Source organism: Klebsiella sp. FDAARGOS_511 (assembly GCF_003812845.1).
GTDB lineage: Bacteria > Pseudomonadota > Gammaproteobacteria > Enterobacterales > Enterobacteriaceae > Klebsiella > Klebsiella grimontii.
In genome coordinates, this window is the sequence record NZ_CP033824.1 from 3209762 (window position 1) to 3325104 (window position 115343).

Annotated in this window: 100 protein-coding genes and 1 riboswitch (1 of these 101 cut by a window edge); of the genes, 54 read left to right on the forward strand and 46 right to left on the reverse strand. The window is 57.0% G+C overall.

What is annotated here, in order from left to right; translation table 11 throughout:
* The 7 genes from bcsA to EGY08_RS16410 form a co-directional block, all read left to right on the forward strand.
* Positions 1–377, forward strand: the 3' end of a protein-coding gene (gene bcsA, locus EGY08_RS16380) for a UDP-forming cellulose synthase catalytic subunit (protein ID WP_123828682.1). Its footprint begins 2242 nt before the window's first position; only the last 377 of its 2619 coding nucleotides appear in the window; its start codon lies off the left edge, out of view; it ends in the stop codon at positions 375–377.
* A gap of 10 nt (positions 378–387) precedes the next feature.
* Positions 388–2721 (forward strand): cellulose biosynthesis cyclic di-GMP-binding regulatory protein BcsB, encoded by a 2334-nt coding sequence (gene bcsB, locus EGY08_RS16385; RefSeq protein ID WP_123828683.1) that lies wholly within the window; start codon positions 388–390, stop codon positions 2719–2721.
* 3 nt (positions 2722–2724) lie between these two features.
* The gene (gene bcsZ, locus EGY08_RS16390; RefSeq protein ID WP_004126327.1) at positions 2725–3834 is read left to right on the forward strand and encodes a cellulose synthase complex periplasmic endoglucanase BcsZ; all 1110 of its coding nucleotides are present in this window, start codon (positions 2725–2727) and stop codon (positions 3832–3834) included.
* Positions 3816–7301 (forward strand): cellulose synthase complex outer membrane protein BcsC, encoded by a 3486-nt coding sequence (gene bcsC, locus EGY08_RS16395; protein WP_004126325.1) that lies wholly within the window; start codon positions 3816–3818, stop codon positions 7299–7301. Before bcsZ ends, bcsC begins: the two co-directional genes overlap by 19 nt.
* Before the next feature lie 485 nt (positions 7302–7786).
* The gene (hmsP, locus tag EGY08_RS16400) at positions 7787–9793 is read left to right on the forward strand and encodes a biofilm formation regulator HmsP (RefSeq protein ID WP_004126323.1); all 2007 of its coding nucleotides are present in this window, start codon (positions 7787–7789) and stop codon (positions 9791–9793) included.
* Between the two features lie 154 nt (positions 9794–9947).
* Complete coding sequence (locus tag EGY08_RS16405) at positions 9948–11234, forward strand: dicarboxylate/amino acid:cation symporter (RefSeq protein ID WP_004126321.1); 1287 nt, start codon at positions 9948–9950, stop codon at positions 11232–11234.
* A gap of 221 nt (positions 11235–11455) precedes the next feature.
* Entirely contained in the window at positions 11456–12961 is a 1506-nt protein-coding gene (locus tag EGY08_RS16410) for a M16 family metallopeptidase (protein WP_004126319.1), read from the forward strand.
* Between the two features lie 194 nt (positions 12962–13155).
* On the opposite strand, the gene EGY08_RS16415 is transcribed toward EGY08_RS16410, so the two are convergent.
* On the reverse strand, positions 13156–14091 hold the full coding sequence (locus EGY08_RS16415) for a sugar kinase (RefSeq protein WP_123828684.1): 936 nt from the start codon (positions 14089–14091) through the stop codon (positions 13156–13158).
* 195 nt (positions 14092–14286) lie between these two features.
* On the opposite strand from EGY08_RS16415, the gene EGY08_RS16425 reads away from it, so the two are divergent.
* The gene (locus tag EGY08_RS16425; protein ID WP_123828685.1) at positions 14287–16338 is read left to right on the forward strand and encodes an AsmA family protein; all 2052 of its coding nucleotides are present in this window, start codon (positions 14287–14289) and stop codon (positions 16336–16338) included.
* Positions 16339–16387: 49 nt separating this feature from the next.
* On the opposite strand, the gene EGY08_RS16430 is transcribed toward EGY08_RS16425, so the two are convergent.
* The 3 genes from EGY08_RS16430 to EGY08_RS16440 form a co-directional block, all read right to left on the reverse strand.
* Positions 16388–17710: an MFS transporter gene (locus tag EGY08_RS16430; RefSeq protein ID WP_004126314.1), complete on the reverse strand. Its 1323-nt coding sequence runs from the start codon at positions 17708–17710 to the stop codon at positions 16388–16390.
* Positions 17711–17980: 270 nt separating this feature from the next.
* Complete coding sequence (gene yhjD, locus EGY08_RS16435; protein ID WP_004126313.1) at positions 17981–19012, reverse strand: inner membrane protein YhjD; 1032 nt, start codon at positions 19010–19012, stop codon at positions 17981–17983.
* Positions 19013–19263: 251 nt separating this feature from the next.
* Positions 19264–20163, reverse strand: a complete 900-nt coding sequence (locus EGY08_RS16440) for a LysR family transcriptional regulator (protein WP_049114761.1) — start codon at positions 20161–20163, stop codon at positions 19264–19266.
* 119 nt (positions 20164–20282) lie between these two features.
* Here EGY08_RS16440 and EGY08_RS16445 point away from each other — a divergent pair, with 119 nt between their 5' ends.
* Together EGY08_RS16445 and EGY08_RS16450 are read left to right on the forward strand one after the other, a co-directional pair.
* The gene (locus EGY08_RS16445; protein WP_004126309.1) at positions 20283–21041 is read left to right on the forward strand and encodes an SDR family NAD(P)-dependent oxidoreductase; all 759 of its coding nucleotides are present in this window, start codon (positions 20283–20285) and stop codon (positions 21039–21041) included.
* A gap of 361 nt (positions 21042–21402) precedes the next feature.
* On the forward strand, positions 21403–22011 hold the full coding sequence (locus EGY08_RS16450) for a response regulator transcription factor (RefSeq protein ID WP_004126308.1): 609 nt from the start codon (positions 21403–21405) through the stop codon (positions 22009–22011).
* Here the strand turns inward: EGY08_RS16450 and EGY08_RS16455 are convergent.
* From EGY08_RS16455 to EGY08_RS16470, 4 genes are all read right to left on the reverse strand, one after another.
* Positions 22008–22436 carry a lysozyme gene (locus EGY08_RS16455; protein ID WP_004126306.1) on the reverse strand — a complete coding sequence of 143 codons (429 nt, stop codon included), beginning with the start codon at positions 22434–22436 and terminating at the stop codon, positions 22008–22010. The two genes, EGY08_RS16450 and EGY08_RS16455, sit on opposite strands and share 4 nt — an antisense overlap.
* 75 nt (positions 22437–22511) lie before the next feature.
* Positions 22512–23039 carry a GNAT family N-acetyltransferase gene (locus tag EGY08_RS16460; protein WP_049114759.1) on the reverse strand — a complete coding sequence of 176 codons (528 nt, stop codon included), beginning with the start codon at positions 23037–23039 and terminating at the stop codon, positions 22512–22514.
* A gap of 68 nt (positions 23040–23107) precedes the next feature.
* A complete protein-coding gene (locus EGY08_RS16465) occupies positions 23108–24760 on the reverse strand; it encodes an alpha,alpha-trehalase (protein ID WP_123828686.1) in 1653 nt (550 codons plus the stop codon).
* Positions 24761–25026: 266 nt separating this feature from the next.
* On the reverse strand, positions 25027–26175 hold the full coding sequence (locus EGY08_RS16470; protein ID WP_123828687.1) for an iron-containing alcohol dehydrogenase: 1149 nt from the start codon (positions 26173–26175) through the stop codon (positions 25027–25029).
* A gap of 121 nt (positions 26176–26296) precedes the next feature.
* Here EGY08_RS16470 and EGY08_RS16475 point away from each other — a divergent pair, with 121 nt between their 5' ends.
* Positions 26297–26920 carry a glutathione S-transferase family protein gene (locus EGY08_RS16475; RefSeq protein WP_123828688.1) on the forward strand — a complete coding sequence of 208 codons (624 nt, stop codon included), beginning with the start codon at positions 26297–26299 and terminating at the stop codon, positions 26918–26920.
* Positions 26921–26971: 51 nt separating this feature from the next.
* Here EGY08_RS16475 and gorA read toward each other — a convergent pair whose 3' ends face one another.
* Both gorA and EGY08_RS16485 read right to left on the reverse strand, forming a co-directional pair.
* Entirely contained in the window at positions 26972–28324 is a 1353-nt protein-coding gene (gene gorA, locus EGY08_RS16480) for a glutathione-disulfide reductase (protein ID WP_087828574.1), read from the reverse strand.
* A 71-nt stretch (positions 28325–28395) separates the two neighbouring features.
* Positions 28396–29238, reverse strand: a complete 843-nt coding sequence (locus tag EGY08_RS16485; protein WP_009651758.1) for a 23S rRNA (adenine(2030)-N(6))-methyltransferase RlmJ — start codon at positions 29236–29238, stop codon at positions 28396–28398.
* Between the two features lie 185 nt (positions 29239–29423).
* Here EGY08_RS16485 and EGY08_RS16490 point away from each other — a divergent pair, with 185 nt between their 5' ends.
* On the forward strand, positions 29424–30695 hold the full coding sequence (locus tag EGY08_RS16490) for an acid phosphatase (protein WP_123828689.1): 1272 nt from the start codon (positions 29424–29426) through the stop codon (positions 30693–30695).
* A gap of 167 nt (positions 30696–30862) precedes the next feature.
* On the opposite strand, the gene envZ is transcribed toward EGY08_RS16490, so the two are convergent.
* Together envZ and ompR are read right to left on the reverse strand one after the other, a co-directional pair.
* The gene (gene envZ, locus EGY08_RS16495) at positions 30863–32224 is read right to left on the reverse strand and encodes a two-component system sensor histidine kinase EnvZ (protein WP_004126293.1); all 1362 of its coding nucleotides are present in this window, start codon (positions 32222–32224) and stop codon (positions 30863–30865) included.
* Complete coding sequence (gene ompR, locus EGY08_RS16500) at positions 32221–32940, reverse strand: two-component system response regulator OmpR (RefSeq protein ID WP_001157751.1); 720 nt, start codon at positions 32938–32940, stop codon at positions 32221–32223. The genes envZ and ompR overlap by 4 nt, the downstream gene beginning before the upstream one ends.
* Positions 32941–33177: 237 nt before the next feature.
* On the opposite strand from ompR, the gene greB reads away from it, so the two are divergent.
* The 5 genes from greB (at position 33178) to feoC (ending at position 39320) form a co-directional block, all read left to right on the forward strand.
* Positions 33178–33657, forward strand: coding sequence for a transcription elongation factor GreB (gene greB / locus EGY08_RS16505; RefSeq protein WP_004106676.1), 480 nt, complete (start codon positions 33178–33180; stop codon positions 33655–33657).
* Positions 33658–33758: 101 nt separating this feature from the next.
* Entirely contained in the window at positions 33759–36089 is a 2331-nt protein-coding gene (locus tag EGY08_RS16510) for a Tex family protein (RefSeq protein WP_112165982.1), read from the forward strand.
* A 411-nt stretch (positions 36090–36500) separates the two neighbouring features.
* On the forward strand, positions 36501–36728 hold the full coding sequence (feoA, locus tag EGY08_RS16515) for a ferrous iron transporter A (protein ID WP_004126281.1): 228 nt from the start codon (positions 36501–36503) through the stop codon (positions 36726–36728).
* A gap of 27 nt (positions 36729–36755) precedes the next feature.
* Complete coding sequence (feoB, locus tag EGY08_RS16520) at positions 36756–39074, forward strand: Fe(2+) transporter permease subunit FeoB (RefSeq protein ID WP_004126277.1); 2319 nt, start codon at positions 36756–36758, stop codon at positions 39072–39074.
* 9 nt (positions 39075–39083) lie between these two features.
* On the forward strand, positions 39084–39320 hold the full coding sequence (feoC, locus tag EGY08_RS16525; protein ID WP_004126276.1) for a [Fe-S]-dependent transcriptional repressor FeoC: 237 nt from the start codon (positions 39084–39086) through the stop codon (positions 39318–39320).
* Positions 39321–39539: 219 nt separating this feature from the next.
* Here the strand turns inward: feoC and EGY08_RS16530 are convergent, their stop codons facing one another.
* A complete protein-coding gene (locus EGY08_RS16530; RefSeq protein ID WP_004106665.1) occupies positions 39540–39809 on the reverse strand; it encodes a YdgH/BhsA/McbA-like domain containing protein in 270 nt (89 codons plus the stop codon).
* A 111-nt stretch (positions 39810–39920) separates the two neighbouring features.
* On the reverse strand, positions 39921–40703 hold the full coding sequence (bioH, locus tag EGY08_RS16535; protein ID WP_004126275.1) for a pimeloyl-ACP methyl ester esterase BioH: 783 nt from the start codon (positions 40701–40703) through the stop codon (positions 39921–39923).
* Between the two features lie 38 nt (positions 40704–40741).
* Here bioH and gntX point away from each other — a divergent pair, with 38 nt between their 5' ends.
* From gntX to rsmJ, 5 genes are all read left to right on the forward strand, one after another.
* A complete protein-coding gene (gntX, locus tag EGY08_RS16540) occupies positions 40742–41416 on the forward strand; it encodes a DNA utilization protein GntX (RefSeq protein ID WP_004126274.1) in 675 nt (224 codons plus the stop codon).
* A gap of 58 nt (positions 41417–41474) precedes the next feature.
* Positions 41475–42050, forward strand: a complete 576-nt coding sequence (nfuA, locus tag EGY08_RS16545; protein ID WP_004126273.1) for a Fe-S biogenesis protein NfuA — start codon at positions 41475–41477, stop codon at positions 42048–42050.
* A gap of 330 nt (positions 42051–42380) precedes the next feature.
* Complete coding sequence (gntT, locus tag EGY08_RS16550; RefSeq protein ID WP_004126272.1) at positions 42381–43697, forward strand: gluconate transporter; 1317 nt, start codon at positions 42381–42383, stop codon at positions 43695–43697.
* A gap of 209 nt (positions 43698–43906) precedes the next feature.
* Positions 43907–45949 carry an oligopeptidase A gene (prlC, locus tag EGY08_RS16555; RefSeq protein ID WP_004126271.1) on the forward strand — a complete coding sequence of 681 codons (2043 nt, stop codon included), beginning with the start codon at positions 43907–43909 and terminating at the stop codon, positions 45947–45949.
* Between the two features lie 7 nt (positions 45950–45956).
* Positions 45957–46736: a 16S rRNA (guanine(1516)-N(2))-methyltransferase RsmJ gene (rsmJ, locus tag EGY08_RS16560; protein WP_004126270.1), complete on the forward strand. Its 780-nt coding sequence runs from the start codon at positions 45957–45959 to the stop codon at positions 46734–46736.
* A gap of 133 nt (positions 46737–46869) precedes the next feature.
* Here the strand turns inward: rsmJ and dtpB are convergent, their stop codons facing one another.
* Entirely contained in the window at positions 46870–48312 is a 1443-nt protein-coding gene (gene dtpB / locus EGY08_RS16565; protein ID WP_235891275.1) for a dipeptide/tripeptide permease DtpB, read from the reverse strand.
* 286 nt (positions 48313–48598) lie between these two features.
* Positions 48599–49036 carry a universal stress protein UspA gene (gene uspA, locus EGY08_RS16570; RefSeq protein WP_004126268.1) on the reverse strand — a complete coding sequence of 146 codons (438 nt, stop codon included), beginning with the start codon at positions 49034–49036 and terminating at the stop codon, positions 48599–48601.
* Between the two features lie 380 nt (positions 49037–49416).
* Here uspA and uspB point away from each other — a divergent pair, with 380 nt between their 5' ends.
* Positions 49417–49752, forward strand: a complete 336-nt coding sequence (uspB, locus tag EGY08_RS16575; RefSeq protein ID WP_004126267.1) for a universal stress protein UspB — start codon at positions 49417–49419, stop codon at positions 49750–49752.
* 68 nt (positions 49753–49820) lie between these two features.
* Here uspB and pitA read toward each other — a convergent pair whose 3' ends face one another.
* On the reverse strand, positions 49821–51317 hold the full coding sequence (pitA, locus tag EGY08_RS16580) for an inorganic phosphate transporter PitA (protein ID WP_004126266.1): 1497 nt from the start codon (positions 51315–51317) through the stop codon (positions 49821–49823).
* Positions 51318–51546: 229 nt separating this feature from the next.
* Between pitA and EGY08_RS16585 the strand changes: the two genes are divergently transcribed.
* A complete protein-coding gene (locus tag EGY08_RS16585; RefSeq protein ID WP_032741979.1) occupies positions 51547–52743 on the forward strand; it encodes an NAD(P)/FAD-dependent oxidoreductase in 1197 nt (398 codons plus the stop codon).
* Positions 52744–52777: 34 nt separating this feature from the next.
* On the opposite strand, the gene EGY08_RS16590 is transcribed toward EGY08_RS16585, so the two are convergent.
* From EGY08_RS16590 to EGY08_RS16610, 5 genes are all read right to left on the reverse strand, one after another.
* On the reverse strand, positions 52778–54661 hold the full coding sequence (locus EGY08_RS16590) for a sigma-54-dependent Fis family transcriptional regulator (protein WP_004126264.1): 1884 nt from the start codon (positions 54659–54661) through the stop codon (positions 52778–52780).
* Positions 54662–54801: 140 nt separating this feature from the next.
* Complete coding sequence (locus EGY08_RS16595; RefSeq protein ID WP_004126263.1) at positions 54802–55965, reverse strand: metallo-dependent hydrolase; 1164 nt, start codon at positions 55963–55965, stop codon at positions 54802–54804.
* Between the two features lie 12 nt (positions 55966–55977).
* Complete coding sequence (locus tag EGY08_RS16600; protein ID WP_004126262.1) at positions 55978–57372, reverse strand: DASS family sodium-coupled anion symporter; 1395 nt, start codon at positions 57370–57372, stop codon at positions 55978–55980.
* Between the two features lie 66 nt (positions 57373–57438).
* On the reverse strand, positions 57439–58137 hold the full coding sequence (locus EGY08_RS16605) for an RraA family protein (RefSeq protein WP_004126241.1): 699 nt from the start codon (positions 58135–58137) through the stop codon (positions 57439–57441).
* An 11-nt stretch (positions 58138–58148) separates the two neighbouring features.
* The gene (locus tag EGY08_RS16610; RefSeq protein ID WP_004106636.1) at positions 58149–59102 is read right to left on the reverse strand and encodes a hydroxyacid dehydrogenase; all 954 of its coding nucleotides are present in this window, start codon (positions 59100–59102) and stop codon (positions 58149–58151) included.
* A 360-nt stretch (positions 59103–59462) separates the two neighbouring features.
* On the opposite strand from EGY08_RS16610, the gene EGY08_RS16615 reads away from it, so the two are divergent.
* A complete protein-coding gene (locus EGY08_RS16615; protein ID WP_004126236.1) occupies positions 59463–59768 on the forward strand; it encodes a LysR family transcriptional regulator in 306 nt (101 codons plus the stop codon).
* Here the strand turns inward: EGY08_RS16615 and EGY08_RS16620 are convergent.
* The 8 genes from EGY08_RS16620 to EGY08_RS16655 form a co-directional block, all read right to left on the reverse strand.
* The gene (locus EGY08_RS16620; protein WP_004126233.1) at positions 59734–60747 is read right to left on the reverse strand and encodes a magnesium transporter; all 1014 of its coding nucleotides are present in this window, start codon (positions 60745–60747) and stop codon (positions 59734–59736) included. The two genes, EGY08_RS16615 and EGY08_RS16620, sit on opposite strands and share 35 nt — an antisense overlap.
* A 56-nt stretch (positions 60748–60803) precedes the next feature.
* Positions 60804–60987, reverse strand: a riboswitch (M-box (ykoK) riboswitch).
* Between the two features lie 165 nt (positions 60988–61152).
* Positions 61153–61569, reverse strand: a complete 417-nt coding sequence (nikR, locus tag EGY08_RS16625) for a nickel-responsive transcriptional regulator NikR (RefSeq protein WP_004126232.1) — start codon at positions 61567–61569, stop codon at positions 61153–61155.
* A gap of 5 nt (positions 61570–61574) precedes the next feature.
* Positions 61575–62345: a nickel import ATP-binding protein NikE gene (gene nikE, locus EGY08_RS16630; RefSeq protein ID WP_004126231.1), complete on the reverse strand. Its 771-nt coding sequence runs from the start codon at positions 62343–62345 to the stop codon at positions 61575–61577.
* A complete protein-coding gene (gene nikD, locus EGY08_RS16635; RefSeq protein ID WP_123828690.1) occupies positions 62345–63106 on the reverse strand; it encodes a nickel import ATP-binding protein NikD in 762 nt (253 codons plus the stop codon). Before nikD ends, nikE begins: the two co-directional genes overlap by 1 nt.
* A complete protein-coding gene (gene nikC / locus EGY08_RS16640) occupies positions 63106–63939 on the reverse strand; it encodes a nickel ABC transporter permease subunit NikC (protein WP_123828691.1) in 834 nt (277 codons plus the stop codon). Before nikC ends, nikD begins: the two co-directional genes overlap by 1 nt.
* Positions 63936–64880, reverse strand: a complete 945-nt coding sequence (gene nikB, locus EGY08_RS16645) for a nickel ABC transporter permease subunit NikB (RefSeq protein ID WP_123828692.1) — start codon at positions 64878–64880, stop codon at positions 63936–63938. The genes nikC and nikB overlap by 4 nt, the downstream gene beginning before the upstream one ends.
* Positions 64880–66448 carry a nickel ABC transporter substrate-binding protein gene (gene nikA / locus EGY08_RS16650; protein ID WP_004126218.1) on the reverse strand — a complete coding sequence of 523 codons (1569 nt, stop codon included), beginning with the start codon at positions 66446–66448 and terminating at the stop codon, positions 64880–64882. Before nikA ends, nikB begins: the two co-directional genes overlap by 1 nt.
* Positions 66449–66748: 300 nt before the next feature.
* Positions 66749–67609: a LysR family transcriptional regulator gene (locus tag EGY08_RS16655; protein ID WP_004126211.1), complete on the reverse strand. Its 861-nt coding sequence runs from the start codon at positions 67607–67609 to the stop codon at positions 66749–66751.
* Positions 67610–67706: 97 nt separating this feature from the next.
* Between EGY08_RS16655 and EGY08_RS16660 the strand changes: the two genes are divergently transcribed.
* The 8 genes from EGY08_RS16660 to arnF all read left to right on the forward strand — a co-directional run bounded on the left by EGY08_RS16660 (position 67707) and on the right by arnF (position 75991).
* Positions 67707–68213 carry a phenolic acid decarboxylase gene (locus EGY08_RS16660; protein WP_025106840.1) on the forward strand — a complete coding sequence of 169 codons (507 nt, stop codon included), beginning with the start codon at positions 67707–67709 and terminating at the stop codon, positions 68211–68213.
* 399 nt (positions 68214–68612) lie between these two features.
* Positions 68613–69752 (forward strand): UDP-4-amino-4-deoxy-L-arabinose aminotransferase, encoded by a 1140-nt coding sequence (gene arnB, locus EGY08_RS16665; protein WP_123829435.1) that lies wholly within the window; start codon positions 68613–68615, stop codon positions 69750–69752.
* Position 69753: 1 nt separating this feature from the next.
* A complete protein-coding gene (arnC, locus tag EGY08_RS16670; protein ID WP_004126208.1) occupies positions 69754–70737 on the forward strand; it encodes an undecaprenyl-phosphate 4-deoxy-4-formamido-L-arabinose transferase in 984 nt (327 codons plus the stop codon).
* Entirely contained in the window at positions 70734–72719 is a 1986-nt protein-coding gene (arnA, locus tag EGY08_RS16675; protein ID WP_004126207.1) for a bifunctional UDP-4-amino-4-deoxy-L-arabinose formyltransferase/UDP-glucuronic acid oxidase ArnA, read from the forward strand. Before arnC ends, arnA begins: the two co-directional genes overlap by 4 nt.
* Positions 72716–73618: a 4-deoxy-4-formamido-L-arabinose-phosphoundecaprenol deformylase gene (gene arnD / locus EGY08_RS16680; RefSeq protein WP_004126206.1), complete on the forward strand. Its 903-nt coding sequence runs from the start codon at positions 72716–72718 to the stop codon at positions 73616–73618. The genes arnA and arnD overlap by 4 nt, the downstream gene beginning before the upstream one ends.
* On the forward strand, positions 73618–75273 hold the full coding sequence (gene arnT, locus EGY08_RS16685) for a lipid IV(A) 4-amino-4-deoxy-L-arabinosyltransferase (protein ID WP_123828693.1): 1656 nt from the start codon (positions 73618–73620) through the stop codon (positions 75271–75273). Before arnD ends, arnT begins: the two co-directional genes overlap by 1 nt.
* Entirely contained in the window at positions 75270–75608 is a 339-nt protein-coding gene (gene arnE / locus EGY08_RS16690; protein WP_004126204.1) for a 4-amino-4-deoxy-L-arabinose-phosphoundecaprenol flippase subunit ArnE, read from the forward strand. The genes arnT and arnE overlap by 4 nt, the downstream gene beginning before the upstream one ends.
* Positions 75608–75991 carry a 4-amino-4-deoxy-L-arabinose-phosphoundecaprenol flippase subunit ArnF gene (gene arnF / locus EGY08_RS16695; protein ID WP_004126203.1) on the forward strand — a complete coding sequence of 128 codons (384 nt, stop codon included), beginning with the start codon at positions 75608–75610 and terminating at the stop codon, positions 75989–75991. The genes arnE and arnF overlap by 1 nt, the downstream gene beginning before the upstream one ends.
* Here the strand turns inward: arnF and EGY08_RS16700 are convergent.
* Positions 75988–77037: an AI-2E family transporter gene (locus tag EGY08_RS16700; RefSeq protein WP_004126202.1), complete on the reverse strand. Its 1050-nt coding sequence runs from the start codon at positions 77035–77037 to the stop codon at positions 75988–75990. The genes arnF and EGY08_RS16700 overlap by 4 nt on opposite strands.
* A gap of 341 nt (positions 77038–77378) precedes the next feature.
* Between EGY08_RS16700 and EGY08_RS16705 the strand changes: the two genes are divergently transcribed.
* Positions 77379–78599: an MFS transporter gene (locus tag EGY08_RS16705; protein ID WP_049112333.1), complete on the forward strand. Its 1221-nt coding sequence runs from the start codon at positions 77379–77381 to the stop codon at positions 78597–78599.
* Here EGY08_RS16705 and EGY08_RS16710 read toward each other — a convergent pair whose 3' ends face one another.
* Together EGY08_RS16710 and EGY08_RS16715 are read right to left on the reverse strand one after the other, a co-directional pair.
* Positions 78600–79157 (reverse strand): DcrB family lipoprotein, encoded by a 558-nt coding sequence (locus EGY08_RS16710; protein WP_004126200.1) that lies wholly within the window; start codon positions 79155–79157, stop codon positions 78600–78602.
* 73 nt (positions 79158–79230) lie between these two features.
* Positions 79231–79896 (reverse strand): 7-cyano-7-deazaguanine/7-aminomethyl-7-deazaguanine transporter, encoded by a 666-nt coding sequence (locus EGY08_RS16715; RefSeq protein ID WP_004126198.1) that lies wholly within the window; start codon positions 79894–79896, stop codon positions 79231–79233.
* Positions 79897–80187: 291 nt separating this feature from the next.
* Between EGY08_RS16715 and tusA the strand changes: the two genes are divergently transcribed.
* Positions 80188–80433, forward strand: coding sequence for a sulfurtransferase TusA (tusA, locus tag EGY08_RS16720; RefSeq protein ID WP_004106582.1), 246 nt, complete (start codon positions 80188–80190; stop codon positions 80431–80433).
* 115 nt (positions 80434–80548) lie between these two features.
* Here the strand turns inward: tusA and zntA are convergent, their stop codons facing one another.
* Both zntA and EGY08_RS16730 read right to left on the reverse strand, forming a co-directional pair.
* Positions 80549–82753, reverse strand: coding sequence for a Zn(II)/Cd(II)/Pb(II) translocating P-type ATPase ZntA (zntA, locus tag EGY08_RS16725; RefSeq protein ID WP_049122719.1), 2205 nt, complete (start codon positions 82751–82753; stop codon positions 80549–80551).
* A 78-nt stretch (positions 82754–82831) separates the two neighbouring features.
* Complete coding sequence (locus tag EGY08_RS16730; protein WP_004126194.1) at positions 82832–83458, reverse strand: lysoplasmalogenase; 627 nt, start codon at positions 83456–83458, stop codon at positions 82832–82834.
* A gap of 142 nt (positions 83459–83600) precedes the next feature.
* On the opposite strand from EGY08_RS16730, the gene EGY08_RS16735 reads away from it, so the two are divergent.
* Positions 83601–83960: a DUF2500 domain-containing protein gene (locus EGY08_RS16735; protein ID WP_004126192.1), complete on the forward strand. Its 360-nt coding sequence runs from the start codon at positions 83601–83603 to the stop codon at positions 83958–83960.
* Between the two features lie 14 nt (positions 83961–83974).
* Here EGY08_RS16735 and EGY08_RS16740 read toward each other — a convergent pair whose 3' ends face one another.
* Both EGY08_RS16740 and rsmD read right to left on the reverse strand, forming a co-directional pair.
* Positions 83975–84253: a DUF1145 family protein gene (locus tag EGY08_RS16740; RefSeq protein WP_004126191.1), complete on the reverse strand. Its 279-nt coding sequence runs from the start codon at positions 84251–84253 to the stop codon at positions 83975–83977.
* On the reverse strand, positions 84243–84839 hold the full coding sequence (rsmD, locus tag EGY08_RS16745; protein ID WP_004126189.1) for a 16S rRNA (guanine(966)-N(2))-methyltransferase: 597 nt from the start codon (positions 84837–84839) through the stop codon (positions 84243–84245). The genes EGY08_RS16740 and rsmD overlap by 11 nt, the downstream gene beginning before the upstream one ends.
* Before the next feature lie 192 nt (positions 84840–85031).
* On the opposite strand from rsmD, the gene ftsY reads away from it, so the two are divergent.
* The 4 genes from ftsY (at position 85032) to rpoH (ending at position 89382) form a co-directional block, all read left to right on the forward strand.
* Complete coding sequence (gene ftsY / locus EGY08_RS16750) at positions 85032–86549, forward strand: signal recognition particle-docking protein FtsY (protein WP_123828694.1); 1518 nt, start codon at positions 85032–85034, stop codon at positions 86547–86549.
* Between the two features lie 2 nt (positions 86550–86551).
* A complete protein-coding gene (gene ftsE / locus EGY08_RS16755) occupies positions 86552–87220 on the forward strand; it encodes a cell division ATP-binding protein FtsE (protein ID WP_004106557.1) in 669 nt (222 codons plus the stop codon).
* Complete coding sequence (gene ftsX, locus EGY08_RS16760; protein ID WP_032742212.1) at positions 87213–88271, forward strand: permease-like cell division protein FtsX; 1059 nt, start codon at positions 87213–87215, stop codon at positions 88269–88271. Before ftsE ends, ftsX begins: the two co-directional genes overlap by 8 nt.
* Positions 88272–88527: 256 nt before the next feature.
* The gene (gene rpoH / locus EGY08_RS16765; RefSeq protein WP_004106554.1) at positions 88528–89382 is read left to right on the forward strand and encodes an RNA polymerase sigma factor RpoH; all 855 of its coding nucleotides are present in this window, start codon (positions 88528–88530) and stop codon (positions 89380–89382) included.
* Positions 89383–89414: 32 nt separating this feature from the next.
* Here the strand turns inward: rpoH and EGY08_RS16770 are convergent, their stop codons facing one another.
* Positions 89415–90929, reverse strand: a complete 1515-nt coding sequence (locus EGY08_RS16770) for a PLP-dependent aminotransferase family protein (protein ID WP_049112323.1) — start codon at positions 90927–90929, stop codon at positions 89415–89417.
* Between the two features lie 117 nt (positions 90930–91046).
* Between EGY08_RS16770 and EGY08_RS16775 the strand changes: the two genes are divergently transcribed.
* The 3 genes from EGY08_RS16775 (at position 91047) to EGY08_RS16785 (ending at position 95066) form a co-directional block, all read left to right on the forward strand.
* Positions 91047–92312 carry a 4-aminobutyrate--2-oxoglutarate transaminase gene (locus EGY08_RS16775; RefSeq protein WP_123828695.1) on the forward strand — a complete coding sequence of 422 codons (1266 nt, stop codon included), beginning with the start codon at positions 91047–91049 and terminating at the stop codon, positions 92310–92312.
* A 149-nt stretch (positions 92313–92461) separates the two neighbouring features.
* A complete protein-coding gene (locus tag EGY08_RS16780; protein WP_004126177.1) occupies positions 92462–93706 on the forward strand; it encodes an aromatic amino acid transport family protein in 1245 nt (414 codons plus the stop codon).
* A 256-nt stretch (positions 93707–93962) separates the two neighbouring features.
* Positions 93963–95066, forward strand: a complete 1104-nt coding sequence (locus EGY08_RS16785) for a branched-chain amino acid ABC transporter substrate-binding protein (RefSeq protein ID WP_123828696.1) — start codon at positions 93963–93965, stop codon at positions 95064–95066.
* Positions 95067–95697: 631 nt separating this feature from the next.
* Here EGY08_RS16785 and panM read toward each other — a convergent pair.
* A complete protein-coding gene (panM, locus tag EGY08_RS16790; protein ID WP_004126174.1) occupies positions 95698–96084 on the reverse strand; it encodes an aspartate 1-decarboxylase autocleavage activator PanM in 387 nt (128 codons plus the stop codon).
* 420 nt (positions 96085–96504) lie between these two features.
* Here panM and livK point away from each other — a divergent pair, with 420 nt between their 5' ends.
* Genes livK through livF form a run of 5 tightly spaced genes read left to right on the forward strand, consistent with a single transcriptional unit; the run spans position 96505 to position 101357 of the window.
* The gene (gene livK / locus EGY08_RS16800; RefSeq protein WP_004126171.1) at positions 96505–97614 is read left to right on the forward strand and encodes a high-affinity branched-chain amino acid ABC transporter substrate-binding protein LivK; all 1110 of its coding nucleotides are present in this window, start codon (positions 96505–96507) and stop codon (positions 97612–97614) included.
* A 60-nt stretch (positions 97615–97674) separates the two neighbouring features.
* On the forward strand, positions 97675–98601 hold the full coding sequence (gene livH / locus EGY08_RS16805) for a high-affinity branched-chain amino acid ABC transporter permease LivH (RefSeq protein ID WP_004106541.1): 927 nt from the start codon (positions 97675–97677) through the stop codon (positions 98599–98601).
* Positions 98598–99878, forward strand: a complete 1281-nt coding sequence (gene livM, locus EGY08_RS16810) for a branched chain amino acid ABC transporter permease LivM (protein WP_004126168.1) — start codon at positions 98598–98600, stop codon at positions 99876–99878. Before livH ends, livM begins: the two co-directional genes overlap by 4 nt.
* The gene (gene livG / locus EGY08_RS16815; protein ID WP_004126165.1) at positions 99875–100642 is read left to right on the forward strand and encodes a high-affinity branched-chain amino acid ABC transporter ATP-binding protein LivG; all 768 of its coding nucleotides are present in this window, start codon (positions 99875–99877) and stop codon (positions 100640–100642) included. Before livM ends, livG begins: the two co-directional genes overlap by 4 nt.
* A gap of 1 nt (position 100643) precedes the next feature.
* A complete protein-coding gene (livF, locus tag EGY08_RS16820) occupies positions 100644–101357 on the forward strand; it encodes a high-affinity branched-chain amino acid ABC transporter ATP-binding protein LivF (RefSeq protein ID WP_004126158.1) in 714 nt (237 codons plus the stop codon).
* Between the two features lie 44 nt (positions 101358–101401).
* Here livF and EGY08_RS16825 read toward each other — a convergent pair whose 3' ends face one another.
* From EGY08_RS16825 to EGY08_RS16840, 4 genes are all read right to left on the reverse strand, one after another.
* Positions 101402–102997 (reverse strand): UxaA family hydrolase, encoded by a 1596-nt coding sequence (locus EGY08_RS16825; RefSeq protein WP_123828697.1) that lies wholly within the window; start codon positions 102995–102997, stop codon positions 101402–101404.
* A 33-nt stretch (positions 102998–103030) separates the two neighbouring features.
* On the reverse strand, positions 103031–104341 hold the full coding sequence (locus EGY08_RS16830; protein ID WP_004126145.1) for an MFS transporter: 1311 nt from the start codon (positions 104339–104341) through the stop codon (positions 103031–103033).
* Between the two features lie 18 nt (positions 104342–104359).
* Positions 104360–105259, reverse strand: coding sequence for a dihydrodipicolinate synthase family protein (locus tag EGY08_RS16835; protein WP_004126143.1), 900 nt, complete (start codon positions 105257–105259; stop codon positions 104360–104362).
* 229 nt (positions 105260–105488) lie between these two features.
* Positions 105489–106256: an IclR family transcriptional regulator gene (locus tag EGY08_RS16840; RefSeq protein WP_087828637.1), complete on the reverse strand. Its 768-nt coding sequence runs from the start codon at positions 106254–106256 to the stop codon at positions 105489–105491.
* 271 nt (positions 106257–106527) lie between these two features.
* Between EGY08_RS16840 and ugpB the strand changes: the two genes are divergently transcribed.
* The 5 genes from ugpB (at position 106528) to ugpQ (ending at position 111510) form a co-directional block, all read left to right on the forward strand.
* On the forward strand, positions 106528–107844 hold the full coding sequence (ugpB, locus tag EGY08_RS16845; RefSeq protein WP_049115482.1) for a sn-glycerol-3-phosphate ABC transporter substrate-binding protein UgpB: 1317 nt from the start codon (positions 106528–106530) through the stop codon (positions 107842–107844).
* Positions 107845–107971: 127 nt separating this feature from the next.
* On the forward strand, positions 107972–108859 hold the full coding sequence (gene ugpA / locus EGY08_RS16850) for a sn-glycerol-3-phosphate ABC transporter permease UgpA (protein WP_004126134.1): 888 nt from the start codon (positions 107972–107974) through the stop codon (positions 108857–108859).
* On the forward strand, positions 108856–109701 hold the full coding sequence (gene ugpE, locus EGY08_RS16855) for a sn-glycerol-3-phosphate ABC transporter permease UgpE (RefSeq protein WP_004116045.1): 846 nt from the start codon (positions 108856–108858) through the stop codon (positions 109699–109701). Before ugpA ends, ugpE begins: the two co-directional genes overlap by 4 nt.
* Position 109702: 1 nt before the next feature.
* Positions 109703–110773 carry a sn-glycerol-3-phosphate import ATP-binding protein UgpC gene (locus EGY08_RS16860; RefSeq protein WP_004126131.1) on the forward strand — a complete coding sequence of 357 codons (1071 nt, stop codon included), beginning with the start codon at positions 109703–109705 and terminating at the stop codon, positions 110771–110773.
* Positions 110770–111510: a glycerophosphodiester phosphodiesterase gene (gene ugpQ / locus EGY08_RS16865; protein ID WP_123828698.1), complete on the forward strand. Its 741-nt coding sequence runs from the start codon at positions 110770–110772 to the stop codon at positions 111508–111510. The genes EGY08_RS16860 and ugpQ overlap by 4 nt, the downstream gene beginning before the upstream one ends.
* A gap of 23 nt (positions 111511–111533) precedes the next feature.
* Here ugpQ and EGY08_RS16870 read toward each other — a convergent pair whose 3' ends face one another.
* The gene (locus EGY08_RS16870; protein WP_123828699.1) at positions 111534–111854 is read right to left on the reverse strand and encodes a DUF2756 family protein; all 321 of its coding nucleotides are present in this window, start codon (positions 111852–111854) and stop codon (positions 111534–111536) included.
* A 121-nt stretch (positions 111855–111975) separates the two neighbouring features.
* On the opposite strand from EGY08_RS16870, the gene ggt reads away from it, so the two are divergent.
* Positions 111976–113718 (forward strand): gamma-glutamyltransferase, encoded by a 1743-nt coding sequence (ggt, locus tag EGY08_RS16875; RefSeq protein WP_087828639.1) that lies wholly within the window; start codon positions 111976–111978, stop codon positions 113716–113718.
* Positions 113719–113768: 50 nt separating this feature from the next.
* On the opposite strand, the gene yhhY is transcribed toward ggt, so the two are convergent.
* Positions 113769–114260, reverse strand: coding sequence for an N-acetyltransferase (yhhY, locus tag EGY08_RS16880; RefSeq protein ID WP_004126120.1), 492 nt, complete (start codon positions 114258–114260; stop codon positions 113769–113771).
* A 248-nt stretch (positions 114261–114508) separates the two neighbouring features.
* Positions 114509–115147 carry a bactofilin family protein gene (locus EGY08_RS16885; RefSeq protein ID WP_004126117.1) on the reverse strand — a complete coding sequence of 213 codons (639 nt, stop codon included), beginning with the start codon at positions 115145–115147 and terminating at the stop codon, positions 114509–114511.
* Positions 115148–115343: the final 196 nt, after the last annotated feature.

The window sequence follows — 115343 nt, forward strand, 5'->3', positions numbered from 1 at the left end:
TGCTGAAGCGCGGGCAGCAGGAGTACGCCTTCCCGGTGCGGGTTGCGCGGGTCAACGGCAGCGAGGTTGGGCTACAGCTGCTGCCGTTAAGCAATCAACAACATATCGATTTTGTACAGTGTACGTTTGCCCGCGCAGATACGTGGGCGCTTTGGCAGGATAGCTTCCCGGAAGATAAGCCGATGGAAAGCCTGCTGGATATCCTGAAGCTGGGGTTCCGTGGATATCGTCACCTGGCGGAGTTCTCGCCGCCGTCGGTGAAGGTTATTTTCCGCTCGCTCACCATGCTGGTGGCCTGGTTTGTCTCGTTTATTCCGCGCCGTCCGGAACGCGCAGCGGCGACACTCTCGGCAGAACCGGCGATGGCTCAACAATGATGATAATGCGATGAACAGAAAACTCTCTTTGATTTGTGCAGTAGCGGTGGGCATTGGCGGCTGGTCTCCCTTCGCTTCGTATGCGGAACCGGCGCCGCAGGCCACGCAGACGACGACGGTACCCGGTATCGCCGGTACGGTGGCGGACAGCCAGCCCACGGCGACGCTTGCCGACCCGGCGGCGCCGGTGGTGGTGCTGGATAACGCCCCGACCCGCGACGTGAAGCTGACCTTCGCTAAAATCGCCCCGCCTCCGGGCAGCATGGTGCTGCGCGGCGCGCGCCCTGAGGGTTCGGTAGAGTTCGGCATGCGCAGCGATGAAGTGGTAGCGAAAGCGCTGCTGAATCTCGACTACACGCCCTCTCCGTCACTGCTGCCGGTGCAGTCGCAGCTGAAGGTGTATCTTAACGATGAGCTGATGGGCGTGCTGCCGGTCACCAAAGAGCAGTTGGGCAAAAAAGTCAGCGCGCAGATCCCTGTCGATCCGCTCTATATCACCGACTTTAACCGCGTGCGTCTTGAGTTCGTTGGCCACTATCGCGATGTGTGTGAAAACCCAGCCAGCAGCACCTTATGGCTGGACGTCGGTCGCGAAAGCTATCTGGATTTAACCTACCAGTCGCTGAACGTGCGCAACGATCTTTCGCATTTCCCGGTGCCGTTCTACGATTCGCGCGATAACCGCCAGCTGACGCTGCCGATGGTCTTCGCCTCCGCACCGGATGTCCTGCAGCAGCAGGCGGCGGCCATTATCGCCTCCTGGTTTGGTAGCAAGGCGGGCTGGCGCGGCCAGCAGTTCCCGGTCCAGTTCAACCAACTGCCTGACCGTAACGCCATTGTTTTTGCGACCAACGATAAGCGCCCTGACTTCCTGCGCGAGCATCCGCCGGTTAAGGCGCCGACGATTGAAATGATCGACCACCCGGATAACCCGTACATCAAGCTGCTGGTGGTCTTCGGACGGGATGACAAAGACCTGCTGCAGGCGGCGAAGGGGATAGCCCAGGGCAATATTCTGTTCCGCGGCAGCAGCGTGACGGTTGACGATGTCAAACAGCTGCAGGCGCGTAAACCGTACGATGCGCCAAACTGGGTGCGTACCGATCGGGCGGTGACCTTTGCCGAGCTGAAAACCTACGAACAGCAGCTGCAATCCAGCGGTCTGGTGCCGGATTCCATCAACGTGGCGCTGAACCTGCCGCCGGATCTCTACCTGCTGCGCGCCAACGGCATCGATATGAACCTGAACTATCGCTATACCATGCCGCCGATCAAGGACAGCTCGCGCATGGATATCAGCCTTAACGATCAGTTCTTACAGTCCTTCAGCCTCAACAGCTCGCAGGATGTGAATAAGCTGATACTGCGCCTGCCGGTGCTGCAGGGGCTGCTGGACGGCAAAACGGAAGTGACGATCCCGGCATTGCGCCTCGGCGCCATGAATCAGCTGCGCTTCGACTTCCAGTATATGAACCCGATGCCGGGTGGTTCTATCGATAACTGTATTACCTTCCAGCCGGTGCAGAACCACGTGGTGATAGGCGATGACTCGACCATCGACTTCTCGAAGTACTATCACTTTATGGCGATGCCGGATCTGCGCGTCTTTGCTAACGCGGGCTTCCCGTACAGCCGGATGGCCGATCTCGCCGATACCCTGGTCGTGGTGCCCAGGTCGCCGACCGAGGGCCAGGTTGCCACGCTGCTGGAAACCGCCGGCGGCATCGGCGCGCAAACCGGCATGGCGGCCATTAACCTGCGCATGACTGACGACGGTAGCCAGATTAAAGATAAAGACGCCGACCTGCTGCTGATTGGCTCCATTCCGCAGGCGCTGAAGGACGACACGAAAATCAACCTGCTGGTTGAAGCGACCAAAAGCTGGGTGAAAATGCCGATGCGCCACTACGATCTGGCCAGCATCTATCCCGATACCGAGGCCAGAACGCCGAATACCCGCACCGACGTCACGTCGACCGGGCCGATGGCGGCGATTATTGGCTTCCAGTCGCCGTACAACGATCAACGCAGCGTCGTGGCGCTGCTGGCCGACAGCCCGCGCGGCAACGAACTGCTGACCCAGGCGCTTAACGACAGCGGTAAACGCGCGGCGATGTTTGGTTCCGTTGCGGTCATTCGTGAGTCGGGTGTTAACAGCCTGAGGGTGGGCGATATTTACTATATCGGCCACCTGCCGTGGTTCGAACGCATCTGGTTTGCGCTCTCCAGCCATCCGGTGCTGCTGGCGATTCTGGCGGCGGTCAGCATCGTTCTGCTGGCATGGGTACTGTGGCGCATGCTGCGTATCATCAGCCGTCGCCGCCTCGATCTTGATGATGAGTAATTGATGATGAACGCGGTACGTAGTGTGGTGTTATCAGTATTGATGCTGGCGGCGGCGCAGGTGAGCGCCGCCTGCCAGTGGCCGGCCTGGGAGCAGTTTAAAAAAGAGTACGTCAGCGCCGAAGGTCGGGTTATCGATCCCAGCGATGCGCGAAAAATCACCACCTCAGAAGGACAAAGCTACGGGCTGTTCTTTGCTCTGGCGGCTAACGATCGCGACGGCTTCCGCAAGCTGTTTGAGTGGACGCAAAACAATCTTGCTGAGGGCGATCTGCGCGCGCACCTGCCGGGCTGGCTGTGGGGGAAAAAGAGCGATGACCAGTGGACGGTGCTGGACAGCAACTCCGCCTCGGACTCCGACCTGTGGATAGCCTGGGCGCTGCTGGAAGCCGGACGTCTGTGGCAAACGCCTCACTATACGGAAGTCGGCAAAGCGCTGCTGGCGCGTATTGCCGAAGAAGAGGTCGCCACGGTGCCGGGACTGGGGCCGTTGGTACTGCCGGGAAAAGTCGGCTTTGTTGATGACGGCGGCTGGCGTTTCAATCCCAGCTACCTACCGCCGCAGCTGGCAACCTATTTTGCCGCTTTTGGCGCACCCTGGCCGAAAATACGCGACAACAATCTGCGCCTGCTGCTGGAGACCGCGCCAAAAGGCTTCTCGCCTGACTGGGTGCGCTACCAGAAAGGGAAAGGCTGGCAGCTAAAAGCGGATAAACCGATTATCGGCAGCTATGACGCCATCCGCGTCTATCTGTGGACCGGTATGCTCGATGACGGCGATAAGCAAAAAGCCCCCCTGCTGGCGCGCTTTAAACCGATGGCGGCCCAGACGGTTGCACAGGGCGTGCCGCCAGAAAAAACCAACATCGCGACCGGTAAAACCACCGGTAATGGCCCGGTCGGCTTCTCTGCGGCGTTACTGCCGTTCTTGCAGAAGGAAGATGCCCGCGCCATTCAGCGCCAGCGCGTCGCCGATGACTATCCCGGGGCGGATGCATACTACAGCGCGGTCCTGACCCTTTTCGGCCAGGGATGGGATCAACACCGTTTTCGTTTCACCGCTGGCGGTGAATTACGGCCTGACTGGAACCAGGAATGCACAAGTTCTCACTAAGCTTATTCACTCTCTCCCTGGGCGTCGCGCTGATGCCGCTGGCGCATGCCGCGACTACCCCTGTTCAGGAGCATCTACTGGAGCAGGTCCGCCTCGGTGAGGCCAGCAAACGTGAGGATTTGGTGCGCCAGTCGCTCTATCGCCTGGAATTGATCGACCCGAATAATCCGGACGTTGTTGCCGCGCGGATGCGCTATCTTCTCCGCCAGGGCGATACCGCCGGCGCGAAGCAGCAGCTGGAACGTCTGGCGAAGCTGGCGCCGGAATCGCCTGAGCTGAAAGCCTCGCGCGATGAGATGAAAAGCAGCACCGGCGATGGTCGCCAGGAGCTGCAGCAGGCTCGTCTGCTGGGCGTGGCAGGGAAGGTTGATGAAGCCATCGCCGCTTACGAGAAGCTGTTTAACGGCGTTCCTGATGATGATGACGCGGCGATTGAGTACTGGACGCTGGTGGCGCGGCTTCCCGCCCGTCATAACGAAGGCATCAATCAGCTGAAAAAACTTAACGCCCGCTTGCCGGGCAACGTCTCGCTGCAAACGGCGCTGGCGAAACAGATGTTTGGCGATAATAAGCCCGAAGAGGGATTTGCTTATCTGGAGCAGATGTCCCGCTCGGCGGCGGGCCGCGGTATCGCGGCGGACATCTGGTTTAACGAAGTGAAAAGCATGCCGGTCAGCCGGGCCAGCGTGCAGGCGCTGCAGCGCTTTCTCATGCAGTTTCCCACCGGTTCCACCTCGGCCAATGCCCGCGTCCTGCTCGATCAGCAGCAGACGCAGCTAAAAGACCCGACGTTCCGCGACCGCGCGGAGGGGCTGGCGGCGGTGAAGGCCGGGAAAGGTTCGGTGGCCGTGGCCGATTTGCAGCAGGCCGTACGGGCGGATGCCAAAGACAGCGACGCGGTTGGCGCATTGGGGCAGGCGTACTCCCAGCGCGGCGATCGGGCGCGGGCGGTGGCCCAACTGAGTAAAGCCATCAAAATGGACCCGGATAGCCCGAGCCGCGATAAGTGGGACAGCCTGCTCAAGACTAACCGCTACTGGCTGCTGATTAAGCAGGGCGATAGCGCCCTCAAAAGCGGCCAGCTGGCGCAGGCGCAAAATAATTACGCCCAGGCGCAGCGTATAGACAATACCGACAGCTATGCGGTGCTGGGGCTGGGCGACGTGGCGGCGGCGCGTAAAGAAAACGCGGCGGCGGAGCGCTACTACCAGCGCGCGCTGCGAATGGATCGCGGCAACAGCCTGGCGGTGCGCGGTCTGGCGAATCTGTATCGCGCCGAATCGCCGGAAAAAGCCAGCGCGTATATCGCCAGCCTGTCGCCGGGCCAGCGGCGCAGCATTGATGATATTGAACGCAGCCTGACGAACGATCGGCTGGAGAAACAGGCCGAAGCGCTGGAGAGCCAGGGCAACTGGGCGCAGGCGGCGGAAGTGCAGCGCAGACGGCTGGCGCTGGATCCGGATAGCGTGTGGATCGCCTACCGTCTGTCGCGGGATCTGGTCAGCGCGGGCAGCCGCAGCGAAGCCGATGCGATCATGCGCGCGATGGTCAACCGCCAGCCTGGCGATGCCGACCGGGTTTACGCCTACGGCCTCTATTTATCCGGAAATAACCAGGATGAGATGGCGCTGGCGCAGATTAACGCCCTGCCTCGAGGGCAGTGGACGGATAATATCCGCGAGCTGGAGGCGCGTCTGCAAAGCGACAGGATCTTGCGGCAGGCAAACCAGTTGCGCGATAGCGGCCAGGAAGACCGGGCGATCGCGCTGATTCAACAGCAGCCGACGTCGGTGCGCTACGCGCTGACGCTAGCGGACTGGGCGCAGCAGCGCGGCGACAGCCTGACGGCGATTGCTGAATATCAGCGGGTGCTGGGGCAGCAGCCGGACAACGGCGATGCGCGTCTGGGCCTGGCGGAAGTGTATCTTGCCGATGGCGATAAAAATGCCGCCCGCGCCCAGGTGGCGCAGCTCAAGGGCGAAGACATCGATTCTATCAATATGCAGCGGCGTATCGCCCTGGCGCAGGCCGGGTTGGGCGATCGCGCTCAGGCGCAGCAAACCTTCGCCCGCATCGTGCCACAGGCGAAAGCGCAGCCGCCGTCAATGGAAAGCGCGCTGGTGCTGCGCGACGCCGCGCGTTTCCAGGCGCAGAACGGCGAGCCGCAGCAGGCGCTGGAAGGCTATAAAGATGCAATGGTGGCCTCCGGCGTCGCCCGCGAGCGCCCACAGGATAACGACACCTTTACGCGGCTGACGCGTAACGACAGCAGCGATGACTGGCTGAAGCGCGGGATCCGCAGCGACGCCGCCGATCTTTATCGTCAGCAGGATCTTAACGTCACCCTCGAACATGATTACTGGGGCTCCAGCGGTACCGGCGGCTATTCCGACCTGAAAGCGCATACCACAATGCTGCACGTGGACGCGCCGCTGGCCGACGGGCGCATGTTCTTCCGTACCGATCTGGTGAATATGGACGCTGGGAGTTTTTCGACGAAGAGCGACGGCAGCTATTCGCCGAGCTGGGGTACCTGCGGTGAAATCGCCTGTACCGGCGGCAGCAAACACCAGAGCGACAGCGGCGCCAGCGTCGCGGTGGGCTGGAAGAATGATACCTGGAGCGGCGATATCGGCACTACGCCGATGGGCTTTAACGTCGTTGATGTGGTGGGCGGCCTGAGCTACAGCAGCGACGTTGGCCCGCTGGGCTACACCGTTAACCTCCACCGACGCCCCATCTCCAGCTCGCTGCTGGCCTTTGGCGGGCAGAAAGATAACCCTAACGACGGCCATACCGGCAAGACCTGGGGCGGAGTGCGCGCCGACGGCGGCGGTGTGAGTCTGAGCTACGATAAAGGCGAGGCCAACGGCGTCTGGTCTTCGCTGGGCATCGACCAGTTGACCGGGAAAAACGTCGCCGACAACTGGCGCGTGCGCTGGATGACCGGCTACTACTATAAAGTGATTAACGAAGATAACCGCCGGGTCACCGTCGGCCTGAACAATATGCTCTGGCACTACGATAAGGATCTCAGCGGCTATACGCTGGGTCAGGGCGGTTACTACAGTCCGCAGGAATATGTCTCCTTCTCGGTGCCGGTCACCTGGCGTCAGCGGACGGAGAACTGGTCATGGGAGCTGGGAGGCTCGGTGTCATGGTCCCATTCGCGCACCAAAACCGAGGCGCGCTATCCGCTGCTCAATTTGATTCCCTCGCAGTATCGCCATGATGCCAGCCAGCTTACGGAAGAGGGCAGCAGCAGTTCCGGCGTCGGTTATACCGCGCGGGCGCTGATTGAGCGACGGGTGACCAGCAACTGGTTTGTCGGGGCGGCGGTGGATATTCAGCAGGCGAAAGATTACACCCCGAGCCACGCGCTGCTGTACGTCCGCTATTCAGCTTCCGGCTGGCAAGGCGATATGGATATGCCGCCGCAGCCGTTGGTCCCTTACGCTGACTGGTAGCAGATTAGACTGAATTATGCGACAGGGCGCCACTCCACGGCGCTCTTCGCGTATACTCGTTGCCTTCAGCCAGGCACGCAGATTCCCTTTCCGGTGGCGCTGAAGCTGCACTGCGCGCTGCATCCCGGAGGCGGCGCCAGGGGCGCCTGTCCGGGCCACCGGCCCGATGGCGGTGGTGAACTTATCACCCGGACGGTTAAGGCGTCAGCCGCCACCCGGGAATGTCCCCCGGTCGCGCTGTGCTTACCGGGGCTACAGCTCCGGCGGGTTTTGTAGCCCGGGTAAGGCGTCAGCCGCCGCCCGGGAATTGTCCTCGGGTCGCGCTATGCTTTACCGGCCCGTGTAGCCTGCGGGAAAGCCTCCTGATGGCATTGCTTCGCGCCTGGCGGGCGTGAGCGAACAATTTAAGTATATAATCAGCCTGATAACGATCGGTGAGAGGGATCTATACCCGATATACGTTCAGTTTCAGTGGAGAACCCCCGTTGCGCGTCAGCCGTTCACTTACAATTAAACAGATGGCGATGGTCGCGAGCGTGTCCATGGCGTTTGTACTGGTCTTCTGTTCTATTCTGCTGTTTCACTTCGTCCAGCAGAGTCGCTTTACCACGGCCACGCAGTTAGAAAGCATCGCGCGTTCCGTTCGCGAACCGCTGTCAGCGGCTATCCTGAAAGCCGATATCCCTGAGGCGGAAGCCATTCTGAGCCGTATTCAGCCCGCAGGCATCGTCAGCCGGGCGGATGTCGTGCTGCCCAACCAGTTCCAGGCGCTACGGATGCGCTTTATTCCCGAACGCCCGGTGCCGGTAACGATCACCCGCATGTTCGAACTGCCGGTACAGATTTCTCTGCCAATTTACTCCCTGGAGCGCCCGGCCAACCCGCAACCGCTGGCCTATCTGGTGCTGCAGGCCGATTCCTACCGCATGTATAAATTCGTCATGAGCGCGCTCGCAACGTTAGTGACTGCTTACTTACTCCTGGTGCTGATTCTGACGGTGGCGATTACCTGGTGTATCAACCGCCTGATCGTCCGCCCGCTGCGTAAAATCGCCCGTGAGCTGAACGATGTCCCGCAGCATGAGCGTTTGGGCCATCAGCTCACGCTGCCGCGTTTACATCATGATGATGAAATCGGCATGCTGGTGCGTAGCTACAACCGCAACCAGCAGACGCTGCTGCGCATGCACGACGAGCTCTCTTTGCAGTCGACCCGTTTCCCGGTATCCGAGCTGCCGAACAAAGCCTTTCTGATGGCCATGCTGGAGCAAACCGTCGCCCGCCCGCAGGCCTCGGCGCTGCTGATTGTCGCCTGCGAAACGCTACAGGATACCGCTGGCGTACTGAAAGAGACGCAGCGTGAAATGCTGCTGCTAACCCTTGTTGAAAAGCTGCGGGCGATTATCCCGGCGCAGATGGTGCTGACCCAGGTGAGCGGCTACGACTTCGCGATTCTGGCCCACGGTATCAGCGAACCCTGGCAGGCGGTGACGTTAAGTAAGCAAGTACTTACTGTCTTAAATGAACGTTTGCCGCTGCACGGGATCCAGCTGCGCCCCTGCGCCAGTATCGGTATTGCGATGTTTAACGGCGACATTAACGGCGAACAACTCTACCGTCGGGCGTTTTCCGCCGCCGTGACCGCGCGTCGTAAAGGGAAAAACCAGATTGAATTCTTCGATCCGCACCAGATGGAAAAAGCGCAGCGCCGCCTGATGGAAGAGCATGATATTCTGACGGCGCTTGATAACCAGCAATTTGCTATCTGGCTACAGCCGCAGGTGGACGCCAGCAGCGGTAATGTGTGCGGAGCGGAAGTGCTGCTGCGTCAACGGCAGGCGGACGGGAGCTGGTCGCTGCCGGGCGATCTGATTGAGCGTATTGAAGCCTGCGGACTGATGATCCCGGTTGGCTACTGGGTGATGGAGGAGGCTTGCCGTCAGCTTGCCGCCTGGCAAAACCAGGGCATCATGCTGCCGCTGTCGGTCAACGTGTCGTTGCTACAGCTGCTGCATCACGATCGCGGCGAGGAGATGCTGGCCCTGCTCGCACGCTATCGCATCGCGCCGGGTACGTTGGTTCTGGAGGTCACCGAAAGCCGGCGGATAGACGACCCGCAGGCGATTATTTCCCTGCTGCGTCCGCTGCGTGAAGCGGGAGTGCGGATTGCGCTGGATGACTTTGGTATGGGCTACGCGGGACTGCGCCAGCTGCAGCATATTAAATCGCTGCCGGTGGATATCCTGAAAATCGATAAAGTCTTTATCGATATGCTGCCGAATGACATCAGTATGGTGCCTGCGATTATCCAGCTGGCGCGCGGACTGAATCTGCGCATTGTCGCGGAAGGCGTCGAAACCGATACCCAGTACCGCTGGCTGCAGGTGGCGGGGGTCGAGACGGTGCAAGGGTATCTTTTTGGCTGCGCCATGCCGCCTGAAGCTTTTATCGCCCGCTTTTTACCCGCCGCCGTAGAGGATGCAAGTTTGTAAACGCATTGTTAGCTTACGCGAGTCAGCTCAAATAAATTAACAATTACATTTCAATTTCATCACTCGTTATTTCTGAAATGTTTCATGGGTGTTATTTTTAAGCCACGGACGCAATACCCCCTCACGGTCTGTGGTTATATCCAAAGGACACCCTATGAAAATCTCTTTCTTTAAAAGCCTTTATGTCCAGGTTCTCTCGGCCATAGCGATCGGTATTCTGCTGGGCCATTTTTACCCGGAATTGGGTGCGCAGATGAAACCCCTCGGCGATGCCTTCGTTAAGCTGATTAAAATGATTATTGCCCCGGTTATCTTCTGTACCGTCGTGACGGGGATTGCCGGGATGGAGAGCATGAAGGCCGTCGGCCGCACCGGCGCGGTGGCGCTGCTCTATTTTGAAATCGTGAGTACCATTGCGCTGATCATCGGCCTGATTATCGTTAACGTGGTGCAACCCGGCGCGGGAATGAACGTTGACCCGGCGACCCTCGACGCGAAGGCCGTGGCGGTTTACGCCGAACAGGCGAAGGACCAGGGGATCGTGGCATTTTTGCTCGATATTATCCCCGGCAGCGTGATTGGCGCTTTCGCCAGCGGCAACATTTTGCAAGTACTGATGTTTGCGGTGCTGTTTGGTTTCGCGCTGCACCGCCTCGGCAGCAAAGGCCAGCTGATTTTTAATGTTATCGAAAGCTTCTCGCAGGTGATCTTCGGCATCATCAATATGATTATGCGCCTGGCGCCGATTGGCGCTTTCGGGGCCATGGCCTTTACCATCGGCAAATACGGCGTCGGTACGCTGGTGCAGCTTGGCCAGCTGATCGTCTGCTTCTACATCACCTGTATCCTGTTTGTGGTGGTGGTGCTGGGGTCAATCGCCAAAGCCACCGGCTTCAGCATCTTTAAATTTATCCGCTATATCCGCGAAGAGCTGCTGATCGTGCTGGGCACCTCTTCATCCGAGTCGGCGCTGCCGCGTATGCTCGATAAGATGGAAAAGCTGGGCTGCCGTAAGTCGGTGGTGGGGCTGGTGATCCCGACGGGGTACTCCTTTAACCTCGATGGAACCTCAATCTACCTGACGATGGCGGCGGTGTTTATCGCCCAGGCGACGAACAGCCATATGGATATTTTCCATCAGATAACCCTGCTGGTGGTGCTGCTGCTCTCCTCGAAGGGCGCGGCGGGGGTGACGGGCAGCGGCTTTATCGTCCTGGCGGCGACGATTTCCGCCGTCGGCCACTTGCCGGTCGCCGGTCTGGCGCTGATCCTTGGTATCGACCGTTTTATGTCTGAGGCGCGCGCGCTGACCAACCTGGTGGGTAACGGCGTCGCGACTATTGTGGTCGCGAAATGGGTTAAAGAGCTGGACTCACAGCAGCTCGATGATGTGCTGAATAACCGTACGCCGGTAAACAAATCGCACGAATTATCCTCATAAATCCATCTGTTAGGCCCGTAGTCCCTTGCTGGAGTACGGGCTCCTGCGCATAATTAGGGGTCACTGTCGCTGACGCGGCGGTGGCCCTTATGATTATTTCACGTCAACATGCGACATTTTCATCTCCGTGTGGTCTAACCGACGTACTTAACTCACCATATTTTTTCGGCGGCCCTCCCGTGGGCCGCTGTTGTAACCAGGATTGTTCATCAGGGGTTCACATGCAGGGCACAAAAATTCGACTCTTAACCGGTGGTTTGCTGATGATGGCGACGGTCGGTTATGTGCAGGCAGAAGCGCTCCAGCCGGACCCGGCCTGGCAACAGGGGACACTGGCGAACGGGTTTCAGTGGCAGGTTCTGGCCACCCCGCAGCGTCCCAGCGATCGTATCGAAGTTCGCCTGTCCGTGAATATTGGCTCGCTGAGCGAAAGCACTCAGCAGAGCGGCTTTAGCCACTTTATCCCGCGTCTCGCGCTGACGCAAAACGGCGGCCTCCCGACCATGCAGGCCCGTTCGCTATGGCAGCAGAGTATTGATCCGAAGCGTCCTCAGCCGCCCGCCATCGTCTCTTATGACTACAGTTTGTTTAACCTGAGCTTACCGAATAACCGTAACGATCTGCTGAAAGAGGCCCTGAGCTGGCTGGCCAGCGCCGGCGGTAAAATGTCGATCACCCCGGAAGCGGTCAACCACGCGCTGCAGGGCGAAGATATGGTGGCGACCTGGCCTGCTGATACCAAAGAAGGCTGGTGGCGCTATCGGCTGAAAGGGTCCACCATGCTGGGGCACGATCCGGCGGCACCCCTGAAGCAACCGGTTGATATTGCTCAGCTAAAAGAATATTACCAGAAGTGGTACACGCCGGATGCCATGACCCTGATTGTGGTCGGCAACGTTGACAGCCGCAGCGTTGCGGAGCAAATCAACAAAACGTTCGGCGGCCTGAAGGGCAAGCGCGAAACGCCGGTGGCGGTTCCTACACTATCGCCGCTGCCGACGACACCGGTCAGCATCATGACCGATGCGGTGCGCCAGGATAAGCTGTCGCTGATGTGGGATGCGCCGTGGCAGCCGATCCGCGACTCGGTCGCTCTACAGCGCTACTGGCGTGACGATCTGGCCCGGGAAGCGCTGTTCTGGCACGTACAGCAGAATCTGAGCAAAAGTAATATTAAGGATATCGGCCTTGGCTTTGACTGCCGCGTCCTCTACCAGCGCGCCCAGTGCGCGATCAATATCGAATCGCCGGGCGAGCGCCTGAACGCCAACTTAACCACCGTAGCGCGCGAGCTGGCGAAAGTACGCGATAACGGCCTGCCGCAGGAGGAGTTTGATGCTCTGATCGCGCAGAAAAACCTCGAGCTACAGAAGCTATTCGCCACCTATGCGCGCACCGATACCTGGATCCTGATTAGCCAGCGGATGCGTTCGTTGCAAAATCAGGTAGTGGATATCGCGCCCGAGCAGTATCAGAAGCTGCGCCAGGAGTTTCTCAATTCGCTGACGGTCGACATGCTGAATCAGTACCTGCGTCAGCAACTGTCGCAGGATATGGCGCTGGTGTTGCAGCAGCCGCAGGGCGAGCCGGAATACAACATGAAGGATCTGCAGGCGACGTGGGAAAAGCTGATGGCGCCAGCGCCGGCGGCCGCAGCGGCGCCCAGCAGTAACGGAGACGTTGTGCAAGGGCGTAACGAAGCGACGGATATCCCGCCAGGGCAGTAAAGCAAAACCGGATAGCGTGGCTATCCGGTGAGGTTTATGGCTAATCTGTTTTAAGTATTGCTGGGTTGGCCCGGTGATTTTCCCGGAGACGGCGCTGGCGCACCTTGTCCGGGCCACCGGCCCGCAGACGGCGGTAAACTCGTAGCCCGGCTAAGCGCAGCGCAAGCCGGGAAGCAGCAGCGCCGATGCTTCTGCTATAGCTCCTGCGGCATCGCCTCGCGCGGGATAATCGCGCCGCGATACTGGATCACCGTGCTGGCGGTCAGATGCCCGCGTTTGGCCGCCGATTCAGCATCGCCCCCGGTCAGGCGCACGGCCAGGTAGCCAGCGCTGAACGAATCGCCCGCCGCGGTGGTATCAACCACTTTCTCTTTCGGCAGCTTAACGGCCGGGACTTCCCGCTGCGGCTGTCCGGCAATCGCCACCAGGCAGGAGTCTGCGCCGCGCTTAACCACCACTTCTTCCACGCCGGCGGCGTGGGTGCGGGCAATCACTTCCGCAACCGGCTTCTCGCCCCACAGCGCGTCTTCGTCATCGAGGGTCAGGAAGGCGATATCGGTGCAGCTCAGCATCTGCTGATAAACCTGCTGCGTCTCCTCTTTGCTGCTCCACAGGCGCGGGCGATAGTTGTTATCAAAGATAACTTTGCCACCGTTCGCCCGGCACTCGCGCAGCAGGGTCAGCAGCTTCTCGCGGCTGGTTGGGCTAAGGATCGCCAGGCTAATGCCGCTGAGATACAGATAATCAAAGGTCGCCAGCTCTTCACAGATGGCCGCGGACTGTTCGCTCTCCAGCCAGAACTTCGCCGCGGCTTCATTACGCCAGTAATAAAAGGTGCGCTCGCCGGTATCGTCGGTTTCGATGTAGTAGAGGCCCGGTAGCCGGTCGGCCATGCGCTGAATCAGGTCAGTCTGGACATTCTCGCTCTGCCAGGAGTCAAGCATTTGCTGGCTAAAGGTATCCGTTCCCAGGGCGGTAACGTAGTGCACGCCCAGCGCACTGGCGTCAGTCTGACGCGCAATGTAGACGGAAGTGTTTAAGGTATCGCCGCCAAAGCCGCGATTTACCGCCGCGCCTTTCTCTGACAGCTCAATCATGCATTCGCCGATGACGGCAATTTTCTTAGACATAGTGATGACCTGAAATTAAATCAATATTAACCCTAGTGTGCGCTGGGCCGCTTTTATGGTCAATGATATTAAAACAACGTTCCATTATTTTTTTGACCTGGCGCGGATTATGTGACGAAAACCTCATTCGACGGAGCAACTGGCGTTTCTCAACTATATTCAGGACTGGCGATACGCAAAAGGAGTGCAGAAGGGATGAGCAGAACCCGAAAAACCGTTGCTATTATTTCTGGAACGATAGTCATACTGATCGTTTTGTTTTTTATCGTGCTGGCGACCTTTGACTGGAACCGCCTGAAGCCGACGATTAATCAGAAAGTATCGGCCGAGCTGAACCGCCCGTTTGCTATTCGCGGCGATCTGGGCGTCGTCTGGGAACGCCAGCCCGGTGAAAGCGGCTGGCGAAGCTGGATCCCCTGGCCGCACGTTCACGCCGAAGATATCGTCCTCGGCAATCCGCCTGATATCCCACAGGTCACGATGGTCCATCTGCCGCGCGTTGAGGCGACGCTCGCCCCGCTGGCGCTGCTTAGCAAAACGGTCTATCTGCCGTGGATAAAGCTTGAACAGCCCGACGCGCGACTGATTCGACTGTCGGAGAAGACCAACAACTGGACCTTTGACCTGGCCTCGGCGGGGGCGTCGGAGAAAGATGCGCCGCCTTCCAGCTGGTCTTTCCGTCTCGACAATATTCTGTTTGACCGCGGCAAGATTGCTATCGACGACAAGGTGTCGCGTGCAGACGTGACGATTGTGGTTGACCCGCTCGGTAAGCCGCTGGCGTTTAGCGAGGTGACTGGTGAAAAGGGGAAAGGGCAGTCGCAGAAAGTGGGCGATTACGTCTTCGGCCTGCAGGCGAAAGGCAGCTACAACGGGCAGCCGTTTGCCGGTAACGGCAAAATCGGCGGCATGCTGGCGCTGCGCAGCGAAGGCACGCCGTTCCCGCTGCAGGGGGATTTTCGCTCCGGCAATACCCGGGTCGCTTTTACCGGCACGGTCAGCGACCCGCTTAACCTCGGTGGAGTCGATCTACGGTTGAAGTTTTCCGGTGATTCGCTGGGCGATCTCTACGACCTGACCGGCGTACTGCTGCCGGATACGCCGGCCTTTTCGACCGACGGGCATCTACGGGCCACCTTCAAGGATAAGGCCGGTTCACGCTTCGCCTATCAGGACTTTAATGGCCGTATCGGCGAGAGCGATATCCACGGCTCCCTGACCTACACCACCGGTAAACCCCGACCTAAGCTGGAGGGTGACCTGGAGTCCAGGCAGCTAAGGCTGGCGGATCTGGGACCGCTGATTGGCGTCGACTCCGGCGGCAAAGGAAGCAAAACCGAACAGCGTAAAGGCGAGTCCTCTCCGCAGCCGGCCGGAAAAGTGTTGCCGTATGACCGCTTTGAAACCGATAAGTGGCAGGTGATGGATGCCGATGTGCGCTTTAAAGGACGGCGCATTGAGCACGGCGGCACGCTCCCTATCAGCGACCTCTCCACCCACGTGATCCTCGAACGGGGTGACCTGCGCCTGCAGCCGCTGCGTCTGGGGTTGGCCAACGGCACCATTGCCGGCAGCATTCATCTGGCGGGGGATAAAAAACCGTTGCAGGGGACGGCGAACCTGCAGGCGCGCCGCCTGAAGCTGAAAGCGCTGATGCCAAACGTGGAGATGATGCAGAAAACCCTCGGCGAAATGAACGGCGATGTGCAGCTTCGCGGTACCGGCAACTCCGTCGCCGCGCTGCTGGGCAACAGTAACGGTAACCTGAAGCTGCTGATGAACGACGGGCTAATCAGCCGCAACCTGATGGAAATCCTCGGTCTGAACGTCGGCAACTATATCATCGGGCAGATCTTTGGCGACGATGAGGTGCGGGTAAACTGCGCGGCGGCCAATATCGACGTGGTCAACGGTGTCGCCCGGCCGCAGGTATTTGCTTTTGATACCGAAAACGCGCTGATCAACGTCACCGGTACCGCCAGCTTTGCGTCGGAGCAGCTCGACCTGACCATCGATCCGGAAAGCAAGGGATTCCGCATTATCACTCTGCGCTCACCGCTTTACGTGCGCGGTAGCTTTAAGTCGCCGAACGCGGGCGTGAAGGCGGGTCCGCTGATTGCGCGCGGCGCTGTGGCGGCGGCGCTGGCGACGCTGGTGACGCCAGCCGCCGCGCTGCTGGCGCTGATCTCACCCGCCGAAGGCGAGGCGAATCAGTGCCGGACCATACTGTCGCAGATGAAAAAATAGTCGGCAAGGTGACTCCCCTGGCCGGATGGTCAGGGGAGCGAGTGGAGAATTACAGCGACTGGTGACGCGTTTCGTGAGTCAGCAGCAGCGCGATCATCGTCAGCGCCGCCATGGCGGCCAGATAGAGTCCGACCGCAGGCAGACCGTAGTTACCCTGCAGCCAGGCGGCGATATACGGCGCGACGGACGCCCCGAGGATCGACGAGACGTTGTAGGAGAACGATGCGCCGGTATAGCGAACTTCCGTCGGGAACAGCTCCGGCAGCAGCGCGCCCATTGGGCCAAACGTCAGCCCCATCAGGCTCAGGCCAATCAGCAGGAAGGCAAAGACCAGCAGCGGGTTACCGGAACCAAGCAGCGGTTTAAAGGCAAACAGCGCGAAGAGAATGATCAGGGTCGTGATCACAACCATGCTCTTACGACGACCAAATGCATCCGCCAGCAGGCCCGCAACCGGCACCATCACGCCAAAACCGATAACCGCCATCATCAGCATCCACAGCACTTCGTTACGCGGCAAACCGAGGCCAATCGGCGCGGCGGCGGTACTGAAGGTCATGGAGTAAACGGTCATGATGTAAAACAGCGTGTAGGTCGCCAGCATGATAAACGTGCCGAGCACCGTCACGCGGACGTGTTTGGTCAGCAGCGTGCCCAGCGGGATTTTGACCTGTTTCTTCGCGGCGGCAACCTTAGCGAATACCGGCGACTCGTGCAGCGAAACGCGGACGTACAGGCCGATAATCACCAGCACGGCGGAGAAGATAAACGGCATACGCCAGCCCCACTCCATAAACTGCTGGTCGGTCAGCAGCCAGGAGAGCAGCAGGAAGGTGCCGTTAGCGAAGAAGAAGCCAATCGGCGCGCCCAGCTGTGGGAAAGAGCCGTACAGCGCGCGTTTGCGCGGCGGAGCGTTTTCCGTCGCCAGCAGCGCCGCGCCGCCCCATTCGCCGCCAAGGCCGAGCCCCTGGCCAAAGCGCGCCAGCGCCAGCAGCACCGGCGCCATAATGCCAATGGTTTCATAGCCGGGCAGCAGGCCGATAACCACGGTGGAGATCCCCATCGTCAGCAGCGAGGCGACGAGGGTCGCTTTACGGCCTACGCGGTCGCCGAAGTGGCCAAAGACCGCTGAACCGATAGGGCGGGCGATAAAGGCGATAGCGAAGGTGGCCAGCGATTGTAGCGTCGCGGCGGCGGGATCGCCCTGCGGGAAGAAAATGTGCGGGAATACGATAACCGCCGCGGTGGCATAGATGTAGAAGTCGAAGAACTCGATGGCGGTACCAATGAGTGAGGCGACGACGACTTTATTGCGTGAGTTAACCGGTACGGTGTCCTGCGCGTTGTCGAGTGTTGTGGCTGTGGCTTGCATAGATCTTTCTTATTTTTTGCGAACGAAAGGCCATATAGCCACAGCCTTTGGGACATTTCAATCTGTAACAAGGGGCGAGAGAGGCGAAAAAAGAAGCAAAAAGTGAATAATTTCTGTGCCAGAAAAATAACTTCTATGAAATGCTTCACAAAATTCAAATAATGGTCGATAAAACCAGGTTTTGGTTAAATAAAAGTTACATGTTGGATTTATATGCTGAAATGCCAGGTTGGGCTGAATTTTGCGTCTTTTATTCAGCCCAGTGATGGTTTAGTCGTGGGCTTTGCCCGGCATCCGGCGGTCGTCTTTATATTCGGCGGTCGCAATCCATGCGGCGCAGAACAGCGTCAGGCGGGCGAAAAAATAGAAGAAGGCCATTATCCCCAACACCGACCCGAATGCCGCCCCAGAGGGAGATTTCACCAGCGCAGGTAGCGTCCAGGTCATGATGATTTTGATTATCTCAAAGCCGACGGCCGCAATCAGGGTGCCGCGAATCAGCGCCTTACGGCGAGGACGGTGGCGCGGGAGCCGCCAGAAAATCCAGAAAAACAGCAGATAGTTGGCGAAGATGGAAATCGCCAGGCCAATAAGCCGCCACGCCGGTTTCAGCCACTCAATGTAATCAAGATAAAGCGCCGAGATAATCATCTGCTGCGCCGAGCCGGCGATAGAGGTGATCGACAAGGTAATAACCAGCGCCACCAGCAGGCCGATCAGCGAGATAAAGTCGCGGAAATACTTTACCCAGATTTTCTCCTGATCCTGCGGCGTGCGCTCCCAGACATCGCGCGACTGGGCGCGAATGGCCTCACGCAGGTTGCCCATCCAGTTAATGCCGGAGTAGAGCGCCACCAGAAGACCCACGATCCCGACGGCGGTGCGCTGCTGTACGGCGGTGTTGATGGTATTTTTCAGCGTTGCGGCGAGTGTCGGATCGCTAACGTTCAGCAGGATTTTATCGAAAATGTCCTGTAGCAACGTGGGATGCGAGGCCAGCACAAAACCGGCGGCCGCAAAAGAGACCATCAGAATCGGGATCATCGATAAAAACGAGAAGTAGGTGATCGCCGCGCCAAACTGATTACCCAGCCTGTCGTTGAAGCGCTCTGCGGCGCGGATAATATGGGCGACCATATGGTTACGCTGAACTTTTTCCGCCGTTCCGGTGACGCTTTTCAGCGCCTGGTTGGCTTTTTTCGCCACGGTAGAGTCGTTTATCGCAGCCATCGCGCTTTTGTTTTTTTCCGGCTGCTGGCCCGGATCCTCGGTTGGGCGTTGAGCGTCGTTTTCCGGCGTCATAAATTATTTCTTCCTTTTTTACAGCGATATTCTTCAAAAATTATATACGTAAAATCGCGGATAAGGCGTACTGGAGCCACCCGTTGTATGAATCAGAGGGCGGTTGAAGCGCGCTCTTCTGCCATTGTGCGGAGCTACAGGAAGTTGATAACGTGATGTTATAGCTGGTTTTTCATTCTGAGTCAGGCCTCATTCGGCATCCGGCAGAAAATATCGGCACGCTCTCAAATACGGATTTTTCATCATGCGGACTAATCAACGTAGTTTTTCATCAGCCCGCCGAGCCACTCCATAAACAGATGTACCCGCCGCGAGAGATTACGCCGGTGCGGGTAAATGAGCGACACCGGCAGCGGTTCGGCGCGGTAGTGGGGAAGAATTTCGATCAGTTCTCCGCTGCGCAGCATTTCGCGAACACCTACCCGTGGAACCTGAATAATCCCCAGTCCTGCCAGACATGACGCCTGATAGGTCTCGGTACTATTGACCGTAAGCACGCCGCCCGCTTTAACCCAGCGAACCGCGCCATCGCTGACCACTTCAAATCCGAGAGGACGAACGCCCAGATTGCTGGCGTAGTGGATCAGCGCATGATCCGCGAGATCGTCCAGCGACTGCGGATAGCCAAAGCGCGTCAGATACTGCGGGCTGGCGCAGTTAATTTGCGTGAGCTTACCCAGCGGCCGCGCGATCAGCCCGGAATCTTTCAGCGTACCGACGCGTACCACGCAGTCAAAGCCCTCGCGGACCACATCGACTAACCGATCGCTGCTGCTGAGCTCCAGTTCGATGCCCGGATACTGCTGCAAAAACGCCGGCAGCTGCGGAATGACCAGCTTTTTCGCGACTGCGACAGGCATGTCGATCCGCAGACGTCCGCTGATGCTGGAGGGGTCGAGCTGAAACATACCGTCGAGCTCCTCAAGATTGCTCAGCAGGTCTCTGGCGCGTTCATAGTAAACCATGCCGTCCTGGGTTAGCTGCACCCGGCGGGTCGTGCGGTGCAGCAGGCGAGCGCCAAGGTGGCTCTCCAGCGCCTGAATCTGGCGCGATACGCTTCCTTTCGGCAGGCCAAGAGTGTCGGCGGCGCGGGAAAAACTTTCCAGCTCCGCTACCCTAATAAACAGCTGCATTGCGTGAATTTTATCCATCCCGGCGGCCTATTGTTGTTCAATAAGAAACAGTAAAACGTAATTTGCCATATTTATTGTTGTTATAGCAGCTAATAAGCTCTTCAACTATGCAAACGCAACCGAGAAGGGGTTTTCTGATGGCACAACGTATCGCTTTAGTCACCGGCGGCAGCCGTGGATTGGGAAAAAACGCCGCATTGAAACTGGCGGCGAAGGGAACTGATATTATTCTGACCTGGCGCAGTAACCGGCAGGATGCGCTGGACGTGGTGGCTGAAATTGAACGAACAGGCGTGAAAGCCGCGGCATTACCGTTAAACGTCGGTGATGTCGGCAGTTTCGATGCTTTTGCTCAGCAGGTGGCGGAGGTACTGCGGGAGCGCTGGAAACGGGATACCTTCGACTATTTATTGAACAATGCCGGAATTGGTCTGAATATTCCTTTTGCTGAAACCAGCGAAGCGCAGTTTGATGAATTAATGAACATCCAGTTTAAAGGGCCTTTCTTCCTCACCCAACGCCTGCTGCCGTTATTGCAGGACGGCGGGCGGATCCTCAATGTTTCCAGCGGGCTGGCGCGTTTTGCTCTCCCGGGCTACGCGGCCTATGCCTCAATGAAAGGGGCGATGGAGGTGCTGACGCGCTATCAGGCGAAAGAGCTGGGGGAACGCGGAATTTCGGTCAATATCATTGCGCCTGGCGCGATTGAAACCGATTTTGGCGGCGGCGTGGTGAGGGATAACGCCCAGGTTAATCAGCATATTGCCGCGCAAACGGCGCTGGGAAGAGTAGGGCTTCCGGATGATATTGGCGATGCCATCGCCGCGCTACTGAGCGATGACCTGCGCTGGATGAACGCCCAGCGCGTAGAAGTTTCAGGCGGGATGTTTTTGTGATTGAACGCCCCTCCATCAATGATGGCGGGGCAACGCGCATTTCATGCGTTTTCTTACTCCGTAACATACTTTCCTCACTTTGCCATCGCCTGCGTTTCCGGGTTCGTTTAAAATAGAGTAATTAATATTATGTTTTATTCTTTTCTTGCCTGGTAATTAAGGATTTCCTTAATTTAAATGTAATAATTATTGTGAATAAGTAATGGTATCAACAAGGCCTGTAACTATTCATTGTTATGATATTCAGTTAATCCTCTCTATCGGTAAAATGCCCCAGGCCAAACAGCGAGCGCTTATTTTACTTGCTGATATTCCCCTTCCCCCTGATTAAATCGGGCATTTCTTTGATGGAGAGAAATCCATGCAGGTAATTATGTTTGACAGGCAGTCGATATTTATTCATGGAATGAAAATTGGCCTTCAGCAATACATTCCTGAAATTGATCTTTTTGGCACCTGTCAGCCTGAACAGCTCTGGCAGACGCTGACGACGCACCCTGACGCGCTGCTCATTCTGGATGGTGATATGCACAGTGAGTTTTGCTGTTGGTTGTTGCAGGAAAAACAGCTTCGCTTCCCGCAATCTCAGGTACTGTTAATTGTTTCTGACAATAATAAGAACTGGCTACAGCGCGCGCTGTCTTACAATGTGCGGGCCATCGTGCAACGCGAGGAAGGTTTGCAAACTTTCGCTCAGGCGATCAACAGCGTACTGCAGGGGCTGCTCTGTTTACCGGGCGATTGGCTAATGACGGCGGATGCACGGGATAATAAATGGGTTCATTTAAGCCAGCGCCAGCGTGAGATTTTACAGCTGCTGGCCGCCGGTGATTCAAATAAAGAGATTAGCCGTACGTTAAATATTAGCGCCGGCACGGTAAAGGCCCACCTTGAGTCGCTCTATCGCCGGCTTGACGTGAAGAATCGTACCCAGGCGGCGATGATTTTTAATAGCATTAGCGAAACTTAATCGGTTCTGGCTTTGAATCGTGCGCACTCTTCGCGACGCTGTTCGCGTCCGCTGCGAATATTTTCCCATGCTTTAAGCGCCTCAGCGAACCGCTGCTGGTTAAGATGCGTCAAAACGAGATTAAGCGCCGGAGACGCTGGCCCGCAGCTAAAGGCTAAAGAGACCAGCGCATCATATTGCGCTTGATTAAGCGTAACCCGAAGGCTGCGCTTAAGCTCGCGCTGGCATTGCAGTAGATCCACGGTAAGTAAGGTCTCCGCGACCTCGCGCGTGAAGTGGCTGAACGTCTCGAAATCGTTGAGAACGTGGCCGTAGCCAATCACGCGCAGGCCGTTTTCGTCCCGATAGGGGACGAGCGATAATCCCTGGGCGCGCTTAATAAACTCGAGGCCCTGCAGGCTTAGCGGCGGTATCGTCGGGAACATTTATTGCCTTCCTCTGTTGTCGGCCTGCAGTGTAGAGGAAAAGTCCGTCGCGCCCTATTCGCCAGATGGCCCAGGCTAGTTGTAATCGCGGTGCAGCAGGCCAAAAAGCCAATCATTATGCCAGCGACCGTTGAGCCAGTAGCATTCGCGCAGCTCGCCTTCCTGATGAAAACCCACTTTTTGGAGCAGATTTTTTGACGCAAGGTTGCCCGCGGTGACGGTTGCCGTAAGCCGCCGGATGCCGCCCGTGGAGAAGGCGTAATCGCATAGCGCGCGCAGAGACTCATAGCCGTAACCCTGGCCCTGTGCATGGGGAGCGAACAGAAAACCCGCTTCAGCGCTGTCGGGGGCATGGTGATGATAACCGGTGAGGCCAAGGGGGGCGTGGGTATAGCGGTCGCGCACCACCAGGCACAGCCAGTGGGGCGCCCCCGGCGACCACGCGGGAAGCCGCGAATCAAAAGCGTCGCGAATTTCCGCTACCGGGCGAGGATCCGCGACGTAGAGCATGACCTCGGGGTCTTGCTGTAAGCTGAGAAAAAAGGGCCAGTCGTCAAGCTGCAGCGGCGAGCAGCGCAGGCGTGGGGTCATCAGTTCAGGCATGGCAGGGGTTCCGGCGAAAGTCGATGTCATGAACATAGCAGGACATCGACTCCTCGAATAGCGAGCTTTTACAAAGGCTCGCCGTACAGGCCGATAAGCCGGCGCACCACGCCGTTAGTCCAGCCGAACCCGTCCTGGAGGGGATATTCACCCCCTCCGCCTTCGTGGGGTGTGGCGCTGGCGATATGGTACTTTTCAATCAGCTTGTAGTGCTGTTTATAGTAATGATTCACCGTTTGCAGCCAGCTCTGCGCTATTTCATCGCCGAGCGGATCCTGGCCGTACATTTTAAAACCCTGTACCGCCATCCACTGCAGCGGCGCCCAGCCGTTGGGTTTATCCCACTGTTCGCCGCTTTCATATTCGGTCGCCATAATACCGCCCGGAGTGAGCAGGCGAGCGCGTACCGCGTCGGCGAGCCTGTCGGCCTGTTCATGGGTCGCCATGCCGACGTAGAGCGCGACGATGCTGGCGGCGGAAAACAGCGCCAGCTGCTCGCGGCGCCAGTCGTAATCGCGAAAACAGCCGCTTTCGTCATCCCACAGATAGCGGGTTACCGCCGCCCGGCGGTCGCTGGCCTTCTGGCGAAACGCGGCCTCTGTTTCCCGGTCGCCCTTGAGGCCGGAGAGGTTGGCGATGGTGTTCTCCAGCTTGAACAGAAAGGCGTTCAAATCGATGGGGATAAACTGGGTGGTGCGGATGCTCGCCAGCCGGGTGATATCCCGCAGCCAACGGCTGGAGTAATCCCAGCCGGACTCCGCCCCGGCGCGCAGGTCGCGATAGACCTCGTTTGGCGGGCGGCCGGAGTGTTTTGCCGTTTCGACATCTTCCCGCCATGACTCATCGCGCGGCGTATCGCGATCGTCCCAATAGCGGTTCAGCAGCGAGCCGTCCGGCATACGCACCACATGGCGGTAGGCCTGATTGGGGATCAGCGATTCCGCGCCGTCCATCCAGAAACTGTACTCCATCTGCAGATGGTCAAGGTACCGTTTAGCGCCGCGGACGCCATCTTCTTCAAACAGTTCAACCATCAGGGCAAACACCGGGGGCTGCGAGCGGCTGAGATAATAAGTGCGGTTGCCGTTGGGAATATGACCATAAATTTCAATCATCCACGCGAAGTTATCGGCCATACACTTCAGCAGATCTCCACGGCCGCTTTCCGCCAGCCCCAGCATGGTGAAGTAGGAATCCCAGTAGTAGGTTTCGCTAAAACGGCCGCCGGGAACAATATAAGACTGCGGCAACGCCAGCAGCGACGACCAGGGAATATGATCCTGCGGCTCGCGGGTCAGCACGGGCCACAGGTTATCAATATGCTCTTTTAACGTTCGATTAGGATCGGAGACGTAATCCTCGGCGCGGCTATCCGGCAGCCAGAAGTGATCTTCAACGAACTGGCGGAGATCGAATCCGGGAGTGCGCCTTACGCGACGGTAGTGAATCAAAATATCCAGCGGGTCCTGCTTCGGCGCACAGTCGGGGAAGGTTTTGCTATCGGCGAAAATGCGTGACTTCTGGACGTGAGCGAACAGTTCCAGATAGCGATCGGCAGGGGTCAGGGCATCCGAGGCGGGCAGCCCTTCGATGATCTCCGGTTCGGGTTCGGCGTCGAACATTTCATCCAGCTTTAACTCATACGGATCGGCTTCGTAGCACGGATCGTTTTCGATCCTGAGCTCATCGTCATCAACGTTGCGTAATTTCTGGCTGAACATAGTGGTACGGACCTCCGGATTGCGTCAGTAGAGGATGCCGGGCGCGCCCGACCTGTCTATTAAGCTTAGACATTCGCAGCGGGAAACGAAAAGAGAAGTGTGAGGTATATCACGCTTTTTTCTAAACCTTCAGCCCGGGGTTTGTGCTTTAACTATTTGATCTGGCGCATTAAAACCGTTTTAACCGCTTCGTATTGTGCCGAAAAATTCGGAGATTTCGTTTTGCAACAAAATCTAAATTTCCGGACGCTTTAGCAATAAAGCTATTACTCCCACGCGGCTTCCAGCATCTCCAGCAGCTGCTCGCTGGTTAGCACGACCGGGTTAGCCTTCATTGATGACGAGCTGCTGGCGGCGAGAGCCGCGGGTTCCAGCGCTTCGCGGGGGACGCCGAGCTCGCGCAGGTTACCCAGCCCGGCGCGCTGGCTCCATTCGCGCAGGCTCTCCCAGGCGTCGTTCGGGTCAACGTCCAGCCCCGCCGCCAGCCACTGGCGTACGTCGGCAAAACGCTGGCGGATTTTTTCGTCATTAACCTGGGTTTCATTGAGCGCCAGGCCGAAGGGGAGCAGGCTGCCGCAAAGCGCGCCGTGGGCGGCGTTGCTCAGACCGCCTAAGGGGCCTGCCAGACCGTGAATCACGCCGAGGCCGGCATTGGCTAACGCCAGTCCGCCGCACAGGCTGACCCATGCCATCTCATCGCGGCTATCCTGGCACTCTTTTAGCATCAGCGTTCTGAGCGCTTTGATGCCGCGTGGGATCGCCTCCCGGCAGAGAGCGTCGGTAAAAGGATTCGCCCGGGTGCACAGCCACGGCTCAATCACCTGGGTGATGGCGTCGAGACCGGAGGCGAGAGTCACCGCGCGCGGGGTATTGTCGGTGAGCGACGGGTCGACAATCGACAGGTCCGGCAGCATGCGGTCATCGCGCAGGCTGACCTTGCGCTGCTGCTCGGGGACGTTGATCACCGCGTTCTTTGTGACTTCCGCCCCGGTACCGGCCGTGGTGGGAATGGCGACGAACGGCAGCGGATTGGTTTCCAACAGCCGCCCGGTGCCCACCACTTCCAGATATTCGATAGCGGGCCCCTGAGCGGGAACCAGCGCCGCAATCGCTTTGCCCGCATCAATAACCGCGCCGCCGCCGAGGCTGACCACTGCGCCGACGCCTTTTTCCCGCGCCAGACGAACGCCCCGTTCAATATCCTGCAGGTCGGGTTCATGGGCGATAGACAGCGTGGTGACGTGCAACTGGTGAGCGTGGAGTTCGCTTAACAAAAACTCTGCGCGCTGCAGGCTGGCGCCGTGAACCAGCAGTATCTGCGCGGAGCGTCCAGCGAGCCAGGGCGCGGCGCTACGAGCAAGGCCGCGTCCAAAGCGGATATTGCCCGGTGTTAAAACGTTAAAAGAGGTCAACATGTCGGGTAACCTGTCCTGGAGAAAAATCGTGCAATCCACTATACACATTATCCGGGTGTACATGCGTCGCCGATGCAGTATTGTGAAACAACTATCTCTTTTGATTGAGGAATTGCTGAGAATGCTAAAAATACTGGGCAAACGCTCATCAATTAACGTGCGTAAAGTGCTGTGGACCTGCGAGGAAGCGGGACTTGAGTATCAGCAGGAGGATTACGGCAGCGGGTTTCAGTCCATCGAGACGCCTGGGTTTCGCGCCCTTAACCCGAACAGCCTGGTGCCCGTACTGCTGGATGACGACTTTGTGCTGTGGGAGTCGAACAGCATCTGCCGCTACCTGGCGCGCAAAGCCGGGCGGGAAGACCTGCTCCCTACGGCGCTGCGGGCTGCCGCCGAGGTTGAGCACTGGATGGACTGGCAGGCAACGGAATTTAACACGGCCTGGCGCTACGCCTTTATGGGGCTGGTGCGCAAGGACCCGCGCTTCCAGGACTCGGCGGCTATCAAAGAGAGTATCGCCGCCTGGACCCGCTGCGTGCAGATCGTTAATACGCAGCTGCAGCAAACCGGGGCATGGGTTGCCGGTAGCGAGTTTTCGCTGGCGGATATTGTCCTTGGCCTATCGGTGCATCGCTGGAAAATGACGCCGTTCGCGCATCCTGAAATGGCGGAAGTGGAGCGCTGGTATATGGCGCTGAATCAGCGGCCGGCGTTTAAGCGTCACGGCAATAACGGCGTGGCGTAGAGATAAAAAAAGAAGCTCTGGAGAGCTTCTTTTTCATGCGTGGTGCCCGTCTTAGCGCATCGTCACAAACTCTTCCGCGGCGGTTGGGTGGATCGCCACGGTATTGTCGAAGTCTTTCTTGGTTGCGCCCATCTTCAGCGCCACCGCGAAGCCCTGCAGCATCTCGTCCATCCCGAAGCCGATACCGTGAATACCGACAATCTTCTCTTCCGGGCCGACGCAGACCAGCTTCATGCGGCACGGCTGGCGGTGTGAAGTCACGGCGGTATACATGGCGGTGAAAGAGGATTTATACACTTTCACCGCTTCATCGCCGTACTGCTCGCGCGCCTGCGGCTCGGTTAAGCCGACGGTGCCGATAGGCGGATGGCTGAACACCACGGTCGGGATGTTGCTGTAGTCCAGATGTTCGTCCGGCTTGTTGTTAAACAGACGCTCGGAGAGACGACGGCCTGCGGCGACGGCGACCGGGGTCAGCTCGACGGCGCCGGTATTATCGCCGACGGCGTAAATACCCGGAACGCTGGTGTTCTGCAACTTATCGACGACGATATAGCCTTTATCGTTAGTTTCCACTCCGGTCGCGGCGAGGTTGAAGTTATCGGTCGCCGGTTCGCGACCGATCGCCCAAATCAGGCAGTCCACGGTCTGGCTGCGGCCATCTTCCAGTTCCAGGGTCAGGCTGCCGTCGGCGTTCTTCACTACCGCTTGCGGAATGGCGTTGGTGTGCAGCTGCGGGCCTTCTGCGTTCATCACCTCAACCAGCGTTTCCACGATCAGCGGATCGAAGCTACGCAGCGGCGCGTGTTTACGCACGAACAGGTGGGTCTCCGCGCCCAGGCCGTTAATCACGCCCGCCAGCTCAACGGCGATATAGCCTGCGCCGACAACCGCAACGCGTTTCGGCAGGGCCGGCAGTTCGAAGAAACCATCGGAATCAATCCCGTATTCGACGCCGGGAATGTTCGGATGGCTCGGGCGGCCGCCAGTGGCGATCAGAATATGATCGGCGGTTATCGTCTCGCCGTTGACTTCGATGGTTTTCGCATCGACAAAACGGGCGAAGCCTTTAATCACGTCGACCTTATTTTTGCCCAGCACGTTATCGTACGAGGTATGGATACGATCGATATAGGCGCTACGGCTGGCGACCAGCTTGTCCCAATCGAAATGATTGATCGTGGTATCAAAACCGTAATCCGGGCCATACAGATGGATAGCTTCGCGAATCTGCGCCGCATGCCACATCACTTTCTTCGGCACGCAGCCGACGTTTACGCAGGTACCGCCCAGGTCTTTGGCTTCAATCAGCGCGCACTTCTGGCCGTACATAGCGGCACGGTTAATGGAGGCGATACCGCCGCTGCCGCCGCCAATGGCGATATAGTCATAATGCTTGCTCATGAGTCTTATCCTTAATGTCTGATTGGCGCGATTGTATACCTGAAATCAATAGTTTCCACCGATGACTGCGATTACTCAGGCACGATCCAGCTGACGGTGGTATGGCCGATACCGGTCGGCACCAGCTTTTTATGCAGCCACGGCAGAACGTTGTTCATCTGCTGCTCCAGCTTCCACGGCGGGTTGATGACGATCATCCCGGAGGCGGTCATTCCGCGCTGGTCGCTGTCCGGACGCACCGCCAGCTCGATTTGCAGAATTTTGCGAATGCCGGTGGCCTCTAACTCTTTGATCATGCGCTTAATCTGCGCCCGTAGCACCACCGGATACCACAGCGCGTAGGTGCCGGTGGCAAAGCGTTTGTAGCCTTCATGAATACCGGTCACGACCGCCTGGTAATCGCTTTTGATTTCGTAAGGCGGGTCGATCAGCACTAGTCCACGGCGAGACACCGGCGGCAGCTTAGACTTCAGCTGCTGATAGCCATCGGTTTTTTCAACCCGGGCGCGGTCGTCTTTCTGAAACTCGGCGCGCAGTAGCGGAAAATCGCTGGGATGCAGTTCGGTCATCTGCAGGCTGTCCTGCTCGCGCAGCAGCTGGCGAGCAATCAGCGGCGAGCCGGGGTAGTAGCGCAGCTGGCCGCTACGGTTGAAGTGCTGAACGACGGAGATATACGGCTCCAGCTCGGCGGGCAGGTCATCCTGCTGCCAGATGCGGGCGATGCCTTCGAGATATTCACCGGTACGCTCGGCGTGTTCGCTGCTCAGCTGATAGCGGCCTGCGCCGGCGTGGGTGTCCAGATAAAGAAACGGTTTTTCTTTCTCTTTGAGCGATTCAATGATTAGGCTCTGAACGGTGTGTTTAAGAACGTCGGCGTGGTTGCCTGCGTGAAAGCTATGACGATAACTGAGCATGGATACGGTGATTCCGGGATTTAGACAAGATTACCGATAGTTTACCGCAGATCGGCCTGGATTACCGCCGCGCTGTTTCCATTCCGCTTAAAGCGTTGCAAAACATAACCGTGTCATAAAAGCGTCAAAGAGAAGGGCTAGCGTCACGTAAAGGCAAGGTAATGGTTTGAATAAAAGGAAAAATAATGAAACTGCACATCACGCTACTCGCATCGGCGTTAATGCTGGCGCTGCCGGCGCTGGCGAAAGAGGTTCCTTTGAATCAGGCGGCGGCAATCGCCAACGGCGTGACGCCAGCCGCCGCCAGCCCGGCGTTTGATGCGCTGGAGAGCCAAAGCCTGTCGCAGCTGCGCAACGCGCTGAAGGGCGATGCGGTAACTCTGACTCGCGACCAGCTCGAACACGCCAGACAGAATAAAACCCAGGCGGATACCGCATGGCTGAAGGCCAGCGGTTATGACTTCCAGGCAAAAGCCAACCAGCAGGCGGGTATTGCGCTGCTCTCGGCGTTCACTACGTTGCCGAAGGCGGTAATTGAGCAAAATCTGGCGACGGTCACCGCCATCAATCGCGATGCCGTACAGACCTCCCGACATCAGGCGCTGGCGGATGCCGAGGGCATCGGCTATCTCTACTTCCTCAGCGATGCGCTGGGGCCGCGTCTCGGCAAAGCGTTCCTCTCCGCCTACGACAAAGGCGAGCTCGGTAAGGCGGCGGCGCTGATCAAAGCGTCTGAAGTGAGTACCGGGGCGGCGAAAAAGCACTTTAACAACCCGCGCCCGTTCCTGATTCAGGGCAATACCATCCATCTGGTGCCGGACGATGTGGTCGTTAAGGACAATGAGCCCTATACCGCCGACGGCGGCTCGTTTCCGAGCGGGCACACCAACACTGGCTATACCGACGCTCTGCTGATGGCGGAGATGATCCCGGAGCGCTTCGACGCGCTAGTGACCCGCGGCGCCCGCTATGGCTATTCGCGCATCGTGCTGGGCGTGCATTATCCGCTGGACGTGATGGGTTCGCGGATGGTGGCGCAGCGCAACGTCGCCCACTATTTGAATGACGCGAAGTATCGCGGGCTGTTTAATGAGGCGCGCGACCAGCTGCGCGCCGCGCTGGAGAAGGAGTGCGGCACGACGCTGGCGGAGTGCGCGAAGGTGCCTGCAAAAGACGATCCGTATAGCGACCCGGCGATGAAGGCGTTTTATCGCTTTACCATGACCTACGATCTGCCGCAGCAGAAGGGCGAAAAACCGAGCCTGAAGGTGCCGCAGGGGGCTGAAGTGCTGCTGGAGGCAGCGTTACCGAATCTGTCCGCCGCGCAGCGTCGGGCGCTGATGGTCAAAACGGCGCTGCCCGCAGGGTATCCGCTCTCCGGTGAGAACGACGCTCAGCAGTTCTGGCAGCGGCTGAATCTGCCGGCGGCGTATCAGATGGCGAATAAAGCGCATTAAACGTAACGCGATTGGGGCTTGTCCCGGAGGCAGCGCTGTCGTACCTGTCCCGGCTACAAAGGCGATGCGGGGTTTGCAGGAGCCGCTGTTCCGGTAGGCCAGGGCAAGCGTAGCGCCGCCGGGCGGTTTTATGTGGGCGTACCGGATGGGGCTGGTTTAAGGTCGATCTAGCTCTCTTTTGAGGATTTTACCGCAGGCAGAGCGCGGTTCATCGGTACCGGCAGCCAGGCGCGAATTAATAATCCGCCGCGTTCGCTGGAGCCAAGTTCCAGCTTACCGTTATGGTTATCGATAATGCGCTGAACGATAGCCAGGCCGAGTCCGGTTCCGCTAATCGTTCGGGCGCTATCGCCGCGCACGAACGGCTGGAACAAATGCTCACGCTGCTCCGGTTTAATCCCTGGACCGTCATCTTCTACCTGGAACCAGGCCCGGTTCCCCTCGCTGCCGCTGCTGACTTTAATCCAGCCGTTGCCATAGCGGGCGGCGTTGACCACCATATTCGCCAGCGCGCGTTTGATGGAGAGCGGATGCACGCGCAGTGGGATCTCGCCCGGCTGCAGATCGGTGGCGATCTCTCGCTCGTAGCCGCTCTCCGCCGCAATCACTTCCCCCAGCACCGCGTTAAGGTCCGTCAGCTCCATCGGCATCTCCTGACCGGTGCGCAGGTAGTCGATAAACTGTTCAATAATGGCGTTACACTCTTCGATATCTTTATTAATCGACTCGGCGAGGTAGCCGTCCTCTTCGCCCATCATCTCCGTCGCCAGACGAATACGCGTGAGAGGGGTGCGTAAATCATGGCTGACGCCGGCCATCAGCAGCGTACGGTCGTCCGCCAACTGCTTCACGCCAGCCGCCATATGGTTAAAAGCGCGGGTCACCGACCGCACTTCCGATGCGCCGTATTCGCGCAGCGGCGGGGGAATAATGCCTCGCCCGACCTGCAGCGCCGCGTGCTCCAGGTCGACCAGCGGTCGGTTCTGAATACGAATAAAGAGCCAGGCGCCGCCGATCGCCAGCAGCATGATGGCAAGGGTGTAGCGGAACAGCGGCGAGAAGTCGCCCTGGTGGATTTCGGTCAGCGGTACGCGCACCCAGATATTGGGGGAGAGCCAGGTTTTCAGCCACACCACGGGCGAGCTTTTATTCACTTCCACCCGCACTTCGGTCGGCCCGCCGAGCTGGTGCGCCATCTGCTGACTTAAGAATTCATAATGCTGCGCCCAGCGCAGGCCTGCGTCTTCCGCCGCTTCGTTGGAATAGAGCGAAATGCCCAGCTCGCGGTAAATCTCGCGGCGAAACGCCGGCGGCACCACCAGCTGGGTGCCGTCTTCCAGCTGCAGTTTATCGGTCATCAGCATACGCACTTCGTAGGCCAGAACCTTATTAAACTGCTGGAGACTGGGCAGGATCGCGAAATTCAGCACCACTAAATAGGTCGTCACCAGGCTGGCGAACAGCAGGGTGACGATCAGTAACAGGGTACGGGCAAACGAGCTTCGCGGCGAAAAGCGCACGCGTTTCATGCCTTAGAGCCGTCCGGGACGAAAACGTATCCCAGGCCCCAAACGGTCTGGATATAGCGAGGATGCGCCGGGTCTTCTTCCACCATGCGGCGCAGGCGGGAGATCTGTACGTCGATGGAACGTTCCATGGCCGAATATTCACGGCCGCGGGCGAGGTTCATCAGCTTATCGCGGGATAAGGGTTCGCGCGGATGGCTCACCAGCGCTTTCAGTACCGCGAATTCACCGCTGGTCAGCGGCATAGGCTCATCTTCGCGGAACATCTCGCGGGTGCCGAGGTTCAGCTTGAACTTACCAAAGGCGATCACCGCCTCTTCCTGCGAAGGCGCGCCCGGCAGTTCGTTAGCCTGGCGGCGCAGCACGGCGCGGATACGGGCCAGCAGCTCGCGCGGGTTGAACGGTTTTGGGATGTAGTCGTCGGCGCCGATTTCCAGGCCCACGATACGGTCAACTTCTTCCCCTTTCGCCGTGACCATAATGATCGGCATCGGGTTGCTCTGGCTGCGCAGGCGGCGGCAAATGGACAGGCCATCTTCGCCCGGCAGCATGAGATCCAGCACCATGAGGTGGAAGGATTCACGGGTCAGCAGGCGATCCATCTGTTCAGCGTTCGCCACGCTACGAACCTGGAAGCCCTGCTCGGTCAGATAACGTTCGAGTAGCGCACGCAGGCGCATGTCGTCATCGACAACCAGAATCTTATAATTCTCTTGCATTGTATATACTCCCAAAGGTTCACTGCAATTGTCAGTACGTATTCTCAAAAAAGCCCGGGTCGCCCACCAGCGAAATCTGGTATATATTCCAGGCTAAATTGTTACAAAGCATATTTAACAGCAGCTTAAGTATACATTTAAGCATAAGACACATTATTTATCCTGTTGCTATGATGACGTGCGACGAATTGTGCGCAGCATTGCACAAAGATCTGTAATCAGGAGCCGGAACCTTCGATGAAAACGCCGCTGATCACCCGTGAAGGGTATGAAAAACTGAAGAAAGAGATGGATACTCTGTGGCGCGAAGAACGTCCGGAAGTCACCAAAAAAGTGACCTGGGCGGCGAGCCTCGGCGACCGCAGTGAAAACGCCGATTACCAATACAATAAAAAGCGCCTGCGTGAAATTGACCGCCGGGTGCGCTACCTGACCAAGTGCCTTGAGCAGCTGAAAATCGTCGATTATTCGCCGCAGCAGGAGGGGAAGGTCTTTTTCGGCGCATGGGTGGAAATTGAAAACGATGCGGGCGAGACGAAGCGTTTCCGGATTGTCGGCTACGATGAAATCTTTGGCCGCAACGACTACATCTCCATTGATTCGCCAATGGCGCGCGCGCTGCTGAAAAAAGAGGTCGGCGATTTAGCTATCGTGAACACCCCCGCGGGCGAGGCGGCCTGGTACGTGAACGAAATTGAATACGTCAAAGCCAAATAGGCCCGGAACATTCCGAGAGGCTTTGGTCGCGGCTGGCATTTTAGCGTGTCAGTCCGTATAACTATCCCCCTGATTTTTGATCCTAAAGATGAATTAAACCGATGATGAATGATTCGCTCTGCCGCATTATTGCGGGTGAACTTCAGGCCAGAGCTGAACAGGTAGAAGCTGCCGTTCGCCTGCTTGATGAAGGGAACACCGTGCCGTTTATCGCACGCTATCGTAAAGAAGTCACCGGCGGTCTGGATGACACGCAGCTGCGTAATCTGGAAACCCGCCTCGGTTATCTGCGTGAACTTGAAGATCGCCGTCAGGCAATCCTGAAGTCCATCGGCGAACAGGGCAAACTGACCGAGGCGCTGGAAAAAGCCATCAACGGGACCTTGAGTAAGACCGAACTCGAAGACCTCTACCTGCCGTACAAACCGAAGCGCCGCACCCGCGGACAGATCGCCATTGAGGCAGGGCTGGAGCCGCTGGCTGAGCTGCTGTGGAACGAACCGTCCCACGACCCGGAAACCGAAGCCGCCAAATATATCGACGCCGATAAAGGCGTCGCGGACAGCAAAGCCGCTCTCGACGGCGCGCGCTATATCCTGATGGAGCGCTTTGCGGAAGACGCCGCCCTGCTGGCAAAAGTGCGTGACTATCTATGGAAAAACGCCCACCTGGTGGCGACCGTCGTCAGCGGTAAGGAAGAGGAAGGGGCGAAATTCCGCGACTACTTCGACCATCACGAACCGATCGCCACCGTGCCGTCGCACCGCGCGCTGGCGATGTTCCGCGGCCGCAACGAAGGCGTGCTGCAGCTCTCTTTAAATGCCGACCCGCAGTTCGACGAGCCGCCGAAAGAGAGCCATGGCGAGCAAATCATTATCGACCATCTCGGCCTGCGCCTGAACAACGCCCCGGCGGACAGCTGGCGTAAGGGCGTGGTGAGCTGGACGTGGCGCATCAAGGTGCTGATGCACCTCGAAACCGAACTGATGGGTACCGTACGCGAACGTGCGGAAGATGAGGCAATTAACGTCTTCGCCCGCAATCTGCACGACCTGCTGATGGCCGCGCCGGCCGGGCTGCGCGCCACCATGGGCCTCGATCCGGGTCTGCGCACCGGCGTTAAAGTCGCCGTTGTTGACGGTACCGGCAAGCTGGTGGCTACCGATACCATCTACCCGCATACCGGGCAGGCCGCTAAAGCGGCGGTGGCGGTTGCCGCGCTGTGTGAAAAGTACAACGTTGAGCTGGTGGCTATCGGCAACGGTACCGCTTCGCGTGAAACCGAGCGTTTCTTCCTCGACGTGCAGAAGCAGTTCCCGAAAGTGACCGCGCAAAAGGTTATCGTCAGCGAAGCGGGCGCGTCCGTGTATTCCGCCTCCGAGCTGGCGGCGCTGGAGTTCCCGGATCTCGATGTTTCCCTGCGCGGCGCGGTCTCTATCGCCCGTCGTCTGCAGGACCCGTTGGCCGAGCTGGTGAAGATCGATCCGAAATCTATCGGCGTCGGCCAGTATCAGCACGATGTCAGCCAGACCCAGCTGGCGCGTAAGCTGGACGCGGTGGTGGAAGACTGCGTGAATGCCGTCGGCGTCGACCTGAACACCGCTTCCGTCCCGCTGCTCACCCGCGTTGCCGGTCTGACCCGCATGATGGCGCAGAATATCGTCTCCTGGCGCGATGAGAACGGTCAGTTCCAGAACCGCCAGCAGCTGCTGAAGGTGAGTCGTCTGGGGCCGAAAGCGTTTGAGCAGTGCGCAGGCTTCCTGCGCATCAACCACGGCGACAACCCGCTGGATGCCTCAACCGTGCACCCGGAAGCGTATCCGGTGGTGGAGCGCATTCTGGCGGCGACTCAGCAGGCGCTGAAAGATTTGATGGGCAACAGCGGCGAACTGCGTAATCTGAAAGCCGTTGATTTCACCGATGAGAAATTCGGCGTGCCGACGGTGACCGACATCATCAAAGAGCTGGAAAAACCGGGCCGCGACCCGCGTCCAGAGTTTAAAACCGCCCAGTTCGCCGATGGCGTAGAGACGATGAACGACCTGCTGCCGGGGATGATCCTCGAAGGCGCGGTGACCAACGTCACCAACTTCGGCGCGTTTGTCGATATCGGCGTTCACCAGGACGGCCTGGTGCATATCTCTTCCCTGTCGAATAAGTTCGTTGAAGATCCGCACACGGTGGTCAAAGCGGGCGATATCGTGAAGGTCAAAGTGATGGAAGTCGACCTGCCGAGGAAGCGTATCGCGCTGACGATGCGTCTGGACGAACAGCCTGGCGACAGCAACGCGCGCCGCGGCGGCGGAAGCGATCGTCCTCAGGGTAACCGCCCGGCGGCGAAGGCCGCTAAACCTCGCGGTCGCGAAGCGCAGCCAGCGGGCAACAGCGCGATGATGGACGCGCTGGCGGCGGCAATGGGTAAAAAACGCTAGTCTCTTTCCGGCCCCTTTTCTGAGGGGCCGTTTCTCCTCTGCTCTTCGCCATATTGCGCAAACAAGCATCAGTATTTTCTTATAACCTCTTAATAAGCGCGAATTGCGGATAATGAGATTATTATTTTCATTTCATTAACCAATGACACCTTTATTAAACATTTGCTAAGCAGAAATAATGATTCTCGCTACGGCCTTGACAAAATAGAGTTTGCTCAATATCAACAAATGCTCAATTTCCTGTTTAAAAAAAGAATCGAGCGCATTATATGTATTGATGATAAAAACTATTCTCATTATCATTATTTCCATTGAATATTTTTTATTCTTCGTTGGCTACGGTCCCTGGCGCCGCGTTTCCGGCGCATACGGAAAACTCTCTTTTCAGTTGGCGATAAACAAGTAGGTCCTATGCAATTCACACCTGATAGTGCGTGGAAAATCACCGGCTTCTCCCGCGATATTAGTCCGGCATATCGGCAGAAGCTGCTGTCCCTCGGGATGCTGCCGGGGTCGTCTTTTAATGTGGTCCGTGTGGCGCCGCTCGGCGACCCTATTCATATTGAAACCCGACGCGTTAGCCTGGTATTACGTAAAAAGGATCTTGCGTTAATTGAGCTGGAAGCGGTTGCACAATAATGCCTGACCGGCACTAAGAGTATGAATATGAAAAAATTAACCCTTGGTTTAATTGGTAATCCAAATTCCGGGAAAACAACGCTGTTTAACCAGCTCACCGGCGCGCGCCAGCGTGTCGGGAACTGGGCGGGGGTGACCGTTGAGCGCAAAGAGGGTGGCTTCAACACCACCGATCATCAGGTCACGCTGGTAGACCTTCCTGGCACGTATTCCCTGACCACCATCTCCTCGCAAACCTCGCTGGATGAGCAGATTGCCTGCCACTATATTCTCAGCGGCGACGCCGACATGCTGATAAACGTGGTCGATGCCTCCAATCTGGAGCGTAACCTCTATCTGACGCTACAGCTGCTGGAGCTCGGCATCCCCTGCGTGGTCGCGCTGAATATGCTCGATATCGCGGAAAAACAGAATATCCGCATTGATGTCGATGCCCTGGCCGCCCGCCTCGGGTGCCCGGTGATCCCGCTGGTCTCTACCCGCGGGCGCGGTATCGAAGCCTTGAAAATGGCTATCGACCGCCATCAGCAGAATCAGGATATTGAACTGGTGCACTATCCGCGGCCGCTGCTGCGGGAGGCGGACAAGCTGGCGGAGATAATGGCCGCGGACATTCCGCCGCGCCAGCGCCGCTGGCTGGGTTTACAGATGCTTGAAGGCGATATTTATAGTCGCGCCTTCGCCGGAGACGCCGCCCACAAGCTGGACGTAGCCCTGGCGAATTTGAGCGAAGAGCTGGATGACCCTGCGCTGCACATCGCCGATGCCCGCTACCAAAGCATTGCCGCCATTTGCGATGCGGTCAGTAATACCCTCACTGCCGAGCCCAGCCGCTTTACCACAGCGATGGATAAAGTGATCCTCAACCGCTTCCTCGGCCTGCCGGTCTTCCTGTTCGTTATGTATCTGATGTTCTTGCTGGCGATTAATATTGGCGGCGCGCTGCAGCCTATTTTTGATGCCGGTTCCGTCGCTATCTTTATTCACGGCATACAGTGGATTGGCTACTCTCTTCACTTCCCGGACTGGCTGACGGTGTTTCTCGCCCAGGGGATTGGCGGCGGTATCAATACCGTGCTGCCGCTGGTGCCGCAGATCGGCATGATGTACCTGTTCCTCTCTTTCCTTGAAGACTCTGGCTATATGGCGCGGGCGGCGTTTGTCATGGACCGCCTGATGCAGGCGCTGGGTCTGCCGGGGAAATCCTTCGTGCCGCTCATCGTAGGTTTTGGCTGTAACGTCCCGTCGGTGATGGGCGCGCGTACGCTTGATGCGCCGCGCGAGCGTCTGATGACCATTATGATGGCGCCGTTTATGTCGTGTGGCGCGCGGCTGGCGATTTTCGCTGTCTTCGCCGCCGCCTTTTTCGGCCAGAACGGCGCGCTGGCGGTCTTCTCCCTGTACGTGCTGGGGATTGTGATGGCGATTGCGACCGGATTGATGCTGAAGCATACCATTATGCGCGGCGAAGCATCGCCGTTTGTGATGGAGCTACCGGTGTATCACGTTCCGCACGTGAAAAGCCTGCTCATCCAGACCTGGCAGCGCCTGAAAGGCTTCGTCCTGCGGGCAGGTAAAGTTATCGTCATCGTCAGTATCTTCCTCAGCGCGCTGAACAGCTTCTCGCTGAACGGTAAGATCGTCGATAACATCAACGACTCGGCGCTGGCGTCGGTCAGCCGGGTGATTACCCCGGTGTTTAAGCCGATTGGCGTACATGAGGATAACTGGCAGGCGACCGTCGGCCTGTTTACCGGCGCGATGGCGAAAGAAGTGGTGGTCGGGACGCTGAACACCCTCTACACCGCCGAAGATATCCAGAACGAAGCGTTTAATCCGCAGGCGTTTAACCTCGGCGATGAGCTACTGGCCGCGGTAGATGAGACCTGGCAGAGCCTGAAAGACACCTTTAGCCTGAGCGTGCTGGCCAACCCTATCGAAGCCAGTAAAGGCGACGGCGAAATGGCAACCGGCGCGATGGGCGTGATGGGCAGCAAATTCGGTAGCGCCGCTGCGGCGTACAGCTACCTGATTTTCGTCCTGCTCTATATTCCCTGCATCTCGGTCATGGGGGCGATTGCCCGTGAGTCGAGCCGTGGCTGGATGATGTTCTCGGTTCTGTGGGGGCTGAATATCGCTTACTCGCTCTCTACGCTGTACTACCAGACCGTCAGCTTTAGCCAGCATCCGCGCTATAGCCTGGTGTGCATTCTGGCCGTTGTGTTATTTAATATTGTGGTCTTCGGCCTGCTGCGCAGAGCACGTAGCCGGGTGGACGTCTCGCTGCTGGCGACGCGCAAAACGCCGTCGTCCTGCTGCCAGAGTCCGGCTGGCGATTGTCACTAAGGAGCGATGATGGCGTCGTTAATTGATGTGCGCGATATGCTGGCTCTGCAGGGGAGGATGGACGCAAAACAGCTCAGCGCCCGCCTGCAAGCGCCGCAGCCGTTGATCGACGCGATGCTGAGCCGCCTGGAAGCGATGGGTAAAGCGGTGAAAGTGACCGAGGATGCCGATGGCTGCCTCTCCGGCAGCTGTAAAAGCTGCCCGGAAGGCAAAGCCTGCCTGCGGGAGTGGTGGTCGCTGCGCTGATGGGTATGTAAAGGTTGATTTCCCCGGATTGCGGCTTACGCCTTATCCGGGCTACACGCCTGTGCGGTTTGAGTCTGGTAGCCCGGGTAAGGCGTTTACGCCGCGACCCGGGAGATTCAATCACAGATTTGTACGGTTTTGGGGGGGGAGCGCGGACAGTCTCACCGCGACGCCTCCGGGCCCAGGGCTGCAAGCGGGTCCTGAGACCCGCTTTCTGGCTTACTTGTAGACGTCCGCGTTAGCGTGAACCGTTTTCTCGTTCTTCTCGCCTGCAATCACCACGAAATAGGTGCCACCCAGCTCATCCGCTTTTTTCGACAGATCGCGCTTTGCATCCATCGGAGAGGTCGTTCTTGAGGTGGTAATAGAACCAATTTTGGTCAGGTTCATCTTAGCCACTTCGTCTTTTTGAATTTCCTTGGCGGCGAATGCGCCGAAGGACAGGGAGCCAATCACCAGAGATGCAACAATTCCTGTAACAAGTTTCATAGCCTCTACTCTCCATTAGGTTGTTTTTTTTAGGTCACGGGTCCGGCGTGAAATAGTCAACCCCCGCAACAACCTAAGTATTGCTGCACCTAGCGTTTTTACCACGTCCCGCTAAAAAAATTTATCGATCTCATGCTTCAGCTCAATCAGCGGAGCGCAAAACGTCTGCGGATGTGAAATGAATGGCGCATGGGCGGCTTTATCGAAGACAATCGACGTGCTTTTTGGCCACAGCGCATCGAGAACCGGGATGATTTTACGCGGCACCAGGCCATCCAGGCGACCGTACAGGCGCAAAAACGGCACGTCGAGGGTAGTCAACGGCTGGCGTAAATCGGCGGTTTTGAGGATCTCCAGCCCGCCGTTTAAAACCTCCGGCGACGGCATCGGTAGCGACAGTACCGTGCTCTTCAGCGCTCTCGCATCCTGACGCGCACTTTCGGTACCCATGGTTTGCAACGCCAGAAAGCGTTCGACGGTGCGTTGAAAATCTTCGCTCAGCTGCTGCTGAAATCCGCTCAGCACGTCGGGCTTAATGCCGGGCCAGCTGTCGTGAGCGCTGAAGCAGGGGGAAGAGGCGACGGTGACCAGCGCCTGCACGCGATCGGGATGGGATAACGCGACCTGGCTGGCCACCAGCCCGCCGAGGCTCCAGCCTAGCCAGATCGCGCGATCCGGCGCTTTTTCCAGCACCCGCTGCGCCATCTCTTCCAGCGACATCGCGCCAAAGCCGCCGCTGCGGCCATAGCCAGGAAGATCGACGAGGTGCAGCGTAAAATGCGAAGCCAGCTGCGGCGTGATGCAATCCCACACTTTGGCATTCAGCCCCCATCCGTGCAGCAGCACAAGATGACAATTTCCTTCGCCCGTGGTCTGCCACGCGATCGTTTTCATCAGTTACTGTTCTCTTTCCACCAATATGAGGGGGAAATATGCTAACAGCACACAGCTTATGCTGGCTATGCCAAATGCCGCTAGCCATCGCCGACTGGGGGATCTGCTCGCGATGCACGTCGGCGCTGCTGGCGTCTGAACCGCTGTGCCCGCAGTGCGGCCTGCCGGCCCAATCAAGCGCGCTGCCCTGCGGGCGCTGCCTGCAAAAACCGCCGCCGTGGCAGCGGCTGGTGACGGTGAATGACTATCGACCGCCGCTGAGCGGCCTGATTCACCAGCTGAAATTCAATAAGCGGCCCGAGCTGGCCCCGGCGTTGGCGCGTCTGCTGCTGTTGCGCATTCGCCTGCGTCGGGATCTTCCCCGCCCGGACCGGATAATTAGCGTGCCGCTCTGGCAGCGGCGCCAGTGGAAGCGGGGGTTTAATCAGAGCGACCTGCTGTGTCGGCCGCTATCCCGCTGGCTGGGCAGCGCCTGGCGTAGCGACGCGCTGACCCGTCGGCGCCGTACCGGCACCCAGCATCAGCTCAGCGCCAGATTGCGTAAACAGAATCTGAAAAACGCCTTTCAGCTTGAATTGTCGCTACAGGGTCACCATATCGCCATTGTGGATGATGTCGTCACAACCGGAAGCACCGTCGCCGAGATATCCCGCCTGCTTTTGCGAAACGGCGCCGCGACGGTTCAGGTATGGTGTATATGCCGTACCTTGTAGACCCCTGCTGATGGGCGTATTATAACCCAGTAAAATAGTCAACTATTAGGCCAACGCTATGATCCGTATTTCCGATGCTGCACAAGCGCACTTTGCCAAACTGCTGGCAAATCAGGAAGAAGGGACACAAATTCGCGTATTTGTGATCAATCCCGGCACCCCTAACGCCGAGTGCGGCGTGTCCTACTGCCCACCGGATGCGGTGGAAGATTCCGATACCGCGCTGAAGTTTGAACAGCTCACCGCTTATGTCGATGAACTTAGCGCGCCGTATCTGGAAGACGCTGAAATCGATTTTGTTACCGACCAGCTGGGCTCCCAGCTGACGCTGAAAGCGCCAAACGCCAAGATGCGCAAAGTGTCCGACGATGCCCCGCTGATGGAGCGCGTCGAGTACCTGCTGCAGTCGCAAATTAACCCGCAGCTGGCCGGTCACGGCGGGCGCGTCACGTTGATGGAAATCACCGAAGATGGCCTGGCGATCCTGCAGTTCGGCGGCGGCTGCAACGGCTGTTCGATGGTCGACGTGACGCTGAAAGAAGGGATCGAGAAGCAGATGCTAAACGAGTTCCCGGAACTGAAAGGCGTACGCGATCTGACCGAACACCAGCGCGGCGAGCACTCCTACTACTAATTATCCGCCCGGTTGCCTTTGCGCAGCCGGGCGGCTCCCCCATGTTACCGCGCAACATTCCCCGCTAAGCGACCCGGCAAAAACCCGGGAAAGAGTATGACTTAAGTCTCATATTTGAAATTTTCACCGCCCAGGTGATTCTCAAACTTCATATGTTACCCGTATCATTCACTTCAGGCGCCACAGATAAAAAAATAGCCAGCTATCCTTTCTCTGGGTAAGGATAAAGCCAGCTTCTACGGCGTCAGACATTTTTTGTTCCGGTCGGAACGGATGAAGTCAATGTTGAAACTATGACGTTACCCATAACAAATTAAGGCCAGGTAAATCATGCCATTAGTCATCGTTGCTATCGGGGTTGCCCTGTTATTGTTGCTGATGATCCGTTTCAAGCTGAACGGGTTTATCGCTCTGGTTCTGGTGGCACTTGCCGTCGGGCTCATGCAGGGTATGCCTCTGGATAAAGTTATCGTCTCCATCAAAAACGGCGTTGGGGGAACCCTCGGCAGCCTCGCGCTGATCATGGGCTTCGGCGCGATGCTCGGTAAAATGCTGGCGGACTGCGGCGGTGCGCAGCGTATCGCCACCACGCTGATTGCCAAATTTGGTAAACAACATATTCAATGGGCGGTTGTGCTGACCGGTTTTACCGTCGGCTTCGCCCTGTTCTATGAAGTGGGCTTCGTACTGATGCTGCCGCTGGTCTTTACCATCGCCGCATCCGCCGGTATCCCGCTGCTCTATATCGGCGTGCCGATGGCGGCCGCGCTCTCCGTGACGCACGGTTTCCTGCCTCCGCACCCGGGCCCGACGGCGATTGCCACTATTTTCCATGCCGACATGGGCAAGACCCTGCTGTTTGGTACGATTCTGGCGATCCCGACGGTTATCCTCGCGGGCCCGGTTTATGCGCGCTTCCTGAAAGGCATCGATAAGCCGATTCCGGAAGGGCTGCATAACCCGAAAACCTTCACTGAAGAAGAGATGCCGGGTTTTGGCGTCAGCGTCTGGACCTCGCTGGTCCCGGTTATCCTGATGGCGATGCGCGCCGTGGCAGAGATGGTTCTGCCGAAAGGCCACGCCTTTCTGCCGATCGCTGAATTCTTCGGCGACCCGGTGATGGCGACGCTGATCGCGGTACTGATCGCGATGTTCACCTTCGGTCTCAACCGCGGTCGTTCAATGGAGCAGATTAACGATACGCTGACCTCCTCGATCAAAATCATCGCCATGATGCTGCTGATCATCGGCGGCGGCGGCGCCTTCAAGCAGGTGCTGGTCGATAGCGGGATGGATAAATACATCGCCTCTATCATGCATGAATCCAATATGTCCCCGTTGTTTATGGCGTGGTCGATTGCTGCGGTTCTGCGTATCGCGCTGGGTTCCGCCACCGTTGCGGCTATCACCGCGGGCGGTATCGCCGCGCCGCTGATCGCCAGCACCGGCGTGAGCCCTGAACTGATGGTTATCGCCGTTGGCTCCGGCAGCGTTATCTTCTCCCACGTTAACGATCCGGGCTTCTGGCTGTTTAAGGAATACTTCAACCTGACCATCGGCGAGACCATTAAGTCGTGGTCAGTGCTGGAAACCATTATCTCCGTGTGCGGTTTGATCGGCTGCCTGCTGTTGGGTATGGTGGTGTAAGCCAGTTATCGCCTTAAAACGGGCCGGGTCGCCGCGATGCGAACCCGGCTTTTTTATGCGTGATGGCCACAACGGCCAGACTTATCGCAGTAATACCCGCCTGCGCGCGGCGCCTGACATTGAAATTCACCCAACTATCCCCCATTCTAGATCCCATGCTACAGCGCGGGACGCGCGCTTCATTCACCCTATTCAACAGGACTGCGCATATGACCAATCCATTACTGACGCCTTTTTCATTACCGCCATTTTCTGCAATCAAACCCGAGCACGTGGTCCCCGCGGTCACTAAAGCGCTGGATGACTGCCGGGCGGCGGTAGAGCGCGCGGTGGCGCAAGGGGCGCCGTATACCTGGGAAAATCTTTGCCAGCCGCTGGCGGAAGTGGACGATGTGCTGGGGCGCCTTTTTTCTCCGGTCAGCCACCTGAACTCGGTTAAAAACAGCCCGGAGTTGCGCGAAGCCTACGAACAAACCCTGCCGCTGCTCTCCGAGTACAGCACCTGGGTTGGGCAACATGAAGGTCTGTATAAAGCGTACCGCGACCTGCGCGACGGCGACCATTACGCCACCCTGAATACCGCGCAGAAAAAAGCGGTCGATAACGCGCTGCGTGATTTTGAACTCTCCGGTATTGGCCTGGCGAAAGAGCAGCAGAAACGCTACGGCGAAATCGCCGCTCGCCTCTCCGAGCTGGGCAATCAGTACAGCAACAACGTGCTCGACGCGACCATGGGTTGGACCAAGCTGATCGCCGATGAGTCCGAGCTCTCCGGGATGCCGGAAAGCGCGCTTGCCGCGGCGAAAGCCCAGGCTGAAGCCAAAGAGCAGGAAGGGTATCTGCTGACCCTGGATATCCCGAGCTATCTGCCGGTGATGACCTACTGCGACAATCAGGCGCTGCGTGAAGAGCTGTATCGCGCGTATTCCACCCGTGCCTCCGACCAGGGGCCGAACGCCGGAAAATGGGATAACGGCCCGGTGATGGCGGAAATTCTTGCCCTGCGCCATGAACTGGCGCAGCTGCTGGGCTTTGACAGCTATGCCGATAAGTCGCTGGCGACCAAAATGGCGGAAAATCCGCAGCAGGTGCTCGACTTCCTGACCGACCTGGCCAAACGCGCCCGTCCGCAGGGTGAGAAAGAGTTGGCTCAGCTGCGCGCCTTCGCCAAAGCCGAATGCGGCGTTGATGAGCTGCAGCCGTGGGATATCGCTTACTACAGTGAAAAACAGAAGCAGCATCTTTACAGCATCAGCGATGAACAGCTGCGCCCGTACTTCCCGGAAAACAAAGCCGTTAACGGCCTGTTCGAAGTGGTTAAGCGTATTTACGGCATTACCGCGAAAGAGCGTACTGACGTTGACGTCTGGCATCCTGAGGTGCGCTTCTTCGAACTCTATGATGAAAATAACGAGCTGCGCGGCAGCTTCTACCTCGATCTCTACGCCCGCGAACACAAACGCGGCGGGGCGTGGATGGATGACTGCGTCGGCCAGATGCGCAAGCTTGACGGCACGCTGCAAAAGCCGGTCGCTTATCTGACCTGCAACTTTAACCGTCCCGTCAGCGGTAAGCCGGCGCTGTTCACCCACGATGAAGTGATCACCCTGTTCCACGAATTTGGTCACGGTCTGCACCATATGCTGACCCGTATCGATACCGCTGGCGTCTCCGGCATCAGCGGGGTACCGTGGGATGCGGTCGAACTGCCGAGCCAGTTTATGGAAAACTGGTGCTGGGAGCCGGAAGCGCTGGCGTTTATCTCCGGCCACTACGAAACCGGCGAGCCGCTGCCGCAGGAGCTGCTGGAGAAAATGCTGGCGGCGAAAAACTACCAGGCGGCGATGTTTATTCTGCGCCAGCTGGAGTTCGGCCTGTTCGACTTCCGCCTGCATGCAGAGTTCAGCCCGCAGCAGGGCGCGAAAATCCTCGAAACGCTGGCGGAAATTAAGCAGCAGGTCGCGTTGATTCCTGGTCCGTCGTGGGGCCGCTTCCCGCACGCCTTCAGCCATATCTTCGCCGGAGGTTATGCGGCGGGCTACTACAGCTACCTGTGGGCCGACGTGCTGGCGGCGGATGCCTTCTCGCGCTTCGAAGAGGAGGGGATCTTCAATCGCGAAACCGGCCAGTCGTTCCTCGACAACATCCTTAGCCGCGGCGGTTCGGAAGAGCCAATGGTCCTGTTCAAACGCTTCCGCGGTCGCGAGCCGCAGCTGGACGCGATGCTTGAGCATTACGGTATTAAGAGTTAATCCTGTTGTGAAAATTTGTTTAATTGATGAAACGGGCGCCGGAGACGGCGCCCTATCCGTTCTGGCTGACCGCTGGGGGCTGGAGCAGGATGAGGACAACCTGATGGCGCTGGTGATGACGCCCGAGCATCTGGAGCTTCGCAAGCGCGATGAGCCGAAGCTTGGCGGCATCTTCGTCGATTTTGTCGGTGGGACGATGGCCCATCGGCGCAGGTTCGGCGGCGGCCGCGGCGAGGCGGTGGCGAAAGCGGTGGGCATCAAAGGCGACTACCTGCCGGATGTGGTCGATGCGACCGCCGGTCTGGGAAGGGATGCCTTTGTTCTTGCCTCCGTGGGCTGTCGCGTGCGGATGCTCGAGCGTAACCCGGTGGTTGCCGCGCTGCTCGACGATGGCCTGGCGCGCGGCTACGCCGATGCGGAGATCGGCCCGTGGTTGCAGGAGCGGTTGCAGCTGATCCACGCTTCCAGCCTGACGGCGCTGACCGATATCACCCCGCGTCCGCAGGTGGTCTATCTCGACCCGATGTTTCCGCATAAGCAGAAAAGCGCGCTGGTGAAGAAAGAGATGCGGGTATTTCAGTCGCTGGTGGGGCCGGATTTAGACGCCGATGGTCTGCTGGAACCGGCGCGACGGCTGGCGAGCAAACGGGTAGTGGTTAAGCGACCGGACTACGCGCCGCCGCTGGCGGACGTGGCGACGCCGAACGCGGTCGTGACCAAAGGCCACCGGTTTGATATATACGCCGGAACGGCGGTTGAGCCACAATCCGGGCATGTTTCTGACTGAAATAGCGTGCGTGCTTCCCCCGGGGGCGGCGCTCATCGCGCCTTGCCCGGGCTATGGGTTCGTGCGGTCTGGGGGGGGTAGCCCGGATAAGGCGTTAGCCGCAATCCGGGAAACCTTGTCGGCGGCCGCGTTTTTACGCGCTTTTTGTATTAATCATCCGGTTCAGCCACGGCACCATGATCGCCATGACCACCGTTACGCCCAGGGTCACCAGGCCAATTTTGCTGAAGACATCGGTATAAATCGGCAGCGTCTGTAGCGGGTCGGTAATATTGTCCGGTACGGCGGTGAAGGTCGCCACGTAGCCGCCCAGCAGGAACGCGGCAGCCTGCGTCAGGAACCACATCCCAAGAATAAAGCCCATCAGATGCTGCGGTACCAGCGCGGCGACCATCGCCAGCCCCAGAGCGCTAATCAGCAGTTCCCCCAGGCTCTGGAACAGATAGACCAGCACGATAAACCACGGCGAGGTCAGCCCCTGGGCATCGGCAAACCACATTCCCGCGGCGGCGGCCGTCAGAAAGCCTAGCGCGCACAGGAACATACCGAGGGTGAACTTCATCGGCATGGTCAAATCTTTGCCCTTATTACCCAAACGCGTATAGATAGCGGCGAGGATCGGACTGGCAACCACTACCCAGAACGGGTTTAGCGCCTGGAAACTCACCGGATTAATCGCGAAGCCGAGAATTTCATGATGGACGTTGTTGATCGCAAAGAAGTTGAGTGAGGTGGGCATCTGCGCGTACAGAATATAAAACAGCACCGCTTCCAGCATCAGGATAAAGGCGACGAACATTTTGTTGCGTCCGGTCTTATCCAGCTTGAAGGCCTCGCGGAAGAAAAAAATCGTCACCACCACCGAGAGGATAATCAGCACCAGGTTGGCGATTTTGACGTTATGCATCAGCCAGGCGCAGAGAAAAATCATGACCACCGTTCCGGCCAGCACGTACAGCAGATTGCGCAGGCTTAGCGGCCTGCGGTCCGGCTCAGAGCCGATATCCTTCACCATTCCTCGACAGGCGAAGTAAACCAGCAGGGCGACGATCAGCCCTGCGCCGCACAGGTTGTAGGTCACCGCGTAGCCAAACTTATCGGCAATCACCGGCGCCAGCGAGAGCGACAGCAGCGAACCGATATTGATCGACATATAAAACAGCGTGAAGGCGCCATCCAGACGGGCATCTTTTGGCGGATAGCACTTAGATAGCAGGCTCGCCGGGTTGGCTTTAAATAGCCCGTTTCCCACCGCAATAGTCCCCAGCGCGATGAAAATCAAATTGGGTTGGTGCAGCGACAGGCCGGTCATAAAGTAGCCCGCTGCCAGCACAATCGCGCCCAGAACCAGCGTACGTTTCGTACCCAGCAGATGATCGCCGACATAGCCGCCGATGGAGATAAGGCCGTAGACCAGCGCGGCAAACGCGCCGAAGGTAATAAACGCCTGCTCCTGAGAAAAACCAAGCTGTTTAACAAAGAATACAGCCAGGATGCCCTGTACGCCGTAATAGCCAAATCGCTCCCATAGTTCCACAAAAAAGATCATGAAGAATGGGCGAGGTTGCTGCAGCAAGCCTGTCGGTGCGGTTGAATTCATCTTTCTTCGCCTTTAAGTCCTGTCCGGAAAAGTATGAACGCGTATGCCAAAACGCGCTGAAAAAGCTTTATTTTGCGTAATGATATGATGTTCATGGCTGTTAACAAATTATTATATGGGTAAATTGCCGGTGAAATGGTTGATCAGTCTGGCATTGTGGTGATTATGTGGATGTATGTGCTTTTTCTGCAGTGGGTGAGGCGAGAAACAAAAACGCCCGCGTTAGCGGGCGTTGGTCATCAGCGAATTAAATAACGTCCTGTTATTCGTCTTCTTCGTCGCGCAGTGGGACAATCAGCATATCAACGTGAACGGTGTTGATAAGCTGACGCGCTGAGGACATTAGTTTGCTCCAGAAGTCCTGATGGTGACCACAAACCACCAGGTCCATATCATATTTTTTAATCGCATCAACCAGAACCTGGCCGAGATCGCCGCTGCCGCTGAGGGTCTCAGTGATCGGGTAGCCCGCGTTAGTCGACAGCTCGCTTAACGCGTGATGAGTCTCTTCAGAGATGCGTTTCTGCATGTCGCCCAGATTGACGTCAATAAGGCCGGTGTAGAGATCGGAGTAATTCACATCCACGTGGATCAGGGAAACTTTTGCATTGTAGGGACGGGCCATAGAAACGGCTTTTTCTACCAGTACTTTGCTTTCCGGGGACAGGTCTACTGCAATAAGAATATGTTTGTAAGCCATAGTGTTACTCCTTCCATAAGTTGTCGATGACCGTTGGACCTGACAGCCAGCGCTGCCGCTTCGCCCGCGTCCTGCGTGCTACATTCGCGGGGGCTAGTCCTTAAGGACCTAATTGTAGAAGATATTTCTACCTTATAGCGCCCCTCGCGATCCGTCAATCCACCTTGTTCAGCGAATAGTTAAACAAATATATCCGACTTATGCATTGATAATGATTAACGTTGTGGTAAAAAAATTAACTGATCTCCTACACTATTTAATGAGCCGGTCGGATAAATAAACGTGATCGGAATCGCACTCTTTTACTGTACAGTCGGTTTGCTATTGGGGAGCGGTAGTCCCGGAGGGAGCCTCCGAGGACGGGTCGCCGGGGAGGAGGTATGATCAGCACTATTGCGCTGTTTTGGGCCCTGTGTATCGTATGTGTAGTGAATATGGCACGCTACTTCTCGTCGCTGCGTGCATTGCTTGTTGTGCTACGTGGTTGTGACCCTTTGCTCTATCAATATGTCGACGGCGGCGGTTTTTTTACGTCGCACGGACAGCCCAGCAAACAGATGCGCCTGGTGTGGTACATCTACGCTCAGCGCTACCGCGATCACCATGACGATGAGTTTATCCGCCGCTGCGAGCGGGTTCGTCGGCAGTTTATCCTCACCAGCGCGCTATGCGGCCTGGTGGTGGTCAGCATGATTGCCCTGGCTATCTGGCACTAGTTTTACGGCAGGCAAAAAAAACGGGCCAGTTTCCTGACCCGTTTGTCTCTCTTCTGACTGATACCCGCTTAGATAAACTGCAGCGAGAGCCAGTACAGCGCACCGGACAGCAGAATCGCTGCCGGCAGGGTGAGCACCCAGGCCATCAGGATGCTGGTGACGGTTTTCTTCTGCAGACCGCCGCCATCAACGAGCATCGTCCCCGCTACCGAGGAGGAGAGCACGTGGGTGGTGGAAACCGGCATCCCGGTATAGCTCGCCAGACCAATCGATACGGCTGCGGTCATTTGAGCTGACATACCCTGCGCGTAGGTCATCCCTTTCTTACCGATTTTCTCGCCGATAGTGGTCGCCACGCGACGCCAGCCGATCATGGTGCCGATTCCCAGCGCCAGAGCAACCGCCATAATAATCCAGATTGGCGCATACTCGATGGTGCTCAGCATATCGGTTTTCAGCTTCTTCAGCAGACGCTTATCGTCAGCATTCACTTCCGGCAGTTTAGCCACTTTATCGGTGGTGTCGGAGATGCAGAGCATAATACGGCGCAAATGGCTACGCTGCTCAACGGAGAGCGTGTCGTAGCTTTCGGTGCCGGCCAGCATCGTCTTCACGCGGTCAAGCGCGTTGATGGTGTTTGCCGGGTGGCAGTGAAACTCGCCGTTAGCGGCTGCCCCTGCGTCCGGAGACGGAATGAGCTGCTCGGCGCCGGTCGCTTTCTTCAACAGCTCAGGGCGCTGCTGGAAGAAGGTTTCCACATTGTTGACCGCATCGCGGGTACGGGTGATTTCGTAGCCGGAAGCGTTCATATTGACCACGAAGCCCGCCGGAGCAACGCCGATCAGAACCAGCATCACCAGGCCAATGCCTTTCTGGCCATCGTTCGCGCCATGGGAGAACGCGACGCCAATGGCGGACAGAATCAGCGCAATACGCGTCCAGAATGGCGGCTTTTTCTTGCCGTCTTTCTTTTCACGCTCGGCTGGGGTCAGGTGGATACGGGCGCGTTTTTTGGTTCCGCTCCAGTAGCGACGCAGAATGAAAATCAGGCCGCCCGCCACAACCAGACCCACGATTGGCGAGATGATCAGCGAGCCAAAAATACCCATGACTTTCGGGATGTTCAGCGCATCTACCACCGACGTGCCGGTCATCAGCGCATTGGTTAAACCAATACCGATGATCGCGCCGATCAGAGTGTGCGAGCTGGAGGCCGGAAGGCCGAAGTACCAGGTGCCGAGGTTCCAGATGATTGCCGCCAGCAACATGGAAAAGACCATGGCGAGGCCATGCGCTGAACCCATGTTAAGCAGCAGGTCGGTCGGCAACATATGCACGATGGCATAGGCTACGCTGAGACCGCCCAGCAGAACGCCGAAGAAGTTAAAAAGAGCCGCCATCGCCACAGCAAGCTGCGACCGCATTGCGCGTGTGTAAATCACAGTTGCAACAGCGTTTGCGGTATCATGAAAACCATTGATCGCTTCGTAAAAAAGCACGAAAGCCAGAGCAAGCAATAATAATAGCCCGGTATGTAAATCCAGACCGGCAAATAAATGTAGCATAGGACGTTACGCCATTTTGAGGACATGAACGCGGCGCATTATCAGTGACTTTCGCGGCGCGGGCAAAGTGAAATATAGACTTTTTTTGATTTTCTTCCTGTTTAAGTTTTACCTTGTTGGGAGTATTCCTATATCTTTCAATAAGGTACATAAATCTGTTTTTTTCAGGCTGGTGCGACCAGAATGAAAAATTTACAATTCCCGACAATCGGGATATGAGGAATGTTGTGTGGAAAGGTTTGATGCCATCGTAATCGGCGCCGGAGCGGCGGGAATGTTTTGTGCGGCGCAGGCGGGGCAGGCAGGTTGCCGGGTACTGTTGCTCGATAATGGCAAAAAGCCCGGGCGTAAGATCCTGATGTCCGGCGGTGGCCGTTGTAACTTTACTAACATGTATATCGAACCCGCGGCATATCTCAGTCAAAACCCGCATTTTTGCAAATCTGCGCTGGCGCGCTACACCCAGTGGGACTTTATCGATCTGGTTGGCAAATACGGTATTGCCTGGCATGAGAAAACTCTGGGCCAGCTTTTCTGCGATGATTCCGCCGAGCAAATCGTTAACCTGCTGCTGGCCGAGTGCGAAAAAGGCGGCGTGCAAATTCGTCTGCGCAGCGAAATTATCGGCGTTGAACGGGATGATGAGGGCTACACGCTACAGCTTAACGGCGAGACGGTGGCGGCGAAAAAGCTGGTGGTTGCCTCTGGCGGACTGTCTATGCCGGGCCTCGGCGCCTCGCCGTTTGGCTATAAGCTTGCCGAGCAGTTTGGCCTGAAGGTGCTGCCGACCCGAGCGGGCCTGGTGCCGTTCACCTTGCATAAGCCGCTGCTTGAACAGCTGCAGGTGCTTTCCGGGGTGTCGGTACCCTCGACCATCACGGCGGAAAATGGGACCGTCTTCCGGGAAAATCTGCTCTTTACCCACCGCGGGCTGTCCGGACCGGCGGTACTGCAAATTTCCAGCTACTGGCAGCCGGGAGAATTCGTCAGCATCAATCTGCTGCCGGATTGCCATCTTGATGACTTCCTTAACGAGCAGCGTGCGGCGCATCCCAATCAGAGCCTGAAAAACACCCTCGCGATGCAGCTGCCGAAGCGGTTGGTTGAATGCTTACAGCAGCTGGGCCAACTTCCGGATGTCACCCTGAAACAGCTTAACGTTCGCGAGCAGCAGGCGCTGGTTGAGACGCTGACCGCATGGCGCGTCCAGCCGAATGGTACCGAAGGCTATCGCACGGCGGAAGTGACCCTCGGCGGTGTCGATACGAATGAGCTCTCTTCGCGCACCATGGAAGCCCGAAAGGTGCCCGGTTTGTACTTTATCGGCGAAGTGATGGACGTCACCGGCTGGCTGGGAGGCTATAACTTCCAGTGGGCGTGGGCATCAGCCTGGGCTTGCGCGCAGGCTTTAGCGGAACAGAAATAACCGCTTGCTCTGTATCCGCGGACCCGGCTCCGCCTTATCCGCTGATATTGTGCTGCTTTAATTTGCGCCACAGGGTCGTGGGACTGATGCCGAGCATCACCGACGCTTTGGTTCTGTCCCCGTCGGTTTTTTCGATGACATGGGTAATCAGCCGTTTCTCTTGTTTCTTTAATAAATCGGTTTCATCTGATGTCACGCCCGTGGCCGGGAAGTGAGAGCTCTCGTTGTCGCCATCCGGTGAAATTTGACCGATCTGCAGCAAAACGTCTTTGCTCACTCGATCGATGTCCAGCAGGACGATGAGCCGGTAGATAACCGCCTGAAGTTCACGAATGTTGCCAGGCCAGCTATAGCGATGCAAAAAATCCACCGCGTCGGGGGTGAATGTGATTTGCTTACCTTGCTGATAAAGCAGGTTCTGAATCAACAACATGATATCGCCCGGTCGTTGGCGTAAGGCCGGTAGACTCAACTCAAGAATATTAATTCTATAGTACAGATCCCGCCTGAACTCACCGCTGGCGACGAGCTGGCGCAGATCCTTATTGCTGGCGGTGATCAGGCGAAAATCGGCGGTGATCAACGTATCGCCCCCGAGACGAGAGAATTGCTTCTCTTGTAACACGCGCAGCAGCTTAACCTGTACCGATAACGGCGCTTCGCTGATTTCATCGATAAACACTGTGCCGTTCATCGCCATTTCAAACACCCCCGGTTTTCCGCCCTTACGTGCGCTGGTAAATGCGCCGTCGGCATAGCCAAAGAGTTCGCTTTCCAGAATACCCTCAGGGATGGCCGCGCAGTTAATCGCGATAAAAGGGCTATGGCTTCTGGCGCTATGGTTATGAATACTTTGGGCGAAAAGCTCTTTGCCTGTGCCGGTATCGCCTAAAATATGAATGGGAAGTTCGTGGCGGGCGCACAGTTTAGCTTTTTTTATGACATCGCGTATCGCCGGAGACTGGCCAATAATGTCGTCGAAAGACCAGGTTGTGGAAAAACCGCGGAGCTTACTTTTTTTGCTGATACTATTTTGCCAAAGCGAGCTTTCCTGGCTTAACCCCGTAATAACGGCATAAGATATTTTTGGGTTAGAAAAATGGCGCACGGAAATATGAATCGTTACGCCGTTAATGTCTATAGCCTGCTCTTTGATGTCTAATTCATTAATAATGCTGGCATAAATCTCTTTAAAGGCTTCTTTTTTGAATAGTTTATCTCCGGCTTGACATTGAAATAATTCAACACCGGTGGCATTGATATTTATAATTTCACCAAGCTGATCAATGCACATAATACCTTCACGCGCCTGATTCAAGGCTGAATGGCTCATGATTAGCTTGCTGTTTTCTCGATTAATGTATTTCAATAAACTGTGAGATTCATTGATGGCCTGTTCAATGGAAATGTTATCGGTATCACCCATGATTGCATTGAGGTGATATTTTTGCGCCATTTCAGCAACGGTCAGGCCGCCGATTACGGTATGATAATTATTCTCCGAAAGATTCTTTATAACATTTTCAATATCGTGATGGTTGTAAACCTGACAAATTTTAAACTCTTCATTGGTCATGTTTTGGTAATGGCGCAAGGCGCTACAAAATTGCGGGAAGCCAACGGCGGCAATTTTTTGCGATTTGCTGTTGGCTTCTTGTAAGATGCGATAAACGCCATGAAAATCATGGGCGATTTCAACGACAGGGATAGTAATGTTGCTACGCAAGAGTGCGGCGGTACCGCCCCGGCTAATAATTATCTTAGTGCCGGATTGAATCATCTCATGGGCTTTGTCGAGAACATCTGAATAACGAAATTCATAGACGGGGATGTCGAGCTTTCTTTCAATAAGGACATTCATAATTCTTTGGGTTATTGTCCTGGAAACTGAAAAGATAACAATTTCATTATTATTCATGCATTATTCTCGCAGGCATCAGAGTAGGCAAGCCTTAGTATATGATGAGACCGAGGAGAAGCAATGAGGGAAGTCATGTTATGAGTGATTCAGAATAAAAGCCCTACGCCGATGTAGACGTAAGGCTTCATAATTAGCGATTAGAAGCGCAGGCGGCGATAGACGATTTGACCATTACACAGAGTTGCGCAGTTATCAATGTAACGGTCCCCTTCAATTTTAACGCCCTGAGTATCTTCAAAAACAATCTTCTCTTTTCGCAGCTTAACAATGGAAATATCAGCACAAGCACCGGGCGCCAGGGTACCAATTTGTCCCTGCATTTTCATTAAGCGCGCCGGCGTAGCGGTTACCGCGCGAACGATATCGAAGAAGGACATTCCCATGTTGAGATATTTCGACATGACGTGGAGCAGACTGTAGACCTTATCCGTCCGTAAGCTATTTCTCAGGGTGAGATCGGTACTAATGATATCCGGATAGAATCCCTGCTCCATGGCGGTTCTGGCAACGTGAAAATCAAAGTGGGCCACGCCGTTTGAACAGTCGAAGATAACCCCCCGGGTCTGCGCCTCTTTTATCGCCGCATAGACCTCGCCCTGTTCATTAAGAATCGAGTGGCCGGTACCGTGGAAGCAGTGTGCGTAAATATCATCGGCATTAAAATAACGGATCAGTTCATCGGCACAGAGAAGCGAGTCCGTGACGTGAACGCAAATCGTGGTATCCAGTTTACGCGCCAGGGAGACGGTAGAGAGAAGCGGGTCGCTGGCGTACTGTTTCCCTTTGGCGATATCCTGGCTGTAGCGTAGTTTCAAGCCGAGAATATTGTCTCTATTGCCATTTAGGGTTTGGGCTATCTTCTCTTCGTTGTAATTTGCCGGGTTGGTATTTTCCAGATAACCGGTCGGCCCGCCCCCGAGGGTGGAAAGCCCGACGTTGACCACGTTCAAATAGCTTTTGATTTTCACCATGGCAGGATGAATCACGCTGTTGCGAAAAAGCTGATAATTCACCCAGCCGCTGCTGCCGGCATCGACCATGCTGGTGACCCCGTTGGGCAAGCATACGATATCAGGGTTGACGCTGATGGCGGTTCCGCCGTGAAAAACATGACCATGGAAGTCGATTAAACCAGGCAGCACGATACAACCCGCGGCATCAATCACCGTTTCGGCCTGCAAATCGTCAACGGCATTTAAGTCCACGATGCGATTACCGATAACGCCAATATTGCGATTAATATAATCATGGCCTTCGAGATCGGCGACCAGACCGTTTTTAATCAGAATATCCAGTTTCATTTTTTGCTCCTGTTAAATGCCGATAAACTTCCAGTAGGGGATACCGATCAGGAAGAAGATTAATACGTTGACCACCACCATGATGGTGCCCAGCATCCAGAACGTTTTTTGCGGGACATAGCCGCTGGAGAACGTAAATACGCCAGCGCCGTTGCCGTAGTGCGTAAGCAGTGCGCCGTATCCTGCGGAGAAGGCCAGAGAAAGCGCCACGTACATAGGATGCGCCTGGGTCGTCATTCCCAGGGTAAAGAGTACCGGATAGAAAGAGACGACGAACGCGCTATTCGAGACAAAGAAATAGCGGACAGCAAGGCTGATAAAGACCAGGACGGCAATCGCGCTGATTTCATTCAGGTGCGACAGGTCGAGATAGTTTTTGATAACGTCCACCAGAAAGACGTAGAAACCGCCTTTTGATAGGGCAACCGCACATCCATAAAACGCGCCATACCAGACGAAGGTTTGCCAGGCCGATTTTTCACTCACCACGTCATTCCAGCTCAGCACGCCGAAAAGCAGCAGACAGGCGAGAAACGCCAGGCCGACGGGAATAAAGGCGATACCGGTGATGGAACCCGTCATCCAGCCGAGCACGCCCAGAACAAAGAACACGATCAGCAGCTTCTCTTCGCGTTTTACCGGACCCAGCTCACGCAGACCCTTCTCGGCAATTTCATTGACGTTATCGATAACTTTCAGTTCCGGCGCGTAGATTTTATACAGTATCCACGGCGCGAGCAGCAGCACCAGTCCGGCAGGCACCACGGCAGCTTTAAACCAGGTCATCCATTCGAGATTCACTTTCATGATCTCATTGGCCAGCGAGACGGTAATCGAGTTAGTCGCCATCCCCGTCAGAAACAGGCTGGAGGTTCCCATTGAGACGACGTACATCAGGATGGTCAGATAGGCGCCGATTTTCCGGCTACCGTCGTCGGGCTTAGAGCCCAGCGCTTCGGCGATGTTCCTGAAGATGGGATAGGTGATGCCTCCCGAACGGGACATATTTGAACCCGTTGCCGGGGCCAGTACGGTATCCGTCACCATCATCAGATATCCCAGGGTGAGGGTATTTTTACCGTAGCGTTTTAGCAGCAGATAGGCGATACGTTTACCCAGTCCGGTGATAACAAACGCTTTGCAAATAATAAAGGCGCTGATAATAAACCAGACCATAGGGCTGCCAAAACCGGCAAACAGGGGAGCAGGGTCGAGAACCAGAGAGGCAAACCCGAGAATAATCAGCATAATGACCGCATCGGTAAACGGGCGCAAAACCAGCCCGCACAGCATCGCCAGATAGATGCCAACCATATGCCAGGTCGGTGCGGAGACGCCTTCCGGGTGCGGTATTATCCAAAATAAAACGGGGAAAAAGATAATGGGCAAGAGTTTTAAATAAAGCATTTTTATTACCTTTGCTTTAATGCCGCGGCCCTTCAGGGCACCGCGGCCTGATATTATTTAATCAAATTAACGATACATGTCGTCGATAAACTCAACGCCTGTCTCATCCAGTGATTTTTTGACCCAAAGGCGATTCGCGGTGCCGTTTTTGGCGGCCTCTACTTTGCTGGCATCGAATTTTGCATACTCTTTGGCTTTATTCAGTACGGCTTCTGCGTCGCCGAGGGGGATTACAATCACGCCATCCGCATCGCCGACGATCAGGTCGCCCGGACAAACCGCGACGCCGCCAACGGCGATCGGCGTGTTCACCTCTCCCGGACCTTGTTTAAACGGGCCCGCGGGATTGGAGCCGGTGGCGAACAGCGGAAAATCGAGAACCGACAGCGCATCGATATCGCGGATAGGTCCATCCAGCACGATACCGGCGACTTTCTTCATGCAGTGGGCATAGGCCACCATGATCTCGCCCATCAACGCTCGCGAGCGGTCGCCTTCGTTGGAGACCACAATCACATCGTTCTCACCCGCCATATCCAGCGCGGCGTGCAGCATCAGGTTATCGCCCGCGCGAACTTTTACGGTGATGGCGAAGCCCGCCATAATCGGTTTTTTCGGCGAAGAAATACGTTTAATTCCGTTACCCAGTACGGCAATGCGGTTCATGGTGTCAGCGATATTCGCCGCCGGGAGCTGTTCAAATTCTTTAAGGAGATCGACGCTGCAGGCTGGACGTTTTAAAAAAATGCGGTTACCAATAGTCATGTTCTTTCTCCTTAAAAACCCGGGACCGGCCAGGACGGCTTCTTACCGGATAAGACTTCATCAATGCCAATAGCGGAATGGAGCGATGCTCTGTCGGTCGCTTCGATAGTGGCGGCGCCAATGTGCGGGGCAATCACGATATTGCTTAGCGAGAAAATCGGATCGTTGGCATCAAACGGCTCTTTCTTTAAAACATCCACGCCCGCCCCGGCGATAGCGTGGGTGCTCAAGGCGTGATACAGCGCTTTTTCATCGACCAGCTTTCCGCGTGCGGTATTAATGAAGTAGGCGGTGGGCTTCATCATGGAAAACTGTTTCTCACCGACAAAATCAGTGGTTTCCGCGGTTGTTGGGCAGTGCAGAGAAACAAAGTCGCTTTCTTTGAAAATACGGTCAAAATCGTCGGTAAGCTCTACGCCTTCGGGGATCTGCTGCTGAGTTTTATACGGATCGTAGGCGATAACTTTCATATTAAAGCCATGCAGCGCTTTTATTGCCACGCGTGAACCGATATTTCCCACGCCAATCAGGCCCAGCGTTTTACCATCCAGTTCCACTTTTGGCGTGCGCAGTTTTGCCCAGTAATAATCTTCAAGCATCTTTTCCTGTACCAGCTTGAAATTACGCGAGCAGTGCAGCATATAAAATATGGCCAGTTCGGCAACGGACATACTATTAGCAATGGGCGCATTTAATACGACTACGCCATGACGTTTAGCGGACTCCAGATCGACCGTATCGTAACCAGCACCATGTCGTGCAACGACTTTCAGCTTTTTAGCCGCCTCAAATACGCGATCGGACATTTTTGAAAGGCGTACGATAATACCGTCGCAATCCCCAATGTCGCGAATGATATCTTCTTCTTCCATCCCTGAGCCGTTAATCAGCTGATAACCGCGGCTTTCCAGATATTCTCTTCCTTCCGCCATGATTTCCTGCGGGAGTAAAATTTTGTAGGTCATTTAACTATCTCCAGTGTTGATTACGTGGAGGTAATTGCATGGGGTGTGCCATAAATTAATATTGTGCGAATTTAATTTTCAACTACATGATAAATATGCAGTTTTTTTATTTTTATTTTTGCGGCTGAGTGATGCTCTTCACATATTAAGATAGTGCTGTGGGTTGGGATATTTAATTTTGAAATGGTTGAAATGCAAAATTAAATGAGGCGGCTATTCGCCTCACATTTTCTGTTGTTGATGCAAAGTAAAGGTTTGTTTGTATCCATTGACATTGTTCAGCGGACAACTTAAAACGTCAGGGTGACGTTTTCTCAAGGGGAATTATTGCCAGTGAATAAACTACAGCTGGAGATATTCATGCTTATGGTTCAGGAGGGGAATATTCATTGCGTATCTCAGCGGCTAAGTATTGAACCCTCTTCGATAACAACCAGCATTTGTGCGCTTGAAAATGCGCTGGGTTTCAATCTTATTAAGCGCGGCAGGAATATCAGAAAAGTTATCTTAACGGAAAAAGGGCACGCGTTTTATCGACTTGCCCCAGAGTTACTGAGATTGCTTAATGTGATTGCGGATATTCGGGCAGGAATAAAACAGCCCGGCAAATCTTTCCCGCCGGGCAAGATAATCAGTTCAGCCCAAGGAAATACTGGGCGATTTTGAAGTAGATAATCAGTCCGGTACCATCGATAAGGGTGGCGATAAACGGCGCTGAAACTACCGCCGGGTCGATACCGACGCGTTTGAGCGTCAGGGGGATCACCGACGATACCACCGCGCTCCACAGGGTAATACAAACCAGCGTCAGGCTGACGATCAGGGTGATCTCCATGCCGATGCCCATCATCCAGGCGCGCAGGCAGCCCGCCAGACCGAGCGTAATGGCGATCAGCAGCGAGGTTGAGACCTCTTTACGGATCACGCGCCCCATATCGCGCAGCCGCACTTCCCCGAGCGCCATGGAACGCACGAGGGTGGAGGTGATCTGCGTCCCGCTGTTACCGCCGGTACCAATCAGCAGCGGAATGAAAAAGGCCAGCGCGATAGCTGACTCCAGCGCCTCTTCAAAATGCTGTAACACGCTGCTGGTGTAGGCTTCGGCGACAAAGAGCAGCAGCAGCCATACCGAACGTTTTTTCCATAGCGCCCACGGGCTGGTTTCCAGATAGGGCTTTTCCAGCGGCAGCGTTGCCCCCTGGCGCTGAGCATCCTCGGTCACGTCATCCTCCAGCAGATGCGCAATCTCTTTTTCCATCAGGCAGCCGACCAGCTCGCCCTTTTCGACCACCGGCACGAGATCGAGCCCGCGCTCGGCCAGTTCGGCGACCACCTGTGGACGCGGGTCGTCAGGCCTGACGCGAAACAGGCAGCTATCCATTAAATAACGAATGGATTGTGCGGCATCGCTCTCCTGCAGCAGCTTTTTTATCGATAAGCTGCCGCGCAGTTTTTTTCCGGCGACGACAAAAACCTGGCCGGGGATCTCATCGCTGGCCAGCTGAGAAACAAACAGCTCGCGGGCTTCATGCACGCTAAGATGTTCCGGCAGGGTGATGAAATCGGTACGCATGTACTGGACGATCGCGTCGCCGTCGAAAGCCGAGGTGGCGTGGTGTGCGGCGCGCAGTTGAATGGAAGACATGGTGTAATTCCCTATAAAAAATCACTCATAGGGGCGAACAAGACAGGATGAGCACAGGCAGATCCCTACGTCCTGGTTTTAGCACTGCACAACGTATCTGTCCGGCATGAACGCCGTCAGAAGTTACCTTGGCAACACCTTGATTCGATGGAAGCCTGTATTTCCCTGAGTGGTCTCTCTCGATACCAACAGGGCGGTAACTTATGTTTATGCAGGAGCCTCGCCATAACGAGATCGTTAAATGAGACGTGATTATTAGCGAAGTGAAATAATTAACCAAACGTATAATTCATGTTGTTTATTAATCGTTGAGAAAAACCGCTACGAGGCGCATGGGCCAACGAGCCAGCATGATAGCGTTAGCTCCGCTCGCGAGTTAAAAAGCCGTTTATCGCCGCGCACAGTTTATGAGTAGGGGGATTCCTTCTCCGTCGGCAGGCACTGCAAATGGCCGTGGCGCACGCCGCGCTGGGCGATAACGTCATCGGCAAAATGCTGAACGTCGCCCATATCGCCTTTCAACACGGCGATTTCGAGACAATCATCGTGGTTGATATGGACGTGAAGGGTGGCGACCGAGAGATCGTGGTGGTGATGCTGGGTGGAGACTAAACGGCTGGCGAGATCGCGTTTCTCATGCTCATAAACATAGGAGAGGACCGCGAAGCCTTGGGTACCTTGCTCCTGAGTGGTTTCCTGGGCCAGCGCGCCGCGCAGAATATCGCGGATGGCTTCGGAGCGATTGTGATAGCCACGGCGCTGGCTGAGGTTATCCAGCATGTCGAGTAAATCGTCATCGAGAGTAATCGTGATACGTTGCATCTGTTTTAAACCTTATTGCGGCGCACGGGAAAGGCAGGAAGTACCGCATTTTGTAACATGCGGCCGGCACTGGAAGAAAACGTTAATTTATCGCCCACGGCCTGTATCTCAACGATTTGCCCCTCATCCATCACCATCACCCGCTGGCAAAAGCGCTCCACCAGACGTAAATCGTGGGTGATAAACAGGCAGGCGGTGCCAAACTGCTGCTGGAGTTTTTTGAGCAGACCAATGACGTCCGCCTGGAGCACCAGGTCGAGGTTAGAAACCGCCTCGTCAAGGATCAGCAGCTTCGGTTCTACCGTCAGCGCGCGCGCAAGGCAGACGCGCTGCAGCTGTCCGCCGCTCAGCTGCGGGGGGCGTTTATCCAGCACGCTATCGTCGAGATCCACCGCTTTGAGCATTGCGCTTGCCCGGGCCAGCTGCTCCGATTTGGTCAGCGACAGCAGATGACGCATGGGTTCGCGCAACATTTCGCGTACCGTTTTACGCGGATTCGCCGCGCTGATGGCGTCCTGGAATACCATCTGAATATCCCGCCGGAACGCCTTTTGCTTAGCGCGATTGAGCCGGGAGAGCGGTTCTCCCCGCCAGCAGACGCTGCCCTCAGTGGGCGATTCCAGGCCGACGAGCAGGCGCGCCAGGGTACTTTTCCCGCAGCCGCTGCGTCCCAGCAGGGCTACGGTTTCGCCGCTTTTCAGCGCCAAAGATACCTCTTTTAGCACCTTTAAATCGGTATATTGATGGGTAATCGCGGATACGCTCAGTAATGTCATCAGGCCAGCTCCAGACCATAGAGGGCGAGATGCGCCGCCACCAGACCGCGGGTGATGCTGTGCTGCGGAGCGCTGAATATTCTTTCCACATCGCCCTGTTCCACGATGCTGCCGCTATCCATCACCGCCACATCGTCCGCCAGCCGCGCCACAACACCCATATCGTGGGTGACCAGCAGCATCCCGGGCCCGCGCTTTTGCATAATGCCTGCCAGCAGATCGAGAATGCGCGCCTGGGCCACCGCGTCCAGATCGGTGGTCGGTTCATCGGCAATGATAAACGGCGCCTCGCATAGCAGCGCCATGGCAATCATCATCCGCTGCAGCATGCCGCCGCTCATCTCGAACGGATAAAGCTTCAGGACGCGCCGCGCCTCCTCCAGCCCAACGGCTTCCAGCACCGCGATAAGCGCGGCGTCGTCTGCGGGTTTACCCAACGCCCGGCAGGTCTCCCGCGCGTGGGCCGCCATGGTGTGCAGCGGATTAAAGGCGCTGCGCGGGTTCTGCATAATGGTGGCGATTTTGCTGCCGCGCAGTTCGCCGGGAGGAACCGTCTGGCCGTCGGCGAGAATTGTTCCCGCCGTTTGCCGCACGCCGGGAGGCAGAATGCCCAGCGCCGCCGCGCAGGTTAGCGATTTTCCGCTGCCGCTGCCGCCAACCAGCGCCAGCACGCGCCCGCGTTTGAGCGTCAATGATACGCCGTGCACCAGCGGACACTCGGCCTGTAAGACGATGTTTTGCAATGTAATTTGTTGCGGCATTAGTGGGCGTGCTCCGCGATAAGATGAGGATCCAGGCGATCGCGGAGCGCGTCGCCCACCATGTTGAAGGCCATGACGGTGATAAACAGCGCCAGTCCCGGCCAGAACATTTGCAGCGGCTGGGTCCAGATATACTGGCGGGCGTCGTTAATCATCACTCCCCACTCGGCGGTGGGCGCGGTGACGCCGAGGCCGAGGAACGACATCCCGGCGACGTGCAGCATCATATGCCCGATATCCAGGGTCGCCAGCACCAGCAGCGACGGAATGACCGCCCCGCCCAGATGGTCGACAAATACCCGTACGTGGCCCGCCCCGGAAAGCCGCGCGGCGAGCACAAATTCGCGCTGGCGCAGGGAGATCGTCAGGCTGCGCACCATCCGCGCATACCATGCCCAGTGCGACAGGGCGATGGCGATAATCACGTTGGTCAGCCCGGTTCCCAGTACTCCTACCATAAAGAAAGAGAGGATTGAGGTCGGGAAGGTCATAAACATATCCGCGACGCGCATGGTGGCCTGATCGACGCGGCCGCCGATAAGCCCGGCGCTGCCGCCGACGATGAGCCCCAGCGCCAGCACCAGCAGCAGGCAGGCCATCACCGAGCCAAGCGATACGCGGGTCGCCGCCAGCAGGCGCGAGAAGATATCGCGCCCCAGATGATCGGTGCCGAGCCAGTGCTGTCCGCCAGGCGGCAGCAGGCGCGAAGGCAGATCGATGGCCTGCGGATCGTACGGCAGCCACCACTGGCTGGTGAGCGCAACGATCGCCAGCAGGGCGATGATGAGCAAGGATATGCGGACTGACCCGCGTGAAGAGAAGAAGAAGTTCACGAGCGCGCTCCTTCATGGCGGCGAATGCGTGGGTCCAGCGCGGCGTTCAGCAGGTCAACCATCAGGTTACAAACCACAAAAACGATCACCATCATCAGGGTAAAACACTGAATGACCGGGTAGTCGCGGTTAAAAATCGCCGAGACGGCGTAGCGGCCCACGCCGGGCCAGGCAAAGATATTTTCGATAATCATCGTGCCGCCAATCAGCTCGCCGATATGCATTCCCACGGCGGTAATCATCGGCAGCGAGGCGTTGCGCAGAATATGGCGACGCTCGGTTTGCTTAGCGTTCAGGCCGCGCAGTCTGGCCCAGGTTACGTGACGCTGTCCGGCGACTTCCAGCATGCTGGCGCGCAGCAGACGGGCGTTGATCGCCAGCGACATAAAGGCAATCGACACCGCAGGCAGAATGATGTGCTGCCAGCCGCCATAGCCCATCGCCGGCAGCCATTGCAGGTAAACCGAAAAGAACATCACCAGCAGGAAAGCCAGCCAGAAGTTGGGCATCGACACGCCGAGAAAGGCGATGATCCGCACAATAAAATCCGGCAGGCGGTCGCGGTGCCGCGCCGCCCAGATGCCGAGCGGCACGGAGGTGAGGAGGATCAGCACCAGCGCGGCCCCCGCCAGTTGCAGCGTGGCGGGCAGGAAGCTCAGCATATCGTCCAGCACCGGGCGCTGGGTGGCGAACGAAATGCCAAAATCCAGCTGCAGCGCCCGCCACAGCCAGCCGCCGTACTGGACGATAAGCGGCCGATCCAGCCCCAGCATCGCGCGGGTCGAAGCCACCATTTCCGGCGTCGGCGGCAGGTTTGACAGGCGCAAATAGTCCAGCGCCGGGTCACCGGTGCCCAGGCGGAGCATTAAAAAGATAATCACCGAGGCGGCGAAGATCATCGGTATCAGCAGCGCAACCCGCCGCAGCGCGTAACGTAACATCAGGGTTTCACCGGCTTAATCTGTTCAAACGGAATCTCAGACGCGATCGGCGCATAGGGGATCGCGCCCAGCTCCGGTCTGGCGACCACCATCATCGAGACGTAGCTGATGGGTAGGTAGACCGCATCGTTGTGCAAACGCGTGAGAATGTCGCGATACAGCGCCTGACGCCGCGTTTTGTCGGTGGTTTCCAGCACCTCGCCAATTTCTTTATCAATAATCGGTTTGTCGGCTAATCCCTGTTGCGCCTGAAAATCGGCGTGCGACGGCACGCGCATCGAACTCATAAAGGCGTGCGGATCGTAGGGTGCGCCCCAGGTACGGTTGAAAATCATGCCGAAGCGACCATCGCGCTGGCGGGCATAAATACTGCTCTCTTCCTCGCCGACCAGCGCCACGTCCACGCCAATCTGGCGCATATCGGCCTGAATGATTTCGGCCATCGATTTGCTCAGCGCGTCGGTGCCGATAAACGACAGTTCAACGTGCAGCGGTTGGCCGTTTTTCTCGCGAATATCTTTTCCCGCAGGCAGTACCCAGCCCGCGTTTTCCAGCAACGCCTTCGCCTGCTGCGGATCGTACCGACGCGGCTTCAGGCCAATATCGGCATAGGGCACGGTAGGAGCGAACAGCGTATCGGCAACCTGCTGAGTGCCGTACAGGGCGTTATCAATCAACGCTTTTTTATTCACCGCAAAGTTCAGCGCTTCGCGCACCGGGAGCTCATTAGTGGGGGCCCTGGCGGAGTTCAACGCCAGCATCACCGTCTCTATCGGCTGGGAAAGCTGGGTACGGTAGGCCGGGTTGTGGCTGAAGCGGGCAAAGGTGTCGAGCGGCAGCAGCCCTTCGTTGCCGTAGAGCAGATCAATATCGCCGGTTTCAAACGCCACCGCGCGGGTGGTCGGGTCCGGGATCACCTTGACGGTGATCTTTTGAATTTGCGGCTTTTCACCCCAGTAGCGGTCGTTACGCACCAGAACGTCATACTGATTGAGTTTTGATTCCTTCAGTACCCATGGACCGGTGCCAATCGGCGCTTTAATGCCGCGCAGGGTCTCATTGTCTTTGAACTGCGACGGAGCGATAAAGCGGAAAGGGCGCGGCAGCGACAGCTCCTGTAAGAACGGGTAATAGGCGCTTTTCAGGGTGATTTGCAGATGGCTTTTGTCGAGCGCGTTGACATCGACGATCTGATTGACCAGCTCCAGCCAGGCGTGGCGCTGGCGGTTATCGAGCACCACGCGGAAGTTCTCCGCGGCGGCATGAGCGTCAAACGCTTCGCCGTTGGAGAATGTTACATTATCGCGCAGGGTGAAGGTCCAGACTTTGCCATCCTCCGAGTGCGTCCAGCTCGTGGCCAGCCAGGGCTTCACCGAGCCATCCGCCTGATACTTCACCAGCGGTTCATACACCATGCTTTGGGCGTACATCTGATTGGGCGTGTAGAGGTGCGGGTTGAGCGGTCCCACGTTAACCGGCCATGCGGTGGTGATATCATTCGGCGCGGCGCGGGCCAGCAAACAAACGCAGGCGAGTAGCGCCAGCAGCGTGGTGCGGATAATAGACAAGGCTTTTTCTCAGCGACAGGAAAGTATGACGATTTTAATGATTCATCATACTTTCGGCGTAAGCTGGATCAATATAGCGCCTGAAAGTATAAGAAAAAGATATAGTTCCTTTGGCTGTATGAGTTTACGAACCCGCCTGCAGCCTGGCTAAACGCAGCGCAAGCCGGGAAGCATCAGCTTCGGCACATTTCCCGGAGGCGATGCTGCGCATCTGTCCGGGCTACCAGATCCGCAGACGGCGGGGAACCTGTAGAACCTGTAGCCCGGCTAAGCGCAGCGCGAGCCGGGTAAACAAGCCCATCAGGGCGTTCTGAACAGATCCAACAGCGTGGCGACCTGCTCATCAATGGGCGTTAAATCACGCTTCACGATCAGGTGAAGCGGCGTTGCCCGCCGCGCGCCGTGTCCTAACGGTAGCGCCTTCAGTACCCCCTCTTGAAGCTGTGGGCGAATCCGCTCTTCCGGCAGCCAGCCGAACCCGACCTGATACAGCACCGCATCGATAGCGGCATCAATAGTGGAGAAGGTCCACGCGTCGCGGGCGGACTGCGGATCGTTGCTGCGGTCGGCGATGCGCACCAGCGGCCAGGGAGTAAGCGCGTTATCGTCCAGCGGCCCTTCAAGGGCGGATAGCGGATGATCGCGATGGGCGACGGCGACAAAATCAATATTCATCAGCCATTCGCCGCGGCCGGTAATATCCTGACGACGGGTCAGCACCATCACGTCCGCCTCGCTGCGGGCCGGATGCTCTTCCTCAACGTTTTCCAGCACTTCGGTCAGCCTGACCTGGGTTTGCGGGTAGCGCTGCTGAAACTGGCGCAGAATGGCGAATAGCCGCTGGCGTGGGAAAATGCTGTCGACCACCAGATCCAGCCGGGTCCGGGTGCCGTCTCGCAGGGTGGCGGCATGGGTTTCGACGTAAGAGAAGGCCTGCAGCAGCGGTTTAACCTGACCGAGCAGCAGCTCGCCTGCCGGGGTCAGCACCGCGCGACGGCCCGATGGCGTCAGCAGCGTGACGCCCAGCCGTTCCTGCAATAGCGCGAGATTATAGCTCACCGACGACTGGCTGCGGTGGGTCTCGTCCGCCGCCTTTGCGAAGCTACCCAGCTCGACAACTTTCTCCAGCAGCGCCCATTGTTCCAGCGTAGTCTTGTGCATAATCCATCTAAAAAGTGAATGAGTTTAATCCAAACATAGCGTTATTCATCCATTTTTTAAAGCAGTATGCTTGTTCTCAACAAACAGAGGAGAACAGATTATGAGCACATTCGACAAACATGACCTGAGCGGTTTTATCGGCAAACATCTGGTTTATACCTATGATAATGGCTGGAACTACGAAATTTACGTTAAAAACGGCACCACTTTGGATTATCGTATTCACAGCGGTATCGTCGCGAATCGTTGGGTGAAAGATCAGCAGGCTTACATCGTTCGCGTCGGCGAAAGCATCTACAAAATTTCCTGGACCGAACCGACCGGTACCGACGTGAGCCTGATCGTTAACCTCGGCGATAAACTGTTTCACGGCACCATCTTTTTCCCGCGCTGGGTAATGAATAACCCGGAGAAAACCGTCTGCTTCCAGAACGATCATATTCCGCTGATGGTCTCTTATCGTGAAGCCGGTCCGGCTTATCCGACAGAAGTGATTGATGAGTTTGCTACCATCACTTTTGTGCGCGATTGCGGCGCGGATAATGACGAAGTGATTAATTGCCCGGCTAACGAATTACCTGACAACTTTCCTGCCAACCTGTAATCATTTTGAAATAGTTTCGTGATTCGACTGGATTTTTTATATTTGCTGAACCATGTTTAAAGACTGTTTATGAGAATCTGGTTGAGCATCCGTTTACTTTTCAGCAATGCGTTCCCGCTATTTCGCCGTCCGGCGGGAACGCTATAGCGCCTTTTTCTGCGATAAATTCCACTCTATCTCGATGATTTTTAAAGAAATCATCATGCATATCTAATTAATATTAATTTCTTAATATTATCCTAAGCAAAGCTGACTAAATTTAATAACATCTGAATACAAAATAATGAAATGCGCCCTCTGGCTGATTTCGCTTTCATTTTCATTTTGTTTAGGTCAGCAGGTGCAGGATATTTCTTATCGACCCGGTTTTTCGCGGGTCATTCACAGAACAGGAACATGATGAGCGATTTTTTGCCGTTTTCGCGCCCGTCGATGGGCGACGCAGAGCTGGCTGCGCTGCGTGAAGTTTTGCAATCGGGCTGGATCACCACTGGACCGAAAAATCAGGCGCTGGAAGAGGCGTTCTGCACGTTAACCGGCAACCGTCACGCCATCGCCGTCAGTTCGGCGACCGGCGGCATGCACGTCACGCAGATGGGGCTGGGTATCGGTGCGGGCGATGAAGTGATCACCCCTTCTCAGACCTGGGTCTCCACGCTGAACATGATCTGCCTGCTCGGCGCGACCCCGGTGATGATCGATGTCGATCCCGATAACCTGATGATTACCCCCGAAGCGGTTGAAGCGGCAATCACCCCGCGAACCAAAGCAATTATCCCTGTGCACTACGCTGGTGCACCGGCGGATATTGACGCTATTCGCGCGATTGGCGAGCGTCACGCTATTCCGGTGATTGAAGATGCCGCCCACGCGGCGGGGACGTACTACAAAGGCCGTCACGTCGGCTGGCGCGGTACCGCCATTTTCTCATTCCATGCGATCAAGAATATGACCTGCGCCGAAGGCGGGCTGGTGGTGACCGATGATGACGAGCTGGCCGCGCGCATTCGCAGCCTGAAGTTCCACGGCCTCGGCGTTGACGCTTATGACCGCCAGACTCTGGGCCGCGCCCCGCAGGCGGAGGTGATTTCGCCGGGCTTTAAATACAATCTCGCGGATATCAACGCCGCGCTGGCGCTGGTGCAGCTGGACAAGCTCGCCCACGCCAATCAGCGTCGCGCCGCGATTGCGCAACGCTATCTGCGCGAGCTGGCGGATACGCCCTTCAGGCCGCTGGTGGCACCGTCGTGGGAGCATCAGCACGCCTGGCACCTGTTTATTATCCGCGTTGATGAAGCCACCTGCGGCATCAGCCGCGATGCGCTGATGGAAAGACTGAAGGCCATGGGCATTGGCACCGGCCTGCACTTCCGTGCGGCCCATACGCAAAAGTATTACCGCGAGCGTTTCCCTGAAGTTTCATTACCGCATACGGAATGGAACAGCGCGCGCATTTGTTCCATTCCGTTGTTCCCGGATATGACCGATGACGATGTCACTCGGGTCATTTCCGCACTGCACCAGCTGTCAGGACGTTGATATGTTTAGCTATCCTCCCGTGAAAAAGGTCTCGGTCGTTATTCCTGTGTATAACGAACAGGAGAGCCTGCCGGAGCTTATCCGCCGCACCGACACCGCCTGCGCGACGCTCGGACGGCAATATGAAATTCTGCTGGTCGACGACGGCAGCAGCGATGACTCGGCGCGGATGCTCACCGAAGCCGCCGAGGCCGAAGGCAGCCACGTGGTGGCGGTCCTGTTGAACCGCAACTACGGCCAGCACTCGGCGATTATGGCGGGTTTCAGTCACGTTACCGGCGACCTGATCATTACCCTTGATGCCGACCTGCAAAACCCGCCGGAAGAGATCCCGCGCCTGGTCGAGAAGGCCGACGAGGGCTACGACGTGGTCGGTACCGTGCGCCAGAACCGCCAGGACACCTTCTTCCGTAAAAGCGCCTCGAAGATGATCAACCGCCTGATCCAGCGCACCACCGGTAAAGCGATGGGCGACTATGGCTGCATGCTGCGCGCCTATCGCCGCCATATCATCGACGCGATGCTCAACTGCCATGAGCGCAGTACGTTTATCCCGATTCTGGCGAACACTTTTGCCCGCCGGGCGGTTGAGATCCCGGTGATGCACGCCGAGCGCGAATTCGGCGATTCCAAATACAGCTTTATGCGCCTGATTAACCTGATGTACGACCTGGTGACCTGCCTGACCACCACGCCGCTGCGCCTGCTGAGCCTGTTCGGCAGCGTCATCGCTCTGCTGGGCTTCGCCTTCGGCCTGATGCTGGTTGTGCTGCGTCTGGTGTTTGGTCCCCAGTGGGCGGCGGAAGGGGTGTTCATGCTGTTCGCGGTGCTATTTATGTTTATCGGCGCCCAGTTCGTCGGGATGGGCCTGCTCGGGGAGTATATCGGCCGCATCTATAACGATGTCCGCGCCCGCCCCCGCTACTTTATTCAACGTGTTGTTCGCCAGCCGGAAACGGCATCTCAAGAGGAAGATCGTTCATGAAAGCCGTAGTCTTCGCTTATCACGATATGGGTTGTGCAGGTATTCAGTCTCTGCTGGATGCCGGTTATGACATCGCCGCTATTTTTACCCATCCGGATAACCCTGGCGAAAACCATTTTTTTGGCTCCGTGGCGCGTATTGCCGCTGAGCAAGGCATCCCGGTATGGGCGCCGGAAGATGTGAATCATCCGCTGTGGATCGAACGTATCCGTGAGATTAAACCGGACGTGCTGTTCTCGTTCTACTACCGCAACCTGCTGTGCGATGACATTTTGAATATTGCGCCGCAGGGGGCTTTTAACCTGCATGGTTCACTGTTGCCGAAATACCGCGGCCGCGCGCCGCTGAACTGGGTGCTGGTGAACGGCGAAAGCGAAACTGGCGTAACGCTGCACCGTATGGTTAACCGCGCGGATGCCGGCAATATCGTGGCGCAGAAAAGCGTCGCGATCGGCGCGGATGACGCGGCGCTGGCGCTGCACCGTAAACTCTGCGCCGCAGCGTCGGATCTGCTGGCACAGGCGCTACCCGCCATCCGCGACGGTAAAACCGAAGAGCGCGTCCAGGATGAAAGCCAGGCGACTTACGTCGGTCGCCGTACGCCGGAAGACGGTCGCCTCGACTGGGAACATTCGGCCCAGACGCTGCACAACCTCGTCCGTGCGGTCTCCGATCCGTGGCCGGGTGCGTTCGGCTACGCCGGCGCAAACAAGTTTATCGTCTGGAAATCCCGCGTGCGCCACGATCTGGCCGCCGCCAAAGCAGGGACGGTGCTCTCCGTTGCGCCGCTGGTCGTCGCCTGTCAGGAAGGGGCGTTAGAAATCGTTACCGGGCAGACCGAGCGCGGCGTTTATATGCAGGGTACCCAGCTGGCGCAGGCGCTTGGCCTGGTTGCCGGCGCGGTGCTGAGCAGCAAACCGGTGGTGGCGATTAAGCGCCGTACCCGCGTGCTGATCCTCGGGGTGAACGGCTTTATCGGCAACCACCTGACCGAGCGCCTGCTGCAGGACGACAACTACGAGATTTACGGCCTGGACATTGGCTCCGACGCTATCAGCCGCTTCCTCGACAACCCGCGCTTCCACTTCGTTGAAGGCGATATCAGCATCCACTCCGAGTGGATCGAGTACCACATTAAGAAGTGCGATGTGGTCCTGCCGCTGGTGGCGATTGCCACGCCAATCGAATATACCCGCAACCCGCTGCGCGTATTTGAGCTGGATTTCGAAGAGAACCTGAAGATTATCCGCGACTGCGTGAAATACGATAAGCGCATCATCTTCCCGTCGACCTCGGAAGTGTACGGCATGTGTACCGACAACAACTTTGATGAAGATACCTCCAATCTGGTGGTCGGGCCGATTAACAAACAGCGCTGGATCTACTCGGTTTCCAAGCAGCTGCTGGACCGCGTGATCTGGGCCTACGGCGATAAGAACGGCCTGAAGTTTACTCTGTTCCGCCCGTTTAACTGGATGGGGCCGCGCCTCGATAACCTTAATGCCGCGCGCATCGGTAGCTCTCGCGCCATCACCCAACTGATCCTCAACCTGGTAGAAGGTTCGCCGATCAAGCTGATTGAGGGCGGTAAGCAGAAGCGCTGCTTTACCGATATCAGCGACGGTATCGAAGCGTTGTTCCGCATCATTGAGAACAAGGACGGCCGCTGCGACGGGCAGATCATCAACATCGGCAACCCGGATAACGAAGCGAGTATCAAAGAACTGGCGGAAATGCTGTTGGCCTGCTTTGAACGCCATCCGCTGCGCGACCGCTTCCCGCCATTCGCCGGATTCCGCGAAGTGGAAAGCAGCGATTACTACGGTAAAGGCTACCAGGACGTCGAACATCGTAAGCCGAGCATTCGCAACGCGAAGCGCTGCCTGAACTGGGTGCCGACGGTGGAAATGGAAGAGACCGTGGAACATACCCTGGACTTCTTCCTGCGTACGGTTGAACTGACGGACAGCGGCAAATCATGAAACAGGTCGGCTTACGCATAGATGTCGATACCTTTCGCGGTACGCGGGACGGGGTCCCGCGACTGCTGGCTCTGCTGAGCCAGCACGGGATTCAGGCAAGCTTCTTTTTCAGCGTCGGGCCGGACAACATGGGGCGTCATATCTGGCGCCTGGTAAAGCCGAAGTTTCTGTGGAAGATGCTGCGCTCAAAGGCTGCGTCGCTATACGGCTGGGATATCCTGCTGGCCGGCACCGCCTGGCCAGGGCGCAGGATCGGCGCGGGTAATGAAGAAGTTATCCGCGCCGCCGCGCAGGAGCATGAAGTTGGCCTGCACGCCTGGGATCACTATAGCTGGCAGGCGTGGAGCGGCGTCTGGCCGCAGGAAAGGCTGACGCTGGAGGTTGAACGCGGGCTGCTGGAGCTGGAGCGGATTATCGGTCGCCCGGTAACCTGTTCCGCCGTTGCTGGCTGGCGCGCCGATCAGCGGGTGATCAAAGCCAAAGAGGCTTTCGATTTCCTCTATAACAGCGACTGCCGGGGGACCGGGCCTTTTCTGCCGCAGCTGGGGAACGGGGCGCCGGGGACCGTGCAGATCCCGGTGACCTTACCGACCTGGGATGAAGCGGTGGGAAACGCGGTGGATATTGCGGGCTTCAACCGCTATCTGCTGGACTGCATCCACCGCGACGCGGGGACGCCGGTCTATACCATCCATGCTGAAGTGGAAGGCATCGCCTTTGCGGATCAGTTTGATGAACTGCTGACCATGGCCGCACAGGAAGAGATCCAGTTTTGCCCGCTAAGCCAGCTTCTGCCCGCCGACTTTAGCGTGCTGCCGCGAGGGAAGGTGGTTCGTGGTGAACTGGCCGGCCGGGAAGGCTGGCTTGGACGTGAACAATTACTCAATTCGGGTGTTTGATGAAAAGCATTCGCTACGGCGCCTCTCTGGTCGCCCTTTTTGTCCTCTACTATTTACTGCCGCTCAACTTCCGCCTGCTCTGGCAGCCTGATGAAACCCGCTACGCGGAGATCAGCCGCGAAATGCTGGCGACCGGCGACTGGGTAGTGCCGCATTTCCTCGGGCTGCGCTACTTTGAAAAACCGATTGCCGGCTACTGGATCAACAGCATCGGCCAGTGGCTATTCGGCCACAATAATTTTGCCGTCCGCTTTGGGGTGGTGTTTTCCATTACCGTCACCGCGCTGCTGGTCGCCTGGCTGGCATGGCGTCTTTTCCGCGATAAACGCGTCGCGATCCTGTCGCCGGTGATCTTCCTGACCGCGCTGCTGGTCTACGGTATCGGTACCTACGCGGTGCTCGACCCGATGATCACCATGTGGATGGCGCTGGCGATGTGCTGCTTCTGGGGCGCGGCGCAGGCCCAAAGCCACGGCGGCAAAATTCTCGGCTATGTTTTACTCGGCGTGGCCTGCGGGATGGGGGTGATGACCAAAGGCTTCCTCGCGCTGGCGGTGCCGGTGGTCGGGGTACTGCCGTGGGTGATTGCGCGTAAGCGCTGGCGCGAAGTGCTGACTTACGGCTGGCTGGCGGTGGGCGTCTGCGCGCTGGTGGTACTGCCGTGGGGGCTCGCCATCGCCAAACGCGAGCCGGACTTCTGGCGCTACTTCTTCTGGGTGGAGCATATCCAGCGTTTCGCGGAAAAAGATGCCCAGCATAAAGCGCCGTTCTGGTACTACATTCCGTTCCTGATTGCCGGCAGCCTGCCGTGGCTGGCGCTGCTGCCGGGGGCGCTCAAGCGCGGCTGGACCGAACGCGATGAGTCGCGCGGCGCGCTCTATTTGCTCGGATGGGTGGTGATGCCGTTCCTGTTCTTCAGCATTGCTAAGGGTAAACTGCCAACCTATATCCTGCCCTGTTTTGCTCCCCTGTCGATTCTGATGGCGCGCTACGCGCTGGACGCCGCGAAGGCGGGGGCGAAGGCGCTGAAAATTAACGGCGCGATCAACCTGGCCTTTGGCCTGATTGGCCTGGTCGCCGTGCTGGTGGTTTCGCCGTGGGGCTTTATGCACAAGCCGGTATGGAGCCATATTGAGCTCTATAAATGCCTGCTGGCTGCGCTGATATTTGGCTGCTGGGCGCTGATGGGCTGGCTGGCGATGAAGGATAACGGCCGCCGCTGGACCCTCGCCGCCTGCTGCCCGCTCGGGCTGGCGCTGCTGGTGGGCTTCGCTATCCCGGATCGGGTGATCGACAGCAAGCAGCCGCAGTTCCTGGTGGATATCGTCAGCGAATCGCTGACCCCGAGCCGCTACGTGTTGACCAATAACGTCGGTATCGCCGGCGGGCTGTCGTGGGAGCTCAGGCGCAGCGATATCATTCTGTTCGACAAGCAGGGCGAGCTGAAGTACGGTCTCTCCTGGCCGGACGCGCAGCGCCAGTTTGTCGATCAGGCGCATTTTGCTGACTGGCTGGCGACACACCGCCAGCAGGGCCCCGTCTCGCTGGTTCTGCTGATGGACAAAGGAGAAAGTATGGCTGATTTAGCGCTACCGAAACCAGATAGCTCCTACGAGCTAGGGCGCGTGGTGTTTATCCAGTATCTGCCGCAATGAGCGTGTGGATCTGTCTGGTTTTCGCCAGCCTGCTGAGCTGCGCTGGACAGCTGTGCCAGAAACAGGCCACCCGCCCATCCAAATCCGGGCGGCGCGGGCGCCATATCCTCGGCTGGCTGGGTTTAGCGCTGCTCGCTCTGGGCTGCAGTATGCTGCTGTGGCTTAGCGTGCTGCAGTCGATCCCGGTCAGTATCGCCTACCCTATGCTAAGCCTGAACTTTGTCTGGGTGACCCTGGCGGCGTGGGGGATCTGGCGCGAGCCGGTCGCGCGCCGCCACTGGATTGGCGTGGGGCTCATCGTCGTCGGGATCGTTATTCTGGGGAGCCGTATCTGATGGGCTTAATCTGGGCGTTATTCAGCGTCGGCCTGGCGAGCGGCGCGCAGCTGCTGCTGCGCAGCGCGATGGTCGAGCTCCCGCCGTTGACGGAGATATTCACCTTCCTCAACCATCTGCTGCATCTGCGGGCGGGCACGTTTGGCCTGGCGTTTGGGCTTATGGGTTACCTGCTGTCGATGGTCTGCTGGTACTTCGCCCTGCATCGACTGCCGCTGGCGAAAGCCTACGCGCTGCTGAGCCTGAGCTACATCCTGGTATGGGCCGCCGCCATCTGGCTCCCCGGCTGGCATGAGCCTTTCCACTGGCAATCGCTGCTGGGCGTGCTGCTGATTGTCGCCGGGGTGCTGACGATCTTCTGGCCGGTGAAGCGGCAGGGCTAGCCCGGTAGCCTGCTTTTGGGGCGACCGGGCCCGAGCAGGATGGCTAACTTACTGCCGCCCCTGGTGGTCTCCATCCATATTTTACACACGCTGGTTAACGGTACCGACAGCAGCATTCCCACCGGGCCAAGCAGCCATCCCCAGACCAGCAATGAGAGGAAAACCACCAGCGTAGACATGCCCAGCCGGTGGCCCATCATGCGGGGTTCGAGAATATTGCCGATAATCATGTGCACGACTAAAAAGAGCGCGCCGACCAGCAGACACTCATAATACCCGTTAAAAAGTAACGCCTGGATCATCGGCGGGACGGCGGAAATTACCGAGCCAATGTTAGGCACATAGTTCAGCAGAAAAGCCAGCACGCCCCACATCAGCGCAAACTGTACCCCCATCAGCATCAGTCCTAACCAGACAATCACCCCAGTCCACAGGCTGAGCAGCGTTTTCAGCGCCAGATAATGCGAAACGCCTTTTAACGCCCGGTGAAGACCGGCGATGTGGATTTGCGGGTTGTTGAGGGCAAAACGGAGCTTATAGGGCACATGACGGACTTCAAAAAGCATAAATACCACCGTCATCACCAGCAGAATGACGCTGGCCATAGCGCCGGACAGCCCGGTCATCAGGGTGGTCGTGAACGTCATCAGCTTGTCAGAGTCTATGCGTTGTAGCATACGCTCCGGGGACATGTGAATATGCAAAAACGGCAGCGCCTCCTGCAATCGCAGGACTTTTGCCGTCAGCTCTTTATTATATTTTGGCATCATGGCGACAAATTCGTTAACCGACGCGGCCAGTACGCCAATTAACGCGGTGAGCACGATCAGCATCACCACCACCACGATAGTAATGGCTGCCGGGCGACGCACGCCGCGGCGAATAAACCAGGTGACCAGAGGGTTGAGGACAATGGCGAAGAACAGCGCCAGTAATAACTGCACGATGATATCTGCCGCGGCGTGAATACCGGCGAGGATAACCACCAGTGACGCCAGTTTGAGCAGAATATGCATGCCCGTTTTATCGGGCTGAGGGGTTGTCATTCACTCTTCCTTTCTATGATTTTCATAAAGAGCCCACTCCATTAGGGCTATTTTACTTGCCATTTTGAACACGGGCAGTGCTCGACAAAATACGAAAGCATTTTGAACGCCCTTCAGGGCGGCCCGGAGGGCGAGCGTAGCGAGTCAATCCTCACGTACTCCGTGTACGCTCCGGTTTCTGTGCGCTGTCCGTGTTCAAACTGCCTGCGACAATAACGCCTGGTGGGATAGACTCTAAGTGTAGCGGCTGGCTTGCTGCCAGGAATCCTAATCTGGCTGCTGATTTATAACGTGTGGCGTGGTAGAAATGAAACACAGTTGTAAAAATCTGGTGGAACCCGATGCCCGAAACCGTCGCTGAACCGGCGCTCAATGGATTGCGCCTCAATCTGCGGATTGTCTCTGTCGTGATGTTTAACTTTGCCAGCTATCTGACCATTGGCCTGCCGCTGGCGGTATTGCCCGGCTACGTTCATGATGTGATGGGGTTTAGTGCCTTTTGGGCCGGGCTGGTGATTAGCCTCCAGTACTTCGCTACGCTGCTCAGCCGCCCGCACGCCGGGCGTTACGCCGACCAGCTGGGGCCAAAAAAGATCGTCATTTTCGGCCTGTGCGGCTGCTTTTTGAGCGGACTCGGCTATCTGCTGGCGGCGCTCTTCGGCGGTTTGCCCGTGGTTAGCCTGGCGCTGCTGTGCCTTGGGCGCATAATTCTCGGCATCGGGCAGAGCTTCGCGGGAACCGGCTCCACGCTGTGGGGCGTCGGGGTAGTCGGTTCGCTGCATATCGGGCGGGTTATCTCCTGGAACGGCATTGTCACTTACGGGGCGATGGCGATGGGTGCGCCGCTCGGCGTGCTCTGTTACTCGCTGATGGGCCTGCACGGGCTGGCGTTGACCATTATGGCGGTCGCGCTGGTGGCGGTGCTGTGCGCGTTGCCGCGGGCAGCGGTGAAAGCGGGCAAGGGCAAAGCGATGTCGTTTCGCGCGGTGCTGGGGCGCGTCTGGCTCTACGGCATGGCGCTGGCCCTGGCTTCGGCGGGGTTTGGCGTTATCGCCACCTTTATCACCCTGTTTTATGATGCTAAAGGCTGGGACGGTGCCGCCTTCGCCCTGACGCTGTTTAGCTGCGCCTTTGTCGGCACCCGGCTGTTGTTCCCCAACGGAATTAACCGCCTCGGCGGGCTGAACGTGGCGATGATCTGTTTTGTCGTCGAGATTATTGGGCTGCTGTTAGTAGGCCTGGCGGAGACGCCGCTGCTGGCGAAAGTCGGCACCTTCTTTGCCGGAGCCGGTTTTTCGCTGGTGTTCCCGGCGCTTGGCGTGGTGGCGGTGAAGGCCGTGCCGCAGCAGAACCAGGGGGCGGCGCTGGCAACCTATACGGTATTTATGGATCTCTCGCTGGGGATCACCGGTCCGCTTGCCGGGCTGCTGATGGCGTGGGCGGGCATTTCATCGATCTATCTGGCGACGGCGGGGCTGGTCGCGGCGGCGCTGCTGCTGGGATGGCGGTTAAAAAAACGGCCCCCGGTCGCTGAACCGGAGGCCGCGGCGTCAGGCCAGTAGTTACTGGATGACGAGGGTGTTGATAATGTTTTCCGCTTCGGTCTGCGCCTGCTGCTGATTATCCGCTGGCAGCGTGATCTGTAGCGTCAGCAGTTTGTCATCAACCTTACCGAGCAGGACGGAAGACCAGGCGGTCTGGCCCTTGGCGGAGATGATGCTGTCCAGCTGTTGCAGGGTGTGGCCTTTGATCTCAATGGATTTATTGCTCACCACCTGCAGCTGCGGGTCGCGGCTGCGCTGCTGCTCTTCCAGACGCTGGCTCATAACGGCCAGATCTTCATTGGTGCTGTCGCCAACAATCACGATCACCGCTTTCTGGCCGGTAGCGTCAGAATAGACGTGCATATTGTTGGCCTGGGTGCCCAGCTTGCCGCTCTGGTCGGTCATACCGGCTGGCAGGGAGAAGCTCAGTTTGCCATCCAGCAGACTAATAGGTTGCCCGCTGGCGTTGCTTTCCGCAGCCGCCCCGGCAGTCGGCGTTTTTGTATCGCTGTTATCACAGGCCGCAAGACCCACAACCAGCAGGCCAATACCGACATATTTAACCAAATTGCGCATTGACATCTTCCTTTCGATAAACGGCCACTAACGGCTCATTCGCTTATCTTATCACATCGTTTCACGAGTACTCTTAACCTGGCTGCAATGCGGATAAATCAGATTTATCTGCCAGCTTTTTCAGCAGCATATTCAACAACATGCCGTACATCGGCAGGAAGAATACGATGCTAATCAGCACCTTGAAGCAGTAGTCGACGATGGCGATTTCACCCCAGTGCGCCGCCATAAACGGATCCGGGCTGCGCCAGAAGGCGATAAAGAAGAAGGCCAGCGTATCGCTGACGTTACCGAAAAGAGTGGATGCCGTGGGCGCTAGCCACCAGCGGCGGTTCTGACGCAAGCGGTTGAAGACGTGGACGTCGAGGATCTGCCCCAGCGCGTAGGCCATAAAGCTGGCGGCGGCGATACGGGCGACAAACAGATTAAAGCTGGTTAATGCGGCAAAGCCCTGCCACTCGCCCATATAGAACAGCGCGGAAACCCCGTAGGAGATGAGCAGCGCCGGAATCATCACCGCGAGGATAATGCGTCGCGCCAGCGGAGCGCCGAAAATCCGCACCGTCAGGTCGGTGGCGAGGAAAATAAACGGAAAGCTGAACGCGCCCCAGGTGGTATGAAAACCAAAGATGGAGATCGGCAGCTGCACCAGATAGTTACTGGAAGTGATGACCAGCAGATGGAAAAGCGATAGCCAGATCAGCGCTTTTTTACGCTGTACGGTAGTAAACGGACTCATATTGTGACCTTTTTATGCCCGTTATTCTTCAAGCTGCAGATGCGTTAACTTTCCTCGCTCATCCCAGTCACTTACTGATGTAAGCTGCTGGAAATTCGCTGCGTCGTCGCCTTTCTGCAACTCGAATGATTTAGGGCCAGAGAGTTGGGGTGAGGGAACCCAATAAAAACGGCTGCATGATACTGCGTTGCGAGCGTATTGCAATGGTTGTTTTTCGCGCAAACGTTAACCTGGCTTGCGTACTGGCGAACTGGGGGTAAACTAGGGCCGTTTTGTTAATGTGAGATGAAAATGAGCGAACTTTTCTCCAGCCCTGATCATACGCTTGATGCGCAGGGGCTTCGTTGCCCGGAACCGGTGATGATGGTGCGTAAGACCGTGCGTACCATGCCGGTGGGCGAGACGCTGCTAATCGTGGCCGACGATCCGGCGACGACCCGCGATATTCCCGGTTTCTGCCGCTTTATGGAGCATGAACTGCTGGCGCAGGAAACCGAGGCGCTGCCGTACCGCTATTTGATCCGTAAAAGCCACTGATCCGCTTCAGGTTTCCCCGGATTGCGGCTGGCGCCTGATCCGGGCTACAACAAACCAGACCGCACTAACCTGTAGCCCGGGCCAGGCGCGTCAAGCGCCGTCCCGGGACTTGCCCTTATTTCTTACGTAACAGCCGCAGCGCGTTAGCGGTGACCAGCACCGTCGCCCCGGTATCCGCCAGCACCGCCAGCCACAGGCCGGTCAGTCCAAGCAGGGTGGTGACGAGGAAAATCCCCTTCAGACCCAGCGCGATAGCGATGTTCTGCCGGATATTGGCGTGGGTGGCGCGCGCTAGCGAAATCATTTGCGCCAGCCCGGTCAGGCGGTTATGGGTCAATGCCGCATCAGCGGTCTCCAGGGCGACGTCGGTGCCGCTGCCCATGGCGATGCCAATCGTCGCCGCTTTCATCGCCGGCGCATCGTTGATTCCGTCGCCGACCATGGCCAGCGGCGACTCGGCGTTTAGCGCGATCACTGCCTGTACTTTATCCGCAGGCAGCAGCCCGGCGCGGAACGCCAGCCCCAGTTCGCTGGCGATGGCCGCCGCCGCGCGCGGATTGTCGCCGGTCAGTATGACTCCCTGAACGCCTAACTGATGGAGTTCATCCACCGCCTGACGGGCATCGTCGCGCAGCGTATCGCGCAGCGCCAGAATCCCCAGCAGCGTCTCATCGCGCATCACCAGCACCACGGTTTGTCCGGCGCTCTCCAACTGTTGAATACGTTCATCGTACTGCGGATCGTTATTTTTCCCGGCGGCGCAAATCAGCACCTGACGACCTTCGACCTGCGCCTCAATGCCGGAGCCGGCCAGCGCGCGCTGGCCGCTGGCCAGCGGAATCACCAGCTGACGCTGCTCCGCCTCACGTACGACGGCCTGGGCTAACGGGTGGCTGGAGCCTTGCTCCACGGCGGCCGCCAGCGCCAGCAGATCGTTTTCGCCAATGTTCGCGGTCGCCATCACGGCGGTGACGCGCGGCTGGCCTATAGTCAAGGTGCCGGTTTTATCAAACGCCACCTGGCGCACGCGGCCCAGTTGCTCCAGCGCCGCGCCGCCTTTAATCAGCGCGCCGCGACGCGCCGCCACCGCCAGCCCTGAGGTAATCGCCGCCGGGGTGGAGATCACCAGCGCGCACGGACAGCCAATCAGCAGCAGCGTTAAACCTTTATAGATCCACGGCAGCCATGCGCCAGCAAACAGCAGCGGCGGAACAAGGGCTACCAGCAGCGCGACGACCATAATCGCCGGGGTATAGATGCGGCTGAAGCGATCGATAAAGCGCTCAATCGGCGCGCGGCGCTCCTCCGCTTCTTCAATCAGCTTAAGAATGCGATCGATGGCGCTGTCGCCCGGTTCGGAGAGCACCGTCAGCTGTACCAGACGATCGACGCTGGTGGCGCCGGCCGCTACGCGTTCCCCGGCGTTACGCTCCACCGGTACGGATTCACCGGTTAGCGCGCTCTCATCGAAGCTGGCGAAGGGCGAGAGCAACTGGCCATCGGCGGGCAGACGGCCCCCGGCGGCCACTTCAATCACGTCGCCGGGGCGCAGGTCGCGCTGGGCTACGGTTTCGCGTACGCCGTCTCGCACGCGGATTGCCGTGTCGGGTTTCAGCGCCATCAACGCGCTGACGCCTTGACGCGCGCGGCTGGCGGCCCAACCCTCAAGGCGTTCGCCGATTAAGAACAGCAGTAGCACCATCGCCGCTTCGGCGGTGGCGCCGATAAACAGCGCACCGATGGCGGCGACGCTCATCAGGGTTTCGATGGCGAACCAGCTTCCGCTTTTGATCAGGCGTATTGCTTGCCGGGCGACCGGCCACAGGCCGACAAGGGTGGTTGCGATGAAGGCGATTTCGCCCAGAGGAGGGTTAAACTGCTCCAGCCCCCAGCTGAGGGCCATCATTGCGACCAGGGTGATGAGCGGCAGATTCTCGCGCAGCCACGAGGTGGAGTCCTCTGTCCGGGGCGCGTTTTCATCCCGCAGCTGATAGCCCGCGGCGCGCACGGCGCTTTCGATCTGCGGACCAACGTCGCCCTCGGCGTTGACCAGCAGCTTTTCGGTGGCGAACAGCACCTGAACCTGGCTTACTCCCGGCACCTGGCGAACGGCGGTTTCAACCTTGCGGGCGCAGGCCGCGCAATCCATGCCTTCTACTAGCCAGCTAAAGCGAGCGTGACTGAACGCGTCGTTTTCAGCGGCGGTTTCGCTGCTGCAGGCGTGGTCCGCGCAGCAGCTTTCCGCAGGCTGTGCGGCAGGGGTAAATTTTAACGATGAGAATTGTGGGACTTTTTTATCCTGCGATTCTGGAGCCGACATAGGACCCTCCGGGTAATGATAATTTTCTCATTACCCAGAGGATACACTCTGGAGTCGACTCCAGAGTCAAGCGCTTAATTACAAATAGAGTGCGCGGACGATCAGGAAGTGCCCGGCGAAGTAAAACGCCGAGGAGATCGCGTTGTCAGCGCGGAAGCGGCGGCGATAATGGCTGATGAGCCAGACCGCGTTGCCGAGCAGCAGGAACGCGGCGCCAACGAAGCCGGAAAGCGCGGTGTCCGTCGGGCGAGCGAACCACAGCTCGCCAGCGAGCCAGACCATCACCAGCGTCATCGCGATAAAGGTAAACACCGGCATTCGCATCTCTTCCAGGCGCGTCCAGATGATGGCCAGCAGCAGCGCGCCGAGGATCAGCAGCACCAGCGGCAGCGGCCAGAAGAACGATAGCGTCAGCTGGCTGGCAAACCAGATGGTGTAGAGCAGATGGGAGAGAAAGAACGCCCCCACGGCGTACATCACCCGCTGCCGGGGCAGTAGGGTCAAGGCGTCGCCGACCAGCGAAGCGCAAAGCCCGGCCAGCACCAGATAGCTGATGGCGTTAAACATCGGCGCTTGCCAGGCCAGTAACAGAAGCAGGATCAGCGTGACGGGTTTAAATACCCAGCGACGCCAGGCTGGCCCACGATAGGACGCATCGACGTAAAGCCATGCGGAGAAACAGACAGCAATAAATGACCAAAGCATAGTAAGTCCCTGTATCTGTTATCATTAAGTAAGTGATTGTACTTACAGTACTGAATCTCAGTGTAGTGGTTTGCAGAGGAAGATGACAATGATAATCAAGCCACAGTATGCTTATTCCTGATAATTCCTGGGGGCAAGGTGAATGAGTAAGGTTCCGCTGTTTTTTATGGTTGCCGTTGCCATCATTGCGGTTGCCGCGTCGTATCGCTATGCGCAGCAGCGCCGCGAAAAAATGGAGAACGACGCCGCGCCGCTGTTGCAAAAACGGGTGGTGGTGAGCAATAAGCGGGAGAAGGTGATTAACGATCGCCGTTCGCGCCAGCAGACGGTGACGCCTGCCGGCAGCGAGATGCGTTATGAAGCCAGTTTCAGGCCGGAAAGCGGCGGGATGGAAATGGTTTTTCGTCTGCAGGCGCCGCAGTATCATGCGTTAAGCGTCGGCGATAAAGGCGTCCTGAGCTATAAAGGTTCGCGGTTTATGGGCTTTGCGCCAGATCCCTGAACCTTTTCCCGGCGTTACTTCTTCTTCAGGGTCGCCTTGAGTTTTTTCTGCCAGGCGACCAGTTCGAACACGCCGAAGATGAAAATACGGACCTGTTCGAAACGCCCCAGCGGCGGCATCTCTTTCGTCTGCGTCGCCTTGAGCAGCGTCAGCTGCAGGCCGTGCATCAGAATCATAAAGATTAGCGCCACGTTAACGAAGATATTCAGTGGCTTTGGGAACGGTTGAAACAGATTCAGCAATAAAAACGCCCACACGCACAGCATCAGCAAGCGGCCAAAATTAATCAGCATGGTTTTCTCCTTGGGCCTCACGTTGATAGAGACGGTAGGCGACCTGTCCGGCCACTTTTTCACGATAGACGTGCCAGTTCTCCGGCACCGGCGGTAAGCCGTTTTCGACTTCACTCTCGATGTAGATGAGCGCTTCATCGCTAAGCCAGCCGTTGTTTTCCAGCAGTTTCAGCGTCTCTTCAAGCAGCCCCTTACGAAACGGGGGATCGACAAACACAATATTGTGCGGCGCGCCCGCCTGAGCGAGAAACGCTAAAGTATTGGTGTTCACGACCTTAGCGTTGCTGGCTTTGAGGGTCGCCAGGTTTTTTTGCAGCTGCTGCGCGACGCCGCGCTCCATTTCCAGCAGCGTGGCGTTGGCCGCGTAGCGGGAGAGGGCTTCAAGGCCCAGCGCGCCGCTGCCGGCGAAGCAGTCGAGGCAGTTAGCGTCAACGATCGACGGCGCCAGCCAGTTAAATAGCGTTTCGCGTACCCGGTCGGTGGTCGGGCGCAGACCCGGGCTCTCCGGCACCGGTAATTTACGGCCCCGCCATTGCCCGCCGATAATACGGATCTGGCCGCTGCCTGCGTGGTTTGGTTTCTTCATCTCTTTGCTCTAGTCTCAACTTCCGGGCTGCTATTCTAACGATCGGCAGCGGTTGACGAAACCTTAATCCGGGGGCGGTGATGCGAGTTAAGTTAAGTGGTAGACTATCCGACTAATTTCATCATTTTTCAGCTTCCGCTGCCAACAGGCCGAAGCTGTGCCATGAATTAACAGCGAGGAGTGTAGTCGCAAATGGCGAAAGACAAAAAACGTGGCTTCTTTTCCTGGCTGGGCTTTGGCCAAAAAGAACAGGCGCAGGAAAGCGAAACAGAACAAAAAGTAGAAGCCCAGCAAGAGGTTGCAGAACCGTCTGCGGAAAGTGAAGCGCCTGTCGCTGCGCCGGAAACGGTCGACGCGCCTACGACGGAGAAACCGGACGCCGAAGCCTTTGCCGCCGAGGTGGTTGAGGTGACCGAGCAGGTCGTGGAGAGCGAACAACCGCAGGCGGTTGTCGAATCCCCGGTCGTTGAAGCAGTTGCGGAGCAGCCTGCGGTTGACGAAATTGTCGCTGAGCCGCTGATTGAAGAGGTCATTGCCGAGCCGGTAGCGGCTGAAGCCGTCGCTGAACAGACGCCGGAAGCGGTCATTACCGAACCGGAAACAGCAGTTATTGAAGAAACCGCCGTTGACCAGCCGGAACCAGACGAAACGGCAGAAGAGGCTGAGGCCGATATCACCGATGAAGAGCTGGAAGCGCAGGCTATGGCGGCGGCCGATGCGGCAGAAAACGCTAAGGAAGTGGTGCCGGACGAAACCGTCGTGACGCCGTTAGAGCAGGAAAAACCGACCAAAGAAGGTTTCTTCGCCCGCCTCAAACGCAGCCTGGTAAAAACTAAACAAAACCTCGGTTCCGGATTTATCAGTCTGTTCCGCGGTAAGAAAATCGACGATGATCTGTTTGAAGAGCTGGAAGAGCAGCTGCTGATTGCCGACGTCGGCGTGGAAACCACGCGTAAGATCATCACTAATCTGACCAACGACGCCAGCCGTAAGCAGCTGCGCGACGCCGAGGCGCTGTACGGTCTGCTGAAAGAAGAGATGGGCGATATTCTGGCGAAAGTGGATGAGCCGCTGAACGTTGAAGGCAAAACGCCGTTTGTGATTCTGATGGTCGGCGTCAACGGCGTCGGTAAAACCACCACCATCGGTAAGCTGGCGCGTCAGTTCGAGCAGCAGGGCAAGTCGGTGATGCTGGCGGCGGGCGATACTTTCCGCGCGGCGGCGGTAGAGCAGCTTCAGGTTTGGGGGCAACGTAACCATATTCCGGTGATTGCCCAGCATACCGGCGCGGACTCGGCATCGGTCATTTTCGATGCCATCCAGGCGGCGAAGGCGCGCAATATTGACGTCCTGATTGCCGATACTGCGGGCCGTCTGCAGAATAAATCGCACCTGATGGAAGAACTGAAGAAGATTGTCCGCGTCATGAAAAAACTCGATGTCGATGCGCCGCATGAAGTTATGCTGACCATTGACGCCAGCACCGGGCAGAACGCGATTAGCCAGGCCAAACTGTTCCACGAAGCGGTTGGACTGACCGGTATCACCTTGACTAAGCTGGATGGTACCGCCAAGGGCGGGGTTATCTTCTCGGTTGCCGATCAGTTCGGTATTCCGATTCGCTACATCGGTGTTGGCGAACGTATTGAAGATCTGCGTCCGTTTAATGCGGGCGACTTTATTGAGGCACTTTTTGCCCGAGAGGATTAAAAATGATTCGCTTTGAACAAGTCAGCAAAGCCTATCTCGGTGGGAGGCAAGCGCTGCAGGGGGTGACTTTCCACCTGCAGGCGGGCGAGATGGCGTTTCTGACCGGCCATTCCGGCGCGGGGAAAAGTACCCTGCTGAAGCTTATCTGCGGTATCGAACGGCCCAGCGCCGGCAAAATCCTCTTCGGCGGCCATGATATCAGCCGCCTGAAGAGCCGCGAGGTGCCGTTTTTGCGCCGTCAGATTGGCATGATTTTCCAGGACCATCATCTGCTGATGGACCGTACCGTTTACGATAATGTGGCGATCCCGCTGATTATCGCCGGCGCCAGCGGCGATGATATCCGTCGTCGCGTCTCGGCGGCGCTGGATAAAGTCGGGCTGCTGGACAAAGCGAAAAACCTGCCGATTCAGCTTTCAGGCGGTGAACAACAGCGCGTGGGCATCGCCCGCGCGGTGGTCAATAAACCCGCGGTCCTGCTGGCGGATGAACCGACCGGTAACCTCGATGAGGCGCTGTCGGAAGGGATCTTACGTCTGTTTGAAGAGTTTAACCGCGTTGGGGTGACGGTGCTGATGGCGACGCATGACCTGGGGCTTATATCCAGTCGTCCGTACCGCGTCCTGTCCCTCAGCGAGGGGCATATGCATGGAGGCCACATCGGTGAATAAGCGCGAGGCAATGAACCACATTCGCCGATTCGGCAATCGATTCGACCGTTTCCGCAATGCGGGCGGGGCGGGTGGTAGCGGCGGACGCAATGGGTCGAAGCGGCCAAAAGCCGCGCCGAATCCGGCTTCCCGTAAGAGCAACGTATTCAATGAGCAGGTGCGCTACGCCTGGCACGGCGCGGTACAGGATCTGAAAAGTACGCCGCTGGCGACGTTCCTGACGGTGATGGTGATCGCCATTTCGTTGACCTTGCCGAGCGTGTGCTACATGGTCTACAAAAACGTCAGCACCGCAGCGTCGCAGTATTACCCCACGCCGCAAATCACCGTTTATCTGGAAAAAACGCTGGATGACGATGCGGCTGCCCGGGTAGTCGGCCAGCTGCAGGCGGAGCAGGGCGTCGAGAAGGTTAACTATCTGTCGCGTGATGAAGCCCTTGGCGAATTCCGCAACTGGTCTGGCTTTGGCGGCGCGCTGGATATGCTGGAAGAGAACCCGCTGCCGGCGGTAGCGATCGTGGTGCCGAAGATTGATTTCCAGAGCGTTGAGGCGCTGAACACGCTGCGCGACCGCGTGAGCCACGTTCAGGGCGTTGATGAAGTGCGTATGGATGACAGCTGGTTTGCGCGCCTCTCGTCGCTCACCGGGCTGGTCGGACGCGTGTCGGCGATGATCGGCGTACTGATGGTGGCGGCGGTCTTCCTGGTGATCGGCAACAGCGTACGTCTGAGCATCTTCGCCCGTCGCGATACCATTAACGTGCAGAAACTGATTGGCGCGACCGACGGCTTCATTCTGCGTCCGTTCCTTTACGGCGGAGCGCTGCTGGGGTTCTCCGGCGCGTTTCTGTCGCTGATCTTGTCGGAAATTATGGTCATGCGCCTGTCGTCGGCGGTTACCGAAGTGGCGAAAGTCTTCGGCACGCAGTTTGAACTCAGCGGCTTAGGCTTTGACGAGTGCCTGCTGATGCTGATTGTTTGCTCGATGATTGGCTGGGTCGCCGCCTGGCTGGCAACCGTTCAACATTTACGTCACTTTACTCCCGAGTAGTAAAAATCTGGTATAATCTTTCCCTGCACTGAATATCTCTCTGCAGGGAAAGAGTCCCTGTCGACGCTTCCCTAAACTTCATGACCATGTCACATTTTGTGCGTAATCTATTCACATCATTGCATGGAACTTGTGGATAAAATCACTGTCTGATACTAATGTGAGTGATATTCTCGTTGCTCATCAATGCTGGCATGTTTGTTGCTCCGTTGTGAGGACAGAATGATGCCAGAAGATATCGATTGAGAGGATTTGAATGACCAAAGATATGCAAACTTTAGCCTTAGCCCCCGTTGGTAACCTGGAATCGTACATCCGGGCTGCTAACACTTGGCCGATGTTATCGGCTGATGAAGAGCGGGAGCTTGCTGAAAAGCTGCATTACCAGGGCGATCTGGAAGCAGCGAAAAAGCTGATCCTGTCTCACCTGCGCTTTGTTGTTCATATTGCTCGTAACTACTCGGGCTATGGCCTGCCGCAGGCGGATCTGATTCAGGAAGGCAACATTGGCCTGATGAAAGCCGTGCGCCGTTTTAACCCGGAAGTGGGCGTGCGTCTGGTTTCCTTCGCCGTGCACTGGATCAAAGCGGAAATTCATGAATACGTGCTGCGTAACTGGCGTATCGTGAAGGTCGCGACCACGAAAGCACAGCGTAAGTTGTTCTTTAACCTGCGTAAAACCAAGCAGCGTCTGGGCTGGTTTAATCAGGATGAAGTCGAAATGGTTGCCCGCGAGCTGGGCGTGTCGAGCAAAGACGTGCGTGAGATGGAGTCACGTATGGCGGCGCAGGACATGACCTTTGACATGTCTTCGGATGATGAGTCCGATAGCCAGCCGATGGCGCCGGTACTCTATCTGCAGGATAAAACGTCTAACTTTGCCGATGGCATCGAAGACGATAACTGGGAAGAGCAGGCGGCGAACAAGCTGACCGACGCGATGCAGGGTCTTGACGAACGTAGCCAGGACATCATCCGCGCCCGCTGGTTGGACGAAGACAACAAGTCCACGCTCCAGGAGCTGGCAGACCGCTACGGCGTGTCGGCTGAACGTGTGCGCCAGCTTGAAAAGAACGCCATGAAAAAACTGCGCGCCGCTATCGAAGCCTAATCTGAGCGCCAGCCCCCCGATAACGCCCCACATTACGTTGGGGCGTTTTGTTTTTCTGCCTCCGCCAGCGCCTGTGGGCAGTGCATTTTCAGACACTCAAGCAGGATGTTGAACGCCGGCTCCATCTGCGTTTCCGGCTGCGAAGCAAAGCCCATCAACAGCCCTTTCTTGCGTTGCGTTGTCAGGTAATAGCGTGACAGCGGACGCACTAAGATATTGCGCGCGTTGGCGTCGCGGGCAATCGCCACGTCATCCGCCTCATCCGGCAAATTCAGTATTAGATGTAGTCCGGCATTATCGCTGAAGTCCGACAGCGCGTGCGGCCCGCAGTGCCGCTGAATCAGCTCGGTCAAAAAGACGCGGCGGCGGCTGTAGAGCAGGCGCATGCGGCGAATATGCGCCGAGTAATGACCGGCGTTGATAAATTCCGCCAGCGCCAGCTGGATAAGCGAATGGCCGCCGCGATAGAGCTCGGCATGGGCGTTTTTGAGTTCAGCCGCCAACGGTCGAGGCAGCACGACATAGCCAAGCCGCAGTCCAGGGTAGAGCGTTTTACTGAACGTACCGACGTAGACCACCGGCGCTTCGGGGACTAAACCCTGTAGCGCCGGGATCGGCTGGCCGGAAAAGCGAAACTCGCTGTCGTAATCATCTTCCACAATCCAGCTGTCGTGCTGATGGGCTAGCGTAAGCAGGCGCTGTCGGCGCTCAAGGCTCATTACCGCGCCGAGGGGATACTGATGGGATGGCGTAACGAAGATCAGCCGCGGGGCTTCGGCTATGCTTTCGGGCGGGCACAGGCCGCTGGCATCAACCACCACGGGCTCGGCCCGCACTTCATTCATCGCCAGCACATGGCGAATGCCCCAGTAGGACGGTTCCTCCACCCAGGCGAGATCGCCGCGGTCGCACAGCATGCGGGTAATCAGGTCGATCGCCTGGTGGATCCCTTCGGTGATAAGAATTTGATCTGCCTGACACTGAACGCCGCGCGCTACTCTCAGATAGTCCACCAATGCGTGCTGTAGCTCGGCCGTTCCGCCGTTACAGCTGTAGCTGAGCTGTTCCGGTTTTGGACGGCGGCTGATACGCGCCTGGATTTTACTGAACAGCGGATGGGGAAACGCGTTGACGTCCGGTACGCCGGGGATAAACGCCCCCCACTGACGCGGGCTGGCGCTGACCTGTCCCAGCAGATGCTGGCCGCGCCTGGAGATAGGCGCGCTGGCTGCGGGCGCCGGGCTGCTTTCACTGGCGCTGCTGGCGGGAAGGAACATATCGGGCAGCGTTTTCGCGACGAATGTTCCGCTGCCGCGGCGGGATACGACGTACCCCTCGGCCAGTAATTGTTCGTAAACTGTTAAAATTGTGTTGCGAGACATTCTCAGCTCCCCCGCCAGATCCCGCGATGGCGGTAGGCGGCTATGGGGCGGCAGAGAACCATCCAGAATGGCGTGGCGAATCGCCTTGTAAAGGCGCTTGTGCAGGAGCGGATCGGTTTCTTTCTGCAATCTGACCAGCACCATGTCTGCGATGAGCGAACGCAATTGGATCCCTCAGATAATCTTAATTGGTACTCGATTATAGGGCCAAATCCTGTGTAAATAAACGACATAGTTTCGGATTTGTTGCGATAACGTGACACACATGACAGGAGATTCCCGGTGAAAAGTTCAGAACTGAATCAGCGTCGCCAGCAGGCGACTCCGCGCGGTGTAGGGGTAATGTGCAGCTACTTTGTTGAGAAAGCAGAGAACGCTACGCTGTGGGATATTGAAGGGAATGAGGTGATTGATTTCGCCGCCGGCATTGCGGTGCTGAATACCGGCCATCGGCACCCTAAAATCATTGCCGCCGTTGAACAGCAGCTACAGGCCTTTACCCATACTGCTTATCAGATTGTCCCGTACGAAAGCTACGTCACGCTGGCCGAGCGGATTAACGAGCTGGCGCCGATTGACGGTCAGGCAAAAACGGCGTTCTTTACCACCGGGGCGGAAGCGGTTGAAAACGCGGTGAAAATTGCGCGCGCTTATACTGGTCGTCCGGGTCTGATTACCTTCGGCGGCGGATTCCACGGCCGTACTTTCATGACCATGGCGCTGACCGGCAAAGTGGCGCCTTATAAGATTGGTTTCGGCCCGTTCCCGGGCTCGGTTTATCACGCCGTCTACCCTAATGCTGCCCATAGCATTACCACCGCTGACGCGATGAAAAGCCTGGATCGTATTTTTAAAGCCGATATCGCGGCCGACCAGGTGGCGGCGATTGTTCTGGAGCCGATTCAGGGCGAAGGCGGCTTTAACGTCGCCCCGCCTGAGTTTATGCAGGCGCTGCGCGCGCTGTGCGATACCCACGGCATTCTGCTGATTGCCGATGAAGTACAAACCGGCTTTGCACGCACCGGCAAGCTGTTTGCGATGCAGCACTATGATGTGAAACCTGACCTGATGACGATGGCTAAAAGTCTGGCCGGCGGTTTCCCGCTCTCCGGCGTGGTCGGTCGCGCCGAGGTGATGGATGCACCTGCGCCGGGCGGCCTGGGCGGTACCTATGCCGGTAACCCACTGGCGGTCGCGGCTGCGCATGCGGTGCTGGACGTGATTGAAGAAGAGCAGCTGTGCCAGCGCGCTGAGCGCTTAGGCAGTCATCTGAAAGAGGTGCTGAATCAGGCACGTCAAAGCTGCCCGGCCATTGCGGACGTACGCGGCCAGGGGTCGATGGTGGCGGTGGAGTTTAACGATCCGCAAACCGGCGAGCCGTCGCCGGAGATCACTCGTCAAATCCAGCAAAAAGCCCAAGAGAACGGACTGCTGCTGCTAAGCTGCGGCGTCTACGGCAACGTCATTCGCTTCCTCTATCCGTTAACGATTCCGGATGCGCAGTTTACGAAGGCGCTGGATATTTTGGCCCGCGTGCTGAAGGGCTAGTCAGTCTTACATCCATCTGCGGCGGTAGGGAAGCCCAACAGAAACAGGAAGCCGCAGTCTGGTTATTCATGCTCAGCGTGAGTGGTATTTCACCCTGATATCACCTTTTTTCCGGCAGCGCATGTTGCCGGAATAAAACGGAAAATATTATGTCTGACAACTCCACCTTTTCTTCGGTTCTGACGAGCCGGGAACGTACCGCTGTACCTGCAAAATCCCTCAGTTTCATCGAAGGCGTGTCGATGATCGTCGGCACCAATATCGGTGCTGGGGTGCTATCCATCGCCTATGCCTCCAGCAAAGCGGGCTTTCTGCCGCTGCTGTTTTGGCTCGTTGTTGTCGGTAGCCTGACGACTATTACCATGCTCTATGTCGCAGAGTCGACGCTGCGTACCCGCAAGCATTTACAGCTCAGCGGCCTGTCGCAGCGCTATGTTGGCCGCTTCGGGGCATTGATGATGTTCCTCTCCGTTTGCGTCAACAGCGTCGGCGCGCTGACGGCTTATATGACCGGCAGCGGTAAACTCCTGCATTCGTTATTCGGCATCTCGCCTGCCCTGGGCAGCGCACTGTTTTTTATTCCGGCGGCCGGGGTGCTTTATCTTGGCCTGAAGGCGATTGGCCGGGGTGAGAAATTCATCAGTATCGGCATGGTCGTTATGATAACCATTTTGGTTGCCGCGACGTTGCTGAAAGAAACCGCGAGCGTGAGTTATTTACTTGAAGGTAACTGGCTGTATATGGTGCCAGTGTTTAATGTGGTCGCGTTCTGCTTCTCCGCGCAGTATATCGTGCCGGAAATGGCGCGCGGTTTCGCCGATAAACCGGAGAAACTGCCGAAGGCCATTATGGTGGGGATGGTGTTAACCTTTTGCCTGCTGGCCCTGGTCCCGCTCTCGGTGATTGCATTAAGCGGGCTGGATAATATTTCTGATGTGGCGACCATTTCATGGGGAAGGGCGCTCGGCGAGTGGGCCTTCTTCTCGGCAAACCTCTTTGCGCTCTGCGCGATGCTGACCTCCTATTGGGGACTGGGTGGAAGCTTCCTGACCAATATCTTCGATCAGTTTCGCTTGGGCAACGACGAGCAGCCGTTCAAACGCTTTAAGGTGCTGCTCGTGGTCGCCGTGCCGCCTTTTATTCTGGCCTACAGCGGGATGGTGTCTTTCGTGAACGCGCTCTATTTTGCCGGGGTATTTAGCGGGGTGATTTTGTCCATCATGCCGATCCTGATCCTGAAAGGTTCACGGCGGCAGGGGGATATCACTCCCGGTTGGACCTGCCCGGCGCTGATAACGCACCCATTCATCCAGATCTTCATCGTATTGCTCTATCTTTGCAGCGCCGTCTACGCCATCGCTTCTGCCTTTGGCTATCTGCCCGCGGGCTGGTAGTCGCGTTGCTCATGCCACCGCGTTCGGTTTATTCCGGCGCGGGTTTTTATTTGTCACTTATCTGTTACATACTCCGCAATTTTATCGTTTCCAATTCTCCTGAATGACGGTATGTTTAGCATAGTGTGCTGCAAAAGCGCAGGCAGCAGACCCTAATCTAACTATCATATGCTTTTCTTATGTGTCTAATTAGAATAATGCGCTAACAAACAACATCACAACAAATGCAAAAACCATAATAATGGGGAGCCTCAGGATGAATATGAAGGGTAAAGCGTTACTGGCAGGATGTATTGCCTTAATCATGAGCGGTACGGCAATGGCCGAAGATATCAAAGTCGCCGTCGTTGGCGCGATGTCCGGTCCGGTAGCGCAGTACGGCGATCAGGAATTTACTGGCGCTGAGCAGGCCATTGCCGATATCAACGCCAAAGGCGGCATCAAAGGTAATAAGCTGCAGATGGTAAAATACGACGACGCCTGTGACCCGAAACAAGCGGTTGCCGTCGCTAACAAAGTGATTAACGACGGTATCAAATACGTTATCGGCCACCTGTGCTCTTCTTCCACCCAGCCGGCGTCTGATATCTATGAAGATGAAGGCGTGCTAATGATCACCCCGGCAGCAACCGCGCCGGAGCTGACGGCTCGCGGCTATCACCTGATTCTGCGCACTACCGGTCTGGACTCCGATCAGGGGCCAACCGCCGCCAAATTTATTCTGGAAAAAGTGAAGCCGCAGCGCATCGCGATTGTCCACGACAAGCAGCAGTACGGCGAAGGTCTGGCCCGCGCGGTGCAGGACAACCTGAAGAAGGGCGGCGCCAACGTGGTGTTCTTTGACGGCATTACCGCCGGTGAGAAAGACTTCTCAACCCTGGTGGCGCGTCTGAAGAAAGAGAACATCGACTTCGTCTACTACGGCGGCTACCACCCGGAGATGGGGCAGATCCTGCGTCAGTCTCGCGCCGCTGGCCTGAAAACGCAGTTTATGGGACCGGAAGGGGTAGCGAACGTGTCCCTGTCTAATATCGCGGGCGCTTCTGCGGAAGGTATGCTGGTGACCAAGCCGAAAAACTACGACCAGGTTCCGGCTAACAAACCCATCGTAGATGCGATCAAAGCGAAGAAACAGGATCCAAGCGGCGCGTTCGTGTGGACCACCTATGCCGCGCTGCAGTCGCTGGAAGCAGGTCTGAATCAGTCTGACGATCCGGCAGAAATCGCCAAATATCTGAAAGGGGCAACGGTTGAGACCGTGATGGGGCCGCTCACCTGGAACGAGAAGGGCGATCTGAAGGGCTTCGAGTTCGGCGTGTTTACCTGGCATGCTAATGGTACGGCGACCGACGCCAAATAATTTAACCTGCGCCTTTCACGCCGCAGATGCGTTGTCTGCGCCCCTCAACCCCGGTCACTTACTGATGTAAGCTCCCGGGGATTTCGGGTCTTGACGCCTTTCTGCAACGCGAAATGCTGGGTTAAATGAAAGGGTCTTTCACGCCGCAGATGCGTTGTCTGCGCCCCTCAACCCCGGTCACTTACTGATGTAAGCTCCCGGGGATTTCGGGTCTTGACGCCTTCCTGCAACGCGAAATGCTGGGTTAAATGAAAGGGTCTTTCACGCCGCAGATGCGTTGTCTGCGCCCCTCAACCCCGGTCACTTACTGATGTAAGCTCCCGGGGATTTCGGGTCTTGACGCCTTTCTGCAACGCGAAATGCTGGGTTAAATCCGTTGATCCTTTCCTCTTCGCATAGGCGAGGATAAACGTAAAAGCAAAAAGGCAACGTAAGTTGCCTTTTTAGTCGGTAGCCCGGGTAAGGCGTTACGCCGCAACCCGGGGAATGCGCCGGGGTTGATGCATTGGTGCGGTTTCTTCCCGGGTCACGCTGTGCTTACCCGGGTTACAGTCTGGTGCGGTCTGGTTTTTTGGAGCCCGGATAAGGCGTTCAGCCGCAATCCGGGAATGTTCGGCCTTCTTTCGCCGATTTATTGCTTTTTTACCCAACCGCCGGTTTGCGCGTTAAAGCCCAGCGCCTGCATAAACGCCGCCATCACGCCGCGGTCTTCCACGTCGGCATCCGCGATGCGCCAGCTGCCGATCTCTGGATTATCCCTTAGCACCTCTTCCACTAAATATTGTCCGACGCCGCGACGGCGGGTCACTTCACGCACGCACAGCGCGCCGAGCTCGCCCTCAACGCCGTTCAGCGTTACGCGAACCGCTGCCAGCAGGCGCTCATTAAAGCGGGCGGCATAAATACGATGGTTCTCATCCAGCGCCAGCGCCGCGAGATCCTGCGACGGCCAGATTTTACCTAAGTCGATGCGATCCTGATCGCTGAAGTGCTGTAAACGAATAATGGTCAGTTTCATACGCGAGGGTCCAGTCAAAACAGAGTCGTTAGTGTATCCAAATTCCCTGCCAGGCGGAGCGCCGTTTTTTGCCTGTTCATCAGGGGATTCGTTTTCCTGGAAGGTGCTGGGTAGAGCAATTCATCATGGATCGAAAAATAAGCAGAATTTTAACCTGATATGTAGCGTTTTATTCCGCCTTATGTATCGTTATTTTATGCTGTTTACTGGACTTTTTTTGTTTATCTTCCGGTAAATACAGAATATTATCTTTGCTTAATCGCCTGAAAAATAGAGATTTTACTCTGTATTCAGGCAAAAAACCTCGCTAAACCATTAAAGATAATGGTAAAAGTAGCGTTGTTTAATAAAAGTACAGAATGCTTTTTAACCATAAAAATACAAAATATTTACACCACATCACGAACGGGGTTCTGCAGCATGAAAAGGAACGCGAAAACGGTTATCGCGGGGTTAGTCGCACTGGCGATGTCCCAGGCGGCTTTTGCCAAAGATATTAAGGTCGCCGTTGTTGGCGCGATGTCTGGCCCGGTAGCCCAGTGGGGCGATATGGAATTCAATGGCGCACGCCAGGCGATCAAAGATATTAACGCCCAGGGCGGCATCAAGGGCGATAAGCTGGTTGCCGTGGAGTACGATGACGCCTGCGACCCGAAACAGGCCGTTGCGGTGGCGAACAAAATCGTCAATGACGGCATTCAGTACGTTATCGGCCACCTGTGCTCTTCTTCCACTCAGCCGGCATCCGATATCTATGAAGATGAAGGCATTCTGATGATCTCCCCGGGAGCGACCAATCCGGAGCTGACACAGCGCGGCTATCAATACATCATGCGTACCGCCGGTCTGGACTCTTCGCAGGGGCCGACCGCCGCAAAATACATCATGGAAAACGTCAAACCGCAGCGTATTGCTATCATTCATGATAAGCAGCAGTACGGCGAAGGTCTGGCGCGTTCTGTCCAGGAAAGCCTGAAAAAAGGCGGCGCGAATATCGTCTTCTTCGACGGCATTACCGCCGGTGAAAAAGACTTCTCCGCGCTGCTGGCGCGTCTGAAAAAAGAGAATATTGACTTCGTTTACTACGGCGGCTACTACCCGGAAATGGGCCAGATGCTGCGCCAGGCGCGCTCCGTGGGCCTGAAAACCGTGTTTATGGGCCCGGAAGGCGTGGGTAACGCGTCGCTGTCCAACATCGCGGGCGATGCGGCGGAAGGCATGCTGGTCACGATGCCGAAACGCTATGACCAGGACCCGGCCAACAGCGCTATCGTTGACGCGCTCAAAGCAGAGAAGAAAGACCCGAGCGGTCCGTATGTCTGGATCACCTACGCCGCCGTGCAGTCTCTGGCGCAGGCGATGGACCGGGCCGGAAGCCAGGCGCCGCTGGATTTAATCAAAGATCTGAAAGCTCACGGCGCGAAAACCGTGATTGGGCCGCTGAATTGGGACGAAAAAGGCGATTTGAAGGGATTTGAGTTTGGTGTCTTCCAGTGGCACGCGGACGGGTCATCCACCCTCGCGAAATAAGCCATAAGACAAGTTATCCCACCGCCCGCGCAAAGCGGGCGGGTAGAAAAAGGTTACCTTATGTCCGAGCAGTTTCTCTATTTTCTGCAGCAGATGTTTAACGGCGTCACGCTGGGAAGCACCTACGCGCTGATTGCCATCGGCTATACCATGGTTTACGGCATTATCGGCATGATCAACTTCGCCCACGGCGAGGTCTATATGATTGGCAGCTACGTCTCCTTCATGATCATTGCCGCCCTGATGATGATGGGCATTGATACTAGCTGGCTGCTGGTTGCCGCCGGATTCGTCGGCGCTATCGTCATTGCCAGCGCCTACGGCTGGAGTATCGAACGCGTGGCCTACCGGCCCGTGCGCAGCTCCAAACGCCTGATTGCGCTGATCTCCGCCATCGGGATGTCTATCTTCCTGCAAAACTACGTCAGCCTGACGGAAGGTTCGCGCGATGTCGCGCTGCCAAGCCTGTTTAACGGCCAGTGGACGGTGGGCAGCAGCGACAATTTCTCCGCGACCATTACCACCATGCAGCTGGTTATCTGGGTAGTGACGTTTATCGCTATGCTGGCGCTGACGCTGTTCATCCGCTATTCCCGTATGGGGCGCGCCTGCCGCGCCTGCGCTGAAGACCTGAAAATGGCCAGCCTGCTCGGGATCAACACCGACCGCGTAATTGCGCTGACGTTTGTTATCGGCGCGGCAATGGCGGCGGTTGCCGGCGTTCTGCTCGGTCAGTTCTACGGCGTGATCAACCCGTACATCGGCTTTATGGCCGGGATGAAGGCCTTCACCGCCGCGGTTCTTGGCGGTATCGGCAGTATTCCTGGGGCGATGATCGGCGGGCTGATCCTCGGTATCGCCGAAGCGCTCTCTTCTGCCTATCTCAGCACGGAATATAAAGACGTGGTCTCCTTCGCGCTGCTGATCCTGGTTCTGCTGGTGATGCCTACCGGTATCCTGGGTCGTCCGGAGGTAGAAAAAGTATGAAACCGATGCATTTTGCGATGGCGCTGCTGTCCGCGGTGATGTTCTTTATCCTCGCGGGCGTCTTTATGGGCGTGCAGCTGGAGCTGGACGGCACCAAACTGGTGGTGGATACCGCCGCCGATATCCGCTGGCAGTGGATCTATATCGGTACCGCAGTGGTCTTCTTCTTCCAGTTGCTGCGTCCTGTTTTCCAGAAAACCATTAAGAACGTCTCTGGGCCGAAGTTTATTCTGCCGGCTATCGACGGTTCGACGGTAAAACAGAAGCTGTTTCTGATCGCCCTGCTGGTTATCGCCGTGGCGTGGCCGTTTATGGTGTCGCGCGGGACGGTGGATATCGCTACCCTGACGATGATCTATATCATCCTCGGCCTGGGACTCAACGTGGTGGTGGGGCTTTCCGGCCTGCTGGTGCTGGGCTACGGCGGTTTCTACGCCATCGGCGCCTATACCTTCGCGCTGCTGAACCACTATTACGGTCTGGGCTTCTGGACCTGCCTGCCGCTGGCGGGGCTGGTTTCGGCAGCGGCGGGCTTCCTGCTTGGCTTCCCGGTTCTGCGCCTGCGCGGCGACTATCTGGCGATTGTGACGCTCGGTTTCGGTGAAATCGTGCGCATCCTGCTGCTCAACAACACCGAAATAACCGGCGGTCCGAACGGTATCAGCCAGATCCCGAAACCGACGCTGTTCGGTCTTGAATTTAGCCGCAGCGCCCGCGAAGGCGGCTGGGATACGTTCAGCAATTTCTTCGGCGTGAAGTACGACCCCTCCGATCGCGTGATTTTCCTCTATCTGGTCGCTTTGCTGCTGGTGGTGTTAAGCCTGTTCGTGATTAACCGCCTGCTGCGGATGCCGCTGGGCCGCGCGTGGGAAGCGCTGCGCGAAGATGAGATCGCCTGTCGCTCGCTGGGCCTCAGCCCGACGCGCATCAAGCTGACCGCCTTTACCATCAGCGCCGCGTTTGCCGGTTTTGCCGGAACCCTGTTCGCCGCCCGTCAGGGCTTCGTCAGCCCGGAATCCTTTACCTTCGCCGAGTCGGCCTTTGTGCTGGCGATTGTGGTTCTCGGCGGTATGGGTTCGCAGTTCGCGGTGATCCTGGCGGCGGTTCTGCTGGTCGTCTCGCGCGAGCTGATGCGTGATTTCAATGAATACAGCATGCTGATGCTGGGTGCGCTGATGGTACTGATGATGATCTGGCGTCCGCAGGGGCTTCTGCCGATGACCCGTCCACAGCTGAAGCTGAAAAATGGGCAGGCCAAAGAAGGAGAGCAGGCATGAGTCAGCCATTATTATCCGTAAACGGTCTGATGATGCGTTTTGGCGGCCTGCTGGCGGTCAACAACGTGTCGCTGGAGTTGCGCGAGCGGGAAATCGTTTCGCTTATCGGCCCTAACGGCGCGGGCAAAACCACCGTCTTCAACTGCCTGACTGGTTTCTACAAGCCAACCGGCGGCACCATTATGCTGCGTGACCAGCATCTGGAAGGGTTGCCGGGGCAGCAGATCGCCCGCATGGGCGTCGTGCGAACTTTCCAGCACGTGCGTCTGTTCCGCGAAATGACGGTGATTGAAAACCTGCTGGTGGCGCAGCATCAGCAGTTGAAAACCGGTGTTTTCTCCGGCCTGCTGAAGACGCCATCCTTCCGCCGCGCCCAGAGCGAAGCGCTCGATCGCGCCGCGACCTGGCTTGAACGTATCGGCCTGCTTGAGCACGCCAACCGGCAGGCCAGCAACCTGGCCTACGGCGACCAGCGTCGTCTGGAGATTGCCCGCTGTATGGTGACTCAGCCGGAAATCCTGATGCTGGATGAACCGGCGGCGGGGCTGAACCCGAAAGAGACCAAAGAGCTGGACGAACTGATCGCCGAGCTGCGCAGCCATCACAACACCACTATCCTGCTGATTGAGCACGATATGAAGCTGGTGATGGGCATTTCCGACCGTATTTACGTGGTAAACCAGGGCACGCCGCTGGCCAACGGTACGCCGGAAGAGATCCGCAACAACCCGGATGTGATCCGCGCATACCTTGGTGAGGCATAAGATGGAAAAAGTGATGTTATCTTTTGACAACGTCAGCGCGCACTACGGCAAGATCCAGGCGCTGCACAACGTCAGCCTGCATATCAATCAGGGAGAGATTGTCACCCTGATTGGCGCGAACGGCGCGGGGAAAACCACCCTGTTGGGCACCCTGTGCGGCGACCCGCGCGCCTCCAGCGGACGCGTGGTGTTCGACGGTAAAGATATTACCGACTGGCAGACGGCGAAAATCATGCGTGAAGCGGTGGCGATTGTTCCGGAAGGGCGTCGCGTCTTCTCGCGGATGACGGTGGAAGAGAACCTGGCGATGGGCGGTTTCTTTGCCGACCGCGACCAGTTCCAGACCCGCATCAAGTGGGTCTATGAGCTGTTTCCGCGCCTGCATGAGCGTCGGGTTCAGCGGGCGGGCACCATGTCCGGCGGCGAGCAGCAGATGCTGGCCATCGGTCGCGCGCTGATGAGCCAGCCGCGCCTGCTGCTGCTGGATGAGCCTTCGCTCGGTCTGGCGCCGATCATCATTCAGCAAATCTTCGACACCATTGAACAGCTGCGCGAGCAGGGGATGACCATCTTCCTCGTCGAGCAGAACGCCAACCAGGCGCTGAAGCTGGCCGACCGCGGCTACGTGCTGGAAAACGGCCACGTGGTGCTGGAGGATACCGGCGACGCGCTGCTGGCTAACGAAGCGGTACGCAGCGCCTATCTGGGCGGTTAGTGAAGTCAAAACGCCCGGCGTCTGCCGGGCGTTTTGCTGGATCCCTACAGCTCCAGAGAGCGCTTCCACAACATAAAATCAAACTGTTCGAGCGCATCCGCTTTAGTGCGCCAGGTTCCGCTGGCGGTGGCGATGATTTTCTCAAACAGGCCGTCGGCGATATCCGCCAGCGGCGTACCTTCGATAATCGGCCCGCAGTCATAATCAATAATATCCGGCATCTTTTTTGCCAGCGCGGAGTTGGTTGAAACCTTAAGCACTGGAACGATAGGGTTCCCCGTCGGCGTACCTAACCCGGTTGAGAAGATCACCACATTGCATCCCGCCGCGACCAGGCCCGTTACCGCGTCCACATCGTTGCCCGGCGTGCAGACCAGCGAAAGGCCGCTTTCTCCCATCGGTTCGGCATAGTCGCATACCGCGCTTACCGGCGCCCTGCCGCCTTTTTTCGCCGCGCCGGCGGATTTGATGGCGTCAGTGATCAGCCCATCGGCAATGTTTCCCGGGCTGGGGTTATCGGCGATGGTGGTGCCGAAGAAGTTCGCGACATGCTCATAGTTTTTCATCAGCGACAGAAACTTCTCTTTCAGCTCGCGGGTCGCGCAGCGCTGAACGATATCCCCTTCCGCGCCGCACAGCTCCGGGAATTCCGCCAGCCCCGACGCGCCGCCGAGGGCGACAAGACGATCTGACACTTCGCCCATCGCCGGGTTTGCGCTGATCCCCGAGAAGCCGTCAGAGGCGCCGCACTTCACGCCGATTTTGAGGTGGGAGAGCGGGACGTCCTGCCGCTCGGCGACAGGGGCTTCGCGGATCGCGTTATAGGTTTCGGTCAACGCATCCTGCATCATTTTTTCTTCGCTACTCCAGTCCTGCTGCCTGAAGTAAATAATCGGTTTGCTGAAGTTCGGGTTACGCTTCGCCAGCGCGGCGTTGAAATCGACAATTCGCGCTTTTTCACAGCCCAGGGCAAAGACCGTCACCCCAAGAACGTTGGGATGATCGGAATAGGCGGCCAGCACGTCGCACATGGTCATGCTGTCCGAAGTGGCACCGCCGCAGCCGGAGTTGACGGTAATACAGCGGATGCCGTCAAGATGCGGGAAGGGTAGATGCCGGGTATCGTTTAAGGCCCCCGCCGAGGTCACCTGGCGAGCAAAATTTTTCAGGCCATTATTTGCGTAGCCGAGGGCATCGTTTAGCGCATCGGTGACGCGCTGAACGTTGCGGTTTTCACAGAATACCAGCGGAATGACCAGCCAGTAGTTCGCGGTGGCGACCCGGCCATCTTCGCGAACGATCCCCTTAAACGTCCGCTGCTGCCAGGCGGAAACATCCGGCTGCTGCCAGTCATAGGGAGCGACATCGTCAAGTGAAACCGGGGCCGCGTAGTGTTTGATATTCTCCGTGGTAATGGCTTCGCCGCGGGTAATAGGCCGCGTCGCTTTGCCGACCGGTACGCCGTACAGCGACACGATATCGCCGGGCGCAATATCCTCGGTGGCGAATTTATGTTTGGCTTTGACATCGCTACGCAGAATGTAGGCTTCATCGTTCCAGTTCACCTGCTGCTCTTTGCGCAAGTCCTGCAGCGCAACGATCAGGTTATCGGTAGGGTCAATTTTTAAGATGGTCTGCATGTTATTTATCCTTTGTTATACGCGCGTCAGGACTTAGTGGTGGGAGACCGCAACGCCGTTTGTCGCTTTTCTGCCCGCGAGGGCGGCAATCAGCAGCGCGCAGCAGACGGTGATGAGCGACAGGGCGACCAGACCCGCCGAATCGTTGCCAAAGAAGGCATCGACCTCAACGCGAATCAGCGGCGCGAGGAAGCTGCAAAATGCGCCCATGGTGGTGCAAAAGCCGATACTGGCGGCCAGCGCTGAGCCTGACACAATCTGCGCCGGGAAAGTCCAGAAGATAGGTTGCACGGAGAGGAAGCCAATGGCCGACAGCGAGAGCGCGGCAATGGCGAGTACCGGGCCGGACCAGGCGGAAACAAACAGCCCCAGCGCCGCCGCCAGCATACAGATGACCGAAATCAGGACCCGGCGGGCCGGCATTTTGTCCGCCAGACGCGGAATGTAATAGACGCCGACGGCGGAGCAGGCCCACGGAATGGCGGCGACCAGCGACTCCTTAAAGCCGAGCGTGGAGCCCATTAGCGAGGCGACTTGCGAAGGCAGGAAGAACATCAGCCCGTAAACGCTGATCTGGATGGTGCCGTAGATCAGCGCCAGGTGCCAGACTTTCAGGCTTTTCAGGGCAGTGCCGACGCTGCTGGTTTCCGTCTGCCGCTGCTCCTGCTGAAGCTGGGCAATCAGCGCCTTTTTCTCTTCGTCGTTGAGGAAGCGCGCTTTGGCCGGCGTATCGTCGAGCCAGAACCAGGCGAAGATCCCCATGATGACCGCCGGAATGCCTTCAATAAAGAACATCCAGAACCAGCCGGGTTTACCGAGGAATCCGTGCATTTCCAGAAGCGCGCCGGAGATGGGCGAGCCTAAGGTCAGCGCCAGCGGTACGCCGAGTACGAAGATACCGACGACGGAGGCGCGAACTTTATTGGGAAAGTAGATGGAGGCCAGCAGCAGAATACCGGGATAAAAACCGGCTTCGCCTAACCCCAGTAAAAAACGCAGAACAATAAACTGGGTTTCCGTCTGCACCAGTCCGGTGAGGGCAGAGAGTACGCCCCACAGCGCGGTGGTAATGCTTAGCCATTTCTGCGCGCCGATTTTATTCAGAATCAGGTTAGCGGGAATACCAAACAGCGCATAGGCGGCGAAAAAGATCCCCGCGCCGAGGGCAAAAGCGGAATTGGAGAGCCCAATATCCACCTGCATCGCCTCTTTGGCGAATCCCACGTTCACCCTGTCGATAAAGGCGATGAAGTACAAAATAAACATCAGCGGCACCAGGCGCTTCCATGATTTGGTAATCGCGGAATTGAGGGCCGGATTGTCGTAAGCTGTGATGGTTTTCATAATACCTCCACGTAGGGGTCAGGCATTAATTTCAATACCCGCACGGGAAAGTATCCGCAGAATACTTTCGGTCTGGCAGGTGGCGAGCGAGCTAAACGGTGGCGTGCAGCGGTCGGACTGAATAATTCCGCGCAGCTGTAATGCTTTTTTAAATGTTGGAATGAACGGATCGTTAATCGCGTAAATATCCATTAACCCATCCACTTTTTGCTGATACCGCGAAATTTGCTGCAAATCGTTATCGTTAAATGCCTGCATCCAGTCGCGGAATAGCTCAGGGCAAATATTGGATAACCCGCCAATACATCCATCGCCCCCCGCCAGAACATTGTGCGCGAAGTTATTGTCATAACCGGCATAGACTTCAAAATACGGCAGCTCAGATTTTACCTGGCGAATCACCTGCGACGTATGATTGGTGTCCGGAATAGTATCTTTAAGACCGATAATGTTTGGGAACTCTCTGGCGAGTCGTAAACAGACCTCCGGCGAGACGGAATAGCCGGTGCGCTCCGGAAAGTTATAGATGAATATTTTGGCGGCGGTGCGGCGAGCGATCTGGCTATAAAAGGTATAAATGCCTTCATCAGTCAGGCGGAAGTACCACGGGCTGATAATCATGACGCCATCCAGCCCGCACTCATCGGCGTAGTTTGCCAGCTCTACGCATTCGTCGATATCCATGCGGCTGGTTCCCGCATAGGCCTTTATTTCCTCGCGCGGGAACTCTGCCGCCATTTGAATTATCTGACGGGATGTTTTCATATCCAGCGAGAAAAACTCGCCGGTACTGCCCATGACGACAAATCCCGATACGCTGTTTTTAATGAAATCGTACAGGCGGAAATTTCCGTCAGGATCCAGCCTACCCTGCTCATCAAAAACCGTTATTGCCGGGGTGATGTAACGACTTTGCATATTTAACCTCTCCGTTTGTTCGTATATACAAACAGTGTTTGTATTTGCGATTGGGCATAAGTAAACACGCCATCGATGTGAAGTCAAATGGCGCAAAAGACGTACGGATAATTGATTAAATCAATGAATTGATGGGAAAATAGGCAGGATCGTCCGGCGCTACGGTGAATTATTAAATATCGGTATTGTGTGGGTAATCACAATTCCGCTGGCGCCGTTGGCGAATAAATCAGTAATTTTTGATATCCGGCAGCTTGTTCAGCACGCTCTCAATACGACCCTTTGCCTCTTTTAACGCGCGAATGACCTGCTGTGTTTTCTCATCGCTGGCGCGGAAGTAGGGCAAGGAGACGCTGATCGCCGCCAGAATGATGCCTTTCTGCAGCAGCGGCACCGCGAAGCAAATAGTGTCATCGTTGATTTCCCGATCGTCCATGGCATAACCGTTGACGGCGACCCGTTCCAGCTGCTGGCGAAGCTGAGCCATATTCGTCACGCTGCGGGCGGTAACGGAGGGAAAACCCTGCGGATAGAGCTCGAGAATCTCTTCGTCGCGGTGCTTATGTAGCAGCGCCTTGCCCAGCGCGGAGCAGATCGCCGGAAGACGCGTTCCTACCCTGGAGACCAGCTGCACGGTTTGGTCACCCTGGACTTTATCAACATAGAGCACCCAGGCGTCATCCAGAATGCCGAGCTGACAAACTTCATTGCATTCGTTGACCACCGCGTGCATTTCGCTATTGATCGTTTTCAGCCAGAACTCTTTTTCCACCGTTGAGCTGGCCAGCACCGCGCATGAGATCCCCAGCGTGTAAATACCGTTGCGATCGTCGTGGCTGATATATTTCCGGTACTGCAGTGATTTGAGGATCGGGAAAATGGTTCCCTTTGAAATATCCGTCTTGAGCGATAGCTCGGAAAGCGTCATTCCGTCCGCGTTGGCTAAGGTTTCCAGAATGAGTAAAACGCGCTCGGTAGGTTTATGCAGCGTCTTCATATTTTTCCTTGTGACGGCTCGCCGGAGAGTGCTCTTTAACGAACCCTATTTAACTACAGATCCCTGATTATCTGTAGTCTGCGCGGGCGCTCTTTTTCGCTTTGCCATTTCCCTGCCACTTTTTTTTCACCGTTTCATCATGTTTTTGCCAATTTATTGTAATATTTTTGTAATGCAATAGTTATTTTTCTGTCATTCGAGCATGTCATGTTACCCCCGCGAACATAAAACGCGTGAAATCGCGCATCCGGAACAACAAGAGAGATAACCGATGATATCGTTACGACATACAGCTTTAGGACTGGCGCTCAGCCTGGCATTTGCCGGACAAGCCCTGGCGGTAACCACTATCCCGTTCTGGCATTCGATGGAAGGGGAGTTGGGGAAAGAAGTTGATTCACTGGCGCAACGTTTCAACGCAGCCAACCCGGACTACAAAATTGTTCCGGTGTACAAAGGCAACTATGAACAGAGCCTGAGCGCCGGCATCGCCGCCTTCCGTACCGGCAACGCGCCGGCTATTTTGCAGGTGTATGAGGTTGGCACCGCGACGATGATGGCCTCTAAGGCGATAAAGCCGGTCTATCAAGTGTTCAGCGATGCGGGCATTCAGTTTGATGAAACGCAGTTCGTGCCTACCGTCTCCGGTTATTACACCGACTCCAAAACCGGCCATCTGCTCTCCCAGCCGTTTAACAGCTCCACGCCGGTGCTGTACTACAACAAAGACGCCTTTAAAAAAGCCGGTTTAGACCCAGAGCAGCCGCCAAAAACCTGGCAGGATCTGGCGGCGTATACCGCGAAGTTGAAGGCCGCAGGGATGAAGTGCGGCTACGCCAGCGGCTGGCAGGGCTGGATCCAGATTGAAAACTTCAGCGCCTGGCACGGCCTGCCGGTGGCGACTAAAAACAACGGCTTCGACGGTACCGATGCGGTACTGGAGTTCAACAAGCCGGAGCAGGTGAAGCATATCGCCCTGCTTGAAGAGCTGAACAAGAAAGGTGACTTCAGCTACTTCGGGCGTAAAGACGAATCCACCGAGAAGTTCTATAACGGCGACTGCGCCATTACCACCGCTTCCTCCGGCTCGCTGGCGGATATCCGTCAGTACGCGAAGTTCAACTATGGCGTAGGGATGATGCCGTACGACGCCGACGTGAAGGGCGCGCCGCAAAACGCCATTATCGGCGGGGCCAGCCTGTGGGTGATGCAGGGTAAAGACAAAGAAACCTATACCGGCGTCGCCAAATTCCTCGATTTCCTGACTAAGCCGGAAAACGCCGCCGAATGGCATCAGAAAACCGGCTATCTGCCGATTACCACCGCCGCCTATAACCTGACCCGTGAGCAGGGCTTCTATGATAAGAACCCCGGAGCGGATATCGCGACGCGCCAGATGCTGAACAAGCCGCCGCTGCCGTTCACCAAAGGTCTGCGCCTGGGCAATATGCCGCAGATTCGTACCATCGTGGATGAAGAGCTGGAAAGCGTATGGACCGGGAAGAAAACGCCTCAGCAGGCGCTGGACGCGGCCGTTGAGCGCGGTAATCAGCTGCTGCGCCGTTTTGAGCAGTCAACCAAGTCGTAATCTTATAGCCAGCCCCTCATCCTAACCCTCTCCCCGGCCGGGAGAGGGGACCGCCCGGAGCCGTTTTTCACTCTTGTCCGTTTAGGGAGAGGGCCGGAATGAGGGGAAACCAACTCAGAGTTTAACTATGTCATCATCCCGTCCGGTGTTCCGCTCGCGTTGGCTGCCCTATGTGCTGGTCGCGCCGCAGCTGGTCATCACCGTCATCTTTTTTATCTGGCCCGCAGGCGAAGCGCTGTGGTATTCGCTGCAGAGCGTCGATCCTTTTGGGCTCTCCAGCCAGTTTGTCGGCCTGGATAACTTTTTAGCCCTCTTTCAGGACCCGTACTACCTGGACTCCTTCTGGACCACCATTAAGTTCAGTACGATGGTTACCGTCAGCGGTCTGCTGATCTCGCTGTTTTTCGCCGCGCTGGTGGATTACGTGGTGCGCGGCAGTCGCTTCTATCAGACGCTGATGCTGCTGCCTTATGCCGTTGCGCCCGCAGTCGCGGCGGTGCTATGGATCTTCTTGTTCAACCCGGGACGCGGGCTAATTACCCATCTCCTCGGCGAGATGGGCTACGACTGGAACCACGCGCAGAACAGCGGCCAGGCGATGTTCCTCGTGGTTTTCGCCTCGGTGTGGAAGCAGATTAGTTACAACTTCCTGTTCTTCTTCGCCGCGCTGCAATCTATTCCCCGCTCGCTGGTAGAAGCCGCCGCGATTGACGGCGCCGGTCCGGTTCGCCGCTTCTTCAGGCTGGCGCTGCCGCTGATCGCCCCGGTGAGCTTCTTCCTGCTGGTGGTGAACCTGGTATACGCCTTCTTCGATACCTTCCCGGTTATTGATGCCGCAACCGGCGGCGGGCCGGTTCAGGCGACGACAACGCTGATTTATAAGATCTATCGCGAAGGTTTTGCCGGGCTCGACCTTTCCGCTTCCGCCGCCCAGTCGGTGGTGCTGATGTTCCTCGTCATCATTCTGACGGTGGTGCAGTTCCGCTACGTTGAACGAAAGGTGCGCTACCAATGATTGAGAATCGACGCGGGCTGACGATTTTCAGCCACACCATGCTGATTTTAGGGATCGCGGTCATTCTGTTTCCGCTGTATGTCGCCTTTGTCGCGGCGACGCTGGACAGTAAAGCGGTCTTTGATACGCCGATGACGCTGATTCCCGGCGGCCATCTGCTCGAAAACATGAAATTTATCTGGGTGAACGGCGTAGGGGCCAATAGCGCGCCGTTCTGGCTAATGATGCTCAACAGCTTCATCATGGCCTTCGGCATCACGGTAGGCAAAATTACGGTCTCGATGCTCTCCGCTTTCGCCATCGTCTGGTTTCGTTTTCCGCTGCGTAACCTGTTCTTCTGGATGATTTTCATCACGCTGATGCTGCCGGTTGAGGTGCGTATTTTCCCGACGGTGGAAGTGATCGCCAACCTGAAAATGCTCGACAGCTATGCCGGGCTCACGCTGCCGCTGATGGCCTCGGCGACCGCGACCTTCCTGTTCCGCCAGTTTTTTATGACCCTGCCGGACGAGCTGATAGAGGCCGCACGTATCGACGGCGCGTCGCCGATGCGCTTCTTCCGCGACATCGTGCTGCCGCTGTCGAAAACCAACCTGGCGGCGCTGTTCGTCATCACCTTTATCTACGGCTGGAACCAGTATCTGTGGCCGCTGCTGATCATTACCGACGTGAATCTCGGCACGGCGGTCGCGGGCATCAAAGGGATGATCGCCATCGGCCAGGGCACCACGCAGTGGAATCAGGTGATGGCGGCGATGCTGCTCACGCTGATTCCTCCGGTTGTCATCGTTTTAGCCATGCAGCGCGCGTTTGTGCGTGGTCTAGTGGATAGTGAGAAATAAAATGGCAGGACTTAAGCTACAGGCAGTAACCAAAAGCTGGGATGGCAAAACCCAGGTGATCCAACCGCTGACGCTGGACGTCGCGGACGGCGAATTTATTGTGATGGTGGGCCCCTCGGGCTGCGGAAAATCAACCCTGCTGCGCATGGTGGCGGGCCTGGAACGGGTCACCAGCGGCGATATCTGGATTGACCGCAAGCGCGTCACCGAAATGGAGCCGAAAGACCGCGGCATTGCGATGGTGTTTCAGAACTACGCCCTCTATCCGCATATGAGCGTGGAAGAGAATATGGCGTGGGGCCTGAAAATTCGCGGTTTAGGTAAAGGATTAATTGCTGAGCGCGTCCAGGAAGCGGCGCGCATTCTGGAGCTGGACGGCCTGCTGAAGCGCCGTCCGCGCGAACTCTCCGGCGGCCAGCGTCAGCGCGTGGCGATGGGGCGGGCTATCGTGCGCGACCCGGCGGTATTTCTGTTTGATGAGCCGCTCTCCAACCTCGATGCCAAACTGCGCGTGCAGATGCGTCTTGAGCTGCAGCACCTGCATCGTCGGCTGAAAACCACCTCGCTGTACGTGACCCACGATCAGGTGGAGGCGATGACCCTCGCGCAGCGGGTGATGGTGATGAATAAAGGCGTCGCCGAGCAGATTGGCACACCGGTCGAGGTGTACGAAAAGCCAGCCAGTCGCTTTGTCGCGAGCTTTATCGGCAGTCCGGCAATGAACCTGCTGGAAGGCCGGGTCAGCGACGACGGTAGCCGCTTCGAGCTTGCGGGTGGGATGCTTTTACCGATCAACAGCGAGCATCGCCGCTACGCCGGGCGTAAGATGACGCTGGGTATCCGTCCGGAACATTTTGCATTAAGCTCCCAGGCGGAAGGTGGCGTACCGCTGGTGATGGATACGCTGGAAATTTTAGGCGCCGACAACCTCGCCCACGGGCGCTGGGGCGAGCAGAAGCTGGTGGTCCGGCTGCCGCACCAGCAGCGACCGCAGGCGGGCAGTACCCTGTGGCTGCATCTGCCGCAGGAAAGTCTGCACCTTTTTGATAGTGAAACAGGACAACGCGCATGAGTCACTGGCCTTATCCTCATATCGTCGCCCACCGCGGCGGCGGTAAACTGGCCCCGGAAAATACCCTGGCGGCTATCGATACTGGCGCTCGTTACGGCCATACGATGATTGAGTTTGACGCTAAGTTATCGAAAGACGGGCAGATTTTTTTACTGCACGATGACAATCTCGAACGCACCAGCAACGGCTGGGGCGTGGCGGGTGAACTGGCGTGGAACGATCTGCTGAAAGTGGATGCCGGCAGCTGGTATAGCGGCGAGTTCAAAGGCGAGCCGCTGCCGCTGCTGAGCGAGGTCGCGGACCGCTGCCGTCAGCACGGTATGAAGGCGAATATCGAAATCAAACCGACCACCGGTACCGGTCCGCTGACCGGTAAAGCGGTAGCGCTGGCGGCGCGTGAGCTGTGGCAGGGCATGACCCCGCCGCTGCTCTCGTCGTTTGACATCGATGCCCTGGAAGCCGCGCAGGAAGCCGCCCCCGAGCTGCCGCGAGGGCTGCTGCTGGATGAGTGGCGCAACGACTGGCGCGAACTAACCGCGCGCCTCGGCTGTGTCTCTATTCATCTCAACCATAAGCTGCTGGATGAAGCGCGCGTGGCGAGCCTGAGGGCCGCGGGTCTGCATATTCTGGTGTATACCGTTAACAAACCGCAGCGCGCCGCCGAGCTGCTGCGTTGGGGCGTGGACAGCATCTGCACCGATGCGATTGACGTCATCGGTCCCAACTTCCCGGGGTAATCTGCACCTGCGCCAGGCGGCCCTTACGGGGTCGTCTGGCGTTGCAGCATTCCACCGTTGGTGTTTGGCAGAGGCTGCTGCCGGTTCAGGTTGTCATTCTGCTGTACCCGCAGCCGGTCGTTATTCAACTGCGTCTGAAGATGCTGCTGCTGCGCGCGCGACTGGCTTTGAATACCCTGCTTAAGATTGTTTTGGTGCTGCATTTGCTGGGTTTGCATCTGATTTTGCATTCGCTGCTGGCTGGGCACCACGTACCCCGGCTGATTGGGGTTATTGTCGATATTGATTGGCTGCGCCAGAGCGCTCAGCGGCAGCAGCGCCGCCAGATATAACATAGCTTTCATTGTTCTCTCCTCCCTTTCATGGGATCTCTTAAGTTTACCCTCTTTCCGGCACAACAATGATTTTTTAAGACTTATCATCCAGGATTATGGGTAAATAAAAACATCATTCAGGAGTATGACAATGATAAAAACAACGCTCTGGCGTCAGGTGGTCATCGCTGCGTTGCTGGCGGGCGGCAGTTTTAGCGTCGCGGCAAATCCCGCTCCTCCGCCTGTGTCTTATGGTGTAGAGGAAGATGTTTTTCATCCGGTCCGCGCGCAGCAGGGGATGGTGGCCTCGGTGGACGCGCTGGCAACGAAGGTAGGCGTGGATATTCTGCGTCAGGGCGGCAACGCGGTGGATGCCGCCGTGGCGGTGGGCTACGCGCTGGCGGTCACCCATCCGCAGGCCGGTAATATCGGCGGCGGCGGCTTTATGATGCTGCGAACCAAAGATGGCAATACCACGGCGATCGACTTCCGCGAGATGGCGCCGGAACAGGCTACCCGGGATATGTTTCTCGACGATCAGGGCAACCCGGACAGTAAGAAATCGCTGACCTCGCATCTGGCTTCCGGTACCCCGGGCACCGTCGCCGGCTTCTCCCTTGCGCTGGAAAAATACGGCACGATGCCGCTCAACAAAGTGATTCGCCCGGCGATTAAGCTGGCCGAAGAGGGCTTCGCGGTCAACGATGCGCTGGCCGACGATCTGAAAACCTACGGTAGCGAAGTGATCCCCGACCATGCCAACAGCCGGGCTATCTTCTGGAAAAACGGCGAGCCCCTGAAAAAGGGCGATAAGCTGGTGCAAAAACAGCTGGGTAAAAGCCTGGAACTGATTGCCGAGCTGGGACCGGACGCGTTCTATAAAGGCGCGATTGCCGACCAGATTGCCGCTGAGATGAAGAATCACGGCGGGCTTATCACCAAAGCGGACCTGGCGAATTACAAAGCGGTCGAACGTACGCCGGTGAGCGGCGAGTATCGCGGCTATCAGGTGTTCTCGATGCCGCCGCCTTCATCCGGCGGCATTCATATCGTGCAGATCCTGAATATTCTGGAAAACTTCGATATACATAAGTATGGCTTCGGCAGCGCCGATGCCATGCAGGTGATGGCGGAAGCCGAAAAGCACGCCTATGCCGACCGCTCGGAATACCTTGGCGATCCGGACTTCGTCAAAGTGCCGTGGCAGGCGCTGACCAGCAAAGCGTACGCCAAATCAATTGCTGAACAGATTGATATCAATAAAGCGAAGCCGTCGAGCCAGATCCGCCCCGGCAAGCTGGCGCCGTATGAAAGCAACCAGACCACCCATTTCTCGGTGGTGGATAAAGACGGTAACGCCGTTGCGGTGACCTATACGCTGAATACGACCTTTGGCACCGGCATCGTGGCGGGGAACTCCGGCATTCTGCTGAATAATCAGATGGATGATTTCTCGGCTAAACCCGGCGTGCCGAACGTCTACGGGCTGGTGGGCGGTGACGCCAACGCCGTCGAGCCGAAAAAGCGTCCGCTGTCATCGATGTCGCCAACGATTGTGGTGAAAGATGGCAAAACCTGGCTGGTGACCGGTAGCCCTGGCGGCAGCCGCATTATCACTACCGTACTGCAGATGGTGGTGAATACCATCGATTTCGGAATGAACGTCGCGGAAGCCACCAACGCCCCGCGCTTCCATCATCAATGGTTGCCGGATGAACTGCGGGTGGAGAAGGGATTCAGCCCGGATACGCTGAAGCTGCTGGAGAGTAAAGGGCAGAAAGTGGCGGTGAAAGAGGCGATGGGCAGCACCCAGAGTATTATGGTTGGCCCGGACGGCACGCTGTACGGCGCATCCGATCCGCGTTCCCCGGATGATTTAACGGCAGGGTATTAGGTGTACCCTTACTCCGACCCTCTCCCTGCCGGGAGAGGGTTAGTTGAGCGTTATCCCTTCAGCCGCGCCATAAAGTAGGCATCGACATATTCGCCGTTGCGCAGGGCATACTTTCTCCCCGTCCCTTCAATTTCAAAGCCTAATTTCTGATACACCGCCACCGCGGGAGCGTTATCCACAAACACCGTCAACTCAATACGGTCAACGCGCAGCCAGTTGTCGCACATGTCGATCATGGTGCGAATCAGCTCACTGGCAACGCCGCGATTGTGCCATCGTGAATCCACGCAAATGCCGAAATCGGCGACGTGGCTCCGGCGCGGGCGCTGGATAACCTCAATGGCGAGGTGTCCCACGACCTGGTCATCTATGCTGGCGACCAGCTGTTTGACGCCCGGTCGGTCGGTTAGTCGCTCGTGCCACATATGGCTGGAAGGATGAGGAACCTGTAGCGTATTGTGATATACCTCCGGCTGAGCATGGATCTGACGGATTGCGTCGTAATCTTTGGCTTCGGCATGGCGTATCACGATGTCGCTCATTCTTCATTTTCCTTTTTAGGTTAAGTGTCCCTTTAAAGATCACTGACTTTAAAAAAGGGATCAACGCCTATTTTTTGCAAAAAGGAGTAGACAAGTGCGAATGAGAATGATTATTATTGCTCTGCATTCAGGGAGACCCTTGCGGAAAGCCTGAAAGCACGACATTGCTCACATTGCTTCCAGTATTACTTTAGCCAGCCGGGTGCTGGCTTTTTTTTTTGCTTTTTTCCGCCGCACCCGGATGGCTGCTACTGCGCCTCAACCTTATCTTTGGTTTCAATAGCGGTATCGGCGATAAACCCTACGACGTTGCTCTTTTCTGCCGCCGGCAGCAGCTCTGCCTGGCCGGAAAAAACGCCGCCCTTTTTGATGGCCAGCGTGCGGTAGGCCAACGTGCCGGTCACGTTGCCGTTCTTATCGATTTCAATCGTTTCGCTGCGGCACTGGCCGATGACGCAGCCGTCAATAATCAGCTCGCGGCAGGTGATATTCCCCTCTACCAGACCGCCGGTCATGATCTTTATTTGGCTCTCTCGCGCGTCGATATTGCCGCTTACGGTGCCGTAAATATCGACGTCTCCCTCGGCGATAATGTTTCCGTCAAAGCGGATACCGCCGGCGATAACCGTGGTGGCCGGTTTTCGGGCCATGGCGGAGGGAGATTCACCGTTGAGTACCGCCGTATTCACCGCCGGCGGCGTAGATTCAATGATTTTGTTCTTTTTAAACATATGGTTAATCCGCTGATATTGAAAATGAAAAACGAAGGAGGATAAGGCGAAAGAGCCCGATAGCCAGGCCAGATACGTGGATTCGAAGCACCAGGCCATCAGGCCAAGCAGCCAAAAGAGAAGGGCGCTATTTAAGGCGATATATTTGCTTTCCATGCGAACGAGATGGCTACTCCTTTAGTCATCGTATTTTGGGAAACGGTGAGCGCGCTGGATAAAAAACGTTCTTTTCCCGAGGGGTCCTCTTATCCAGAATTTAGCCAGCAGGGTCAATAAATTTGAGCGCTAAATTTAACATTTAAGAATTTGGCACACTCATTGAAGGGGTTAAGTTTGCAGCCAGCTTGCGCTA

Excerpts from the sequence above, each read along its gene's own strand:
- livH (WP_004106541.1), top strand. The coding sequence starts at position 97,675 with ATGTCCGAGCAGTTTCTCTATTTTCTGCAGCAGATGTTTAACGGCGTC.
- EGY08_RS16785 (WP_123828696.1), top strand. The coding sequence starts at position 93,963 with ATGAATATGAAGGGTAAAGCGTTACTGGCAGGATGTATTGCCTTAATC.
- livF (WP_004126158.1), top strand. The coding sequence starts at position 100,644 with ATGGAAAAAGTGATGTTATCTTTTGACAACGTCAGCGCGCACTACGGC.
- feoC (WP_004126276.1), top strand. The coding sequence starts at position 39,084 with ATGGCGTCGTTAATTGATGTGCGCGATATGCTGGCTCTGCAGGGGAGG.
- arnD (WP_004126206.1), top strand. The coding sequence starts at position 72,716 with ATGAAACAGGTCGGCTTACGCATAGATGTCGATACCTTTCGCGGTACG.
- bioH (WP_004126275.1), bottom strand. The coding sequence starts at position 40,703 with ATGAAAACGATCGCGTGGCAGACCACGGGCGAAGGAAATTGTCATCTT.
- uspB (WP_004126267.1), top strand. The coding sequence starts at position 49,417 with ATGATCAGCACTATTGCGCTGTTTTGGGCCCTGTGTATCGTATGTGTA.
- ugpE (WP_004116045.1), top strand. The coding sequence starts at position 108,856 with ATGATTGAGAATCGACGCGGGCTGACGATTTTCAGCCACACCATGCTG.
- nikB (WP_123828692.1), bottom strand. The coding sequence starts at position 64,880 with ATGTTACGTTACGCGCTGCGGCGGGTTGCGCTGCTGATACCGATGATC.
- arnC (WP_004126208.1), top strand. The coding sequence starts at position 69,754 with ATGTTTAGCTATCCTCCCGTGAAAAAGGTCTCGGTCGTTATTCCTGTG.
- rpoH (WP_004106554.1), top strand. The coding sequence starts at position 88,528 with ATGACCAAAGATATGCAAACTTTAGCCTTAGCCCCCGTTGGTAACCTG.
- ompR (WP_001157751.1), bottom strand. The coding sequence starts at position 32,940 with ATGCAAGAGAATTATAAGATTCTGGTTGTCGATGACGACATGCGCCTG.
- ftsY (WP_123828694.1), top strand. The coding sequence starts at position 85,032 with ATGGCGAAAGACAAAAAACGTGGCTTCTTTTCCTGGCTGGGCTTTGGC.
- EGY08_RS16730 (WP_004126194.1), bottom strand. The coding sequence starts at position 83,458 with ATGCTTTGGTCATTTATTGCTGTCTGTTTCTCCGCATGGCTTTACGTC.
- arnE (WP_004126204.1), top strand. The coding sequence starts at position 75,270 with ATGAGCGTGTGGATCTGTCTGGTTTTCGCCAGCCTGCTGAGCTGCGCT.
- EGY08_RS16655 (WP_004126211.1), bottom strand. The coding sequence starts at position 67,609 with ATGCACAAGACTACGCTGGAACAATGGGCGCTGCTGGAGAAAGTTGTC.
- feoA (WP_004126281.1), top strand. The coding sequence starts at position 36,501 with ATGCAATTCACACCTGATAGTGCGTGGAAAATCACCGGCTTCTCCCGC.
- prlC (WP_004126271.1), top strand. The coding sequence starts at position 43,907 with ATGACCAATCCATTACTGACGCCTTTTTCATTACCGCCATTTTCTGCA.
- ftsE (WP_004106557.1), top strand. The coding sequence starts at position 86,552 with ATGATTCGCTTTGAACAAGTCAGCAAAGCCTATCTCGGTGGGAGGCAA.
- ugpB (WP_049115482.1), top strand. The coding sequence starts at position 106,528 with ATGATATCGTTACGACATACAGCTTTAGGACTGGCGCTCAGCCTGGCA.
- gntT (WP_004126272.1), top strand. The coding sequence starts at position 42,381 with ATGCCATTAGTCATCGTTGCTATCGGGGTTGCCCTGTTATTGTTGCTG.
- panM (WP_004126174.1), bottom strand. The coding sequence starts at position 96,084 with ATGAAACTGACCATTATTCGTTTACAGCACTTCAGCGATCAGGATCGC.
- ugpQ (WP_123828698.1), top strand. The coding sequence starts at position 110,770 with ATGAGTCACTGGCCTTATCCTCATATCGTCGCCCACCGCGGCGGCGGT.
- bcsC (WP_004126325.1), top strand. The coding sequence starts at position 3,816 with ATGCACAAGTTCTCACTAAGCTTATTCACTCTCTCCCTGGGCGTCGCG.
- EGY08_RS16510 (WP_112165982.1), top strand. The coding sequence starts at position 33,759 with ATGATGAATGATTCGCTCTGCCGCATTATTGCGGGTGAACTTCAGGCC.
- uspA (WP_004126268.1), bottom strand. The coding sequence starts at position 49,036 with ATGGCTTACAAACATATTCTTATTGCAGTAGACCTGTCCCCGGAAAGC.
- nikE (WP_004126231.1), bottom strand. The coding sequence starts at position 62,345 with ATGACATTACTGAGCGTATCCGCGATTACCCATCAATATACCGATTTA.
- EGY08_RS16460 (WP_049114759.1), bottom strand. The coding sequence starts at position 23,039 with ATGCCTGAACTGATGACCCCACGCCTGCGCTGCTCGCCGCTGCAGCTT.
- EGY08_RS16835 (WP_004126143.1), bottom strand. The coding sequence starts at position 105,259 with ATGCAAAGTCGTTACATCACCCCGGCAATAACGGTTTTTGATGAGCAG.
- EGY08_RS16490 (WP_123828689.1), top strand. The coding sequence starts at position 29,424 with ATGAAACTGCACATCACGCTACTCGCATCGGCGTTAATGCTGGCGCTG.
- ugpA (WP_004126134.1), top strand. The coding sequence starts at position 107,972 with ATGTCATCATCCCGTCCGGTGTTCCGCTCGCGTTGGCTGCCCTATGTG.
- EGY08_RS16425 (WP_123828685.1), top strand. The coding sequence starts at position 14,287 with ATGAGCAGAACCCGAAAAACCGTTGCTATTATTTCTGGAACGATAGTC.
- EGY08_RS16405 (WP_004126321.1), top strand. The coding sequence starts at position 9,948 with ATGAAAATCTCTTTCTTTAAAAGCCTTTATGTCCAGGTTCTCTCGGCC.
- rsmD (WP_004126189.1), bottom strand. The coding sequence starts at position 84,839 with ATGAAGAAACCAAACCACGCAGGCAGCGGCCAGATCCGTATTATCGGC.
- EGY08_RS16700 (WP_004126202.1), bottom strand. The coding sequence starts at position 77,037 with ATGACAACCCCTCAGCCCGATAAAACGGGCATGCATATTCTGCTCAAA.
- EGY08_RS16840 (WP_087828637.1), bottom strand. The coding sequence starts at position 106,256 with ATGAAGACGCTGCATAAACCTACCGAGCGCGTTTTACTCATTCTGGAA.
- livG (WP_004126165.1), top strand. The coding sequence starts at position 99,875 with ATGAGTCAGCCATTATTATCCGTAAACGGTCTGATGATGCGTTTTGGC.
- EGY08_RS16450 (WP_004126308.1), top strand. The coding sequence starts at position 21,403 with ATGCAGGTAATTATGTTTGACAGGCAGTCGATATTTATTCATGGAATG.
- EGY08_RS16715 (WP_004126198.1), bottom strand. The coding sequence starts at position 79,896 with ATGAGTCCGTTTACTACCGTACAGCGTAAAAAAGCGCTGATCTGGCTA.
- greB (WP_004106676.1), top strand. The coding sequence starts at position 33,178 with ATGAAAACGCCGCTGATCACCCGTGAAGGGTATGAAAAACTGAAGAAA.
- EGY08_RS16780 (WP_004126177.1), top strand. The coding sequence starts at position 92,462 with ATGTCTGACAACTCCACCTTTTCTTCGGTTCTGACGAGCCGGGAACGT.
- EGY08_RS16710 (WP_004126200.1), bottom strand. The coding sequence starts at position 79,157 with ATGCGCAATTTGGTTAAATATGTCGGTATTGGCCTGCTGGTTGTGGGT.
- EGY08_RS16735 (WP_004126192.1), top strand. The coding sequence starts at position 83,601 with ATGAGTAAGGTTCCGCTGTTTTTTATGGTTGCCGTTGCCATCATTGCG.
- EGY08_RS16455 (WP_004126306.1), bottom strand. The coding sequence starts at position 22,436 with ATGTTCCCGACGATACCGCCGCTAAGCCTGCAGGGCCTCGAGTTTATT.
- EGY08_RS16605 (WP_004126241.1), bottom strand. The coding sequence starts at position 58,137 with ATGACTATTGGTAACCGCATTTTTTTAAAACGTCCAGCCTGCAGCGTC.
- EGY08_RS16410 (WP_004126319.1), top strand. The coding sequence starts at position 11,456 with ATGCAGGGCACAAAAATTCGACTCTTAACCGGTGGTTTGCTGATGATG.
- yhhY (WP_004126120.1), bottom strand. The coding sequence starts at position 114,260 with ATGAGCGACATCGTGATACGCCATGCCGAAGCCAAAGATTACGACGCA.
- EGY08_RS16485 (WP_009651758.1), bottom strand. The coding sequence starts at position 29,238 with ATGCTCAGTTATCGTCATAGCTTTCACGCAGGCAACCACGCCGACGTT.
- EGY08_RS16530 (WP_004106665.1), bottom strand. The coding sequence starts at position 39,809 with ATGAAACTTGTTACAGGAATTGTTGCATCTCTGGTGATTGGCTCCCTG.
- feoB (WP_004126277.1), top strand. The coding sequence starts at position 36,756 with ATGAAAAAATTAACCCTTGGTTTAATTGGTAATCCAAATTCCGGGAAA.
- arnT (WP_123828693.1), top strand. The coding sequence starts at position 73,618 with ATGAAAAGCATTCGCTACGGCGCCTCTCTGGTCGCCCTTTTTGTCCTC.
- EGY08_RS16825 (WP_123828697.1), bottom strand. The coding sequence starts at position 102,997 with ATGCAGACCATCTTAAAAATTGACCCTACCGATAACCTGATCGTTGCG.
- gorA (WP_087828574.1), bottom strand. The coding sequence starts at position 28,324 with ATGAGCAAGCATTATGACTATATCGCCATTGGCGGCGGCAGCGGCGGT.
- EGY08_RS16860 (WP_004126131.1), top strand. The coding sequence starts at position 109,703 with ATGGCAGGACTTAAGCTACAGGCAGTAACCAAAAGCTGGGATGGCAAA.
- livK (WP_004126171.1), top strand. The coding sequence starts at position 96,505 with ATGAAAAGGAACGCGAAAACGGTTATCGCGGGGTTAGTCGCACTGGCG.
- nikR (WP_004126232.1), bottom strand. The coding sequence starts at position 61,569 with ATGCAACGTATCACGATTACTCTCGATGACGATTTACTCGACATGCTG.
- EGY08_RS16620 (WP_004126233.1), bottom strand. The coding sequence starts at position 60,747 with ATGTCTTCCATTCAACTGCGCGCCGCACACCACGCCACCTCGGCTTTC.
- EGY08_RS16470 (WP_123828687.1), bottom strand. The coding sequence starts at position 26,175 with ATGTTGACCTCTTTTAACGTTTTAACACCGGGCAATATCCGCTTTGGA.
- EGY08_RS16610 (WP_004106636.1), bottom strand. The coding sequence starts at position 59,102 with ATGACCTACAAAATTTTACTCCCGCAGGAAATCATGGCGGAAGGAAGA.
- arnF (WP_004126203.1), top strand. The coding sequence starts at position 75,608 with ATGGGCTTAATCTGGGCGTTATTCAGCGTCGGCCTGGCGAGCGGCGCG.
- EGY08_RS16445 (WP_004126309.1), top strand. The coding sequence starts at position 20,283 with ATGGCACAACGTATCGCTTTAGTCACCGGCGGCAGCCGTGGATTGGGA.
- arnA (WP_004126207.1), top strand. The coding sequence starts at position 70,734 with ATGAAAGCCGTAGTCTTCGCTTATCACGATATGGGTTGTGCAGGTATT.
- EGY08_RS16615 (WP_004126236.1), top strand. The coding sequence starts at position 59,463 with ATGCTTATGGTTCAGGAGGGGAATATTCATTGCGTATCTCAGCGGCTA.
- ggt (WP_087828639.1), top strand. The coding sequence starts at position 111,976 with ATGATAAAAACAACGCTCTGGCGTCAGGTGGTCATCGCTGCGTTGCTG.
- bcsZ (WP_004126327.1), top strand. The coding sequence starts at position 2,725 with ATGATGAACGCGGTACGTAGTGTGGTGTTATCAGTATTGATGCTGGCG.
- EGY08_RS16465 (WP_123828686.1), bottom strand. The coding sequence starts at position 24,760 with ATGTTCAGCCAGAAATTACGCAACGTTGATGACGATGAGCTCAGGATC.
- livM (WP_004126168.1), top strand. The coding sequence starts at position 98,598 with ATGAAACCGATGCATTTTGCGATGGCGCTGCTGTCCGCGGTGATGTTC.
- gntX (WP_004126274.1), top strand. The coding sequence starts at position 40,742 with ATGCTAACAGCACACAGCTTATGCTGGCTATGCCAAATGCCGCTAGCC.
- envZ (WP_004126293.1), bottom strand. The coding sequence starts at position 32,224 with ATGAAACGCGTGCGCTTTTCGCCGCGAAGCTCGTTTGCCCGTACCCTG.
- EGY08_RS16415 (WP_123828684.1), bottom strand. The coding sequence starts at position 14,091 with ATGTCTAAGAAAATTGCCGTCATCGGCGAATGCATGATTGAGCTGTCA.
- nfuA (WP_004126273.1), top strand. The coding sequence starts at position 41,475 with ATGATCCGTATTTCCGATGCTGCACAAGCGCACTTTGCCAAACTGCTG.
- EGY08_RS16885 (WP_004126117.1), bottom strand. The coding sequence starts at position 115,147 with ATGGAAAGCAAATATATCGCCTTAAATAGCGCCCTTCTCTTTTGGCTG.
- EGY08_RS16590 (WP_004126264.1), bottom strand. The coding sequence starts at position 54,661 with ATGAATAATAATGAAATTGTTATCTTTTCAGTTTCCAGGACAATAACC.
- EGY08_RS16870 (WP_123828699.1), bottom strand. The coding sequence starts at position 111,854 with ATGAAAGCTATGTTATATCTGGCGGCGCTGCTGCCGCTGAGCGCTCTG.
- EGY08_RS16595 (WP_004126263.1), bottom strand. The coding sequence starts at position 55,965 with ATGAAACTGGATATTCTGATTAAAAACGGTCTGGTCGCCGATCTCGAA.
- EGY08_RS16475 (WP_123828688.1), top strand. The coding sequence starts at position 26,297 with ATGCTAAAAATACTGGGCAAACGCTCATCAATTAACGTGCGTAAAGTG.
- EGY08_RS16600 (WP_004126262.1), bottom strand. The coding sequence starts at position 57,372 with ATGCTTTATTTAAAACTCTTGCCCATTATCTTTTTCCCCGTTTTATTT.
- pitA (WP_004126266.1), bottom strand. The coding sequence starts at position 51,317 with ATGCTACATTTATTTGCCGGTCTGGATTTACATACCGGGCTATTATTA.
- nikD (WP_123828690.1), bottom strand. The coding sequence starts at position 63,106 with ATGCCGCAACAAATTACATTGCAAAACATCGTCTTACAGGCCGAGTGT.
- EGY08_RS16430 (WP_004126314.1), bottom strand. The coding sequence starts at position 17,710 with ATGCAAGCCACAGCCACAACACTCGACAACGCGCAGGACACCGTACCG.
- EGY08_RS16440 (WP_049114761.1), bottom strand. The coding sequence starts at position 20,163 with ATGGATAAAATTCACGCAATGCAGCTGTTTATTAGGGTAGCGGAGCTG.
- EGY08_RS16830 (WP_004126145.1), bottom strand. The coding sequence starts at position 104,341 with ATGAAAACCATCACAGCTTACGACAATCCGGCCCTCAATTCCGCGATT.
- yhjD (WP_004126313.1), bottom strand. The coding sequence starts at position 19,012 with ATGACGCCGGAAAACGACGCTCAACGCCCAACCGAGGATCCGGGCCAG.
- zntA (WP_049122719.1), bottom strand. The coding sequence starts at position 82,753 with ATGTCGGCTCCAGAATCGCAGGATAAAAAAGTCCCACAATTCTCATCG.
- EGY08_RS16740 (WP_004126191.1), bottom strand. The coding sequence starts at position 84,253 with ATGCTGATTAATTTTGGCCGCTTGCTGATGCTGTGCGTGTGGGCGTTT.
- EGY08_RS16705 (WP_049112333.1), top strand. The coding sequence starts at position 77,379 with ATGCCCGAAACCGTCGCTGAACCGGCGCTCAATGGATTGCGCCTCAAT.
- tusA (WP_004106582.1), top strand. The coding sequence starts at position 80,188 with ATGAGCGAACTTTTCTCCAGCCCTGATCATACGCTTGATGCGCAGGGG.
- arnB (WP_123829435.1), top strand. The coding sequence starts at position 68,613 with ATGAGCGATTTTTTGCCGTTTTCGCGCCCGTCGATGGGCGACGCAGAG.
- bcsB (WP_123828683.1), top strand. The coding sequence starts at position 388 with ATGAACAGAAAACTCTCTTTGATTTGTGCAGTAGCGGTGGGCATTGGC.